Raw genomic sequence first — 114,946 nt, forward strand, 5'->3', positions numbered from 1 at the left:
ATATCGCAGCTACCACGATCCACAGCAAGTACAGCAAGCCGATCAGCGACTCGTTGCGATCCTTGAGTGAAGCGGCGCGGGCGTCGGTCAAGCCGAACTCGGTCTCCTTGAAGCTCTGCAGCTGATCGCGGAGCGCGTCCGTGCGGTCCTTACCCGTCTTTTCGGCGAAGAAGCGGGTCAAGCTGTCGGTATCTCCACTGCGCTTATAGCCGATCGCAAGCTCGCTGGCATTGGTCAGCCAGTCGGACATCCCCTTCTCGATGCTTTCCGCATTCCTCACCTGAGCGGGATTGTCGATGACCAGCGACTTTAGCTTGTTGATATCCGTCTGCCAGCGGGCTTTCCCGCTATTATACGGCTCCAGATAGGTCTCGTCGGCACTGATGATGAAGCCGCGCAAGCCCGTTTCCATATCCAGCAGGTCTTTTTGTATTTGGTTAACCGTCTCATGCACTTGTATGTCATGGGAACTGATGAATTCGATCTCGCTCTGCAACGAAGAGATACGCATGGACAGCGCGCCGATCGCGATGCCTAAGCAGATCATGACGATAATGTTGCCGGATAATATTTTCGTGCGAATCGAGATTTTTTTCCTGCGACTTGCTTGACTAGGCAAGACTTGGCCCTCCTCGTTCCAGTACTGTAATAGTTACTATCATAACTGACTTTAGAGGCCAATGGAACATAAAAACCTGCGAAATTGTGGATTTCGCAGGCTTCAAAACCGAACATTATTTGACCAAAGCGCCGTTCGGCATGTCATCCGGAACCGTAGCGAGCTTCAATTGGCCGCCCTCCGATGCCGCCAAAATCATCCCGTGAGACCACTCGCCGCGCAGCTTGACCGGCTTTAAATTGGCGACGCAGATCACCTTCGCGCCGACGAGTTCGTCCGGTTTGTAATACTGAGCAATGCCCGAAACAACCTGGCGCGATTCGCCGCCAAGATCGAGCTGGAGCTTCAGCAGCTTGTCGGCCTTCGGAATCGGCTCGCAAGCCGTGACTTGCGCAACGCGCAGCTCGATCTTGGCGAAGTCGTCGATGCCGATCTCATCCTTCGCGTCCGCTTTAGCGTTCTGCTGCGCGGCTTCCGTCGCGGCTGGCGTTGATTTCTCCGCCGCGGCTTCCGTCTTGGCTCCGCCTCCCATCATCTCTACGATCCAGGCAACCTCGCTTTCGAGATCGAGCCGCGGGAACAGCGCATCGCCTTTCTCGACCCGGGCACCGGCCGCGTAGCTGCCCCATGCACCGATGCTGTCCCAAGCGGTTGCCGGACCGTCGACGATGCCAAGCTGCGCCCAAATTCGGGTCGGCGCATGCGTCATGAACGGCTGCAGCAAAATCGAGACGATTCTGAGGCTTTCGGCCAAATGCGCCATGACAGACCCCAGCGCGTCGCGATCGGCTTCATCCTTGGCGAGCACCCAAGGCTGCGTCTCGTCGATATACTTGTTCGTCCGGCTGACGAGCGTCCAGATCGCCGTCAGCGCGACGGAAAATTCCATCGCCTCCAACGACTCCTCCGCCTTGCGCACCGCTGCGGCCGCCACCGTCTCCAGATCCGCGTCGAACGGCGTAGCGCCCGCAGCCTCCGGCACGACGCCGTCGAAGTATTTGCCGATCATCGCGACAGTACGGCTCAGCAGATTGCCGAGATCGTTGGCCAGGTCGTAGTTCAGCCGCTCCGCGAAGTTCTCCGGCGTAAACGTGCCGTCCGAACCGAACGGCACTTCACGCAGCAGATAATAACGGACCGGATCGAGCCCGTAACGGTCGATCAGCTTGACGGGATCCACCACGTTGCCTTTGGACTTGGACATTTTGCCGTCCTTCATGAGCAGCCAGCCGTGCGCGAACACTTTTTTGGGAAGCGGCAGGTCAAGCGCCATCAGCATGATCGGCCAGTAAATCGTATGGAAGCGGACGATCTCCTTGCTCATCAGATGGACGTCCGCCGGCCAGAACTTGCGCATGAGCGCATCCTCGGACGTACCATAGCCGAGCGCCGTGATGTAGTTGCAGAGCGCGTCGATCCATACGTAGATAACGTGCTTCGGATCGGAGCGCACCGGTATGCCCCAGTTGTACGTCGTCCGGGAAACCGCGAGATCTTCGAGACCGGGCTTGATGAAGTTGTTGATCATCTCGGTCTTGCGCGACTCGGGCTGGATGAAGTCCGGATGCGTCTCATAATGCGCAAGCAGCCGGTCCACGTAATTGCTCATTTTGAAGAAGTAAGACTCTTCCTTGACCAGCTCGACCGGATGACCGCTATCCGGGCTTTTGCCGCCGACGACCTTGCCCTGCTCGTCCTTGACGACGTCGACTAGCTGCGTCTCGGTATAAAAAGTCTCATCGGGGATGCTGTACCAGCCTTCGTATTCGCCCTTATAGATGTCGCCCTGGGCCAGCAGCTTCTCGAAAATCTCTTCCACGACCCGGGTATGACGGGGTTCCGTCGTGCGGATGAAGTCGTCGTTCGAAATCTCGAGCTTCTTCCACAAATCCTTGATGCCGACGACGATGTCGTCGACGAACTGCTGCGGCGTCTTGCCTGCATCTTGCGCCTTGCGCTCGATTTTTTGCCCATGCTCGTCCGTTCCCGTCAAGTAGCGCACCTCATAGCCGCGAAGGCGCTTGTACCTGGAAATGGCGTCGCCGGCGACGGTCGTGTAAGCATGCCCGATATGCAGCTTGTCGCTCGGGTAGTAGATCGGCGTCGTGATATAAAAGGTTTTGCCCGCTTCGGTCATCTTCTTCAGCTCCTGTTGGACAATATGGCGCAGACATCGGGCCGGAAACGCAAAAAGACTCCCGTCCGTTATGGGACGAGAGTCTGCGCTCACGTGGTACCACCCAAATTCCCTTCGCCGCTCGCGCGCAAAGGCTCATTCGCACCGGTCGCCTTCGACCGGCAGCTCCGTTAACGCCGGAACGCGCGTCGTACTCTCATCGCTGGCCTGCGGCGGCAGCGCTCGAGCACGATTCCTCCAGGACCATCTTCCAAAGTCGATCTATGCCGGCTCGCAGCGCCCCCGGCTCTCTGAGATAGATCGTCGTCTTTGTACTCATCGCTTCATCGGAACGATATACGGTTGTATTGGCCAAAATATAACGCAGCGCGGGGGCCGATGTCAAGCGGACGGACGTCCTTCCTCGCGTTTCCCCTTAGGCGGAGGAACCGGATCGAAGCCGCCGGGGTGAAAAGGATGGCATTTGCAAATTCGCACCGCGGCCAAGCCCGCGCCCTTGAGCGGCCCGTGCACCTCGATTGCCTCGAGCGCGTAGGCCGAGCAAGTCGGAGCGAACCTGCAGGTGGGCGGCTTGAGCGGCGAGATGAAACGACGGTAGAACAGGATCGGTAAACGCAGCAAGGCCGTCATCCCTTTTTCCATCCTTCTCCCCCTCTCACGGCGCCGGAGCCTGCCCGCCTGTCGCAATTAATCGAACCAGGTCGTCACGACCAGAATAAACGCGACGAGCGAAACCGCAGAGCCGATCATGTAACTCCAGCCTTGTCCCTTTTTCAGTTGAAAAAAACGGAGAATGCCCATACTGAGCAGTCCTCCGACCAGCAAAATAAAAATAACGCCTACGATAAACAGACCCGCAGAAACTTCAGATACGTCGACCAGTTCCAACAGCGCTTCCTCCCTGTCCTCTTGACGCACCGGCGCGCTGCCTGCGCGCGAGTGCCGCTGTTTGCATTATAGCGAATTCGTGAGAGATTGAACACGTTTGCCGCGCTTATTCGCCGATAAAAAGCTCGACTTCTCCTTGCCGCGGCCGCTTGCGCCGGAACACGACGATCCATTTTCCGTTTTTCCATACGACTCTTCCCGTCTTCGGCACGACCAGACAAGGCAGCTTCAGCGAAGCGGAGGCATCTCCGGGCAGCCCCGAGACGCGCAGCCGATCGGCCGTCGCATGCAGGCGTACGGCACTTCTGTCCGTGCCCGGCGGCGGCTTGACGGTGGCTACGACGCGTTTCGGCTCTTTTCGCGCTTCCATTTGCGGGGTGGCGGTGACGACCGCTTCGGGCCGCTCAGCCGCGTCAGCCGCCGTCTTCTCCCCGGACTTGCCGAATCCGAGCTTCCGTATATAATCGTCGAGCCACGAATCGTCCTTGTGCTCCCATTGCTTGATCAAATCCCACGGCAGGTCCTTGCCGATCAACCGGCGGATCTCGCTCCAATCGGGCAGCGGCCCTTCGTCGAAAAATGACATCCCTAAGCCCCTTTCCCAGGCAAAAACGGCCGCGCCGTTCTTTTTTCGGCGATGATCACCACAGCTTATGCCGCTATGGGCGACGGAGTGCGCGGAAAGCGGAACCTCTGGGCTCCTGCCTTCATAGGATACGGCATGACAAATCGCTGAAGGAGTCGTTGCGCTATGCCCAGCATCGTAGGCGCCGTCAAAATATTGAGCGTCGGCTCCAGCGGAGTCGTCCAGTTCGGAGACTGTATCCAAATCAAGCCTACCAGTTCGACCAAGACGTTCGCAGGCGCGGGCTCTTTCGTTACCGGCGATCTGCCCCGTACGAATTCGATCAGTTCAACGAATACCAACGATCCCGATCTCATAGATAATGCTGGGGAAACGCAAGTCGGCGGCAACTCGGGGGTCATCTAATGTCCTGGACGATCTATCAGCACATCAATATCGGCCAGCTTCGCGTGGACGCCGTATCCAACTCGTCGGTCCTTCAGATCGGCAGCGCTGGAAGCATCCAATCGCTGTCCCAACTCAACAATACAGGAGGCTTCACCGAGCCTGCCAAAGAGCTTACAGAAAGCGAGGTATCTGAAGCCGTCTCGCCGCTTTCCCTCGTCCCCCTGCCGAATCCCACTTGAAGACGTGTCGACGACGCTGCCGCATCCGCATTTCCGCTCTCCTAAAGGAGGAATGAATCGTGAACTCGGTCTGGTACTATCCCTCTCAAGGACAGGCGTGCGACGAGCTCGCCAAGCGGCTGCAGACGCTCGAGTCTCAGATGCAAACCGCATCCGCGCAAATCGGAAGTTACGAGCAGCAGATCGCGACGCTTACGCAGCAGCAGGCGCGGATGCAGGCACAGATCGCCGAGCTCCAGACACGTGTCGAGGATTTGCAGCGCAAGCCGCCCGTGCATGTCGAGTATCATTTCGACCAACTCAAGGTTAGCCGGCTCGACGGAACCCTCAACATCGGCCTAAGCCCGAACGCCCAATCAGGCGTCGATGCGTTCGACGTGCCGGCGCCCGGGACATGGCAGACGCCTGCAACCGGCCAGTCGGGTCCGGAGCCGCAAATTCCAGGCTTGCTTAACGACGGCGCCGCATTCATGAACGGAGAAGCGCCTGCGAATCTATCCGCACTCGCGGCTCAGAACGGTCTCGATTTTCAGCCTTCTGAGCTTCGTGCGGTAACGGAGGACGTGAAGGCGCAGCTTGGCGCGAGAATCCAATATTATGCGCGCACGATACCGCTGCCCGAGCAAGCCGGCGATCAGGAGCTCGCAGCGTGGCGGCAAGGCGTGATGGATAAAGTGAAGAAGGACATCCGGACCGCTTTTGAAAGTTACGTCCAAAGGCGCGCCGCTGAAGCCGCCGGGCCGAGGAGAAGCTGATATGGCGCTGTTCGATCAAATGAACGTATACAACGAGCCCGTCAGAATCGGATCGATCCGCATTCTCGGCGTGTCGAGCTCGTCGTCGCTGCTGATCGGCGATACGCAAAGCATGACGCTCTACTCTTACTTCGATACGCCTCCGGAGTCCGTTATCGTCGGACCGCTGGCGCCTCTGCCTGCGCTGCCGGAAGAAGGTGAATAGCCGATGCCATGCCGCGTCTCCGCCGTAGGATTTGTTGACGTCAACACCATATCCAATGCCGGGATCCTCGAAATCGGCGACAACCGGGACGGCGCGAAGCTGACTTCCCGCGTGTTGGCGGTTCAACGGTCGCTCGCGACGTTCGGCAGCGACGAATTTCGCTACGAATTTTATTCGCTTTTTACAAGGCCGCTTCCGATCGCGCCGCCATCCCCGGGACCGCCCGCCTTTTGCTTCTCCGCCTCCGCGCCGATCGAGATCGGCTGCCTTGACATTACCGGCATCTCCGCCGCCTCTCACGTCCGTATCGGCTGCGGCGGCCCGGAGACCGCCGTGACGCGGATCGTCAACATCCGCAACCGACTGCCCGGCGTCCAGCCCCGTGTCGAAATCGATTTTAAGTGATCCTGCCGGCATAAACGGGCGAACGCACAAGCCGCAGGCCTTCCTCCGCATATGATGACTGTGTGATCGCTCATCACATAAACCATATCGGGAGGTTGTTACTATGGGATACGGAGTAGCAGGCGCAGGTTGCGGATACGGCGGCGGCGCTATGGCTGGTGCAGCGTTCGCGCTGGTACTGTACGTTTTGCTCGTCATCATCCTCAAAGCAGGCATTTTCTAATCGACTAGCGGCGAAGCCGCGCGCGTTTTCGATAGCGTAAAAAGCCTCCGGTCCGCATCGTTGCGGCCGGAGGCTTTTGAACGTTTGGGGGCGGCCGGCGCGCCGACGCACCGACGGTCAGCAGCTGCCAGGCGACAGCTGCCCGAGCTTCAGAGAGAGCTGCAGCTGGAGCCTGTCTTCGGGATCGTCGAGGGATACGCCTAGAATGTTCTGGATTTTGTCCAGCCGATAAACAATCGTATTGTAATGCGCGTACAGGCGCTCGGAGGTCAGTTTGATGTTGCCGTTGCAACGGAAAAACATTTCGAGCGTCTCCGCGAGCCGTCCGCCGCCCTTGCGGTCCGCCTGCTGCAGCGGGTCCATATAACGCCGCAAAAACTGCTCGCGCTCCTCGCCGCCGGGAATTAAGTAAAGCAGCGCGTATACGCCGAGATTATCGTAGGGCACAACATCTCCCGCAAGTCCGCACACCTCGGCGACCTGCTTCGTCTTTTTTGCTTGCGACAGGCTGGCGGGCAGCAGCTCGGGTCTCGCGACCGGGCGGCCGGCGAACAATCGCATCGCCGGCAAGTCAAGCTCCGCACGGAGCTCGCTGAGCAGCTCCTGCAATTTCGCTTCCGCCGTCGTTCCGACCGTTTCTACCTCATTTTCGGTCGCAATCAGTACAAGTTCGCCGCCGTAGACTGCCGCAAGCAGTTCTCGCCCGGGCAACCGTCTTCTCGTTCTAAGCTGGCGGGCCAGCTCCGCCAGCTTGCCGTCCGCCGCTTCGCAGCCGGGATCGGGGATGCCGACAACGGCGGCGAACAGCTCGCCTTTACCCTTAATGTCGCAGCCGCATACTTCCGCACGCACTGTCCAGTCCCGCTCGGAGACGATCTTGCCGGCTAGCCAGTCCTGGAGGAACAGCTCGAGATATTTCCCTTCGACCTCGCGCACCGCATCGATATTGGATATCTCCAAATCTACGAACGCCGACAAACGCGCGAGCTTCAGCATGTCCAATGCGACGACCGGACGGTTGCACTCAAACAGCGCAACAGCGGACGGATTGTCGCCGCTCTTCGCGATCCAGTGCACGTAAGCTCTTCTGCCGTTCTCGGTGCCGACGAAGCAGGAAACGGCGGCCGCCGCTTCTTCGTGCCTCATGTGCTCGGCAACGACCGCGACTTCCGTTAACGCGGCAGCCGCATCGAATCCGCCCGAACGCCACTCTCCGCCTTTGCTCCTGATCACGGCGACCGGATTGCCGAGCGCCTCCTCCATCGCGTCCAACGCCTGTTCCAAGCTGCCGCCGTTCAGAAGCAAACGAGACACGCTTCCTAGCAGCAAATGCAGCTCGGACAATTGACTGTAATCGTCAGCCGTCAGACGATCCGGCAGTTTACGTTCATCCGCCGCCTTCGCCGAAGACTCATCCTTGCGCTCCATGATCGGAAAGCTGACGCGCTTCGATCTGTTCTCGGGATTGGCGTCATTACGGGACATTGCAGCCACGTTAATCCCCTCCTCATCATTCATGCACATTGGATTGTACTTGAAATGCTCCAACTCTAATATGTTATATTTTATAACACACAATATTAAATGTCTTCCTATTTTAAACTTATATTATTATTATTTTATGAACTACACGGAATCGCGTTATATTTATTTACATAATCCGTGAAAACTTCGTTCAATTCTCAAATAAACAAAACGTTCCGAGCGGTCCGCGAATCGTGTCCGTATTGTCCCATTGTCCCTTCCTTTGACCCAATGCCTGCAAATATACATCTATTTCCGCCGATACCGGCCCTTTTAATCGGGATAGCTGCCAAAGCGCAGTTATTTTAAGCCATAAGCCGGATTGGCGGTTTGCGCTTTGCATTTACCTGCACATTTGCAGGCATTTTATGAGGTGCCGTTGGCTGGCAGAAAATACATGTATAAATATAGGCTTTGAGCCCGCAAACCACCGAAAAGCTGCGACACGCCAATGCTGCGGCCTGCCGTTTTGCCAGTACTCTGTGATGCGCCGCATTGTCATGGGGCATCACAAAAAGCCGTCCCAGCGGCATGGAATACCGCTGAGACAGCTTTGGCCTGGCAAATATAACGAAAGGCCATTACTCAAGTACCCGTTATAGCTCAAGGGTACATCGGATTGCCGCAATCCTGGCAAAATCGCGCTTCCTCCGGCATTTCAGAACCGCAGGCCGTACATATTTGCACGACCGGCTTGGCAGGAGGCGGCGGTTCGTGCACGGCCGGCTCCGACTCCGGAGCGGCATGACCCGCTGCCCACGCTTCGTCCGCGGACTCATCCTCCGGATAAATATCGATGGCCTGCACCGCCCGCTCCGGCGCGGCTTCTTCGGACAATACCGACAGCTCGCCTTCGACAGGCGCCTCGGCAGCCGGCACCGGCTCCGGAAACGGCTTGCCGCAGGCCGGACAGAAACGCGTCTGGAACGGGACGCGCTGTCCGCACTCGCATTCCTTTTCGTTGCGCAGCTCGCGAATGCGATCTTCAAGCGTATCGATATCGCGCTCCTTGTCCGCAATGACCTGGCAAGCCGAGATAACCTCGCTCTCCGCCTTGGACAAGTCGCCGGCAAGGTAAGCCTTGTAGACGGCTTCTCCGATTTCGTTATATTGACGCTCGATCTCCTTGCGCTTGCCCGCGATCTGCGAGTGGAGCTTGGTGATCTCTACGGTCTGTTGGGCCTTCTCCGTGGCGGTGCTGACCCCTTTGCTGACTGTCTCCGTTAACTTTTTGAAGAAACTCATGAATTCCGCCTCCTAGACTCGAGCAACTATAACTATGTACTATGATAACCCGCCGGCCCCGTCCCGGGCAACGCCGCCTTGTCCGGGCCCGCGCTGCATGCCGAGGCCGTAAAGAGACAAATAAACGATCAGGATCATCATGCCGAACAAGATCGTCAAAATGGCGCCATTCGAATTGATACCGCCGATGACGCTGTTCGCCAGCCGGAACGGACTGAAAACGACGTCCCAGCTATTAAGGCGAATGACTCTCCCCAGATAGACGCCAAAGCCGCCCAGAAACGATACGGCCACGATAAACAGCCAGCCCGCCGCAGCGCCGAGATACCGGGAGACGAGACGATGGAATTGACGCATCGACAAGTAACCGAGCAGCAATCCGCACCAGGCGAACAGGAAAAAGACGATTAAATCGTACCACAGGATCAACGATTCGGTGGATTGCCGCCAGCTGTACGTGGGATTCATGATCAGGTGGATCAAGTCGGTCGTCAAGTATGGCGCATTCGGATAGAGCAGCAGCCATCCGACCCCAAGAATCAGCAGGAGCGCGCCGCGAATGGCCGGCATCCCCGTCAGCAGGCGGTCCGCGCCGGCGGCGGCCATCGAGACGAGTAGCGGAAGCCAGGCCAGGAACAGATTCCAGAGAAGAAAACCGTAGCGGCTGTCGCCGACTTGCGCCTCCCTGACGACGAGCATAGACAAACAGAGCAGCGACGTGAAGCAAAGAATCAAAAAAGCCGGCGTGACGAGCGGCTCGGCTGCGGAGCTCGATTGATTTCGGCCCATCGTTGCGGTCCCTCCTTTTTGACGCTTGTTACTGTCCTATTTACACCATTCTGGAGGAAAAAGTTGCGTTTATCCGTAAAAATCGAAATAAGCCATCCCGTCGGCTCTCGTCGAGGGATGGCAACCGGCCTATGCCCAAGAATGGCTAAGGCGTATTATACGGCGTTGTCCTTGCGTGCACCCGCTTCAAGCTCCTCGTGCTTGCGAACGTAGAGACACACGGTTTTGATGTAAGTCGCGTGCGACCAGGTCAGCGGGGCCACCGAGAGCGGCGTGCCCTGCGTCGGGTGAATCTGCTCCGGCATGTTGCCGCCTTCGAGCGTCGAATGAACGATCTTCTCGAGCGTGATGCGCGGCGCTTCGAGATCTGCCAGGCTTGTCGCCGTCTCGATCTGGAAGTATGCGACCCACAGCGTGCAGATGATCCAGGGATTGCCGGGCACGCGCTCCAGATCGTCGGACTGCTGGAAGTAATAGTCGTTCGTATACCGGGCGATGCCGCCGATATCGGTCTTGATCGACAGTCCCTGCTGGATCGCCTGCATCGTGCGGACGACGCGGTCGTCGTTTGCCGGCAGCACGCCGAATTCGAAGAGGCCGAACACGCTGCTCTCGATCGTCATGTCCTTTTCCCACTTGCCATCCCGTAGCGCGAGACCGCGGGCGAACCGTCCGGACGCTTCGTCCCAGAGATGCGTCAGCATGCCGAGCTTGATTCGCTCCGCGACATTGCGGTAACGGTCGCTGCGTTCGTAATCGCCGAACAAGTCAGCGAAGTACGCAGCCCCCATCAGGCCGCCGTATACGGACGCCGAGGTGTACGTCCAGATCCCGTAGCGCTCCTCCCACAGATCGTAGCTCGGGAGCGGCAGACCGAGCGAAGGCTCGATATAGTCGCACAGGAAGGACGCCGCCTTGCGCACGAGACTCGGATACAGCGATTGCGGCAGCTCGATCTCGCCATGACGCTCGTAATCCTTCCAGAGGGCGAAAAGCACGAGCGCCGTCTCGTCCTCCTGGATCGGCAGCCGGGGCAGGCCGTGCACGACGTAAGGATGCCAGCTCGAGCCGACGGTGCCGTCCGGATTGTATTTGTGGTACAGATAGCCTTCAGGCGCCAGCGCATCGTTGCAGAAGTGGAAAAACGGCGCGATGGTGCCGTGATAGCCCGCGAGCGACATGGCGTCCGCGATCAGCGCGCCGTCGCGCGGCCACATATAGCTGTAGTGGTCGCGGTTGTATTGCAATATGTCGGTGTCGTTGGCGGCCAGAATAGCACCGCGTTCGTCGATCTGCGTCCGCACGATGAGCAGGCTGTGCTTGAACAGCCGCACGACCTCCTGCGGCAGATCGCCGAATTGATACTGCGACCCCACCTTCGTCAGCCAGTGGTTCCAGTAGATGACGATACGGCTCAGCAGCTTTTCGGGATGGCTCTCCAGCACATACTGGTCGAGCCGCTTGACCTCCTCGAGGTCGCTGCCGACGGACATCCAGTAATACAGCGAGCTCTCGGCATTCGCCGGCAGCTCCAGCCTGAAGCTGATCGTGCTGTCCACGGAGCCTTGAGCAATGGCGTTGCCCATGAGCTCGCCGTCCTCGGCGTCGCGCCACGTCCCTTCCGCCGAGTGGAACCTTTTGATGCCGGTGGTGAACTGATGGATGCCGCCGGTCTGGGAACGGCCGTTGAACATGAAGTAAGAGGAGCGCTTGTAATGGAAAACGGTACGGTTCATCGGATAATACGCGGCCGTATCGCCGACCTCGTTGCCGTCGATCATCAGGTCCTGGTGGAAGAAAACGCGCACGTCCTTCGGTTCCCCCGTCAGATTGCGAACGACGACCCGCTTCATATAGATGCTCTCCCGTTGATGGATCCCGTCGTTGACGTACAGCTCGATTCCGAGTCCGTCATGTCTGGCAACCACGTTCGTGACGAGCGAATTTTCGATGTAGCCAAGCTCGATCCGCCAGGAAGGATCGTCAAGCCAAACAAAGGAGCCGTTGCACCAGATGCCGAATCGGCACTGCTGGCCGCCGATATGGTTGAGCTGGCCTACGAACGGGAAATAAAGGTCGCGGATGAAGCAATGATCGTCCAGATTCATGAGCATCTTGCCGTTGCCGATCACGAGATGTCGGGCCATGCCAGCATTCCCCTCTCCTATTGGACCGCCTGTGCTGCGGACCGTCCTCTATTTAACGAGCTCTCTATATAGTAGTTCATACTGCTTGGCCGAGCTACCCCAGCCATAGTCCCGCTTTGCGCCGTTGTTCACGATGCGCTTCCAAGCCTCGGGCTCCTCCCGGTAAAAACGAATCGCGCGGCGCACAGTGTAAATCAGATCGTGAGCGCTGGCAGGGCCAAAGGTGAACCCGGTGCCCGTGCCGGCGAACTCGTTGAACGGCTCGACCGTGTCCTTAAGCCCGCCGGTCTCCCGCACGATCGGCACCGTCCGATACCGCAGCGAGATGAGCTGGCTAAGGCCGCAAGGCTCGAAGCGAGAGGGCATGAGGAACATGTCGGACGAAGCGTAGATCCGCCTCGCGAGCCCCTCGTTGAAGCCGAACCAAACCGCGAGCCGTCCCGGATAGCGATGAATCGCTTCGCCGAGCATATGCTCGAAGTGCGGATCGCCCGAGCCGAGCACGACAAGCTGGGCGCCTTCGTCCATCAGGGCGGGGAGACTGTCCAAAATCAAGTCGAAGCCCTTCTGCCCGACCATCCGCGAGACGACGCCGATGAGCGGAACGACCGCGTCTTCGGCAAGCCCGAGCTCCCGCTGCAGCGCCGGCTTGTTCTGCCGCTTTTTTGCTAGCGAATCCCGGTAACGCACTTGAAGCGCCGAATCGCTCATGGAATCGTACGACTGCGTGTCGATGCCGTTCAAAATGCCGACCAGATCGCCAGACCGCTCGCGCAGGACGCCGTCCAGCTTTTCTCCGTATTCTGCCGTCTGAATCTCGAGCGCGTAGGTCGGGCTGACGGTCGTCAGCTTGTCCGAGAAGCGCAAGCCCGCCTTCATGCAGCTGGCAGCACCGTAAAATTCCAGGCTGTCGCCCGTAAAAGCGTCGTCCCCGACGGAAAGCAGGTCCTGCAGCAGCTCGCGCGAGAACACGCCCTGATATTGCAAATTGTGAATCGTAAAGACTGTCCGTACCCGCTGCACGGCCGGCTCGTAGGCATACCTGGTGCGCAGCAGAAACGGCACGAGTCCCGTCTGCCAATCATGACAATGCACGACGTCGGGAAGCGTCTCCTCGCGCAGCATCGCTTCAACGGCGGCGAAGCTGAAAAATACGAAGCGCTCCGCATCGTCCCCGTAGCCGTAGGGCGACTCCCGCCTGAAGTAGAATTCATTGTCGATCAGGAGAAAGCGCACGCCGTCCGCTACAACCTCGTACAGACCGCAATACTCTCTGCGCCATCCCATCGTAATATAGTAATAGCCTTTGAAAACCGCGTTTTCCAGATAAGAGCCGGGTATGCTCCCGTATTTGGGGAGAACGACGGTCACGTCAATGCCGCGCCCGCCGAGCGCCTTGGGGAGAGCGCCGATGACGTCGGCGAGCCCTCCCGTTTTGACGAGAGGGACGCCTTCCGACGCCACAAACCAAACGTTCATGGAACACCTCCGATAATTGGAATGAGCCTTCGGACATTTCGATAGCTCAGATAATTTTGCGCTTCAGCGCGATGTACGGAAGGTCGGAGGCCCCCATCAGCTGCTGATCGCTGCGGATTTCCACTTCCTTGTCGAGAATGCAGTTCGACAGCAGGCCGTGCTCGCCGATGACGCCGTTTTGCATGACGATCGAATTGCGCACGACTGCGTCCTTGTGCACCTTGACGCCGCGGAACAAAATGCTGCCTTCCACGCGGCCTTCGATATCGCAGCCGTTCGCGATAAGCGAGCCTGTCACGGAGGAGCCGGCGCGATAACGCGTAGGCGGTTCGTCCTTTACCTTGGTGAAGATCGGACCGGGCTCGAAGAACAGTTCGCTCCACACTTTGGGATTGAGCAGCTCGAGGCTATGTTTGTAATAGGACGGGATGTTGTTCACGACGCCAAGGAAGCCCTCGTGCATGTACGCGTCGACCTTGAGCTCGCCGAGCCTAGGCATGACGGCGTGCCGGACGAAGTGGTCCTTGCCTTGCGCCAGCGAGGTATCGACCAGATCGAGGAGCAGCTCCTTGCGAAGAACGTACATCTCCATCGATACGACATCGCTTGCGAGCCTGCCGAAGTGATCCTGCATGTCGACGATCCGGCCGTCCGCGTCAAGCTTCGCCTTGCGCGTCAGCCCCGTCACCGCGTCCGGCCAGTCCTTGCACACGACCGTAATGTCGGAACCGCGTTCGCGGTGCTGATCGAGCACCTTGGCGAAGTCGATGTTGCACACCATATGGCTGCGGGCGACGACGACATACTCGACGGGACTGCGCGCGAAGTAATCCCGATGCCGGTAAAACTGGTACAGATCGCCTTTGCCGAAGTCGGACTGGTCCTCCATCGACGGAGGCAGCACGAACAGGCCGCTTTGCTTGCTGTGCAGGTCCCAGTTGCTGCCCGAGCCCAGGTGGTCCATCAGCGAGCGGTACTTGGTATGGGCGAAAACGGCGACCTTATTCATGCCCGAGTTCACCATCGAGGACAAGACGAAGTCGATCAAGCGGTAGCGGGCGCCGAACGGAACCGTAGCGAGACAGCGGGCGCTCGTGAGCGGGCCCATGTCCTCCGTCTCGTGAATCAGGTTGATGACGCCCATCAGCGGCAGTTTCATTAGGACTTCGCCTCCTCGAGTTCAGCTTCGGCTTCGATGCGGTCGCCGCTGCCGACGACGGCAATCTCTGCGGCATCCACGCTGCCGACGACGCAGCCATCCCCGACGACAGCCCCGTCGCCGACGATCGCGCGCACGATCCGCACGTTTTTACCGATCTTCGCGTTCGGCATGATGACGGAATCCTCGATGAAACTCCCTTCGCCGACCGTGACGCATTGGAACAGCACCGAGCGGTTGACGGTCCCCTCGACGACGCAGCCTTCGTTGATCAGCGAGCTCTGAACGCTCGACGACGGAGACAGATAGTGGGCGGGCATGTTCGGATTGACGGAATAAATACGCCAGGAACGGTCGTTGAGGTTGAGCGCCGGTTCGTCCTCCAGCAGGTCCATATTGGCCTCCCAGAGCGAATCGATCGTGCCCACATCTTTCCAGTAGCCGTCGAAACGGTGGGTAAACAAGCGCGCGCCGTCTTTGAGCAGCGTCGGAATGATGTCCTTGCCGAAGTCGTTCGAGGAGCCCTGTGTCGTTTCGTCGCGGATCAGCGCTTCCTTCAGCACCTTCCACGTGAAAATATAGACGCCCATCGACGCCAGGTTGCTATTGGGCTGCTTCGGTTTTTCCGCGAACTCGACGACCCGGTCGTCTTCGTCCACGCTCAGGATGCCGAAGCGGCTTGCTTCCGCCCAAGGCACGGTAATGACCGCGATCGTCGCGTCGGCGCGATTGCGCTTGTGGGACTCGAGCAGCTCGTCATAATCCATTTTGTAAATATGATCGCCGGAAATGATGAGCACGTACTCGGGGTCGTAGCCTTCGATGAAGCCCATGTTCTGGTAAATTGCGTTCGCGGTCCCCTTATACCAGGTGCCGCCTTTGGATCGGACGTAAGGCGGCAGGACGTGCATGCCGCCGCCCCTGCGGTCGAGCCCCCAAGGGCTGCCGATGCCGAGATATTGGTTGAGCACGAGCGGTTGGTATTGGGTCAGGACGCCCACCGTATCGATCCCTGAATTCACGCAGTTACTGAGCGTAAAATCGATGATTCTGTACTTTCCGCCAAAGTGCACGGCGGGCTTCGCTAGGTCCTTGGTCAATACGCCGAGCCGGCGGCCTTCGCCGCCTGCCAACAACATGGCAATGCATTCGCTTTTATGCATCCTGCTCTCCCCGCTCTCCTTGAGAATGTGCTCGCCTTGCTAGTCCTCCGCGGACGCATCCGGCTCGAAGAGCAGGAACGTCAGCGGAGGCAGTACGATCTCCATGCTGAAGGACTGGCCGTGCATCGGAATCCGCTCCGCCTTGAACTTGCGGGGCATGGCCGCGCCGGAACCGCCATAGTCGGCGGCATCGCTGCTCAGTGCCAGACGGTACCAACCGCCCGTCGGCACGCCCAGGCGAAACACCGGGTACGCAGCTGCCGAAAAATTGCAAACGGCAACGAGATGCGATTTTTTCTTCTTGCCGAACCGGATATAGGAAAGCACGCTCTGGGCGGCATTATCCGCATCGATCCATTTAAAACCGTCGGGCGAGTGATCCTGCTCCCACAACGCGCTCTCGCTTCGGTACAACGACCCGAGATCCCGCGTGAACCGCCGCATCGAGTCATGCAGCGGATACTGGAGCACCGGCCAATCCAGCTCGCCCAGGTCCTTCCATTCATCGTACTGCCCGAACTCCCCGCCCATGAAAAGCAGCTTTTTGCCCGGATGGGTCATCCAATAGCCGTAAAAAAGACGCAGATTTGCGAACTTCTGCTCGTAAGCGCCCGGCATCTTGTTCAGGAGCGACCGCTTGCCGTGCACGACCTCGTCGTGGGACAACGGAAGTACGTAGTTCTCGGCATAGGCGTACATCATCGAGAAGGTCGCGAGGTTGTGCAGCCCCGGACGATGCGCCGGATCGGTCTCCATGTACTTCAGCATGTCGTTCATCCAGCCCATGTTCCACTTGTAGTTGAACCCAAGCCCCCCGAGGTATACGGGAGCCGTCACGCCCGGCCAGGCCGAAGAATCCTCGGCGATGACGAGCGCGTCGGGATAATAGCGGAATACGACTTCGTTCAGCTTGCGGATCCAGGAGAGGGCGTCCAGATTCTCAACGCCGCCGCGCTTGTTCCTCGTATGCATCTCGGGCGGTTTGTCGAAGTTCAGGTCGATCATGCTCGCTACGGCGTCGACCCGGATGCCGTCGATATGATACAGGTCCATCCAGAACAGCGCGTTCGAGATGAGGAAGCTCTGAACCTCGGGCCGGCCGAAGTCGAAGGCCAGCGTGCCCCACAGCGGCTTTTCGGCGACGCGCCAATCGCCAGGCTCGTAAAGCGGCTCGCCGTCGAAGCGGCGCAATCCGTGATCGTCCTTGCAGAAATGTCCGGGCACCCAGTCCAGGAGCACGCCGATACCGCGCTGATGGCAGCGGTCCACCAGCTTTTTTAGTCCGTCGGGGTGGCCGTACCTGCTCGTCGCCGAATAATAACCGGTCGTCTGATAGCCCCAGGAGCGGTCAAACGGGTGCTCCGTGATCGGCAATAGCTCTATATGCGTATACCCATTATCCGCGACGTAATCAACTAGCTCGTGCGCCAGCCGCTCGTAGGACCAGAACAGCTCGGGACCGTCGATTCGCCAGGAACCCACATGAACTTCGTAAATGAGCATTGGCCGTTCGTAGGGCTTGCTCCGGCTCCACCTCTCCTGCCACGAATGATCTCCCCAACTATAATTATCCAAATTCGTCACAACGGAAGCGGTTCCCGGGCGAAGTTCCGAGAAGAACGCGAACGGATCGGATTTGAGGAATACGCGGCCGGCGGCGTCAACGATCTCGTACTTGTAAGCCGCGCCCTCGCCGATGCCTGCATAGAACCCCTGCCACACGCCGGTCGTTCCCGAAAGATTAAGGGGATGCGACTCTCCGCGCCAGCCGTTGAAGTCTCCGGCTACCCGAACTTCCCGGGCATGCGGCGCCCATACGGCAAAACGCGTGCCGTGCTCGCCGTCCCGTTCGCAAGGATGCGCGCCAAAAGCGCGGTAAGCGCGAAACAATTCTCCGTTGTTGTACAAATACAGATCATGCTGCGATACCGAAGCCGTACCGGTCGTCATAACGGAACCTCCTTTGCGGACGAAGCGTCGGAATCGCCAATCGCGTCAAATTTTTGTCAATTTTCCTCACATAAAGAAATTGCATTATGTTTATTATAGAGGAATATCCATGCCTTTTCATCCGCCTTTTCCAAAAAAATTTCCGGATAAGCGATAAAAATAACCTTCCGCGTCAGTCCCGTCAAGCAGACTGGCACGGAAGGCTGCCGGAGCGCTTCATGCGTTTATCGGTTAAAATACGAGGCTTGTTCCTTGAGTGTCAGCGACTTGGCCCTAAGCGACTCCGACGAGGCCGCGATCTCCTCCATCACGGCCGTCTGCTCCTGCGATGCGGAGGATACCTGCTCGGCCCCTCCGCGAATCTCGCCGGCTACCTCGGCCACTCTGCGGGCTTCGCCTAACGCCCGGCCGGCCTGCTCGGCCTGCTCGGACATCCGGACCGCGATTCGCTCGACGATCGAGCCGACTTCGGCCGCTTCCTTCGCCACGATGCCGAACGCTTCCGCCGACGCCTTGCCCTGCTCGGACTCGCGCTCCGCCACTTGCGCTTGGCGCTGAATATGCCGGACGCATTCGGCGACTTCGGCCTGAATCTGCGCGATCAGTTGGCGGATATCCTTCACGGCGTTGCCGCTCTGCCCCGCCAGCGTCTTGACGGCCTGCGCGACGACGACGAAGCCTCTGCCTTCCTCTCCGGCCCTTGCGGCCTCGATCGATGCGTTAAGCGCGAGCAGGTTCGTCTGTTCGGCAAAATCGCCCACGACGTTCGAGATGGATCCGATCTTGTCCGCATTGTCGCTCAGACGGTTCACGATCTCGAGCGCGGTGCGGTTTTGCTCGGCCAATTGATCCATCCCCGACACCAGCGAGCTGAATACGGCCTCGCTCCGCATGACCGTACCGTTCATTCGCTCTGTCTTATCCTTCGCTGCCGCGGCGCTCTCGTCGGCAACGCGAGCCGCATCGGCCAGCCGTTCGACCGACGCCTGCATCGCCTCGGCGGACGCGAACTGCCGCTCCGTGCCCCCGGTGATCCGCTCGGCGTGCTGCGACATCTCTTCGATCCGGAGCGCCGCCTGCGAGATCGCGCCCTGGAGCTCGGCGGCATGCTGGTCCGTCTGCGCCGTATTGTGCAGAATGCCGCCCGTGATCGTCTTTAGGCGGTCGAGCATGCCCTGAAACGCCGCCCCGAGCTGCGCCAGCTCGTCTCCCGATCCGCTCGTATGAACGCGCACGCCAAGATTGCCCCTCTCGGCTTCCTGGGCTGCTGCCGTCAGCGAGAGCAGCGGACGAAGCAGCCATTTCGCCGCGAAAAAGCCGAACAGCCCCGTCCAAAAAACGCCGAGCGCCAGCGTCAAAAGAACGAATAACCAAAAAGGTATGAAATCGAACGTACCTTTCATTTCTAGCAGCACGAATGCGCTGGTCGCATAGGTGATGCCCGACACCAGGGTAATGCCGACGACCATTTTCGCGACGATCCCCATCCGTTTGTCCATTGTCGAAGCCTCCGTCCTTTGTCAAAACGACTATAAGACAAAATTCGACTTCGACTTGCCGCATCCTCTTGTCTATCCGGTGACATTCGGCTTTAATTCTGTGTCTGAAAAATGTCCGATAGGTGTCTGAAAGGTGTCTAAAAAGGTGTCTATTCTGTGTATGCAAATAAAGACCGCCAGGCAAATTGCGAGGCTACTAAAAAAGTTCGAATAACTGTGCAGAACAGAATATGAAATGAAAAACGAGCCTCAGAATCGCTTCGAAGGCTCGTTTCTCGTCAGGGAGACATAAATGCCTGCAAATACACATCGGTTTGCGCCTTGCAATTACCTGCACATTTGCAGGCAATTTCATCAAGTGTAATGGATCGGCAAAAAATACATGTACGAATGCAGGTTTTACGCCCCGCCAACCAACCCAAAGCCTCGACGCGCCGATACCGCGCTTGCCTAACCCGCGATTTGCCGCCTTTTGAAGCTTAACGTCCCCAGGCGACTTGGCCGAAGCGCAGCTCGTTTTTAAGCTGCCTTGTATTCGTCGAAGCGTCGATAACGACCGCCTCGATGCCGGCCAGCTCGGCAAAGTCGAGCAGTTGCTCCGTCGTTACGACGAACGAATAGACAGTGTGGTGCGCGCCGCCTGCCAAGATCCAGGCCTCGGCACCCTCCGCGAGCGACGGTTCAGGCTTCCACAATACGCGAGCGACAGGCAGCTTGGGCATCTCGCGCTCCACCGGTACGCCCTTCACTTCGTTCACGATCAGCCGGAAGCGGGTCCCCAGATCGATAATGGATGCGTTCAACGCCTTGCCGCCCTTGCCGTCGAATACGATGCGGGCCGGATCGGCCTTGCCGCCGATCCCGAGCGGATGCACCTCGATCCGGGGCTTCGATGCGGCAAGCGTCGGGCACACCTCCAGCATGTGGGCGCCCAGCACGAGCTCATTGCCAGGCTCGAAGTGGTACGTATAGTCCTCCATAAAGGAGGTGTCCTTGCCGTCCGCGATAATCTTCATCAGACGCGTGAGTGCCGCCGTCTTCCAGTCGCCTTCGCCCGCAAATCCGTAACCCTGCTCCATCAGACGCTGCACGGCAAGGCCCGGCAGTTGCTCAAGACCGTGCAAATCTTCGAACGTCGTCGTGAATGCGGTGAAGCCTCCTTCGTCCAGGAAACGCTTAATCGCGATCTCGAGCCGCGCCTGATAGGCGATCGCGTCGCGCACCGCACCTTGCGTGCGACCCGCCTCGGCAATTTCGTAACGCTCCGCGTATTCGCCTAGAAGCGCTTCGACTTCATCACTCGCTACCGCGTTGACGTATTGCACGAGGTCTCCGACGCCGTGCGTGTTCACCGACCATCCGAACTTGATTTGTGCCTCGACCTTGTCGCCCTCGGTTACCGCAACCTGGCGCATATTGTCGCCAAACCGGACGACCTTAAGCCGCTTGCTTTCGTTCCAGGCGACTGCCGTGCGCTGCCAGGCGCCGATGCGGGCAAGGACGCCTTCGTCACTCCAGTGGCCGACGACAACCTTGCGGGCAATGCCCAGGCGGGCGCCGATGAAGCCGTATTCGCGATCTCCGTGGGCGGCTTGGTTCGTATTCATGAAATCCATGTCGATCGAATCCCAAGGAATGTCGCGATTATACTGCGTATGCAAATGAAGCAAAGGCTTGCGCAGCTCCGTCAGCCCGGCGATCCACATCTTGGCCGGAGAAAACGTATGCATCCAGGTGATGACGCCGGCGCATTCCTCGTCGACATTCGCTTCGTTCAACACGCGGCGGATCTCGTCCGGCGTCGTTACGACAGACTTGAACAGCACCGAATACGAAACGCGCCCGGACACTGCGTCTGCGATCTCCTGCGAATGGGCGGCCACTTCCTCCAGCGTCTCCGGACCGTATAAATGCTGGCTGCCGGTGATGAACCAAAACGTATAAGGCTTCACTTGAAGCATCTCGTTACCTCCCTGGATTAAAAGCAATTGAATGCTTATGATGGATTTCGACTTGTACGTACCTTTACAATATAATAATACCGAAGGTCGCGCATACAAGCAACACTTGTATGTACATGTATTAAAAATTAAACGAAAAAACAAAAGGCCGCCGAAGCCGCTTGTAAGGCAAGCGGTTCAGCGGCGCTTTTGAAGCGCATCTCCCCTTAAAAGCCGGGCAGATTGTCAAGATTGTTGTCTTCCCGGCCGTCCGGGTTCGAGCGCAGATGCTCGTCGCCGTCGCGGCCGCGGAATACGTTGACGTTTTCGATCTGGTCGTTTTTGGCCATCTGCTGCGCTTCTTTGTAGCCTATCACTTGGCCCGAAGACAGCTTCAGTTCCACGATGTCGCCATCCCCGTTTTTGCGAACGGCAACGACTTGTTCACGATCCGCCATGTCTTCCACCTCCTGTCGAGGTTTAGCATGCCGCCGTCTTCAAAACTTTATCCGCCGCTCGCGAATCCGTTCTTCGCTTAGCTTCTTGCGGCAATGATCGCAACGCCACGCGCGGGCACTTCGACACGGCCCGGGGCATCGGTGCCCGTCAGCAGATCGGTGCCGTCCACGTCGAATTTGACGATCGCAGGCTCCGACGCATGATTTAGCAGAAACATGAAGCGCTCCTCGCCCTTCACGCGCAAGGTCGACTCAACGCCGGCAGGCGCGCTTACGAGCGACAGGATTCCCTTGTCCTCGCACAGCTGCCCGAGCAAATCTTCGAGGAAGGAGGCTTCGGGACTCGAAGCGACATACCAGGCTTCCCCTTCGCCGAAGCGGTTCACGGTCACGCATGGCATGTCCGCATAAAAATCGCGGCCGTACTTCGCGACGACTTGCGCGCTCTCCGCGTGAATCAAATCGCACAAAATGCCGCATTCGTAACTGCCCGAAAGACGGCCTTGGCCTTCGTCTTTAACGACGATCGCATTTTTCGCATTCGGAAAGAGCGCATCGATCTCTTCGGCCCATACGCCGAGCAGCTTGCGAAGTTCGCCGGGATAGCCGCCGACCGTGACGATATCCGACTCGTTTACGATGCCGCTGAAAAATGTCGTTACGAACGTACCGCCCGCAGCAGTAAACGCTTCTGCCCGCTTGGCGAAGCCTGGCTTCACCATATAAAGCACCGGCGCAATAACGATGTCGTATGCGGTGAGATCGTCCTCCACGCCGATCATGTCGACGGGGATATGCTGCTTGAACAAGGCATCGTAATACTTGTGCACTTCATCGACGTACTTCAAATGCACGGTCGGACCGCTGGACAGATCGAGCGCCCAGCGATTTTCCCAATCGAACAAAATCGCCACGCGCGCACCGCTTCTGGCGTCAAGCAGCTTGTCTCCAAGCTGCCCAAGCTCCGCGCCGAGCTCCGCGCATTCGCGGAATACGCGGGTGTGCTCATGACCGACGTGCTCGATGACGGCTCCGTGATACTTCTCGCACGCCCCGATCGAACGGCGAAGCTGGAAAAACATGACGGTATCCGCTCCGCGCGCGACCGCCTGGTAGCTCCACAAACGCATCACGCCGGGACGCTTCAGCGAATTGACCGGCTGCCAGTTCTGCTGGCTCGGCGTTTGCTCCATCAGCATGAAGGGCTGGCCTTGCCGCAATCCGCGCATCAGATCGTGCGTCATCGCGGTCAGGCTGACCGGCGTATCGAGCGACGGATAGTTATCCCAGGAGATGACGTCCAGATATGGCGCCCACTTAAAGTAATCCAGTTCCGGATACAGCCCCATCAGGTTCGTCGTAATCGGCAGGTGCGGGGTATGCTTCTTAATCTCGTCGTATTCAATGCGATAACATTCGAGCAGGCTGTCGGACATGAATCGTCGAAAATCGAGCGAAATGCCCTGGAAGTTCGTCCGATTGCCGTCCCACTCCTCGCTCAGCGCATTCGGCAGCACGATTTCTTCCCAGTCGTAAAACGTGTGCCCCCAAAATCGCGTGTTCCAAGCCTTGTTGAGCGCCTCGAGCGTACCGTAGCGCGACTTCAGCCACTCCCGGAATGCCGTTTCGGACTGCTCACTGTAATCGTAGCCGCCGTATTCGTTGGATACGTGCCAGATCAGCACGGCCGGATGGTCCTTGTAACGCTCGGCAAGCTTGCCTGCAAGCTTCCTGGCGAATTGCCGGTACACCTGACTGTTCGGATTGGAATTGTGTCTGCCGCCGAATTTACGCTTGCGCCCCTGGTAGTCGACTCGCGTGACCTCGGGATACTTGCGGGCCATCCATGCCGGATGCGCGCCCGTGCCCGTGGCCAGGCAGACGTAAACGCCGTTTCGGTACAGACGGTCGATCGTTTCGTCGAGCCATGCGAAGTCATAGGTGTCTTCGTCCGGTTGGATTAGCGCCCAGGAAAAGACGTTGACGGTGGCTACGTCGATGCCGGCAAGCTTGAACATACGATCGTCCTCGGCCCAAGTTTCCGCGTCCCATTGCTCCGGATTATAGTCTCCGCCATACCAGATTTTCGGCAGCTTATCGTTGATCATGTGCGCGCACATCCTTTATCATATAATTATATCTTCATATTATCGCAGTCCGAAGTCCTGCTAAATATAATCTTCTCCCGATTCGATATAATAAAACAACAAGGAAGTGTATCCCCATGCGTACGTATAGAAGATTCGCGATCCCCTCCGGGCAGACAGGCCAGCTCCCGCTGTTCGTCGAGACGATCGGAACGGTGCGCGAGGCGGGAAAAATCGCCCGTCCCACCGGTTACCCCTTTTACCACTGGCTGCAAACGCTTGGCGGCGAAGGCGCCTTTTCCGTAGACGGACATAAGTACAGCCTCCCTGCCGGATCGGGCATTTTGGTGCCTCCCGAAGCGCCGCATGTCTACGAGCCCGCCTCGGAGGAATGGGAGACGGCCTACTTGACGTTTGGCGGCAACGCGGCCGCAACGATGTTGATCTCGCTCGGACTCATTGAGCCGCTGCCGATTCGTTGGGAACAAGCTTCTCCGCTGGCCGACTATCTGGAGAAGATGCTCGATCGGATCGAATCCGACGTCGATCCGTTCGGCTTGGAGGCGTCCGCCGACGCTTACCGCTTTCTGCTGACGCTCCGGCGGCACGGCAAGTCGGGCAGACAAGACTCGGTCGACCGTGCATCCGAGCGACTGCGCCCGCTCATCGAATGGATGGAGCGGCATTACGCCGATCCCGACGCCGGGTTGGCCGATATGCGCTCGGTGCTCGGGATGCCGCCCAGCACGATGAACGAGCTGTTCAGACGGGCGTTCGGCCAATCCCCCTACAATTACTTCATCGACCTGCGGATCCGCAAGGCGAAAGAAATGCTGATCGGCCGCCCGCAGGAGACGGTCTCCCGGATCGCAACGCTTGCCGGCTTCCGCGACTCGAGCCACTTCGTCGCCACTTTCAGGCGCAAAACCGGACTGCCGCCGGACAAGTTCAGACAACTTTACGAATAAAAGAACGCGGTGTCCCGTTGGCAAGGCGTTTTGGGTCTGAGATGGCATTTTGGCGCCACCTTCGCAGCAGTGTGAACCCAGAATACGGTATTTCACAGTAAACAGCGTTTTTGTCTAGAAAATGGACTCAGGAGACGTTATGGTCGCTAAAATGATGGATTTAAGGTGTTGAAACGTAAAATAACGAGTTTCCTGTCCGTAACAGGTTGGAGAGGCACAGCATTTTACAAAAAAGGGGAACCATGATCCGCTAGGCTGCCGAGGTGAGATGGGGCAGTTGCCAGTCATGTGTGCAAATTAAATAAATAGCGATGTCGCACATCGTTATTTCGTACCGATTACCGCATTTCGAGAAAATAACGATGTCGTACATCGTTATTCTGATCCGAAGGCGGCATTTCGGAAAGAAATAACGATACCACGCATCGTTATCCCATACCAAAGGCCGCACTTCGGAGAAATAGCGATGCCGCCGCATCGCTATTTCCTCCGCCTTGGCATGCAGCCGACGCGCTAATATTAACGCGTCACTTCGCGGCCGCCGCCGAGCAGACGGAGCATTTCCTCGCGGCGGGGCATGCCTTCCCAGTCGCCTTTGAACTGCGTCGCCAGCGCGCCGAGCAGATTGGCTCTATCGAGCGCGGCCTTGAGATATTCGCTGTCGCTCTGACGCTCGTTCTCCAGCCAGGCGGACAAGAAACCCGCCGCGAAAGCATCGCCTGCTCCGACCGTATCGACGACGCGCTTCACGACATGCGGCTCCGCCATGACGGCGGCTTGCGAGGAAAAGGCGACGGAGCCTTGCTCGCCCAGCTTCAGCACGACGGTCTTCGGCCCCATGCCCATGAAGTCGGCGCCGTATTCGGCCTCGCTTTTCGCCCCGAGCAGAAACTCGGCCTCCTCGAGGCCCGGCATGAACACGTCGCAGAGCGGAATAAGAGACAGCAGCGTCTGGCGCGCTTTTTCCTCGGACCACAGCTTGCGGCGCAGGTTCGGATCAAAGGAAACGGAAAGTCCTGCGTTGCGGGCAGCGATCATAGCGGCCCTGATGGCATTCTCGGCGCCGTGGCTGAGCGCGGGCGTGATGCCCGTCACATGCAAATGGCCGGCATTCGCGAACCATTCGGGACGAATATGCTCCTGCGTCAGCGTGCTGGCAGCCGAGCCTTTACGGTAGTAATAGACGTTGGGATCGCCGTAGCCTTTGAATTCTTTGAAATAAATCGCTGTCGGATGACTGTCGTCACGCTCCGCCAGGCTCGTATCCACGCCCTCGCCCGCCAGCGTCGACAGGATCAGATCGCCGAACGGATCCTTGCCGAGACGGCTGATCCAGCGGACCTTCAGCCCCATACGCGACAGTCCGATCGCAACGTTCGACTCCGCGCCGGCGACGGAACGCGTGAAGAGCGGCGCGTAGGCCAGCGGTCCGTCGTGCATCGGCTGCATCAGCACCATGCTTTCGCCGATCGTGACGACGTCCGCCCAGTTCGCGCTCATGCTCCAGCCCCTTCGCGTACGGCGTCGGCGAACGCGCGAGCGCGAGCCGTCAGCTCTTCAAATCGGCCTTCTGCGATCAATTGCTTGTCGACGAGATTGCCGCCCAAGCCGACCGCCACCGCTCCGGCATCGAATACGGATTGAATATTGCCCAGATTGACGCCGCCCGTCGCGATCATCGGGATATGGTTCAGCGGCGCGCGGATTTCCTTGAGATATCCCGCGCCAAGCGATGCGAACGGGAATACTTTGACGGCAGAAGCGCCCGCTTTGTACGCCTTGACAATCTCGGTCGGCGTCATCGTGCCCGGCCACACCTCGATGCCGTTCTCGGCGCCATAATAGACGATCTCTTCGTCCAGGTTGGGCGAGATGAGATACTCGGCCCCCGCCGCCACCGCTTCCTTGGCCTGCCCGATGTCCAGCACCGTGCCTGCGCCGATCCGAAGTCTGCCGACATATCCTTCGCGGAAGCGCGAGATCATCCCGAGCGCACCGTCCGTATTGAGCGTAACCTCCAGGAACACGATCCCACCGTCCGCCAGCGCCTTCGCCGTCCGATCTCCGTTCGCTTCATCGATGCCGCGGATGATCGCCACGATTTTTTCGCGGGACAGCTCCTCAAGCAGCTTTTTCATCAACAACCACTCTCCCCCATGCGATTCAAAACGCCAATGTTTTCAGTTTATCACCATCATCGAACAAGTTAAAGTTAGGAATGCGACATAAATAAACTTAAATAAACGCAAATAAACCACATCCCTGTCGTTCATACAGGGATGCGGTCTATGATTTGCTGAAATATAGCTTCAGTCAGGCGCCCGTGGCGGCCTGTTGGCCGTCCGATTGCGCTTGACCCTGGCCTTGTCCTTGTCCTTGTCCGCCTCGCATTCCGCCGCCGAAGCCGCCGCCAAATCCGCCAAGACGGATCGATTCGGCCTCCTGCGTACCTTCCTTCAGCGTGACGGTAATGACGTCGTCAGCCTTCAGATCCCCGATCGCGACCTCCGTCTCGGTCCGTTGACCGTCCGCCGTCTCGGTCTTGTAGATCTTGGTCGCGTCCGTAACCGTGACGTCTTCCGTTTCTTCCGTGAACATGTTGGCCATATCGGGACGCTGGCTACCTTGGCCGCCTTGGCCGCCGCCCTGTCTGCTTTGTCCCGCCTGTCCGCCTTGTCCCGTCTGTCCGCCGGCTTGGCCATCCGCGCCCTGCTGCGGCGGATCGCCGCTCGGCGGCTGCGCGTCTCCGCTAGGCGCGGCGCCGTCGCCCGCATTCTGGCCGTTGCCTTGGCGGTTGCCGCCCATCCGGCCGCCGCCTTGTCCGGGCTGGAACGAAGACTTGTAGATCGTAATCGTATTGCCATTCACGCTCTTGATCTTCCCCAGCGTACCCATCGCCTGCATGCCGCCGAAGCCCCCGCCCTGTCCAGCCGCACCCTGATCTCCAGCGGCTCCGCCGGATTGGTCTCCGGCAGCCGCAGCAGCAGTGGCCCCGTTGTTCTCGGCTTTGGAGCCGCACCCCGCCAGCAAAGCAATGGATAACGCCATCCCTGCAAGCATCGTCCATTTTTTGTTCATACCCCAACCATCTCCTCCCATGTCCTAAGAGCAAGGTATCACGGGCAAATGAATGGATCATGAACAAATACTGAAATTTGGATAAAACTTCCGTCAGCTCGCATCCTCCGAAAATTTTCCGCCGGAAAATTGGCTGTTGTACAGGTCCGCGTAAAATCCGCCGCTTGCAAGCAACTCCACGTGCGTCCCCTGCTCGATGACGGTCCCTTTGTTCATCACGAGAATCAGATCGGCCTCCCGGATCGTCGACAAGCGGTGTGCGATGACGAAGCTCGTGCGGCCCTGCATGAGGTGGTTCATCGCCGTTTGAATGTTGGCCTCCGTACGCGTATCCACGCTGCTCGTCGCTTCGTCGAGAATCAAAATCGCAGGATCGGCCAAAATAGCGCGGGCGATCGTGAGCAGCTGCCTTTGTCCCTGCGACAGGTTGGAGGCCTCTTCGTTCAGCACGGTATCGTACCCCTCGGGCAGCGTGCGGATGAAATGATCCGCGAACGCCGCCTTCGCGGCATCCACCACTTCAGCCTCGGTCGCGCCTGCGCGACCGTATGCGATATTGTCGCGGATCGTCCCGCCGAACAGCCACGTGTCCTGCAGTACCATGCCGAACAGGTTGCGAAGGTTGCCGCGTTTCAGCTTGGAGATGTCTGTTCCGTCCACCGTGATCGTTCCGCCGCTCACCTCGTAGAAGCGCATGAGCAGGTTGACGAGCGTCGTCTTGCCCGCACCTGTCGGCCCGACGATGGCCACGGTCTGTCCCGCCTTCACGTCTATGTTCATGTCCGCGATGAGCGGCGCGTCGTCCTTGTAGCTGAAATCCACATGCTTGAAGGCGACGTGTCCGGCCACGCGGGACGGTTCGAGCTCCTTGTTTTCCTCGGGCTGCTCCTCGCTCTCGTCGAGCAGTTCGAACACCCGCTCGGCCGAAGCGATCGTCGACTGAATGATATTGGCGATATTGGCGGTCTGTGTGATCGGCATCGTGAACTGCCGCGCGTATTGAATAAACGCCTGAATGTCCCCGATGTTGATCGCCTGCCGCGTGACGAGCACGCCGCCTACGACGCTGATCGCCACATAACCGATGTTGCCGATAAAGCTCATGAGCGGCATCATGATCCCGGAGACAAACTGCGCGCGCCAGCCGGCGTCGTACAGCCGGTCGTTGATGCCTTCGAACTTCTCCACCGCCTTCCGTTCATGTCCGTATGCCTTCACGACCTGATGGCCGGTGAACATCTCTTCGACATGGCCGTTCAGCTCGCCCAGGTTTTTTTGCTGTCCGATAAAGTAGCCCTGCGACTTGCCGGCGATCGCCTTGATGACCAAGAAGCTCAGCGGCAGCGTCAGCAGCACGATGACCGTCAGCAGCGGACTGATCGTGAGCATCATGACGATAACGCCGACGATCGTGACAATCGAAGTGATTAGCTGCGTCAAGCTTTGCTGCAGCGTATTGCTGATATTGTCCACGTCGTTGACGACGCGGCTCAAGATCTCCCCGTGCGTGCGCGAGTCGAAAAACTTGAGCGGCAGCCGGGCGAGCTTTTCATTGACGTCGTTGCGCAGCTTGTAAACGGTACGCTGAGCGACGCCGGCCATCAAATATTGCTGGATATAGCTGAAGATGGCGCTGAGCACGTACAATCCGATCAGCCATGCGATGATCATCTCGATGCCGTGCCAATCGATCACGGCGTTCGGATCGCCGTTCCTTTTCCCCATAATGCCTGCGAACAGCTTCGTCGTCGCATGTCCGAGAATCTTGGGACTCAAAATGGAAAAAATCGTGCTGACGATCGCTGCGGCGAACACCGTAATCAAGGTAAAACGGAACGGCTTCAGATAAGCCATAAGCCTGCGGAACGTACCCTTGAAGTCTTTGGCTTTTTGAACCGGCATGCCGGGTCTGCCGCCCGGATGTCCGCCGAAAGGCCCCGGTCCGCCCGGTCCGCCGCCCTGCCGCGGAGGACCGCTTCTGCCTGCGCCTTGTTGCTGACTCATGCGATCTCCTCCTCCGTCAGTTGCGATGACACGATCTCTTTATAGATCTCGCTCGTTTGCAGCAGTTCCTTGTGCGTGCCGACGGAGGCAATCTCGCCATCGTCGAGCACGATGATCCGGTCGGCGTCCATAACCGTGCTGACGCGCTGCGCGACGATCAAAACGGTCGCCTCCGTCGTCTCGCTCTTGAGCGCGGCTCTAAGCTTCGCATCCGTCTTGAAGTCGAGCGCCGAGAAGCTGTCGTCAAATATATAAATATCCGGCCGCCTGACGATGGCGCGGGCGATGGAGAGCCGTTGCTTCTGGCCGCCCGACACATTGGTCCCGCCCTGGGCGATATGCGCTTCGAATCCGCCTTCCATCCCTGAAATGAAGTCGGCTGCCTGAGCGACCTCGGCGGCATGGCGAAGCTCCTCGTCGGTCGCGTCTTCCTTGCCGTAGCGGATATTGTCCGCGATCGATCCCGTGAAAAGCACCGCTTTTTGCGGCACGAGGCCGATTTGCGACCGCAAATCCGCTTGCGGACGCTCCCGCACGTCGGTGCCGCCGATCCGGACGCTGCCAGAATCCACGTCGTAAAAGCGGGGGATCAGATTGATGAGCGTCGATTTGCCCGAGCCCGTACCGCCGATGATCGCCGTCACCTCGCCCGGCTCCGCCCGGAAGCTGACGTTTTTCAGCGCCGGCTGCTCCGCGCCCGGATAGCTGAACGTGACATCGTCGAACTCGACGACGCCGCGCTGCTCCGTACGGCCGACGCGCACATGCGGCGCGTCGTTTACGACGGGCGACATGTCCAGCACTTCGTTGATGCGGACGGCCGAAGCCGACGCGCGCGGCACCATGACGAACATCATCGACAGCATCAGCATCGAGAACATGATCTGCATCGCGTACTGGAGGAACGCCATCAGGTCGCCGACCTCCATATGGCCGTGGCTGACCCGTAGGCCGCCGAACCAGATGATTGCGACGCTGGAAAAGTTCATGATCAACATCATGAGCGGCCAGAGAACGGCCATGATCTGGTTGACCTTGACCGATGTCTCGGTTAAATCCCGGTTCGCTTCGACGAAGCGCGCCTGCTCATGTCCGATGCGCCCGAACGAACGGATGACGCGGATGCCTGTCAGCCCCTCGCGAAGCACGAGATTCAGCTTGTCGAGCTTTTTCTGAATGACTCTGAACAAAGGGATGCCTTTGCGAGCCACCAGGACGATCGTCAGGACGAGTACGGGAATCGCCACGACGAGCACAAGCGACAGCTGGGCGTCCTTGGACACGGCCATGATGATGCCCCCGATGCTCATCATCGGCGCCATGACCATCATACGCAGCATCATCATGAGCACCTGCTGCACCTGATTGATGTCGTTGGTCGTGCGCGTGATCAGCGAAGCGGTGCCGATCTTGTCGAATTCCTGCAGCGAATACTGCTCGACGCGCGAAAACACCTTGCCCCGCACGAGCCTGCCAAAGCCCGCCGAAATGCGCGACGAGTAGTAGCTGGCCAGGATCGATACGCCGGTGCCGACCAGCGCGACGGCGAGCATAAAGCCGCCGATCCGCATAATGTAAGCGGTGTCCCCGCCGCGCTTGACGATGCCTTCGTCGACGATGTCCGCCATCAAGGTCGGCAGATACAGCTCGGATAGCGACTGCAGCAGGATCAGCGCCATAACCAGGATAACGAGCGCCCGGTAAGGCGCGAGCAGTCTGAACAGCTTTAACATGGACGTCATCCTCTCCCGATTCCTAGGTTTGCGGCTTTTGAACAAAAGGATACCCATACCCTATCCTTCAATTATGAATTCAATATGAACCAATGCAAGTTTGTCCGCAAGTCTCAAATATCATAAAATAAGAAGGACGCACATTCGACGGGAGGCAGACGGCATTGTTTTTTATCGACAACGGCGGAGGCAACGATCCCGCACTTAATCTGGCTCTCGAAGAGTATACCCTTCGCAAGCTGTCCGGCGACGAGCCGATTCTGCTTTTTTACATCAACAAGCCTTCCATCATCATCGGTAAAAACCAGAACACCGCCGAAGAAGTCAACTCGGCGTACACCGAGGCGCACGGCATCGACGTCGTCCGCAGGCTGTCCGGCGGCGGTGCGGTTTACCACGATCTCGGCAATCTGAATTTTAGCTTTATCACCAAGGACGACGGCAATTCGTTCCACAACTTCCGCAAGTTCACGGAGCCGGTCGTCAAGGCGCTGCGCGACATGGGCGTCCAAGCCGAGCTATCCGGCCGCAACGACATTCAAGTCGGCGATCGCAAAATATCGGGCAACGCAATGTTCGCCACCGGCGGACGGATGTTCTGCCACGGCACGCTGCTGTTCGATTCCCACATGGAGGACGTATCCGCTGCGCTTAAGCCCAATCCGCTCAAGTTCGAATCGAAGGCAACCAAGTCCATCCGCGCGCGCGTCGCCAACATCTCGGAGTTTTTGACCGAACCGATGACGATCGAGCAATTCAGGAGCCGCATTCTCACCTCGATATTCGGCGGCGCCTCCGAGATTCCGCAGCTTCGGCTGACCGAAGCCGATTGGGAAGCGGTGCGCCAGCTTGCCGACCAGCGATACCGGAGCTGGGATTGGAACTACGGCCTGTCGCCGGCATTTAACGTCCAGCAGCGCAAACGCCTGCCCGCCGGCACCTTCGATATTCGCATGAACGTGCAGGAAGGCCTCATCTCGGAAGCTGCCGTGTACGGCGACTTCTTCGGACGAGGCGAGATCGGCGACGTGACCGAGATGCTGCAAGGGCTGCGGTACGACCGTGAGTCGCTCGCGGCCGCGTTCGAAGGCGTGGACTTGACCTTCTACTTTGGAGCTGTCACGATGGACGAATGGCTGGACCTTCTGATCTGAAGCCCATTTAACCACACACTTACTCGACTGGAGGCTCTCGCTATGACTCAATCTCTTCAATCCGGCACCGTTCTTCACAATGGCGTTCGCATGCCTTGGCTGGGGCTTGGCGTCTGGAAAATGGACAACGATGCGCAGGTCGTCTCGGCCGTACGCGCCGCACTCGACACCGGTTATCGCAGCATCGATACGGCCGCGATTTACAAAAACGAAGTCGGCGTCGGTCAGGCGATTCGCGAAGGCGGCGTCCCGCGTTCCGAACTGTTCGTTACGACGAAAATTTGGAACGACGATCAAGGCTACGACAAGACGCTCGCCGCTTATGACGCCTCGCTCGAACGCTTGGGCCTCGATCATGTCGACCTGCTCCTCATTCACTGGCCGGGCACCGACAAGTTCGTCGACACTTGGCGCGCCTTCGAGAAGCTGTATGCGGACGGACGCGTGAAGGCCGTCGGCGTCAGCAACTTCAACATCCGCCATCTGGAGGAGCTTCAGCGGCACAGCGACCTCGTCCCGATGGTCAATCAGGTCGAATACCACCCGCTGCTGTCGCAGCGCGATCTCCGGAGCTATTGCCGGGAAAACCGCATCCAGCTCGAGGCTTGGAGCCCGCTCATGCAGGGCAACCTCGATCACGAGGTGCTGCGCTCGATCGGCGAGAAGCACGGCAAATCGCCCGCCCAGGTCGTTCTGCGCTGGGATATCCAGCACGGCGTCGTCACGATTCCGAAGTCGGTGACGCCGGCGCGGATCGCGGAGAACGCGAACGTGTTCGACTTCGAACTGAGCACTGACGAGATGGCGCTGATCGACGACCTGAACCGGGATCAACGGTTCGGCTCTGATCCCGAGAAGTTTTTGTTTTAATGGAAAGGAAGCCGTCGCCGTCAGTCTTTAGAACTGCGGAGACGGCTTTTTTTCGTTTGGCACGGTCATACCGTTATCTCGCAGAAACGACTTTGATGTCTCTACCGAGTTATCCGATTGTTCCCCATCAGGAACAAACCTTCGTGCTCCAAAGCCAAAAGCGTCCGGTTGATCCCAATCAGGAGCAAGCCTCCCTCTCCGCCGCCAACCTCTTCGAAGACCAGCTATCGAGCAATTACCTCATGTAACTGACGCCAGGCCATATCCGATCCCAGCGCTTGGCGTCGATTCTGCGCTCGAAGATCGCATAAAGCGCAGGATCGATCGCGAATGCCGGCGTCGGCCGGACCTTCATGGCGATGGCATCTTCCAGCCCATAAGGCGCTCCAAGCTTCGGGTGGCCCGCGGCATCCAGCGGCAAAGCCAGCGCCGTGGCGGTTTCCGGGTAGTTCGCGACGGCATCGAGCGACGATCGGTATGGCGCCCGGCCGTTAACGACGTGCATGCGCGCCTGGTTTTTGACCGACCATGGCACGTTCGGCAGACGCCGGAAAAGCTCGGTTTCATAACGCTTTTCAGTTGCTTCGTCCGTATCCTCGGCCTCGAAGTAGATTACGTCGACATCCGGCAGGAGCGTGCGTGCCTTCTTGCCGGACAGGACGTCCCACAGCTTGCTCCGTACGAACCCTGCGGCGATCCACCAATCGGGCAGGTTCAGCGTTCGGGCGGCATGCAGCGCGGACATCATCGTCTCGTCCGCCTGAACAAGCGCAAGCAGCCTGCGTTCGTCCATCGCCTTAGATGCCTTGAAGCCCCAGCTTGTCCGCCGTTCGCTTCAGAATCGGCGGCGCCGGCGCGCGGAACTCGCGTCCGTCCGGCAAAACGATACGCCAAGCATGCAGCAGCTGATGGTTGATGCCCGCGTAAATTTTTCCTCCGTACTTCACGTCTCCAAGCAACGGATGACCGATGCTCTGGAAATGCGTCCGAATCTGGTGCGTCCGCCCGCTCACAAGCTCGATCTCGACAAGACTGTAGCCGTCTCCCTGAGAAAGCGCCTGATAACGCGTCGTTGCCGACAGCCGTTTCTCGTCGCCGCCGCTCCCTGCCGAGACAACCCTAGTGCGGTTGCGCTTCTCATCGCGCACGAGCTCGTCCGTCAGCTCACCCTCGCCCTCTAGCCGGCCTTCGACGATCGTCACGTAATATTTCTGAAGCTCGTGCTTTTGGATCCACTGATTAAGCTGATGGAGCATTCCCGCCGTCTTGCCTACAAGCACAAGCCCGCTCGTATTGCGATCGAGCCGGTTCGCCGTCGCCGGCATGAACATCGGGCTGTCGAGCTCCCCTTTCCGGTACAAGTACGCATGCACGCGGTTGATCAGCGTATCCCGCTGATCCGTCTGGTCCGGATGCGTGAGCATGCCCGCGGGCTTCAGCGCAACGAGCAGCTGATCGTCCTCGAAGACGACGTGGATATCGGCGTTGACGCCAACGTATTTCGTCTTCTGCTGACCGATCGAAGCTTCCTTGTATTGTTCGTCTTCCATATAAATCGCCAGTTCGTCGCCGGCAGCCAGCTCGTAGTCCTGCTTCTTGCGCTTGCCGTTCACCCGGACCTTGCCCGAGTCGATCATCTTGTAGATCTGACCAAGCGGAATGTTCGGGAGCAAATTGCGGAGAAAGCGGTGCAGACGTTTGCCGCTCTCCGAGGGAGTAACCTTGCGATTGATCATGGGGGATACGCTCCTACCTTCGATTCGGTTGATTCGTTATTTCACTTGTTCGTTATTGCCGATTATACCCGATTTAAGAGAGATGCGCAGCGATCGCGCCGCCCGCCTCGCCGTCAACCGCCGGGCAACAGAAAGCGCCGCCCGATCCTTAGCGGATACGAGCGGCGCTGAGTGGCATGCAAGACAGCTAACGCTTCGACGGATCGTAAGCTTCCCCGGCCGCCGCCGGTCCGCGAACCGACTTGCCGATTGCTCCTGCAAGGACGATCAGGGTCAGTACGTAAGGCAGCATGTAGAGGAACTCGGTCGGTATCGATTGGGAAAATTCGAACCGGGTCAGGAAGTTCCTAAGCGCCTGCGCCATGCCGAAGAAAAATGCGGCGCCGAATACGCCGTAAGGGTTCCAGCGGCCGAAGATCAGAGCAGCGATCGCGATGAAGCCCTGGCCCGAGATCGTGCTGTGCGAGAAGTTGCTCGTCGTCGTCAGCGTAATCGTAGCTCCGCCGAGGCCGGCAAGCGCGCCGCTGATCAGCACGCCGATGTAGCGGTACTTGGTGACGTTGATGCCGACCGTGTCGGCCGCGCCCGGATGCTCACCGACGGAGCGCAGGCGAAGGCCGAACGGCGTCTTGAACAGCAGGTACGAGCTGAGCGGCACAAGGATATAAGCGATATATGTCGTCGGGTAGCTGTTGAAAAACGCTCTGCCGATGAACGGAATGTCGGACAGCAGCGGAATCGGCCACTTGGCGAATACGTTTTGCAGCTGCGCCGTATCGCCCGCCCCTTCGAAGATGATCTTGACGAGATACAACGTAACGGCGACCGCCAAAATGTTGATGACCACGCCGACGATCGTCTGATCCGCCTTAAGCGATACGGTGGCATAGGCATGCAGGAGCGCGAATACGAAACCGCAGGCTACGCCGGCGATCAGGCCGACCCACGGCGAGGACGTCGTTGCGCCGCCGTCCGTCTCCATGTAATAGCTGGCGATGGCCGCGCCGAACGCCCCTGCCGTCATCATGCCCTCGAGACCGATGTTGAACACGCCCGAGCGTTCGCTGAACACGCCGCCGAGCGCGGCAAAAATGAGCGCGACGGAAAAGACAAGCGTGGAACTGATCAGATCAGCCAGCGTTCCCATTCATGTCAGCTCCTTTCCGCTCGCGCGATTTGCGCTTTTTGAACAACGGCTGAATCACGGTGCGGATCAGGCCGTGGGAGGCGACGAAAAAGATAATGCTGCCGATGACGATCCGGACGATCTCGGACGGCACGTCGGCTTCGAAGTTCATCCCTGCCGAGCCGTAGGTGAGACCACCGAACAGGATCGCGCCGAGCAGGATGCCGACCGGGTGATTGCCGCCGAGCAGCGCGACGGCGATGCCGTCGAAGCCGTAGCCCGCGGACGCAGCCTGCACGACCTGATAGTGGAAAACGCCGAGCACCGAGAATACGCCACCGAGTCCGGCGAACGCGCCGGAGATCATCATCGTCTTGATGAAGCTGGCCTTGATGTTGATGCCCGCGGCCTTGGCCGCATCGGCGTTGTGCCCGACGGCGCGCAGCTCGTAGCCCTGCTTCGTACGCCACAGCAGCACGTAGAAGATGACGACGCACAGCAGGCCGATCCAGATGCCCCAGTCCATCCGTGCTCCCTCCATGAAGTCCTTGAGCCAACCGATCGAGAGCGATGCAGTCTCGTCGATGTTCGGCGTTTTCTGTTCGCCCTTCTTGACGAGAAAGTCCCGTAGAATGTAGTTGGACAGATACAATGCGATCCAGTTCAGCATGATGGCCGAGATGACCTCGTTCACGCCGCGGTAAGCCTTGAGCCAGCCGACCAGCGCGCCCCAGAGTCCGCCGCACAGCATGCCGACAATCAGCGCCAGCGGCGCGTGAATGAACGCCGGCAAGTGCACCTTGAGGCCGATAAACGTCGCCGCTGTCATGCCGATGATGTATTGGCCGTCCGCACCGATATTAAAAATGCCGGCGCGGAAGGCAAATCCGACGGCAAGGCCCGTGAACAGAATCGGCGTGATTGCGACGATCGTCTCGCCGAAGTCGTACTTGGTGCCGAATACCGTCTTCCAAAGCGCGCCATACGCTTCGAAAGGATTGTAGCCGCCGATCCACATGACGATCCCGCCGCACAACAGACCGAGCACGATCGCTATAAAGGGGATATAAGTGGATGGTTTATTGAAAATTTCCGCCGCTTTGTTCATGCCGACGCTCCTTTGCCAGCCTGCATTTTACCCGCCATCATAAGTCCGATCTCGTCGTCCCCGGCCTTCTCTGGATCGACCTCGCCCATGATGCGACCGTCGAAAATGACCTGGATCCGGTCGGACAACCGGTGAAGCTCGTCCAGCTCATAGGAGATCAACAGCACGGCTTTGCCCTCGGCTCTCGCCTGCAAGAGCCGATCGTGGACGAACGAGATCGCGCCGATGTCGAGCCCTCGCGTCGGCTGGACGGCGATGAGCAGCTGCGGGTCGCGTTCCATCTCGCGCGCGATGATCGCCTTCTGCTGGTTGCCGCCGGAGAGCGAACGGGTTTTGTTATGAATATCCGGCGTCCGCACGTCGTAAGCTTCGATCAGCTTCGTTGCGTGCCGGTCGATTTCGGATTTGTTCAGGAAGCCGCCCTTAAAAAAACGGTCTTGCTCGGGGGATCCCAGGATTAAATTTTCGCTGACGCTAAAATCGAGCACAAGTCCGTGCTTCTGGCGGTCCTCGGGTATGTTCGACATGCCCGCTTTGATGCGGTCCTTGATTGAATCCTGCGTAATGTCTTTACCGTTCAGGCGAATGCTGCCTTCCTGCAACGGCCGCATGCCGGTGAGCGCTTCCACCAGCTCGTGCTGTCCGTTGCCGTCGACGCCGGCAATGCCTACGATCTCGCCTGCACGGATGTTGAAGGAGACGCCATCGACAACCGGCTTCCCTTTATCGGTGCCCGCGACCGTTACCCCGGACAGCTCGATTACGATATCGCCAGGCTTCGCGGCTGCCTTCGGCTTGTCGAGCGACACACGTCTGCCGACCATCTTTTCCGCGAGCTCGCTCTCGCTTGTGTCGGCCGTATTCACGGTACCGACGACCTTGCCTCTGCGGATGATCGTCACGCGATCGGAGACTTCCATGATTTCCTTGAGCTTGTGCGTGATCAAAATGATGGACTTGCCTTCGCCGGCGAGCCGCTTCAATATCTGCATCAGCTCGTGAATCTCCTGAACGGTCAACACCGCCGTCGGCTCGTCGAAGATCAATATTTCGGCGCCGCGATAAAGGGTTTTCAAAATCTCTACGCGCTGCTGCATGCCAACCGTGATGTTCTCGACCTTGACGGTCGGATCGACCATAAGGCCGTACCGCTCTGAAAGTTCCTTGACCCTGGCGTTCGCCTGACGGTAGTTGATGGACAGCCCTTTGGAAGGCTCGATGCCGAGCACGATATTCTCCGCGACCGTAAATGGCTGGACCAGCTTAAAGTGCTGATGAACCATGCCGATTCCGAGCTCGATCGCTTTGCCCGGACCGTCGATCGTCTGCGGCTTGCCGCCTACGCGGATCTCGCCCTCGTCCGGCTGATAAAGACCGAATAGAATGCTCATCAGCGTCGATTTGCCGGCCCCGTTTTCCCCGAGCAATGCATGAATCTCGCCCTTGCGAAGCTCCAGACTGATGGCGTCGTTTGCGACGATGCCGGGAAAACGCTTGGTAATGCCTCTAAGCTCGACCATCGGTACCGCTTGCTCCATCTGTTATCAGCTCCTGTCCCCATATCAAAAGCGTTAAAACGGAAGAAAGGACAAGGCTCGCTGAATGCGGCCTTGCCCTTGCGGAGATTCCGTGCAGCGCGGAATTATTCCGTCGGAACCGTGATCTCTCCGCTGATAATCTTGTTCTTGTATTCTTCGACCTTGGCGAGGATGTCCTGGGACACGTTCGGGTTGTCCGTAGGCAAGCCTACGCCGCCTTCAGCCAAGCCGAGCTCGACCGTTTGGCCGCCCTTGAAGTTGCCTGCGAGCAGCTCGTTGGAGACGCGGTAAACCGCTTCGTCGACCTTCTTGACCATCGAAGTCAGCGTCACGTCGTTGCCGAACTCGATCGATTGATCCTTGTCGACGCCGATAACCCATACTTTTTTGCCGGCCTTAAAACGATCCTTCGCTTCATTGAAGACGCCGTTGCCGGAACCGCCTGCAGCGTGGAAGATGATGTCGGCGCCGCCGTCGTACATCGTAGCGGCAGCCAGCTTGCCTTGGTCCGGCTTGCTGAAGTCGCCGACGTAGTTGACTTCGATCGTCGCTTTCGGATTAACGGTCGCAACGCCGGCCTTGAAGCCCGCTTCGAACTTCTTGATGACCGGCAGCTCCATGCCGCCGACGAAACCGATCTTGTTCGTCTTCGTCGTCAGACCTGCGACGACGCCGACGAGGAACGAGCCTTCGTTTTCCTTGAACAGGACGGACTCGACGTTCGGCAACGCCTCTGTCGGCGTCGTGTCGATCAGGGCGAGCTTGGCTTCAGGGTTGGCTTTGGCTACAGTAGTAGCCGCTTCGGCGAACAGGAAGCCGATGCCCCAAGTCAGATCGTAGCCGTCCTTGACGAACTTCGTCAGGTAAGGAATGTAGTCGCTGTCCTTCTTGGACTCGAGATACTTGGTATCCGCGCCCGTATCCGTCTTGATCTTCTGAAGGGCTTCCCAGGCTTGTTGGTTAAACGACTTGTCGTTTACGCCGCCGAGGTCGGTAACCATACCGACTTTTTTGCCTTTGCCGTCGGCAGGCGCGATGGATTCGCTCGGAGCTGCGGATTCGGAGGCCGAGGCCGACGCGCTTGCGGAAGCGGATGCGGTGGGGCTTGCGGACTCGGAGGCCGGCGCGCTTGCGCTAGGCGACGCTGCGCCTTCGTTGTTGTTGTTCTTGCTTCCGCAGCCGGACAGTACCAGCAGCATCGCCATCATGGCGACCAGCATCAGGCTAAGCGGCTTCATCGTGCTCTTTTTCATGCTTGATTCTCTCCCCGTCTCTCATACTTGTATTTGCATCTACGGCGCGAGGTTCGATCCGGAAGCCGCTGTACGAGCCGGCGGAACGGGTCCGCGAGCCGCGGTAGCCGAAATTAATCTTGCTTGAGCAATTCGGTCATATAAGCGAAAAATCCGTCGCGGTCGACGTCGTAGATCAGGTTGACCGGTCTGCCGCCTTCCGACAGCTCCGTACGTCCCTGCGCCACACCGTCTGTTCTGACGATGCTGTTGACCGTCTTGACCTTGACCAGGTCGGGCTTGCCCACATAAGCGGCGGTGAGCACGTCCCATAAATAATAAGTCGAATTCGTTGCATGGAAAATGAGCGGCGGCACAAGCGCATAGCATTGTCCAACGAAGTCGATCGCCTCGTGCCTCCGGAGCTTGGCCCATGCATCTCTGGCCTCCAGCGTGAGCGGCACCCGGTTCGTGCTCTCCAGCGCGACCATATCGATCCGAAGACCGCTGGCCCATACGCGCGCCGTACCCTCGGGATCCCAGAACGCATTCCACTCGGCCGTGCCGTCATGCTCGGGCTCCTCGACGTTGCCCTTCGGCAAGAAAGTGCCACCCATCCAGACGACGCGTTCGATTCGTTCTTCGATATCCGGCGCGATGTCAAGCGCACGCGCAAGGTCCGTTAACGGACCCGTGAACACGAGCGTTGTCTTGCCTTCGCCTGCACGCACGCTGTCGATCAGATGCAGATGTGCTGGCTTGTCCGAGATCGGCGTCAGGATGGTCTCCGCTTCGTTCAGAATCGGAAACGCGTCCACGTAATACGACATGATACGCCATGCAGCAGGGAACGGATTTTTGCCGCGGGAATCGGAGCGGGACACGTCGAGTCCTTCGCGCGGCCCGCCCCCGAACCGGTCGATAATCTTCCGGCTGGCCTGAACGGAAGGCTCCAGGTACCCGTCGGCACCAATGACCGAGACGCCGGTCAGTTCAACGCTTGCCATTCGGAGCAGCAGGAGCAGCGCGACAAAATCGTCGCCGCCGCCGTCATGATTCATATAAACTCTCAACGTTCGACCATCCTTTTTTGAACCTTTTTGCATTCTGCTTTGAACGAATGTCCCGTTATCTTTTATAACCCATTAATCACACAAACGCCAGACCCAATTGAAAATACCTCTTACCCGCACCAGCGCTTTGTGAAGCAGGCCGCATGGCGTGTCGATTTTTCGTCTAAAATGACAAAACCCATCAAATCCGCTCGGCATTAAAGGTTTAATGAGACGGAAGCGTGTCAGCTAAATTAACAGAATCAATGCCGTTCATCTCGCAAACACTTCAATCAACCGTTTAACCCGTGTTACAATGCTATAATAACATAAGCAAAGGACGGTGAGCGGTTGAATTGGATTGTCTCCATTGCCGAGCAAAAAATACGCGAAGCTGAAAAATCGGGACAGTTCGCGGGGCTGTCCGGACAAGGCAAGCCGCTTCCCGAAGACGATCTGGCGGGCGTGCCGGAAGAGCTTCGGCTTTCCTACAAGCTGCTGAAAAACACGGGCGCCTTGCCGGAAGAGCTGCAGATTCGCAAGGATCTCGTCTCGCTGTCCGACCTGCTCGCAGCTTGCCGGAATCACGAGCAATCGGAGAAGCTGAAGGGCGAACTGTCGGAAAAGCGGCTTCGCTACCGGCTCATGATGAACGAGCGGGGCTGGACGCACCAAGACGCATACGAACAGTACGCGGACGCTGTCTATGCGAAGCTGACGCGCGAAGACGCTTAAACCGCGCCTTGCGAAGGCGCAATCAGAGGATAGACGACAGGAGAGATCGGGATGGACAACTGGCTTGAAGCGCTGCCGAAGGCGGATCTGCACCTGCATCTGGACGGCTGCGTGAAGCCTTCTACGCTGTTCGAGCTTGCTGCGGACCGCGGCTATCCCCTGCCCGCCGGCCGTGCGGAGGATTTGCTGCCCTACATGCAGGTCGAAGAAGACTGCGACAGCCTGAAGACTTATTTGGATAAATTCAGCTTCGTCCTCCCGCTGCTGCAGAATTCCGACGCACTTAGACGCGTCGCCGAGGAGACGGTCGAGCAGTCGGCCGCGAGCAATTGCCTGTATATCGAAGTCCGGTTCGCGCCCGCGCTGCATACGAACGAAGGCTTGACTCCGGAAGACGCGATCGACGCCGTGCTGGACGGTTTGAAACGCGGCGAAACCGCTTATGGCGTCGTTGCCCGTCTTATCGTCATCTGCATGCGTCACCAGGACGACGCGGTCAATCTTCCCGTGATCCGTGCGGCGATTGCCCGCCAAGGCCAGGGCGTCGTGGCGGTCGACCTGGCCGGAGACGAAGCCGCCCACCCGGCGGAGAACTTCCGGGGCACGTTCGCCGCGGCTCGCGAAGCGGGCATCCCGATCACGATTCATGCAGGCGAAGCGGCCGGCGCCTTCAATGTGCGCGAAGCGGTAGAAGGGCTCGGCGCGACGCGTATCGGCCATGGCATTCGGCTGCGGGAGGACCCCGAGCTGCTCGCTTGGATCCGCGAACGGGGCATCCCGCTCGAGCTGTGCCCGACGAGCAACATCCAGACAAAAGCGGTAGCGGATTGGGACAATTACCCGATCCGCAGCTATTACGACGCGGGTCTCTATGTCACCGTTAATACGGACAATCCGACCGTGTCGGGCACCGATATGACACGGGAATGCGAAGCGATCGCGACGCGCTTCGGATTCACGCCGGCCGAGCTGACGGATCTGATGCGCGGCGCGCTGCTGGCGGCGTTCGCCGAACCGCCCGTCAAGGAGCGGCTGCTCGCCCGGTTCGAGGAGCTCGTCGGCCGCTTGAAGATAGACGTCTCCCGCGAAGATTAAACGCTCCCTAACGCCAAAAGTCCGGCCCTTGCAAAGGGACCGGACTTTTTTCACTTCATTATAGTAACGCTTTCAAGCGCTTCATTCCGTCTAATCGTCCGAACGGTATTTTTGCACCTCTTCGTTCAATGCGAACATACGCTTGTCCAGCGAATTAATGAGATCGGCCGTGTCCTTCAGCTGCAGTCCGATCTCATGCGGCACCCGCGCGTTGAATTTGTAATAGATCTTGTGCTCCAGGCTCGCCCAGAAGTCCATAGCGATCGTGCGGATCTGAATCTCGACGGGCACCTGCTCCATCCGGTCGGTCAGGAACACCGGCACCAGAATGATCAGATGCAGGCTCTGATAGCCGTTGGGCTTCGGATTTGCGACATAATCTTTGACTTCGAGCACGGTGACGTCCTGCTGCTTGCTGATCATCTCGTACATTCGATAAATATCGGTGGAAAAAGAACAGATGACCCGAATGCCCGATATATCCCGAATATGGTTCACCGCATTGTCAATCGTTACCGCGAGCCCTTTGCGGATCAGCTTGTCCCGGATGCTCTCGGGGGACTTGATCCGCGTTTTCATATGCTCGATCGGATTGTAATTCTGAATGAAGTGCAATTCCTCGTTCAAAATGTTCAGCTTCGTGCTGACTTCGTCGAGTGCGAACTTGTATGTCAGCAGCATCTTGCCCCATTCCCGCATGCTGCTCTGATCGATTGCCATCTTCGTATGTCTCCCTTAAACGTGTTCGCCGAGCTCAATTAGTGTCTGTGGCGCCAAACCCTGCGCGCCCGCCAAAACGAAAGCGCGCCGTATGCGAGAAACAGTACGCCTAGCAGAATCGGCAGTATCTCCGGCAGCGCCGATGCGGCCTCTTCGATATAATCGCCGATCCACGGATCGCCGGCCAGCATCTCGCCCGCGGAGTAACCAAGCAGCCCGGCGCCGAACCATACGAGCGGCGGGAACCGCGTCATCAGCTTGGTCAGGAATTGACTGCACCAGATAATCAGCGGGACGCTGATCGCAAGGCCGATGACGATAAGCGTGAGATTGCCGTGCGCCGCACCCGCGACGGCTACGACGTTGTCGAGGCTCATGACAAGATCCGCGATGACGATCGTGCGGATCGCGCCACCGAGCGTCGGCTTCGCTTCGATCTGCTCATCGTGCGAATCCTCGTTCAACAGCTTCCAGGCGATGAACAGCAGCAGCAGTCCGCCGCAAGCCTGAACCAGGGGGATCCGCAGCAGCGTAACCGCAGCGAATGTCAGCACGATCCGAAGTGCGACCGCGCCGAACGTCCCCCAAAATATCGCTTTTTTCTGATGCGCCGGATCCAGATTTTTGCTCGCCATCGCAATGACGACCGCATTGTCGCCGCTCAGGACGATGTTGATCAGAATCATATCCAGCAATGCAAACAGCCAATCGCTTCCCATCTTGCGCACTCCTTGTCCGATTCGAGCCTTGCCGCAGCCGCATGGCGGCGCGAAAGGCCAGTCGTATTGCACCTCAAGTTACCATTTTACCCGAATCGGGGGCACGCGAACAAACCCGTCCACATTGAGGGACCGGGTGTTGTCCGCTGTCCTTCGGCCGTTCGTCGAATCGGTACGCTCCGTCAAGCTCACCAGCCCATACGTTCTCTCAGTCGTTCGATATGCGCGGTATGGTGCTTGCCATGCCATACGTACATGCCGAGACAACGATCGAGACGCGTCGTCTCTCCGCTGCCGGGATGGTAGAACTCGCGGGCGAACTGCTCGTCCGTCAGCGAAGCGAGCAACGCCGTCCAGCGCACGTGCACGGCTGCGAGCAGCGCGAGCGAAGGCGCGATCGGCAAGTCGCGCGAGTCGGCCAGCTCCGCCCAGAGGTGCTCTTCGTACGGCTTGATCGTCGGCCGCTCTTCGGTGAGCGCCAGCTTAAAGCGCGTCAGGCTGTTCATATGGCTGTCGCCGACATGATGTACGACCTGCCGGACCTTCCATCCGCCTTCCCGGTAAGACGTATCGAGCTGCGCTTCGCCGAGTCCGCGCACCGCCTCGGACAGCAGGTCCGGCAGCGCAGCAATCTCCTGGATCCACTGCCTGCGCTGGTCGGGGGAGATGTCGCCTTCAAACGTAAACTTGCCGATCGGATAACGCAAATCGTCCATTTCCACTCGCTCCCGTCACGCGCCCGTTTGTAAATTTTTCTTTTTCCAGTATAGCACATTCGACTTGTCGATCCCTCTTCGCGTTGCGTGCCGGAGTGCCTTGCGGCGCAGCGCTGCAGACTTCGTCATAAAGAGTCGGCATTCGACTTTTTTCCCGTCCTGCGATCCTCCCTATTGCCACCTTAGCATGCTCACGTGAAAGTATCCAAAAAATCATGTGCAAATTCACAAAATAATGCTAGCCAAGACAAAGCCCCATACGCTATAATGAAAGCGCTACCACCCAAACTTTCGATGACAGGGGGATACGAAAAGATGGATGCAGCGATGAATTTATACGATCAGTTCGAACCAAGAAACGATTGCTACTTCTTCCGCATCGGCGCCCAAGGGCAAATTTGTTGTCACGGCCGCAACTATACGATAAAGAAGCGAATGACGGCCGAACAGGCGGAAGCCTTGACGAGAGACGCGCTTTTCGTTCGGATCTCCTCGGACTGCTACGTCAACGTAGCCAAGATCACCTATTTGACGGACAATGCCGTATACTTCGGCGACGGTCCTGCATTGAATCATATGCTCCCCGTTCCCAAGCGCAAGCAGCATCTCATTCGCCAGGGCATCTCGCAGCTGCAAGGACTTCGCATCAGCGTCTGAACGGACAAAAGGCCATCCGCAGAGCGGTTCTGCAGCGGAAGGCCTTTTTTGTTATGCCTGCGGTCTTCAGCAACGCAAGCGCGCGTGCGAAAACTTGCTACGCGCCGCGGATAGACTTGCGGTAATCGTGCGGAGACTGGCCGTACACCTTGCGGAACAGACGGGCAAAGTAGGAAAAGTTGCCGTACCCCAGGCTGTCCGCGATCTCGCTGATCGTCCGATCCGTGCCTACGAGCAGGTCCGATGCCCGACGCATTTTTTCCTGCAGCAAGTAATCGGTCAACACCATCCCCGTCTCCTTGCGGAACAGTCTCGATAGATACGCCGGATTCAGATAGACGTGCGAAGCCAATTCCTCCCGCGTCAGGTCGCGATCCAGATGAGCTGCGATGTACGCCTTGACCTGGCGAACGGCCGGACTCTCGCTCTCGCCGCCGGCTAGCAGCGCATAAGCCGCATCCAGCAGCTCGCCGGCCCATTGGCGCAGCCGGGCGACCGAGCGTGAGGCCGTATCGGGAGCGGTAGCTCCTTTGCCGCCATACAGCAGATGTGCGGAGAACCCCTTGCGCTGAAGCGCATAATATACGGCCTGCAGCAGCGCATGATAATAGGCCGCGAGTGCTTCCGGCGTCAGCGCTCTCATGCGCTCTTCCGCAAGCTTCGCGTCCAGCGCGCGCATTACGCTGTCTTTGTCCCGCTGCTCGATCAAATCGGCCGCATCGAGCAGCATGCCCGCCCCCCAACCGTCGGCTCGGTCCGCTTGCTCCTGCCCGCCCGATACGAGGACGGCTTCGCTCGTCCGGCTGACGTTGCGATATTCGGCGCCGAGCAGTTGCAAATACGTTTTGCGCGCGTCTTCGATCGGCACCGTATCGCTCACGTAACAGGACACCTTGCAATAAAAATAAGTACGGCACGCACCTATATAAGTGCGGCAGTCTTCTATCAGGCGCAGGGCGCTGCCGTTCCCGTCCCCGGCGTGTACCGCGACGAACGCGTTGCCTCGGCGGTCCCGAATGACGCTGCCTGCCCGGCCTTCCAGGAGCACCTCCTCCGCGGCTTTGCGCAGGGCGAATTCCATGATTTCCTCTTCCCGCTCGCTGAGCGGCTTCTGCCACTCCTCGACGCTCAATAGAACGAATGCGACCTGTCCGAGCTCTTCCGGGCCGACATCGAAGGTTGCGAGCGCGGCGGACACGGCTTCTCTCGAGGGTCGGATCTCCCGGTCGAACAGGTCCTGCCAGAAGCGCTCGAGCAGGATCGGCTTGCGGCCCTTCCACAGTTCGGCGTATTTGTGGTACAGCTCCCCCGTCTCTTCTTGCTTGCGCCGCTCTTCCACTTTGCGGATCGTCTTGCGGAGCACTTCCTCGAGGTCTTCGTAGATAACCGGTTTCAAGAGATAGTCGCTGCCGCCAAGCTGGAGCGCCTTTTGCGCATAGGCGAATTCGGAATGACAGGTCAGCACGACCGTCTCGATCGCGAGCCCCTGCTCCTGCACCCAAGCCATCAGCTCGAGTCCGCTGCCCTCCGGCATCTCGATGTCGCAGATCATAACGTCGATCTCTTGCCTCGACAGCAGTTCTCTCGCCATCTCGGCATGGAACGCCTCGAATACTTCGTCAACGCCGGCAGCGTCCCAATCCACCCCGGATTGCAGTCCTTTTACCGCGTAATATTCGTCATCGACGATTAGCGCCCGAATCAAGCGCGATCCCCTCCCGGACATTGGATTGGACAGGCAGCGTGAGCCGCGCCACGGCGCCGCGCGCCTGTCCGTCCGCGAACCTCAGCTTCACGTTCGTCTTATAAAACAATCTGCATCTTCGCACGATGTTCCACAGGCCGACATGGCCGTCCGTCGGACCGGGAGCCGCCGCCATCTCCTCCAGCGCCGCCGCCTGTCCCTCTGCCAAGCCCTTGCCGTTGTCCGCGACCTCGATACAGATTGCCTCTTCGGAGCCCTCCCGCACCGTATAAACGCGCACTGCAATCCGATAAGCCTCGCCGCCCTTGAACGAAAACCCGTGGACCATCGCATTTTCGACGAGCGGCTGTACCGTAAGCGGCGGAAGCGCGAAGGACGCCAGCGCAGGATCGACGTCAAATTCAAAGATGAGCGCCTCCGGAAACCTGAATTTTTGAATCGACAAGTAGTCGTTGATATGCGCCATTTCGTCCTCAATCGTGATCGACGGGGTCTGCGTCCGTGTCGCGTAGCGAAAGTAACGCACCAGATGCAGCGACATTCGCTGGATGATGTCGTAGCTGCGCGTCTGCGCGAGATGATAGACGATGTTGAGCGAGTTCATGAAAAAGTGCGGATGAATTTGTGCCTGCAGCGCGCTCAGCTCCGCCTTCTGCGTACGGATCTGCTCCTCGTAAATATCGATTTTCAAATGCTCGATTTGGGTAGCCATGCCGTTAAACGTCTCGTTGATCGCGATGAACTCGACAAGCCGGTTGTCCTCCAGCCTGGCGGACAAGTCTCCGGAACGGATGCGCCGCATCCCCCTGATGAGTCCGACGATCGGCTTGACGATGGCGCGCTGCAAAAAGATCAGGTAGACTGCGAGCAATCCCGCCGCGACAACGGGCACCCAATACGTCAGCACGCGAAAATAGGGCAGTCCCTCCAGCACGCGCCGCTCGGGAAGGAGGAGCGACAGGTGCAGACCCGCGTTTCTCGACGTCTTGCCGATCAGCAAATACCGCTGGTCCAGCTTAACGATATTGTAGACGGCCCGTTCCTGGCCGGAAGCCGCATCCGCTCGAAGCGCCGCCGGCGCCTCTCCTGACAGAGGGCCGTCGCTCTGGGACAGCAGCCTGCCCGCATTGTCGGACAAGATCGCCTGGCCGCCTCCATCCCTGGTAAGACTGTGGAAGGGCTCCATCAGCCGGTTCAGGTCGACCCAGGCGCCGATATAGGATCGGTAGCCCGAATCCACGATGCGGACAAGCGCGTAGGAACGGTCCAGTTCGACGACATTCCAGCCGGAGAAGCTGGGGCGCTTTCCGTCCGCCTGCGCGAACAGCCGTCTCAATGCGTCCTGGACGAGCAGCTTGCGCGCATAGGTGACCGAAGTCTGAGGCGCGAGCAGCAGATTGTCGGACGCTTCGCCGTAGGCGAACAAGACGTCCGCCGCATCATAATAATTGGTGTTGAAAAACAAGTCGTTCATCGTATGCGTCTGCGCGAGATAATACGCCCAGGTGCCCTTCGCGTTTTGCCCGAGCGAGATCAGGCTGTCATCCTGTTCGGCGGTTTTGTACAAGTAGTTCTCGATCTCCTCGAGCGCTTTATCCATGTCGTTGACGTACATCGTCAGCAGGCTCTGATTCGACTGGGCGACCTGCGAGTGCACGACGCGCGTCGCATACAGATTGTTCCAGATTAGCAGCACCACCAGCGGCACTGTGACGAGCGCGAAGCCGAGCACGAGCCTCGAACGAAGCGTGGCGGGTCTCATCGGCCATCCCCCCGGTTCACGAGCCAGGCGTCCAGCTGCCGCTGCTTCTCGGCGATGACGGCGTCCGCGCCGGCCTCCTTGAGCTTCTGCCTGTACATCGGCAGGATCAGTGCAGGATCGAGCGCGCCAGTATTGATAGCGGGCGCGAAGTCCTCATCCACGCCGGCGACGGCGGCGATCTCGTTTTTGACGCGATCGGGATCGAAAACGAAGCCCAGCGCCTTCGATTTGTCGGCTTCCGCATTAAACGAACGATACTGCTCCCACAGGCCCGGATCCTCGTTGCTCCACAAATACGAGCTCAGCTGGTTGCCGAACATCCAAGACTGATTGAGATTGTAACCGACCGTCTTTGCGTCCACGCCCGCCGGATACGCGATCCTTCCGTCCGCCAGCTTGACGTAATGCTTACCCTCGATGCCCCAATCGAGCAGATTCAGCAAATACGGGTCCGTATACAGCAGGTTCAGCAGCATCATCGCCTTTTCCGGATGCCTGGCGTTTTTGGTAATCGCGAACATCGCGCTCGTCGTGTCCGCCGTCGTCGTGTACGGTTTGGTGAGTTCGACCGCCGTCATCGGCATACCTGTATTGCGCGACGCCTGGATCTCGAAGCCCGGCTTGAGCGATTCGGCGAAGGCAAACGCTTTGCCGGCCTTCACGGCTTCGTATTCGCTGTCCTTGGATACCGTCGCGTCGGAATTGAGGTATCCTGCCCGATTCCAGGCGAACATGAGCTTCGCGCTTGCCTCGAATTCGGGCGTGTCGGCCAGATTCACGACCTGAAGCGAACTGTCCGCGCGGGACAGCACGCCCGGACCGTCGCCGAGCATGTCGAACAAGCCGTATTGCAGCACGAACGTAAGCGGGCTGCGATCAGCCCTCGCCTGCAGCGGATAAATGCCGGGCTCGCTCTCCTTGATCTTGGCGAATAACGGCGTCAAATCTGCCAGGGAGCGCACTTTCGTCAAGTCGATGCCGTGCTTGTCGACGAGATCCTTGCGCATGACGAGCCCCTTGCTGGAGGCAAATTCCTTGTTTGCCACGATGCCGTAGACGCTCCCGTTCACCTTGCCCGCCTCGATGATCGCCGGGCTCAGCAAGCTGCGGATGCCGCCGCCGTAGCGCGCAAGCAGATCGTCAAGCGGTATGAACCTTCCCTTGGCCACTTCGTCGCCGAAGCGCATCCATCCCGCCGTGAACATGAGATCGATCTGCTCTCCGGACGCGAACATCAAGCCCGTCTTGTCCCACCAGCTGCCCATGTCGATCGGCTTCAGCTTTACGTTCGCATTCAACTTCTTATTCAGATATCGGCTCATCTCGTCTTGTACGAGCTGAAGATCCCGCGGCGTGCCTGCGGGAAAGGTTATGACGATCGTGTCGGGGGCTTCCCCGCCGCTTGCGGTTGAACGGATTGCGGAAGTCGTGCCCGACGGCGGCGCGCCGGAGGGGTCAGGGACTTCGCCTTTATGCGCCGAACCGGCGGCGAGCCATACGAGCCAGCCCGCCGTGACGCAAACGACGGAAAATGCAATCGCTTTCTTATTTCTCGGTCCCAAAGAGGACGACCACCTTTGACGGAGTTCGGCGCCGGCGGAGGGCCGGCCCGATCGCAGCCGTGGCGGCATACCGCTTCGCGATCGGTCCCGATTATTCATCATACCGCCGGCGGTTGCCCGCAGACAACCACATTTGTGACCGATCCTGTTCAAATGGTGACTTCTTAAAAATGGCCGGGGTTCATGCAAACAAACGGGGAACGCGGCAACGTCAGCCTTTTCGGCCGTAATCCGCTTTGACCTCACCCCATCGCTCCGTCTCCCACTTGAGCACCTTGTTCGGGTACGAATGGACGCGCAGCCAGCTGAGCGCGCGGTCGACGAGCGCCCAGATCTCGAAGGTCGAGTCGTCCCGCGGCAGCGTCGTCACGACTTCTTTTTGCTTCAACCATTTGAGCGCCGTACGCGAATCGCTGTAAATCGTCTTGGCGCTTCCTTTTTGCTTCAGATAGGCGAGCGCGTGGACGATTGCGAGAAATTCGCCCAGGTTGTTCGTCCCCTTTTCGATCGGTCCGACCGAAAACAGCACGTCGCCCGTCCGCGTATCTACGCCTCTGTACTCGACCGGGCCGGGATTGCCGCGCGTACCGACGTCGACCGAGACGCTGTCGAAGTCGATCTCGGCTGCCGCCTGCTCCGGAGACAGCGGCAGCTTCTCTCCCGCTGCGGCGGACTTGGGCGAAGCGCCCGCTGCGCTTTTACCTCCGCCTTGGCCCCAATGCTTTTTCCAGCCTTCGCGATAGGCCCGCTCCGCCTCCGGCTTGCTGCCGTAAGATTTGTACTTGGCGTCCTTGCGTCCGGACACTTGGGCCTGGCATGCCGGCCATGAATCGTAAACACCAGGCGCGCCGCCTTCCCAGACGACGTAATACTTCCCTGCCATATGAATTCCTCCATGCAGCCGTCGCGCCATGCGCGAGGCCCCGCGTTCAAACATTGATTGTAACATATTAGCCGCGCAAAAAAATCCGTGCCTCGCCGACCATTTCTGGACGGAGGCACGGATCGCATACAAGGAAATATCGTCCGTCGGTCAGAGCAGCTTCATGCCGGCCATCAACCGCTTGAGGGCAGCTGCAGCTTCGGCGCGCGTGACCGTCGCTTTCGGCGCGAACGTACCGTCGGGGCGTCCTTGGAGCAGCCCTTGGCGCATCAGCTCCGAGATCGCTTCGCGCGCCCAGGCGCCGATGGCTGACGCGTCGGCGACGTCCGGCTGTGCGTCCGCAGCTCGGTCGGAGGAAGCGGCCGTCGTCGCGCCGGAATCGGTCGATGCGGCGGTTTGCGCCCCAGGCGCCAGCTTCAGCGCCGCTGCCAGCATAACCGCCATCTGCTCCCGCGTCACCGGCGCCTGCGGCTGGAAGCGGCCATCGCCGGTACCCTTGACCAATCCGAAGCGGGAAGCGGCATCCGCGGCATCGGCGAACCAGTCGCCTGCCTGGATATCGTCAAATGCCGCCTTATCCTCGTCGCCCTTCAAGCCGAGCGCCCGCACGAGCATCGCGGCGAATTCCGCACGGCTCACCGCAGCGCCAGGGGAGAATTTGCCGGCGCCCGTCCCGTTCACGATTCGTTTCGCCGCCAGCAGCTCTATGTCCGCCTTCGCCCAGTGCCCTGCCAGATCGCCGAACGACCGCGCCGAGTCGGCCAACACATAAATACTGTTGGTCGTGCTGCGGATCGTGACCGTCGTCTTGCCGCCTGACGAACTGAACAACGCAGGCACCGGCCGGAAGGCGCGGCTCGCGGGGTCGTACACGAGTGCGGCCGTCCTGCCGCCGTCCAGTGTGCCGTTCAGTGTCAAGCTTCTGTCTACGAACAGTCGGTCGAAGCTGTCGATCGTCGACTCTGCGCCGTCCGACGACCAATAGAGCTCGAATTCGTATTGGGCACCTTCGATGAGCGTCAAACCGGCGCCGGAGGCCGCTTGTGTCATTGCCTTTTTGACGTCGGCGGCAGGACGCGCAATCGTCAGCAAAAGCTTGCCCTCCTCTGTCTCGGGCGCCGGCAAGGACAGACCGGCCTTATCATCGAGCCACTGCGCGATGAGCGCGATTGGCAGCATGTAGCTAACGCTGCCGGCCTCGATCGCGATCATGCCTCCCGGCACTGCGGCGACAGCTTCCTTAAGCGCTGCGGCGCCGATCGAGACGGCCGCCGTGCCGTCCGCTGCAGTCTCCGCATGAACGCGAAGGACGGACGGCTTGCCGGCCAGCGCGCCCCGAAGCGCCTCGTCCAGCCGCTGTATGGCCGCATTAGGCGTCGGATTCTCCACGGCGGCATTGCCCGGCGCCTCGGGCACGATGCGCCCATCGTCCGGCACGACTTGCGGATTGTGTCCGGCCGAAGCGTCGCCTCCGGTCGTTTTGCCGGCTTCGAATCTGAATTTCTCCTCGCCCGCGCCATTGAACTGCCTGCCGAGCTTCGTGCCGCGCACGAGGACGTTCGCCAGCGTCACGCTTCCGTTTGCGTCTCCATTAACCTGGAGCCCCCAGGTGCCGGCGCCGTCGATCACGAGATTTTCGACGGTCGCCTTCCGCCCAGGCTCGGCATGTACGCCTTTGTCTCCGTTGGCGTAGAAGCCCTGGTACGTGCTGTCAATCGCTTCGTTGTTGCGGATGACGATGTCCGCATCGATCGGCTTGTCGCCGGCGAACAGCCAGATCGCGCCGAAGTCCTGTCCCCAGTTCGACTCGCGGCCTCCCGTGCGCAGCAGCGTGTTCCGCTCGACGACCGTCGTGCCCGAGAATGGCACGGGATTGAAGCGCGTCGATATCGCGATGCCGGCGCCGAAGCCCATCGTATCCGCTAAGATGTTGTCGCGGATCGCGTTGTCCTTGCCGCCGAATACGGCGACATTGTCCGCCAGCGTCGGCAGCTGAATCGTATTGAAGCGAACGACGTTCCCTTCCGTGCGGGCCAACTCGTCGCTTGCGCCTTCGCGCGGATCGGACCACAGCGCAACGGCGTCGTCGCCCGTATTGCGGATCGAGCTATGCTCGAGCATCGAATGCTTCGTGCCCGTCGAGAAGTGGACGCCGTCCGCGTACGTGTCCCTGACGCGCAAGCCGCCGAGATACAAGCCTTCCGTAGCTATTGATGCATCGTCGCTCAGCGTCGTCCAGATCCCCGCCTTCGCATGGCGGATCCATACGTGCTGGATCGACGAGCCCTTGCCGTACGCGCCGTCGAAGCCCGCCTCCGGCAGCGCGTCGTGTCTGGCGTTTACGCCGACGTCTACGATCAGATCGCGGATGCGGACCCGATCGCCGCGCCCCATGAAGCCGGCGCCCGTCAGCTTGGTGTACCACATGCCGGCGCCGGCGATCTCGACGCCGCTCACCTCAAGTGGCTTGCTAAGCAGGTAAGTGCCCGCCGGCAGCCATAGACCGAAGCCTTCGCGCTGCGCGGCGCCGATCGCCGCATCAAGCGCCTTTGTATCGTCTTCCCCGTCATCCGGGAGAGCGCCGTATTGGACGGCCGATACATAGCCGGATGGCATGGCAAGCAGCCCCGGTGCGAGCTCAAGCTCGGCGAAGTCGATCGCGTAGCTCGCTGCCGTGTCCCCTTCGTCCTTGCGCAGCATCACGGTGGCGCCCGCCTGAATGTCGCCGACGAACTGCTGCGCTTCGTCATAGAAGCGATGCGGATCGCCGTCCGCAGGCTCGTTGGTGTACGGATATTTGCCGTAAACCCAGCTATATCGGGACGTCAGGGAGAGCGAGCCCCGCTTTTGCCCGTTCACGTACACACTCAGCGTAGCGTCCAGTCCCGCGCCGTCCGCGCTATCCGGTATGCTGTACCGGATATTCAGAAAGTTCGCCGCGGCCGACGCCTTGAACGACATGTAGTCGCCTGTCGACGCGAGCTTCACAGCCTGCCTTCCGGAAGACTCGGCGGACAACGTGCCGTAAGCTCTGCTGCCCGATACGAGCTGCCCGTTGGTCTTCATACGCTCGGCTTCGTACGTCGTGTACGGGACGTCCGCCCCGCGCGATGGCGGCGCCACGGCGCCGCGAACGATCAGCGCGTCGATCTCGACGGTGCCGGAGTCTGCGCCCTCGCCCTGCAACTCGACGCTATTGTACCCTTCGCGCAGCGGAAGCGCGATCGCGGCTTCATGCCAGCTTAAATCGCCGGCAAGCGACAGCGTTTGGGTCCTGATGCCGTTCACGGCTAACGCAAGCTTGCCGGCTCCGCGATAGCGCACGGAAGCGGCATAGCTGCCCGCCGCCGGCGCGTCGGCCGCGAAGATGAGCGCGGCATCTGCGCCTTCGAAGCGTTCCACATACGAGACGCCCGCCGCCGTCCCGGTCGATACGCCTCCCCGCGCAAACGCATTTTCCGCTTCATAGATCGCCATGCCCTTAAGCGGACGAAGCTGCCAGCGGGCTGCTGCCGCATCCGCGGATGCAAGCCCCGGCGCGCCGCTGCCGACGACGACCGCAAGCGCCTGCCCCGGCAAAAGCGCGCTGGACAACGTCGACAGCCCCGCATCCGCGGACAATCGCCATTGCGCGCCTAGCGCCGAACCGTCGGACGACAGAGCGACCTTGCCGGTCGAATCGGCCGTCAGATAGCGTCCCGATTCCAACTGCTTGACGCGCGTATATCCGTTGTAAGCCTCAAAGAGCCATCGCGCGCTATTGTCCGGGGCAGAAACAATCGACTTCACTCCGCTGCCCGCTCCGGTCAGCAGCCCGCCGTTTGCGTCGCTCGCCAGCGCATATACGTTGGCATCCGCGATCGCCGGCGTGACGCCGTTCAAATCCTCGGCTTCCGGCACCGGGGGGCGCGCCTCCGAGGGTGCGGTCTCCAGCGACCAACGGACCCCATCGCTCTCGATCGACCGCAGATCGTATTGGGCATAGCCCGTAAGGTCCTCGGTGTGCAAATATTCGTCGAGGTGTCCGGCCGCCCCGCTTCGAATCAAGAAACGTCCCGCTACAGGCGCATCCTCGACATGCCACTGGGAAGCATCGGAACCCGAGGATGCGTCCTCCGTCTCGAGGTAGGCCTGCACGCCGGCGATGGACATGACGTTGCCTGTCGCCCGGTTCGCGAGTCGTTCACCGTCAGGACCGCTTTCGATACGCCAGTGACTAGACGCGTCGTCCGCCGCCGCATTGCCGTAAAGAACGACGTTACGCGCGTTTTCGTACAAAAACTGGCCCGTCGCGTCATTTTTTATGCGGACATACCCCTCAGGCAGTACGGACGGCACAGCCGGCGCGCCTTCGACGAGCCACTGCGCGCTGCCCCAATCGGCAGGCACGCCGCTGGACTGGGCGAAGCCCTTATTGTCCTCGTCATGGATGCGCTGGTCGTTTTTCCATATGTTCGTGAACACCTTGCGGCCTTCGGAACCGTCCGTCATCGTCCACTGCGCGCTGCCCCAGGTCGGATCGATGTCGAGTGCCTCAAGCGCGCTCTCATAACTTGTCACGTGCTCGTTGGAGACAAGATGGCCCGTCGCGCGGTTCACGATCAGCACGCCCTGCTCGCCCTGGCGCAGCGACCATTGGGCGGCCAGGTCCTCCGGATTCGGCGTGCCGTCTTTGACGACGCCGTTCTCCTCGTACAGATACGTCCCTCTGTAGCCGTTTTTGAGCGTCACGTAGCCTTGCGCAACGCCTGTGTCGGCGGCCGGCACGAAAATCCACTTGGGGCTGCTCCAATCCCGATTGATGACGCCGTACTGCGCGAACTTAAGCTTGTTTTCTACATGAATGTAGAATTGGTTATCCGCCGCCTGGTTCGAATCGCGAACGCTGTGAATCTCCTTGGCGCCCTGATAGTCCTCGATGACCCAATCCCCCGCCGTCGAGCCTTCACGAAGATCCGTAGCACGGAGCGACTGGCGCGCGTCCGTCGCCCCGTCGAGTGTCACGAAATGACCCGTCGCGCGGTTTTGAATCCGCTTGTAGCCTTCTCCGGATACGACCAGCCACTCCGCCTTCGGATCTCCGGCGGCGGCGTTGCCGTATTTAACGATGCCGTCCTCCTCGTACATGTACAGCTGCAGCCAGCTGCTCTTGATTCGGATATAGCTAGGCACCTGCGGCTCGCCCGGACCGCCGGGCGTCAGCGCCGGGTCCTCCAGCAGCCACTGCGCGCTCCCCCAGCTCGGCTGCGCCCAGTCGTTGACGTGTCCGGCCCCGTCCTGGGCCTGCACGTTCAAGAGGGCGGAAGGATCGGAAGGCTTCGTGAACGTATAATGGCCGTCCACCGAACTGCCGCCGGAATCCTTCGCCGGCGCCATCGCCCAGGCGAAAGGCTCGGACGCCGAGGCTGCCGGCTCCCTCGCGGTCAAGTAGTTGCCGCTTTGCGCGCTGCGAATCAACGTTCCGCCAGCCGTGTCGTAGACGAGCCATAACGCGCCCTTATCTTCTGCCGCCGGCATGCCGTATTTCACGTCGCCCGCTGCGTCCTCGAACAGATAACCGCCCTTCCAGCCGTCTTTGAGCCGAACCGGCTCGACCTCGGCCGCCGGCTGCAGCACCCACAGCGCGCTGCCCCAGCCTGGCTGCGCCCAATCGTTCGCATGCGCGTAGCCATCCAGCGTCTGCACGTTCAGGAGCCGGTTCGCGTATACCGCGCTCGACACGCCGACCCGGCCCGATGCGTCAGGCGGGGAGAGCAGCCATTGCGCGGTCTTCCCGCCCTCCCCTTCCTCCGGGGGCAGCGACTCCAGCGGCTGTGCAACGGTATCCGCTCCGGCGACGTTTTTCATATTCAGCACATGACCGGTCGCACGGTTGCGGAACGTCGTCTTCCCGTCCGTCGTCTCCGCGAACCATTGCGAAGCAGGGTCCGTGATCGCAGGAGCGCCGTATTTGACCTTGCCTGCATCCTCGAACAGGAAGGTTCCCTGCCACGGATTCAAAATGCGCACGGGCTCGCTGGATTCAGCCGACTCGACATGCCAGGTCGCGCTGCCCCAGCCCGCCTGGGCCCAGTTGTTCGCATGCGCGAAGCCGTCCTGTGTCTGAACGTTGAGCAGCCGGCTCGCATAGCCCGCGCTGACGACATTGACCGCGCCGGGTTTGCCGGGAACGTCGTTCACGAGCCACTGCGCGCCCGGCGTCAACGCGTCTGCGGCCGTCGTCTCGAGCGGATCCGTGATCCGGGCGTCCGGCGTCACCGACGTCATATCCAGCACACGGCCGCTGAGCCGGTTGCGGATGAGCTTCTTGCCCGCGCCGATATCCTCGAACAACCATTGCCCGGCGGGATCGGTTAGCGCCGTTGTGCCGTAACGCACCTTGCCTGCGTTGTCCTCGTACAAATATTTGCCCTTCCAGTCGTCCTTGAACCTGACGTAAGATCCCCCGCCTTGCGCAGCAGGATCTCCCGTGCCGGACAAGGCCGAGACGGCCTGCAGCGGCGCAAGCAGCAGCGCCGCGATCAGACTGAAAACCAGCCATTTTCGCCAACGTATCATAGGTCGGATACTCTCCCTTTTCGGATGGTTGCTTGCTCATGCCGTCGCCCGGCACGTCCTTGCCATGCGGACCCGACTGCTAGCCCTTCGTCGCGCCTTCCGCGAGTCCCGCGATCAGGTAGCGCTGCAGGATGAGAAACACGACCGCGATCGGCAGCGCGACGAGAATCGTGCCGGCCGCGAACATCGTGAAGTTGTTGCCGACCTTGTCGTTGATGAAGCTGAACAGACCGAGCGCGATCGTGAACTTTTCCGGCGAACGCAGGATAATGCGCGGCGTCAGAAAATCCATGAACGGCGCCATAAACGTAAACAGCGCCACGACGGCCAGAATCGGCCGCACGAGCGGGAACAGGATGCGGATGTACGTCGTCAGATGCCCCGCGCCGTCCATTTTCGCCGACTCGTCCAGATCCCGCGGAATCGTGTCCATGTATCCTTTGACGAGGAATACGTTCATCGGCAGACCGCCGATCACGTAGAAGATGATGAGCCCGGCGAACGTATCGAGCAGGCCGACGAGGTTGAGCAGCAAATAAATCGCCACCATGCCCATCAGCACGGGGAACATCTGCATGAGCAGCACTGCATAAATGCTGTTTTTGCGGCCCGCGAAGTGGTAGCGGGAGAAGACGAACGCGACGAGTCCGACCATGATGACGGAAAACAGCGCGTTCAGCACGGCGACGTAAATCGTGTTTTTGTACCAGAGCACGTAATCGCTGCGCGGATCGTAGAACAGCCACTTGTAGTGCTCGAGCGACAGCGAGTCGGGAATCAGCTTGGAGCTGAACATGCTCGTCCCCGGATTGAGCGAGATGCTGACCGCCCACAGCAGCGGGTACAGGATGACGGCGAACATGATCAGGACGACGAGGTAAATGCCGGCCACTTCGAGCCTGGACTTGAGCTTGCGACCCATCAATACATGCCCTCCTCGCGGAACGAGCGCGTCCGGCGGAATTGAAAAAAGGCGAAAAGCGCGACGACGAGCCCCATGATGATCGAGATCGCGGCGGCCATCTTGTAGTTGTTCTGGTCGAACGTGAGCGTGTACACCCAGGAGATCAGAATGTCGGTCGCGCCCGAGCTCTGCCCCGGGACAGGCGGGCCGCCTTTATTGAACAGGTAGATAATGTTGAAGTTGTTGAAATTGTACGAAAACTGCATGATGAGCAGCGGCGCGGTCGCGTACAGGACGTGGGGCAGCGTGATGAAGCGCATCTTGTCCCAGCGGGAGCCGCCGTCGACGTCGGCCGCCTCGTACCAGTCCTTGGAAATGCTCTGAAGCACGCCTGTCACGAGCGTGAACACATAGGGGAAGCCGAGCCAGATTTGCACGAAAATGATTGCGAGCCGCGCCCAGGTCGGGTCGGTCAGCCACGGAATCGAAGTGCCCAGCAGCGACATGACGTCGCGGTTGACGGAGCCGAACGTATCGTTGAACATCGCGGCGAACACGAGCACCGTCATGAACGACGGCACGGCCCAGGGCAGAATGAACACGGTGCGGATCAGCTTTTTGAAACGGACGCGCGCGTCGTTCACCAGGAGCGCGAGGAAAAAAGCGAGCGCGATCTGCAGACTCGTCGCGACCAGCGTCCACACGACCGTCCAGGTGAGCACCGCGAGCAGGCTCTTCGTCCATACGGCTTCGGTGAACAGCGCGGCGAAGTTGTCGAACGCGACCCAATCGAGCAGATGCGCGGGCGGCGAGTTGTACAGATTGTAGTTGGTGAACGCGAGACAAATCATGAACAACAGCGGGAAAATGACGATCATCGTCAGCAGCATGAACGTCGGCACGATGACAAAGTAAGGAAAGCCATGCTCCCAGCTGTCGTGAAAAGCCTGGCGGACGGACGGGATGCGCAGTCCTTCCTGCTTTTTGGCCGCGTCCCGGTAGGCGTCCCGCATGTTGAGCGCGTACGCCGACGCGAACAGGATCAGCAGGAGCGCCGCGATGATGCCCTCGACGAGCAGCGTCCTGGAGTCGTCGATCTCGGGATTGCTGCCGAGCGTGACCAAGCCATTAATGCCGTTTACGATCGGCGCTGACAAGGCAATGCCGACGGCTGCGGCAAGGAGCAGAAAGATCGTGCCCTTGATATAACGGCGGTTGGCATATTGTCCGATGCCGGGAATGACGGACAGCAGCGCCGCTGTTCGCGGCCGGAGTCCTTCGATCCTGCGAGGCCCGCCTGTTGCGGCTTGTTGAATTTGCATGAGGTGACACCTTCCTTAAAAAGAAGAGGGGCTTCTATGTAAGCCCCTCCTCCCGATTCTATGTCGAGCCGCGCTTGCGATCAGGCGCCCGTCATCTTGATCTTGTCCTCGATCTGCTTCACGGCGTCGTCCATCGAGCTTTGCACGTCCTTGCCGCTGGCGATGAACTTGAGCGCATTGGCCATCGGGTCCCATACCGTATCGAGCTCCGGCACGGTCGGGAACGGCATGCCGTACGTGTTTTGCTGGGAGAAGCCGAACACCAGCGGATCGCCCGTCAGGTCCGAGCTCGTGAGCACGCTTTTCACCGGCGGCACTTCGCCCGTCTGCTTGAAGTAATAGAGCGAATTTTCTTCGTTCGTCATGAAGGCGGCCAGATCGGACGCCCACTCCGGCGACTTGGAGAACTTCGAGAGCATCCAGCCCTTGACGCCGATGAAGGAGGTCGGGTGCTTGCCGTTTTCAAGCGTCGGCAGCGGCGCCACGCCGAGGTTGTCGCCAAGCTGCTTTTTCAAATCCTGAATCGCCCACGGACCATTGATGATCGCGCCGACTTTGCCCTGTCCGAACAGACCGCCCACGATGTCGCCGTTGACGTCCTTCGGAATGTAGCCCTTCTGGAACCAGCTTTGAATCAGCTGGCCGCCCTTGACCGCGCCTTCCTTGTTGAAGCCGATGTCCTTCGTGTCGAAACCGCCGCTGCCGTCCGGCTTGAAAATATAGCCGTCGTTGCCGCCCATGAACGCCCAGGCGTAATAAAAGTTGGTCGCTTCGAAAAGGAAGCCGTACTGCTGTTTTTTGGCGTCGGTCTGCTCCGCCATGATCTTCTCGAGATCCGCGATCGTTTTTGGCGCTTCGGGCACGAGCTTTTTGTTGTAGAAGAGCGCGTACGTCTCTGTGACGGCGGGCAGTCCGTACAGCTTGCCGTCCTGGCTGAGCGCGGCCAGCGATTCCGGCGTATAGGCGGACAGCGTCTCTTGCGGAGCTTTGATCTCCTGCACGAGTCCTTTGATGACAAGCGCGCCGATGCCGGGCTGGTAGAACAGGTCGGGGCCTTTGCCCGCCGGGCCGTCAAGCGCCAGCACGTCCGGCTGGTCGTTCATCGCGACCGGCTTGATGTTGACCTTGATGCCCGTCTGCTCGGTATATTTCTTGGCGATCTCCGTGGAGACGGCGATCTTGTCCGCGTTGTCGTCCTGCCAGATCGTGAGCTCTGCCGGCTTGGCGGGCATGTCGGACGAGGCCGACGCGGACGCCGAAGGCGATGCGTTCCCGGCGGCGGATGCCGATGCGCTCGGCGAGGCGGACTGACTGGCGGACGGCGAAGCGGCGTTAGTGTCGTTGTTGCCGTTGCCGCCGCAGGCGGACAGCGCGCCGGCGACGAGCAGCGTGCCGAGCGGAATGGCGATTACCTTTTTGTTTAGCATTTGATCGGACTCCCTTTCCCTGAGGACCCTAGGATGGTTGGATGGTTGCGGCGCTTGGCTGCCGCATGGATCTTGCTTGCCTTCATGTTACGGCAGAGCGGGAGGGGCCAACTACCAACCTGGTGACCGGTAATCGCAAGATTGTGACCAGGGAGAGAAAAGGCCGGATTGACCGGCGGAAACAAAAAAAGCGCAGCTGCAGCGGCTGCGGGCAATGAAGCTCGGGCTTTAAGCGAGGTTTTACGCATTTAGCGCAGCGCTTGGCTTATGCGGTTGATCATCTTATATGGGCATGAGACAATCAGGAAATGCGGAATTGAATTGAAAACGAGGAGGTTGTTGCTATGCAGTACCGTTCATTGGGTCAAAGCGGGCTTCAGGTATCGGCGATCGGACTCGGCACGAACGCGTTCGGCAAGCGATCGGACCGGGAAACGTCGATCCGGATCATTCATGAGGCGCTGGACGGCGGCATCAATATGCTGGACACGGCCAACATCTACGCGGGCACGCAGTCGGAGTCTATCATCGGAGAGGCGCTGGCGGGGAGACGGCATGAAGCGGTGCTGGCGACCAAGGCCGGACTGCCGATGGGACAAGGCCCGAACGACAGAGGTTCGTCCCGTTTCCACCTTCGGCGGGAGCTGGAGAGCAGCCTGAAAAGGCTGAAAACGGACTATGTAGATCTGTACCAGATTCATACGTTCGATCCGGGAACGCCGCTCGAGGAAACGCTGCGCACGCTGGACGACCTGGTCGCTTCGGGCAAAGTTCGCTATATCGGCGCCTCCAATTATGCGGCTTGGGAGCTCATGAAGGCGCTCGGCATCAGTGAGCGTCGCGGGCTCGAGCGCTTCGTCTGTACGCAGGCCAGCTATTCGCTCGCCGACCGCACGCCGGAGACCGAGCTCATTCCGCTGTGCCTAGACCAGGGGGTCGGGCTCATTCCGTACTTCCCGCTTGCAGGCGGCATTTTAACCGGCAAGTACGGCGTATCCGGCGACACGGCGCCGGAAGGCTCGCGTGCGGACACCGATCCGTCGTTCCGCCGGTTTCTCGGCGGCCGGGCGGACGAGCTTGGGCGCCAGGTCGCCGCGCTGGCGGAGGAGCTTGGCGTCCAGCCGGCGGTGCTCGCGATCGCCTGGCTGCTCGCCCGTCCCGCCGTCGCCACGGTTATCGCCGGCGCGACCCGGCCCGAGCAGCTTCGCGCCAATCTGGAGGCGAATGCCCTTCATTTGTCCGAAGACACGCTGAGCCGGCTGGACCGGATCAGCGAGGACTTCCGGCAGGGCAATCCGTTCGCCGTCTATCGGTTGTCTTAATCATGCGTTTGCGGCTGAGCGTGATGCCCCTCGCCCTTCCCCGGCATATCCTGCGCCGGGTCGGGCGAGATTTTGTGCGGAATCTCGCCCTGTGGCAGCGGACCGTCTTCGCCCAGGTAGTAGTGCTTCACAGGCTTCATATCGTCGCCGAATTCGTAGACAAGCGGTATTGCCGTCGGAATGTTGAGGTTGACGACGCCGTCCTCTGGCAAGTCGTCCAAATACCGGATCAACGCCCGAAGCGTGTTGCCGTGCGCACACAGCAGCAGCTTGCGGCCCGCCGCCAGCTCGGGCAAAATGTTTTTCTCCCAATAGACAAGCACGCGCTCTGCCGTGTCGTCCAGGTTTTCCGTCAGCGGAACTTCGCCGTCTATATTTTTGTAACGGGGATCGTCGCCTGCATACCGCTCGTCATCGCGCGCAAGCGCCGGCGGCCGCTCGCTCACGGACCTGCGCCAGAGCAGTACCTGATCGGCGCCGTAGCGATCCGCCGTCTCCGCTTTGTTAAGGCCCTGCAGCGCGCCGTAATGGCGTTCGTTGAGCCGCCAGCTCTTCGAGACCGGAATCCAGAGCTGATCAAGCTCGTCCAGAATAATGCCCATCGTACGAATCGCCCGCGTCAGCACCGACGAAAAGGCGGCATCGAAGGCGAATCCGTTCGTGCGCAGCACCTTTCCCGCCTGCCGCGCTTCCTTCAGCCCCTGCTCGGACAGATCCGAGTCGGTCCACCCTGTGAAACGGTTTTCCAGGTTATATTCGCTCTGACCATGCCTCACGAATACGATCTTCATGCCGCTCCCTCCATTTCCTTTCGCTTCTCGTATTATAACCGCAATCCCGCTCCGCGACATTCGCCCAGGGTGTTCAAATCGGCCGCCAGCATGTATAATGGACCGGACGATAATCGGCCCCGGCTTTTCTGAGAGTGGAAAGTCCTACTATCAACGGACCATTCGGAGCGAACCGCGATCGGTACGACGGCGCATCAACGATCCCGGCAACTCCGTTCATACGCGAGAGGAGTTTTTTTTGTTGTTGCAAAAATTGAAAAGCAACTGGTTCTTCAACACGCGCAGAGACATTCTGTCCGGGTTGACGGTCGCTTTTGCGTTAATTCCGGAAGCGATCGCTTTTTCGATCCTGGCCGGCGTCGACCCGATGGTCGGCTTGTACGCGTCTTTCTGCATCGCCGTGACGATCTCGATCGTCGGCGGCCGTCCCGGCATGATCTCCGCCGCGACCGGCGCGATGGCCTCACTCATGGGGCCGATCGTCGCCAAATACGGCATCGAATATATATATGCCGCCGCGCTGTTGACCGGCATCATTCAGTTCATCATGGGATTGTTGCGGTTCGGACGATTCATTACGTTTATCCCGCATTCCGTCGTAACCGGCTTCGTTAATGCGCTCGCGATTATCATTTTTATGGCGCAGCTGCCGAACTTCGAGGGCGCGAACTGGCAAATGTATGCGATGGTGGCAGTTACGCTGGCCATTATTTATTTGTTCCCGCTGCTGACCAGAGCCGTCCCCTCCGCGCTTGTCGCGATTATCGCGATGACGATCGTCTCGGTCAGCCTGGGGCTCGACCTGCGGACGGTCGGCGACATGGGACCGATCACGCAGAAGCTGCCGCTTTTCCATTTTCCGGACATCGACCTCACCTTCGATGCCATCTGGCGCATCGTGCCGATCTCGCTCGCGCTTGCGGTCGTCGGCTTGACCGAGTCGCTCATGACCGCGACGATCGTCGACGAGATGACCGAGACCAAGAGCGACAAAAACCGCGAGGTGCGCGGGCAAGGCATCGCCAATGTCGTCTCCGGCCTGTTCGGCGGCATGGCCGGCTGCGCCATGATCGGCCAGACGGTCATCAACGTCAAATCCGGCGGTCGTTCGCGACTCTCGACGTTCGTGGCGGGCGTCTTCCTGCTGTTCCTGATCCTCGTGCTGGGCGATGTCGTCCGCGTGATCCCGATGGCCGCGCTCGTCGGCGTCATGATCATGGTGTCGATCGGCACATTCGACTGGCGTTCGCTTACTACGCTTGCGAAGATTCCGCGCAGCGACGCGCTCATTATGATCGTCACCGTCGGCATCGTCGTCGCTACGTCCAACCTCGCGCTTGGCGTGCTCGCGGGCGTCGTGCTCAGCGCCGTCAATTTCGGCTGGCGCTCCGCCCGGATCAAGGCGCATGCGGATCTGGCCAAGGACGGCCGCAAAGTATATCGTATCACCGGCCAGCTCTTTTTCGGTACGATGAATCACTTCGTGAACTTGTTCGACTACAAGGAAGATCCTTTGGACGTGACGATCGATTTCTCCGCTTCCCACGTATGGGACCACTCGGCCGTGACCGCGATTGCAAAAGCCATCGAGAAGTACACGCAGTACGGCAAGACGGTTCGGATCGTCGGCCTCAACGAAGACAGCCGCCGTCTCCTCGAGCGCGCCGGTCTTCCGATCGCCGCATCACGTTAACGCACGGCCCCGATCGGAGCGTTAAAACGCAAACGGTACGAAGCATGATTCGCGCTTCGTACCGTTTGCGTTTTAGATCCTTCCCCGGTTACCGTCGCCGAATGGCGCACCTTGCCCAATCGACTGCCCATTCAATAATCGTCTATATAGGTTGCCCTGTCACTGACCTGTCACTGACCTGTCACTGCCTGTCGCTCGCCCGCCATCTCCCGCACCGTTTCGCCGCAATGCCTGCAAATATACATCAATTCCCTCCCACGACGACCCTTTGGAGAAAAAAAGATGCAAATATGCATGCATTTTCCTCCATAGACCTCATTTCCGGCTTGAGCTTCAAAATTGCCTGCACATTTGCAGGTATTTCTTCAAGCGTCGCTGGTCGGCAGAAAATACATGTACAAATGCAGGCTTTATGCCCGCCAAACATCCGTAAAGCGCCGGCATGCAGAAAAAGCGCCTCCTGTCCGCGAATCCCCGCCATTCAAGCGTCGTTCAAGCTTGCGAATCCGCCGGATAGATGATGCCGATCTGCCGTCTGGCTTCGTCCATGACGTCGAGAACCGCGATCATCCGCTCATGCGTATTGATCTCCGATTCCGGCTTGCCTTCCCGAACGAGGTTCACGAACGCCTGCAGCTCGTAAACCATCGAATGCTCGGATTGCGGCGCGGACAATTCCTCTTCCCTGCCGTCCCGGTATCGGACGCGCACGCGCTCCGGCTGGCTGATCTGATCGATCAGAATGCTTCCCTCTTCCCCCTGAATCTCGCTCGGCGCATACGAATTGGTAATCTTGGAGTACATGACGACCGCCTCCATGTCCGCGTACCGCAGCAGCAGGCTGCCCTCGCCGTCGGCGCCGGATTCGAGCATAACGCCGCTCGCCTTGACTTCCAGCGGTCGGCCGAACCAGCAGATCGCCGGATACAGGCAGTAGATGCCCAGATCCATCAACGCCCCGTTCGAGAGCGCCGGATTAAAGGCGTTCAGCACCGTTCCCGCACGGTAGGCGTCGTAGCGCGAAGAATACTGACCGTAGTTTCCGACATAGCGACGCACCTTGCCGATCGAAGGCAAAGCGCGCTCGATGGCCCGGAAGCTGGGCATGAACGTCGGCTTCATTGCCTCCATGAGCAGCACGCCGTGCTTGCGCGCTTCCTCGATCATGCGCCGCGCCTCGGCGCCGTTCGATGCGACCGGCTTTTCGCAGAGTACGTGGATGCCGCGCCGCATGAACAGCATCGCTTGCTCCGCATGGTACACGTTTGGCGTCGCGATGTAGACGGCATCGATCCGGCCGCCCGCCGCCATCGCCTCCATATCGTCATAGGCATGCGGAATGCCGTACTGCGCGGCATACGCCTCCGCCCGCTCCAGCGAGCGCGAGCATACCGCCGCCGCCTCGAAGCCTTCCGCTTCCTTGGCTGCCGCGAGCAGCCTGTCCGTGATCCAATTGGTACCGACAAGTCCGAATCTTACCGTCATGAGTGTATGGCTCCTTGCGCATTTGGTATTGGATAGCGGATTACCTTACAGTCCTAATTAGATCACAAGCCTTCGCGGAAAAACAAGTTTCGGTAGATGTACTTCGAGCCGGGCGGTTTGAAATCAAGGGCGAGATAACCCGGCGCGCCGTCCACGGCGCGCAAATCGCCGGCGATCACGCAGCTTCGGACTAGCCGGTTTACCGCGCTTCGTTCGCTGCGCGCCATCGCCGACGCCAATGCGAGCGCATATCTGCGGTCCGTCGCCAGCGCGCGGCAAAACGGAAGCAGCGCGGCAGCGACAGCCCGATGCGCGCCGGGCGCGAAGTAAAATTGGACGCTGCCCGGCGGTATCGTAATGCCCGTGGCATAGGCATCCTGCGTTCCCGGCGAGGGGTAGTCGATAAAGTATCCGATGCCGTTGGTCCCGAGGCCTTGTTCCAGCCGGCCTGCGAGCGGCGAGGCTGCCCGCAGCTGCCGCTTCATGTCGTCCAGCCGGAGCTCGACGACGCTGCGCGACCAGCGATTCGCGAACCGGCCGTCGGAGGCGACTTTCCGATAGAAGGGCAGCATGGCGCGCGCCGACAGCCGCAGCGCGCTTGCTACGCTTCGAATATCCGGCGTATCGCCGCCGCATCGGCAGGCTGCCTTCTTGTCCGCGGCGCAAATATCCCCTCGCAATAATAGGGGGCGGCTCCGTTTATGCCCGATCGGTCCAAAACCCGACGCAAGCCGGCAAGCCTTTTTCCCAACATTCCTCGCAACCGTCATCGCGAAGCCCCTCTCTTCATCCTTGCGTATCGTCGCTCTCCCGATAGGATATGAGGGACACCGCTTGCGCGGAAGCAAAACGTTCGACAAGAAATCTGGAAAAACAAATCTTCGCTTGTCAAATCGGAATGAACTGTATAGAATCGACAAAGGATTTATACATATTCGTAGAATAATGGAGGTTAACATCAAGTGACGAGGCAAGAAATCGGCATTCACGAACGGCCTCCGCTGGGCCAGAGCCTCATGCTCAGCCTGCAGCATCTGTTCGCCATGTTCGGCTCCACGGTGCTCGTGCCCAACCTGCTTGGCGTCGATCCCGCCATCTGCTTGTTGATGAACGGCATCGGCACGCTGCTTTACATTTTTATATGCCAAGGCAAGATTCCCGCTTACCTCGGCTCCAGCTTCGCGTTTATCGCGCCGGCCGGCGCGGTCATCGGGAATTACGCCGATCCCGGCGACGGATATGCTGCGGCGCTCGGCGGATTTTTAGCGGCAGGCGTCGTCTTCGTCCTCGTTGCCCTGATCGTGCAGTTCGCGGGCACGCGCTGGATCGATGTCGTCTTCCCGCCGGCCGCCATGGGCGCGATCGTCGCGGTCATCGGTCTCGAGCTGATCCCCGTCGCGGCCGGCATGGCCGGCTGGATACCGAGTTCGGGCAGCGCGGACTGGTCGCCGGACGGCACCGTCATTATCGTGAGCGTGTTCACGCTGCTCGTCACCGTTCTCGGCTCGGTGCTGTTCCGCGGATTCATGAAGATCATTCCCATTTTGTTCGGCATCGTGGCGGGCTACTTCCTTGCCTGGACGCTCGGGCTGACCGACTTTACTCACGTGAAGAGCGCAGACTGGCTGGCGTCGCCGACGTTTACCGCGCCTTCGTTCGAATGGTCGGCCATGCTCACGATCCTGCCGGCTGCGCTCGTCGTCGTCGTCGAGCATATCGGCCACTTGATCGTCACCGGCAATATCGTCGGCAAGGATCTGTCCAAGGACCCGGGCCTGCACCGCTCGATGCTGAGCAACGGCATCTCGACGATCCTGTCCGCTTTTACCGGCTCGACGCCCAACACGACCTACGGGGAAAATATCGGCGTGCTTGCGATTACGCGGGTCTATTCCACCTTTGTCATCGGCGGCGCCGCCGTAATCGCGATCGTGCTCTCCTTTTTCGGCAAGCTGTCCGCGCTCATCGCAGCGATCCCCACGGCGGTCATGGGCGGCGTGTCGCTCCTCCTGTTCGGCGTCATCGCGGCTTCGGGCCTGCGGATGCTCGTCGAATCGAAGATCGATTACAGCAAGCCGGTCAATCTGTTCCTGACGACGATCGTGCTCGTCACCGGGCTGTCCGGCGTCAAAATTACGGCCGGCGACTTCTCGCTCTCCGGCATGGCGCTCGCCACTGTCGTCGCGATCGTCATGAGCCTCTTGTTCAAGCTGTTCGAGATGCTTGGTTGGTCGAACGAGAAGGAATCCTCGCATTAAAGCGATACGAGAAAAACCGTCGCCGGCACGATGCCTGCGACGGTTTTTACGTTATGAAGTTCATTCAAGCCATCCCGAACCGTTCCAGCTGCTCCCATTGCCCTTCGACCCGCAGGATCTCGGACTGCTTGTCGCCGATCAGGTCGAAGTGCGGAAAAGGTCTCCGCGCATGAATGTACGCCGGGTTCAGTCCGTGCAGCGAGCACCAGTCGGAGAGCTTGTCCAGGTCCGCACAGCCAACCTTGGTGATCGTCTTGACGCCGGGAAATCGGGGCTCGAACCAATAATGCGTTAAAAAAGCGATCTCGCCCGCGGCCACCTTTCGCTTCCAGGCCTCCAGCTCTTCGCGTTTCACCCCGAACGCCATGCGTCTTGCCTCCTTGTTTTATCCGCGGATCGAGCGCTTCGCCCGGATATCCTCCGCCCACTTGGACAGCATCTCCTGAATTTCCGCCGGACGGGTCGGCTTGCTCAAGAAGTCGTTCATGCCCGCGGCCAGGCAAGCTGCCCGGTCCTCCTGACGGGCAAATGCGGTCAGCGCTACGATAATCGGACGCCGCTGCTCGGGCAGCAGCTCCCTGATCTTAGCGGCCGCCTGCAAGCCGTCCATCGCCGGCATCTGCACGTCCATCAGCACGAGGTCGAACGGTTGCGCGATTGCCGCATTCACCGCGGCTTGTCCGTCCGATGCGATGACCGGCTCATAACCAAGCTTGTTCAGCATGGCACGGATAATTTGCTGGTTCACCGCGTGATCCTCGGCAACCAGAATCCGCATCGGTCCGAAACGCGTCGCGTCTTCCGTCCCTGCAGAAGCGTCCCCCGCCGATTCGGCGACTGCATCCGTCGCAGCCGCTTGCTCGGGCTGCGCATGCGAGGACATCGTGAACCGGAATGTCGATCCCTGACCCTCGATCGTATCGAAACCGATCGTGCCACCCATGAGCTCGACCAGCTTTTTGCAAATGGACAGCCCGAGCCCTGTGCCTCCGTATTTGCGATTCGTGCCCGAGTGCAGCTGGGAGAACGCTTGAAACAGCTGGCCCTGCTTATCCTTCGGAATACCGATGCCCGTATCCTGCACGGCAAATTCGACCAGCATCGCTTCCTTGTTCCTGGTCGGCATTGCCCTGACGAACAGGAATACCGACCCCGTATCCGTAAATTTAATGGCGTTGCTTAACAGGTTGACGAGCACTTGACGCAGACGCATTGGATCGCCGAACATAAGATCCGGCACGCCGCCCTCGAACTGGAGCTTCAGTTCGATTTGTTTGTCCGCGGCCTGAACCTTGAACAGCTCGAGCGCTTCTTCTACCGTGCTGCGCACCGCGATCGGCTCATAGTGAAGCACGAGCTTGCCCGCTTCGATCTTGCTGAAGTCCAGAATCTCGTTCAGGATGTGCATTAGCGACTCGCCGCTTCGACCGATGACCTCCGCATAGCTCCGCTGCTCTTCGGTCAGCTCGGTGTCGAGCAGCAGCCCCGTCATTCCGATGACGCCGTTCATCGGCGTTCGCAGCTCGTGGCTCATCACCGACAAAAACTCGGATTTGGCCCGGTCCGCGCGTTCGGCGCTTTCCTTTGCCTGGATAATTTCCTTTTCGCCGGTGACGTCGCGGAACACGACGACGGCGCCCTTGGGCACGCCGTCCTCGTAGGTCGGCGAGATCTGATAGTCCGCAAGAAAGCTCGTGCCGTTGCTTTTCCAGAAAATCGCGTCCTTGTCCTGATAAGCCCTGCCCTCTCGCAGCGCCCGAAGCAGCGGAGATTCGTCGTCCCAGTAGCTCGCGCCGTCCGTACCGGTCTGCAGCAGGTCGCGCAGGGCGGATACGTCCGGCAAGCTGTCCTCGCGCAGGCCAAGCATCAAGGCGCCCGACTGATTGATAAACGTAAAATTCCCTTCCTCGTCCAAGCCGAAGATGCCCTCGGAAGCCGAGTTCAGGATGCGCGCGTGCTCTTCGTTTAATTTGTGAATGCGCTCTGTATGCTGCTTGGCCGCCGTTATGTCCGTCGCGATGCCGTAAAATCCGACCGTCTCTCCGTTCACGACGATGGGGACATTCGTGATGCTGAGCGTGAGGATGTCGCCGCCTTTGCGGATCAGCCGCGCTTCGTACGTCTGCGGCGTGCCTTGAATCGCAAGATTAACGTGGTGCGTTAGCTTCGACAGATCTTCCGGATAGGTAAGCGGCGCAAACGTCAGCTCTCGGAGCTCCTCCTGGTCATACCCGGTCAACTGCTCCATCGCCGGATTAATCTTCGTAAAGTTGCCCGCCAGGTCAAAAGAACAAATCGGCGTATCGTTCAGGTCGAACAGGCACCGGTACCGGCTCTCGCTTTCCATTAATTTCTCTTCAGCGCGCTTGCGGGCGGTAATATCGATGGAAATGCCGTAAACGCCGACGACCTCGCCGTCCACGACGATTGGGATGTTGGACACGTTGGTCTCTATTTCGCTCCCGTTCTTGTGGATGATCGTCACTTCGTAATTCTGCGCTTCGCCGCGTGCCGCAAGCGCGAAATGCTGCGCCGTCTTCGCCGCGTATTTAGGCGGCACGAGCGGACCGTAATGCATTCCGATCAACTCTTCGAGCGTATACCCGGTCAGCTTTTCCAGATTCGGATTGGCCGTTAAATACTCTCCCTTCAGATTCATCGAGTACACGGCGGACTGGTTGTATTCGAAAAGCGACTTGTAGCGCTGTTCGCTCTCCTGCAGCCGCTGCTCGAACTGCCTCTGTTCGGTAATGTCCTGGACAGAGCCGAGCAAGCGCGACGGCCGGCTGGAATCGGTGTCGAGCACCTCCCAGGCTCCCTCGAGGATGCGGATCGATCCGTCAGGATGGATAAGCCGGTAAATGACCGAATCCTTGAGCGTATCGGCGGACACTTGGTCCAAATGGCGGTGGATTGTCAGACGGTCTTCCTCCGGAATGTTCGCCATGGCGGAGTCGATGCTGCCCTGCTCGTAGCTCTCCGGCAGGGCGAGCACGCGTTTCGCGCCCTTGGACAACGTAATAAGGTCCCTCTCCAGATCGATCTCGTAGGTGCCCATCCTGGCGATCCGCTGCGCCTCGTCGAGCTTGTCCTCGTATTGCTTGCGGTCGCTTACGTCCCGAGCGACGGACAATACGCGGTCCGCTTGTTCCGAGTCGTCCCAGATCACCTGGGACCACACCTCGAACCAGAGGTACCGGCCATCCTTGCGGCGGACGCGGCGGAGAAAAAATTGATCGTTCGAGTAAAGCTTGCCCGGACGGCTCATCTCGCTCGCATCTTCGGGATGGTAATAGCTCTGGCGCATGTTACGGGTCATTTCCTCCGGCGTGTATCCAAGCACTTCCTTGCAGGAAGGAGAAATATAGAGCAGCTCTCCGTCAAGCGAGCTCACCGATACGAGATCGTGAGAATTGCGGGTGAGGAGCATATAAAGATGACGGTTATTCAGCACGGGAATCCGTTCCGTCTTTTGGCTTGTGATGTCCAGCATCTCCGCGCACAAGTAAAGCGCTTCGTCCGTCCGGGGATCTCTCACCGACGACAAGCGTATGCGCACCCAAATGAAGCGTCCGTCTTTGTGCAGCAGACGCTTCTCGATCTCCCCCATATAACCGCTCTGCGCTTTGCACCTGTCCGCTGCAGCGCGATAGAAAGACGGGCGGTTCGGATCGCGGTCTGTAATATCGGGAAAAGGCACCCCGAGCAGCTCTTCTTCCCGGTAACCCAGCATATCGCACAAGGCGGGATTAAGCTTGAGCAGCGTATCGTCCGATGCGGAGATAACAGCAAAACCGTTCAATGAAAAATTGGTGGCTTGCTGGAAGATAATGCCGTAGTCCAAGGAAGAAGTCATCCGCGAGCCTCCAGGTTATCAGGTAAATCGCCTGTCTGTTTGAGCCGAATGGCGAAATTTTTCGTACTGATTATACCATGCGCTCCTTGCGAAAAAATACCAGTCATACGCGCAGGCTACTTGCCTTCTCCAATAATAAACCGTTCCGACCTTCGCGAATCATCTTCGGGCACCTTCGAACTGCTCGCGCGCAAGCTCGATCCAGGCCTTCGCGGCAAGCGGGAGGTACCCTTCCCGCCTCCATGCCATCACCAGCTGCCAAGGCAGCCCTGTTGGGGCCAGCTCCACGGTTCGCACGCGCTCGGGATGAAGCTGCGCGCAGATCGTCGCGGGCAGCAAGGCAATGCCCAGCCCTTCGCCCACCATCTGGACGATGAAGTCCCATTGAGAGCTCTCGGCGACGATATTCGGACTGAAGCCCGCGGCTTCGCAAGCGGCCGTGATCCTTCCGCGAAGCGTGAACTCCGCGCGGAACAGCACGAACGGCTCGGCCGCCAACGCCTCCAGCGCAAGCGTCGTCTCGCTTGCAAATCGGTGGCCGGCCGGGAGCACGACCATCATGCGATCGTCGATGACGATATACGAGTCGTAGAACGATTCGTCGATCGGCGTCTGCAGAACGCCGGCATCCAGCGATCCCGCCCGCAGATCCTCGTCCAGCCGAATGGCGCCCGCTTCGGACAGACGGATGGCGACGCCGGGATACAGCCTGCGATATTCGCCGATGAGGCCAGGGAAAAAGTTGGAGCCCGCCATCGGCGGCAGGCCCAGCCGGAGGGTTCCCTGGCGCAGCTCGGCCAGGTCGGCCAGCTCCCGGTGCAGCGCATCCATCTGCGCCCGGATCGGTGCGCCGTAACGAAGCACCGCCTCTCCCGCTTCCGTCAGCCGCGGACGCTTGCCTTCCCGGCTAAAAAGGCGGACGCCGAGCTCCTCCTCCAGCTGAATAATCGTCTTGCTGAGCGTCGGCTGCGCGATATGCAGGGCGTCCGCCGCCAGCGTGAAGCTGCCCCGTCTCGCGATCTCCGCTACGGCTTCCAAATGTCGAATATCCATTTCGCTTCCTCTTTCATAGCCATATGGAATGATATCCATTCTATATATTCATTTTACCTATGATCGGGGGATTCGTATACTATTTTTACGGTCAACAAAAGGAGCATGGAAAAATGAAAGCAGAAACGATTGTCAAAACCGCACTGCAAATCGGCTTTTATATCGTCTTGTCCCGCTTGTCCGATCTAGCGGCCGAAGCGCTCCATCTTCCGATCCCCGGCAGTATACTCGGCTTGCTCCTGTTGTTTGTGCTGCTCGAGCTAAAAATCGTCAAACTCGCCTGGATCGCACTCGGCGCAGAATGGCTCGTCGCGCAAATGCTGCTGTTTTTCGTTCCCGCCACGGTCGGCATCGTACGCTACAAGCCGATCCTCTTGCACAGCGGCGCCGCGATCCTCGCCACGATTTTTCTGAGCACGGCCATCGTGATGGCGATCGCAGGGTATGCCGGCGAGCGATCGGGCAGGGCGCGCCGCGAGGAGGCTGCATCATGATACCGTTCGCCTGGTTCGCGCTGACCGTCCTCGTCTACGTTTGCGCCAAACGGCTGTACGCGCGGACACGCAAGCTGTATCTGACCCCGCTCGTCGCCACGCCCGCCGTCGTCATCGCCGCGCTGGCGCTTAGCGGCTCTTCTTATGAAACGTTCGACCAGGGCACGCATTGGATCGGCGAGATGATCGGGCCGGCGACGATCGCGCTCGCCGTTACGCTGCACAAGCATATGAACGTGCTGAAAAAGCACGCGCGTGCCATCGCCGCCGGCGTAATTGCAGGCGGTCTCGCGGCCGTAGCCGTCTCCGCCGGGCTTGCCCGTCTGTTCGGACTGGCGGCGCCGATCATGGACAGTCTGGCGCCCAAATCGGCAACGACCCCGGTCGCCTTGTCGGTCTCCAGCGCGATCGGCGGCGTGCCGACGATCACGGCGGTCGCTACGCTCGCGACGGGACTGACGGGCATGCTCGTCGGCCCCTTGCTCGTGCGCTGGCTGCGCATCCGCAGCTCCGTCGGGCGCGGCGTCCTGCTGGGAACGGCTGCGCATGCCGCGGGCATCGCGAAGGCGTTCGAATACGACGCCGACGCCGGCGCTTGTGCGGGCATCGCCATGGTATGCACGGCATTCGTGACGCTGTGCACCACGGCGCCGATCATGTCCTTATTTCAATAATAGCCGGCTTTAAACGGATGCCTGCGTGCCGGACTTAGACGTCCTGGCCCCGATGACGAACCGCATGACGACATACAGCGCGAGAAAACCAGCCATGATCAGTGCGGAATACCCGTACATCCGGGAATAACCGGTCTGGGCGGCGATCGTCCCGAGCAGCACGGCGCCAAGCGCAACGCCGAGATCCGTAGAGTTGTAGTACATGCTGTTGGCAAAGCCGTGGCGTTCCCTTGGCGTGCTGCGCAGCATCCAGGCTTGCAGCGTCGGCTGGATCGCGCCGAAGCCAAGTCCGTACAGCAGCGCCGAGACGATGAGCTGGGGCATGCCCGTCGTGCCCGAGAGCACGAGCATGCTGGCCAAAACGCAGGCGGCTGCCGGGATAAGGACGGCGGCATGTCCCCTGCGGTCGAAGATCCGTCCGGCGATCGGCCGAACGAGGATGACGGTAATGGCATTAAAAAGAAAAAACATTCCGACTTGCGCGATATGCACGCTTTCGCCGAACAAGGCGATGAAGCTGAGCAGGCCGCTATACGTGATGGACAGCAGCATATTTAATACCGCGGGAAGAACAAGCGGCTTGACTGTATTTGCAGGAATGCTTGCAGTCGGGGATAATGCTGTCGATTTCGTCTCGATCGCTGATTTAGTTTCCTTCGCAGCGCCGGATGCCGCCTCTCGCTTTTCCCTTTTTCCGCCGCGCGCGGATCCGGACATGAGCAGTACGCCCGCCGACAACGCCGCCGCTGCGGCGCTCGATAACGTCAGTGCGGGGAATCCGAGCCCGTTCATCAGATTCATGCCGATCACCGGGCCAAGCGACATCGCAAGACTCGTGGACAGTCCGAAATAGCCGATGCCCTCGCCGATGCGATCCTGCGGAATGATCCGCGCCACGAGCGTCGGGATGATCGTGCTCGCCGTTCCGAAGCCGACGCCGTACAGTACGCGAATGACGATCAACGATCCTATCTCGTTCGCGTAGGCGCACAGAAATGTCGTCAGCACGGCTGCCGCCAAGCCCGTATACAGCAGCGCCGTACGACCGAGCTTAGGCATCAGCGACGCCGTCGCGAAGCGGCTGGCGATCGCGGCTAAAGCAAATGTCGCGGTCACGAGGCTGACGGTCAAATCCTCGCCGCCCAATTCCCCTTTTACGTATATTGGAAGGGAAGACAATAGCATTTGCAAATTCAAAAACAATAAAAAGAAGCCTACCGTCAGGCCGATAAAAGCCTTCGTCCAAAGCGGGGCGGTTCGCTTGCTCTCGTTCATGCTGCATAAACTCCTCGTATGTTTGACCTGGATGAATTGGATGACTTGAATGAAAAACAGGGCGCCGGCTTCGCGATCGCGAGCGTTCGCTAACCCTTTAGCTGGTCCACATGCTTGCCCACGCGGTGCAGCAGGTTAAGCAACGTCTCATGCTCGTCCGCCGTCAGGCAAGAAGTCGCTTCGGCCAGCACGGCCGCCTCGATCGGCGCCGTCTCCCCGATCAGCCTGCGCCCCTCCGCTGTCGCCTCGATGAAGATCGCCCGCCTATCCGCATGGTCCGGTCGCCTCAAAATCCAGCCTTTGCGGACGAGATGGTCCACGATTCGCGTCGTCGTCGGCTTGTCCTTGCCCGCCCGCTCGCCGAGCTCGCGTTGGATTAATCCGTCGGACCGCGTGGCGTAATATAGCACCGACCATTGCTCGGGCGTAATATCGTAAGGTCTTAGCCGCTGCATCAGGCGATTGGACATCCGACGATAGACAAGCCCCGTCGTGAAGCCGAGCGAGCCTTCCAATCCTTCTCTTGTCATAACAGGATCACCTCATTTAGTTGTCACGACAACTATATAACTTTATTGCAGCCTCGTCAACAGGATCATCTGCACTTCTGCTTAAAAATAAGCCGTCCTCCGCACAATGAAGGAGAGGACGGCTCGTCGTTTAACCCGCGATAATATGGAAGCCTGCATCCACGTGTAGCACTTCGCCGGTGATGCCCCGTGACAGTCCGCTGATCAGAAACATCGTGGCGTCCCCCACTTCGGATTGATCGACGTTGCGGCGCAGCGGCGCCTTTTCCTCGACCGTGTTCAAAATGTCGTTGAAGCCCGAGACGCCCTTGGCCGCGAGCGTGCGGATCGGACCGGCGGACACCGCGTTGACGCGAATGCCGTATTTGCCGAGATCCTCGGCCAAATAACGGACGCTCGCCTCGAGCGCGGCCTTGGCGACGCCCATCACGTTGTAATTGCGCATGACGCGCTCGGCTCCCAAATAAGTCTGCGTTACGATGCTGCCGCCTTCCTTCAACAAGGGCTTGGCGGCTTTGGCGACGGCGACGAGGGAAAATGCGCTCGATTCCTGCGCAAGCAGATAACCTTCGCGCGACGTGTCGACGTACTCGCCGCCCAGCTCGTCCTTGTCCGCAAAAGCAAGCGAGTGCACGACGCCATGGATGGCGCCCGCTTCAGCGCCGATTCTGGCGAATGCCGATTCGATCGACGCGTCGTCGGATACGTCGCACTGCACCGTCAACAGGGGCTCGATGCCGCTCTCCGCGAGCAGCTTGGCAAGCTTTTCGTACGATCTTTCTTTGCGATAAGTAAAAATCAGGCGGGCGCCCTGCGCGTGCAGCGACTTGGCGATCCCCCAGCCGATGCTTCGTTCGTTGGCGATTCCCATCACGATGACATTTTGACCGTTAAGCAATCCAGACACTTTCATCTACCTCCGCTTGCGCTATTCATTCAAGATGATTCATTATAGCCCAATGCGACGGCGAAGGACAGGCTGGCAGCGCCTGAGCGGCTTGGCGTCGCCCGCGTTAGCCTGCGTTTTAGGCCCGTTCGGCTGCTGCGTCGGGATCCAAGCCCCGGGTTTCCTTACCCCACGCCAGCAGTACGATGACCCCGACGACGATCGCGGCGCAGAAAATCAAGAAGACGCCGGTGATCCCCGTCCCGCGTTCCAGCAAATAACCGACCAGATAAGGCCCGATCACGCCGCCTATGCGGCCGAACGAAGCGGCCATGCCGGCGCCGGTCGAACGGATGCGCGTCGGATACAGCTCCGGCGTATAGGCATACATCGCGCCCCACGCGCCTAAATTAAAGAAAGAGAGACAAGCGCCGGCCGTCATGAGCATCGCATCGCTCGTCGCCCAGCCGAACCACCACGCGCAAATCGCCGTTCCGATCAAGTAGATCGTCAGCACGAGCTTGCGCCCCAATTTCTCGATGAGCCATGCCGCGCTGAAGTAGCCGGGAAGCTGGGCGAGCGTCATAAATAGGACGTATTCAAAGCTTTTGACCAGACTGAAGCCCTTGAGCACCATCACCTGCGGCAGCCACAGGAACATACCGTAGTAGGAAAAGACGACCGTGAACCACAGCACCCAGAGTGCGAAGGTCGATGCCCGATATTGCGGCGCCCATAGTTTAGCGAACCGCTCCCGAAGCTTGATCCGCTCGCGGGTCAGCTGCTGCTCTCTGAACCTCGGCGCATCCTGTACCGCGCGGCGCAAATATATCGCGTACAGGCAGGGCAACGCGCCGATGACGAAGGCGGCGCGCCAGCCGTGGTCCGGGATGACGAAGTAACCGATAAGTGCCGCGGCGATCCAGCCGACGGCCCAGAAGCTCTCGAGCAGCACGACGGCTCTTCCCCGGTCCTCCGGCCGCACCGACTCGGACACGAGGGTCGAAGCCACGGGCAGCTCGCCGCCAAGACCGAAACCGGCTACGAACCGGAACAGGCACAGGACGGCAAAGCTCGCGGCCAGCGCCGATAAGCCGCTCGCGACGCTGAATACCAGCAGTGTGGCGAGCAGGACGACGCGCCTGCCATAGCGGTCCGCCATCGACCCTGCCACGGCGGCGCCGAACACCATCCCGACCGATCCGATCGCGGCCAGAAAGCCGAGCTGCTGCTTGCCTAGATCCCAGTCGGCCGCCAGCGCAGCCGCGACAAACGAGATCAGTCCGACGTCCATCGCGTCGAACAGCCAGCTGAGTCCCGCGCTGATCATGAGCTTGCGATGTCCTGTCCGCCCTGTCGGTCCCTTGGATCCGGCCGATCCGGTTTGTCCGAACGCTTGGGAACGTCGCGCCGTCCTCCCATTCGCTATCGTTTTGTCCATGCGACGCCGCCTCCTTTTACTCGTCGAATCGCGCTTTCCCTAGTCTTACCCGATTTAGGCCGTTTTTTTGTTTGCCGGTCCTTTTTTTGATACATTTAGAAAATGGGAGAAGGAGGAAGCGTCTCATGTCGAACACGGAATGGTTATGGTTAATCGGCGCAGCGGCTGCGTTAATTGCCTTCTTCTTGGCATGCGGCATCTACGTTTTTTTCGTCGAGCCATTCAGGCTCGCCGTGACCCGTCGCGAGATCGAATCCCCTTGGCTGCCTGCGGGCTTCGACGGCATCAAGATCGTACAATTCAGCGACACGCATATTGGACCCAACTATTCAGTCAAGAGACTCGAAGGCCTCATCGCGACCATCGCCGCAGAAAAGCCCGATATCGTCGCGTTCACGGGCGACCTGTTCGATGCCAGAAGGAACAATCCCGACCGGGCAAAAGACCTCTCGCCTTTGCTGTCGCGCATCGAGGCTCCCCTGGGCAAGTTCGCCGTCTACGGCAATCACGACTTCGGCTACGAGCGGACCAGACGAAGCACCAATCCGACGCTGGCGAGGGCGGGCTTCGAGCTGCTGCTGAATGAGAGTAAAAAAATTCGGCTGGACAACGGCGAGCATCTGTCGGTATCCGGACTGGACGACTATGTACTCGGCAGGCCCGATCCGACGCGCGCGCTCGCGAAGCTTCGTCCGGACGGCTTCAATCTGCTGCTCGTTCACGAGCCCGATGTCGCGGCGTCTCTCGTCCGCTATCCGATCGACCTGCAGCTGTCCGGCCACAGCCACGGCGGACAAGTCAAGCTGCCGATCGTCGGCGCGCTCGTCCGCACGCAGCTCGGCAGACGATTTCTGTCCGGTCTGCATGTCGTCTCCGACAGGCGCCGGCCGCGCAGGCCCTACCTGTTGTACGTCAACCGCGGCATCGGCACGACGCGCCTGCGCGTCAGATTCGGCAGCGTGCCGGAGCTGTGCGTATTTACGCTGCGGCGCAAGGTGCAGGCTGACGGCTGAGCGTGTCGATTGGCTGCAGGTGCCTCGTTTGTTTGATGCTTTTTAGCAGGTACATAGAGTGTGCTTGTCCAGCGGCGAGGCGAAAGTGGCGAAGCGAGGAGAGCCGGGATCGGGCATCGCGGGATCGTGGGGCATTCGAAGCAAAGAGGCGTTCTTATAGAGGCACCTTGCCATGCAGCGGCGCCCTCTGAGGCCAAGTAACGATGTACAGTGCCACATCTTATTATGTTCGCGCCACTCTCCAAGGAAAAATAACGCTGTTCAATGCCGCAGCGCCAGACTCCCACGGCAAAGCCCTCCCCGAGCTGCTCGGAAAGGGCTTTGCCGTGCCTTTATGCATCACGCGAGACGAGGCTTGAGCAGCGAAGCGAACGCGGGCAGCAGGCAATCGCGCATCCGCGCGTAGCCAAGGTCCGACGGATGCACGCTGTCCGCGGAGCATTCGCCGTATTCCTCGCCGAGCATGTCCTCGCCGCTCAGGAAAAAGACCTGCGTATCGCCTGCGTCGCGCAGCCGCTGTACGATGTCCCGCTGCAGCGTCAGCCGCCGGCGCCGCTCGATGTCGAACAGCGGGACGAACGCCTCGCGTCCCATCCTGATCTGGGATACGACCAGGATTGGCGTCAACGGGTGGGATTCTCGATAAATCTCGATAAACGCAGGCAGCGTCTCTCCGAGCCGCGCGGTGCTCGGCGTATTGCCCTCGTAATCGAGCACAAGCAGCGCCGGGTCGCCGATCTCCGCAGCCAGACGGGCCAGCTCCGGCTCGCCCTGCGCGTTGCCCGAGAAGGCCAGGCTGACGAATTCGATCGGCAGCCCGCGGCTGAGCTGATTCGGATAAGCCATTCCCGGACGCGAGGCGCCCGCCCCGTGCACAATGGACGTGCCGTAGATGACGACCTTTTTATCGCTGGCGAAGCCCGTAAAGGGCATTACCGCCGCATCCGGCGCAAGGCCGATCTCGAGACTGTCGATACCCTGATAGAGCGGCAAATAAAGCGTGACTTCCTTTTCGGACTCGTCCTGGTTCTCGAAAAGCAGCGATTCATACGCCTCGTCTTCGTAATGGAACTTCGTGGAGCAGACATAGCGCTGGCGGCCCTGCGGACCCAGATAGCAGTCGATTCCGCACTGCGCGATCGGCGACAGCTGGGCATACTCGGCCCGTCCGAACAACCGGACGCGAACAGCCAGCTTCGCCGAATTCGTACGAAAACGGATCTGCGCACCCGTCGGAAAGTTGGCCAGCCGGTCGATCTCAGGCCTGATCGGCCACGCCGGCGCGAGCGGGAGGCGGCGGAAACGCTTTTCGCTGTCGAACCAAGGCAGCCCGCATTTGCGAAAAGACTTATCGGCGGCATCGAGCCAGCGCCACGGCCCTCCGGCGAGCGAATCGACGGCGAACGCGCTGTCGACCGGTTTGCGCGATTGTTGCGCGTTTTGCATGCTGCTTCCTCCTTGATCGGGTCGGCCCGCGCGTACGCGGGCTTTTCCTATTAGCGTAGCGGCTCGGGCTTCGCTTGGATAGGAGGAGGACCACGATTATTGGAGCGTTTCTACGATTCCTAGCCCAGCTCCGTCTTGTTGGCCTAAGCGTCTCCCTTATTGCCCCGCATTGCGCCGAAATCGCAAAAAAATGAAATCATACATCTTTTTCCGCTAGGATCAGCTACTTCTGAGCGAATAAATGTTAAAGCGCTTCTCATTTTTTAAAAACGCTAGTTTTCCGGCGCGTCCTTCGAATTTTCATGCACGTTCGCATGTATTTTATCCATCGCCGCCATTCGCTAGAAAATACATGTACAAATGCAGGCTTTTCGACCCGCATCGCATGAGGGGGCTAGGGGTAGTGCGACGGAGCGGCATGGGCGTTTGACGCATCAAAAATGCCGGCACGAATGCCGGCATGCGCGATTCCTATTTTATTCGGCGGCAGGCGGCGTGAAGGTACGCTTGGCGAACTCGGCGTCCATCATGAAAAACGCGTTGCTGTCGTCGGCGATGCGCTTCAGCTTGGAGATGATGCTGTCGAACAGCGCCTCCTCTTCCACCTGCTCATCGATGAACCACTTCAGGAACTGAATGGTTGCGTGCTCGCGATCGTTCAGCGCAAGGTCGGACAGATGGTAGATGCGGCGGGTGACTTCCTGCTCGTGCTCGTAGGCATGCTCGAATACTTCGAGAATGGAGCCGTAGTCGTTTTGAGGATCGGGAATGCCCTTCAGCTTGACCTTCTTGCCGCGGTCGTTCAGATACTTATAGATCTTGGACGCGTGGAAGCGTTCCTCTTCGGCTTGGATTACGAAAAAGTTCGCGAAGCCGTCCAGGCTCTCTGCGGAGCAGTAACCGGCCATCGCAAGGTAGACGTGCGCGGAATGCAGTTCAAAGTTAAGCTGCTCGTTCAGCGCGTCGTGCAGCGTGTCGTTCATCATGTGAAGCGCACCCCCAGTAAAAGTTGTTCGGACGCTAATCAGTTTACCACAATCTGTCTCGCTCGCCCATGGCGGCGATCTACATTTTGCGAGTCCGCTCCGCGTTGTTCGAGACACTATGTTTCCTGGCGTTTGCCGGCGGGACGGGCGAACCGGGGTAAGAAATCATGGACCCGAAGCCCGGGTCATGGCATAATCGAAGCAGGCTTGGGTATCTTTGGAAGCAGCAAAGCGAGGTGAATCGATGGAAACGGAATCCCTGCGAATGGTCGAAAAGCTGGCCGAGAAAAAAATGAAGATCTTCAAGCAAAGCAAGCTCCGCTATCTCGCCCGATCGGCGCTGGCCAGCATGTTCATCGGCTTCGGCGTCATCGTCGCCTTCAAGACGGGCAACTATTTTTACCTCGAGCACTCCCCGCTGACGTACCCGATGGCGGCGATTACGTTCGGCGCGGCGATCATTCTGATCGTGTACGGAGGCGGCGACCTGTTCACCGGCAACACGTTTTATTACTCCTACACCGCTCTCCGCAAAAAAATCCGTTGGTCCGACACGATCAAGCTGTGGTGCTGGAGCTACGTCGGCAACATCATCGGCGCCTGCCTGTTCGCGTTCATGATCTTCGCCACCGCCCTGTTCAAGGACGCCAGCGTCAATGCCTTCCTCCTGAGCGTCGTGGACAAGAAGATGAACACGCCCGTCGTCGAGCTGTTTTTCCGGGGCATCCTGTGCAATTGGCTCGTCTGTCTCGCCTTTTTCATCCCGATGTCCATGAAGGAAAACGGCGCCAAAATGTTCGCCATGATGCTGTTCGTTTTCTGCTTCTTCATATCGGGCTACGAGCACAGCATCGCCAACATGTGCACGTTCGCCATTGCGCTCGTCCTGCACCATCCGGGCACGATCTCGCTCGGCGGCGTACTGCACAACCTCATTCCGGTCACGCTGGGCAACCTGATCGGGGGCGGCGTACTCATGGCTTACATGTATTATTATGTCAATAAGCCGTTCATCGACGATATTCCGCAAGAAGAACATTAAACGCGATACAAGGAGAGGATTCGGATGAAAAAAACGAGAATCGTGGTCGTCGGCGCGGGAGCCGTCGGCTCGACGACCGCCTATACGCTAATGCTTCGCAACCGCGTTGACGAGCTGGTGCTCATCGACGCCAATCACAAGAAGGCCGTCGGCGACGCGCTCGATATGAACCACGGGATGCCTTTCCTCGGCGGCGGCGATCTGTGGGCGGGCAGCTACGAAGACTGCAAGGATGCGGATATCATCGTCATCACGGCTGGCGCCGCCCAGCGGGAAGGCGAGTCGCGGGTCGACCTGTTAAAGCGCAATGCCGTCATTATCGACAGCATCGTAGAAGAGGTGCTCAAGTACAACAAGACGGGCATCCTGCTCATCGCCTCGAATCCGGTCGACATCATGAGTTATATCACGTGGAAAAAATCGGGCTGGCCGGTCGAGCGGATCATCGGCTCGGGGACGCTGCTCGACAGCGCGCGCTTCCGCTATCTGATCGGCGAGAAGCTTAAGATCGATCCGCGCAGCGTGCACGGCCACATCGTCGGCGAGCACGGCGACTCCGAGCTGCCGCTCTGGAGCCTCGCCAACATTGCCGGCGCCGAGCTGTCCTTAAGCGACGCCGACAAGAACGAGATCTTCACGAACACGCGGGACGCCGCCTATCAGATTATTAGCGCCAAGGGCGCGACCTACTACGCCATCGCGCTCGCGCTCGACCGGATCTGCACGGCGATCCTGCGCGACGAAGGCGCTGTGCTCAATGTCTCCACCCTTCTGCACGATTACCACGGCGTTTCGGATGTGTTCCTCGGCGTACCGTGCGTCGTCGACCGACAGGGCGTGCGCGAGATCATCGATATCAAGATCTCGGACTTCGAGCGCGAGCTGCTGCACCGTTCGGCAGACAAGCTGCGCAATCTGATCGCGAGCATCGGCGTTTAATCGCGGCGATCCCAAGGCGACAAACAAACAGACCCCCTGCCGTCCTGCTGGACGGTCAGGGGGTCTGCCGCTTTAACGCGCGCACGGCGCGCTTACTCTTGCGCGATCAGACCCAGCCGGTTGCGCCATACGACCGGCACGTCCGTCGCCGTGGCACTGCGCTCCCCGGCCGCGGACTGCAGACTCGCGAGCTCGCTCGTCAGCTCGCCGAACCACGCCGTATCGCGGATCGCGAGCGATACATCGATCAGGTTGCGGAGCTGCTCCTCATTGTACTTGGTCGTCTGCGGCAGCGGCCGCAGCATGCCGACAGGCACCGCGATCTCCGTGCCGATCGCTTCGACGCGATCCGAAGCGGTGACGTATATGCCTGCGGCGCCTTGCACCGACAGAATCGAATTGACGAAGCCCTGTATCAGTTCACCTTGACCCGTTCTGCCGGCCACCCATTCTCCCATTTCAAATCGCATGCAAATCACCGCCTGTTCTTAAGTATCAGCCTAAGAGCACTTAACGGCTCCGGCCATACTGTTATTATAATAGTTACAGTTAATTTCGTCAAGCGTTCCCACTTTTCTCCGCCCTGACGACTTCGGTCAGCATGCGGCCGAGATCCGCATATACGCTGCCGAGCAGCTTGATCCGCTCCAGATCCGCGCCGGCCATGCTTTGCCCCAAGCTCTCGAACTGCACTTGACGCGCGCGCTCCGTAGCCTCGCGCAGTTTGGCTAGCGCTTCCGGCGATGGATCGGTCACCGTATCCGCGAAGCGGTCCACGCAATCTGCGGCCGCCGCCAGCGCCGGAACGAGCTCCTGGAACTGCAGTCCGGCTTCATCCAGCTCGATCAGGCTGCGCGCAATGCCACGCGCTTGCACGGACAGATGCTCCAGCCGCACCATCGCGGCCGAGACGCGCTCCACGCGCTCGCGGCGCATGCGTCCGAGCGGCACGAACTTCAGGCTCTGCCGGGCGAGCGCTGTCGCTTCATTGCCTCGCTGAATAAGCTGCAGCAGTCCGCGCGCTTCCTCGAGCACCTGCGCCGGGCGGCGATTCCCGCGCACCGCATCGTCATAATGCCGCAACACGGAGGCGATTCTTTTGCCGAGGCCCGATGCCTCATACAGCGCTTCGTGCGTCGTGTCGCGCGGCACGAGCGCGAGATTGACGGCGACCGCTACGCCCGAGCCAAGCAGCGTCTCAAGTATTCGGTAGGCCGCATAACCGTTCGTATTGCCGAAAGCGAGCACAAGCAGCGCCGATACGCCGATCTGCGCGCCAATCTGCGTGTTCAGTCGCATCGCGTTCGACACCGCCAGCCCTGCCAGGATGACCAAGGCGATCGTCCATGCGTTCACGCTCAGCCATTGACCGGCCAGTAGGCTGATCCCGATGCCGACGACGATCCCTACGATGCGGTACATGCCCTTCTGGATCGAATCGGCAACCGTCACCTGAAGCGTAAGAATGGCTGCGATCGGCGCGAAGTACGGATAAGAATGCGGCGTGACCGCTTCCGCCAGCAACCATGACAGCCCGCATGCCAACGCCGTTTTGACCGATTGCAGATCAATGCCGAGCTTGCGCAAAAGCAGGAGCGCGTCCCGTACCATTCCGTCACTTCCCTTATCCTCGTTAATCTTATTATAGCAATCGAGCGGCATCGATCGGAAATATCTATGAGCTGCGCGGTTGACACTGCCGTAAGTTCCACCTATACTCGAAACATAACCAATTATTCCAACATATTTACTATGATATATGCCGTCTACCGGATCGCCGGGGATCGGACGTATTTGCGATGTGCTTGGCTCGCAGATACGCCGATCCCTTTTTAATAGGAGAAGGAGGAATGTCGGATGATTCAGATCAAGACGCCCGCTCAATATTGGAATCGGCCCGGCGCGTTGGGAGAAGCGGCACCCTGGGCGCCTTATTCCGGTAAAAAGGCGGTCGTGATCGCCGGACATAAGGCATGGCGCAGCATATCGGAGAAGCTGCTCGGACGACTTTACGACGATGGCATCGCATCCGCCTATTATCCGTTTGACGGCTATTGCACCGCGCACAAAATCGACGTCTATGCGGAAAAAGCCGCCGCCTTCGGTGCCGAGCTCGTCGTCGGCGCAGGCGGCGGCAGCGCGTTGGACTTAAGCAAATCCGTCGCACAACGGCTTGGCCTGCCGGTCGTGACGATACCGACCGTCCCCGCCACTTGTGCGGCATGGTCGGCGCTAACCGTACTATATGACGATGCGGGCGGCGTCGTCGGCCACCGGCCGCTGACCGGCTCTCCCGCGCTCGTGCTGGCCGATGCCGACCTGCTCGCCGCAGCACCTCTCCGATATTTATCGGCCGGCATTGCCGATAGCGTGGTGTTATGGTACGAGACGCGCATCAACGTCTCCTACGGGAAGTACGGCCGCCTGGACGGCCGGATCGGCTGGCATACGTCGCTGCTTGCGCTTGAGATTTTGAAGCGCGAGGCGGTCGCCGTCTACCGGGAGGCCGAGAAAGATAAGACGCATCCGGCGTTTCCCGACGTCATCGACGCGATTTTTTTGCTGGCGGGTCTCGTCGGCAGCATCGACGGCGACGGCAAGCGCACGGCATTCGCCCATGCGATCCACGACGCGCTTACCTGGTTTCCCGAGACGAAGGGCACGCTGCACGGTGAAAAGGTCGCATTCGGCCTGCTCGCCCAGCTCGCGCTGGAAGGACAATTCGAGGAAGCCGCCTACTGGGCGGGATTTTATCTGCAGCTAGGGCTGCCGGTCACACTCGCGGAGCTCGGCTTCGCCGGCGCCCCCTCCCTTATCGCCGCGCGAATCGCCGCTTACGTCCCGTTCGATGCCGATACCGCCGAAGGATTGGCGTTCCCGGTCAGCGAGCGCCTGCTGGCGGAAGCGATCGTCCAGGCCGACATCGTCGGCCGTCGGGCTGCACGGCTCGCTTCATCGGTGCCGCCGGCGATTTGACGGATGATGTAGTCTTCGTCAGAGCTTCTTTCTGCTATTAGGCGGTTAAGGTACCCAATGCAGTCTCCGTGGAAGCTCCTTTCCCCTCACAGTCGACCGTGACTCCCGGTGTAGTCTCCGTCAGAGACTCTTTTCGCTCATAGCCCGCCAAAGCTCAGAATGTAGCCTCAATCGGAACTAATTTGCGCCGCCGCGCCTCCAGTCGGCGGTTTTGTCGGGTTTAACCCGGCGCTTATTCGCTCCTCAGTCCCATCCTGTAACCGCGCTCTCTTACATTATGCTCCGGCGCCGTCAGCACACCGACACACCTTATCCCGAAAGAGTCCTTCTTCAAGGATTTAATCAAATCTGCGGATATCCGGCATTTGATCATCGCATAGTCGTTGTCCCAGCCGACAGCCATTCCGATTGGCTGACCGATCATCGCCCGCGTCGTTCCTCCGCTTTAAAGCCTGCGAATATACAGCTTTTTTTGCCGGTATCATCCCTTTTGTACAAAAAAGATACAAAAATGCAGGTTTTTTCTTCCATCATCCCGATTTCCGGCATGCGCTTTGAATTTACCTGCAGTATTTGCATGTATTTCATCAAGCGTCGCGAGTCTGCAGAAAATACCTGTACAAATGCAGGTTTTACGATCGGTCAAACATCCGAGAAGCGCCTTCACGCCGATAGCAAGCCGACCCTGTCCACGAATCGCCGCCATTGCTTTGATATTCAAAAAAGGGATAAACCAGCGCAATCCTTCGCGCCGCTTCATCCCTTTTTATTCCTTAAAACAAACCTTATACCTCTACCGAAGCCTTCGCCAGCGTATGCCGATTGGCCGGAATCGGCACGCCGAGATTGCCGCGGAGCGTGTCGGCTTCGTATTCCGTGCGGTAGATGCCGCGTTCTTGCAGCAGCGGTACGACAAGCTCGACGAAGTCGTTCAGGCCGCTCGGCAGCGTCGAGTGAATGATGAAGCCATCGGCCGCCTCTTCCCTATGCCACTGCTCGAGCTGATCCGCGATCTGCTCCGGCGTCCCGATGAACTGGCCGCGAGGCGTCGCCGCGCGGAGCGCCACTTGGCGAAGCGTGAGCCCTTGCTCGCGCGCGTCCTTCTTGATTTTGTCCGTGCCGCTTCGGAAGCTGTTGCTGCCGAGGTCCCCGATGTCCGGAAACGGCTCGTCGAGCGGATATTGCGAAAAGTCGTGATGCTCGAAAAACCGGCCGAGGTAATCCAGCGCTTTTTCGATCGATACGAGACTCGCAATCTCCTCGTACTTGCGCTCCGCGTCCTCCCGCGTGCGGCCGATGATCGGCCCGATGCCAGGCAGAATGGCGATGTCGTCGCGCGAACGGCCGTAAGCTACTGCGCGGTCCTTGACATCCTTGTAGAACGCCTTCGCCTCCTGCAGATTTTCCTGGCCGGTGAAGACGGCGTCGGCTTCCTTGGCTGCCAGGTTTTTGCCGCTCTCCGAGGAACCTGCCTGAAAGATGACCGGCTGACCCTGCTTGGAACGGGCGACGTTAAGCGGACCTTCGACGGAGAAATGCTTGCCCTTATGATTCAGCTTGTGCAATTTGGAAGGGTCGAAGAACACGCCGGACGCTTTGTCGCGCACGAACGCGTCGTCTTCCCACGAATCCCAGAGGCCCTTCGTTACTGCCAGGTACTCCTCCGCGATCTCGTAGCGCTCGTCATGGGTCGGATGCTCCGTCTTCCCATAGTTGCGCGCGGAGCCTTCGAGCGGCGAGGTCACGACGTTCCAGCCGGCGCGGCCGCCGCTGATCTGGTCGAGCGAGCCGAACTGGCGCGCCACCGTAAAGGGCTCGCTATAAGAGGAGGACAGCGTTCCGACGAGCCCGATGTTCTTGGTGACGGCCGCGAGCGCAGACAGGATGGTGATCGGCTCGAAGCGGTTGAGGAAGTGCGGGATGGACTTTTCGTTAATATAAAGACCGTCCGCGATAAAGACGAGGTCGAACAGGCCTTCTTCCGCCTTTTGGGCTGCCTGCACGTAGAATGGAAGGCTGACGCTCGCGTCGGACGGAATCTCCGGATGTCTCCATGCCGAGATGTTGCCGCCTACGCCGTGGATAAGTGCGCCGAACTTCAGCTTTTTGCGTGCGCTCATCGTATTGCCTCCTTTAATATGGGGAAATGAAATCAGATCTTCAGCAGGGCGGCGTCGTTCAGTTGAAGACGATAACTCTTGACGAGAATGTCGCCGTTATAGAGGTCTTTGTCGTAGGCGCGCTCAAAGCCGAGGCGTTCGTACAGGCGAACGGCGGAAGCCATGAGATCGGAGGTGTGGAGGTGGAGCGTCTCGCCGCCATGCGCCTTCGCGCGAAGCGCGGACTCGCGCAGCAGCGCAGTGGCGACGCCTTGGCCGCGGGCTTCGGGGCTAACGGCAATCAGGCGGATAATCGGGGACTCGATGCCGATATCGCGGCCGTAAGCGACGATCGAGGAGTCGAACAGCACCGCGCTGCCGACAAGCCTGCCCTCCCGCTCGGCTACCAGGCGGGCGAACGGTCCGGGCGCGTCGACCGATGCGGCGATATTGTTTTTGTATTCAATCCAACGTTCCTCCGGCATGGTTGCTTCGTATTGGCCGTAAGCCGCGAGCAGTACCTCCCGGATCGCTTCGCGGTCGCCGTCTTCGGCGTCGCGGACTTGAATGTTCGCCTGCGCCATGGTTAAGCCCCCTCTCGTGCGGAAGCCGACGGCTCGCGGCCAAGCGCCGCGGCCTCTGCCGCCTTGATTCTGTCAAGCTGTCCGAGATGATGCTTTGCATGCGCCGCGAAACCGCGCACGACATCGGCAAGCGTCACCCTGTCGCCCTTGGCGTTGATCGCTTCTTTCTCCCAATCCGCCGGGGACAGCCGATGCAGCAGGCGCGCGTTGTAAGCGACGAGAGAACGGAAGCCCTCGAGCACGTCGGACGCCTCCGCTTCGTTGCCGTATTGGCCTTCGACCCAGGGGTCCTGGTTGAAGGCGGGCAGACGAACTTGCGAGCCGGACAAGATCTCCCGAATGCGGAAGGAAACGACGATCAGATGATCGGCCAGATGGACGAGCACCTCGGTGGCGCTCCATTTGCCCGGACCCGGCTTCCAGGTCAGCGCGGCTACGTCCAATCCGCGGACGGCGTCCGTCAGCCAATCGTAAGTTTTAGAAAACGCGTCGATATCGGCGTTATGATTGCTCATGCGTAAACGACCTCCTTATGGGGTTGAAGCTGCGGTTGCCGACGGGAAACGGGAGAGCGAGAACGGCAGAAGGTCTTGCGGGGGAATGTCCGATTGCGTCCATTCGGCCAGCGCCTCTCCGATCGCGCTGGCGAACTTGAAGCCGTGACCGGAGAAACCGCCGGCGAGCAGCACGCCCGGAAGCGCCGGATGCGCGTCGATGATGAACTGGTCGTCCGGGGACAGCTCGTATTTGCATGCCGCGCCGTGCAGCAGGCGGCCCTCGGCGCCGGGGAGAAATTCGCGGAGCGCCGCCCGCAGATCGGCTTCGTCCTCCGGATAAGCGCCAAAAGGCTCAAAGCGTTCGCCCGGCTGCCAGGGTCGGCCGCCGTCGTGCCGGCCGATCTTGACGCCGGCGCCGCCGATGCTCGGGAACCCGTAGTAGCCGCCCTCCGGTCCGCCGAACGTGAAGCCCGGCAGATGGCCCGCGCGGTAGAGACGCTCGTCGGCCTCGAACCAGCCGACGACCTTGCGGACCGCCCGGATTGGCAGCTTTACGCTCGGTTCCAGCGATTTGAACCAGGCGCCGGCGCTAACGACGACCTTGCCGGCCGCGAATTCGCCGCGGCTCGTTTTTACCGCAAGACCGCCGCCGCGCCTTGCCTCAATGCCATGGACGGCCGTATCCGTCAGCAGCTCCGCGCCGGCCGCCAGCGCTTCGCGCCGATACGCGGCAACGCAGCGCTCGCTGTACAAATATCCCGCGTCCGGCTCATACAGCCCGCGGTAGTGCGCGGGCACGGTCCATCCCGGCCACCGCCGCTCGATCTCGGCAGCGTCCAGCGATTCGTAACGAACGCCCTCGCGATCGGCATCGGCGAACCGGCCATCGTACGCGTAGGCGCCCGGGTCGCTCACGTTTAGCACGCCGGACCGTTCGAGCAGCCGTTCGCCCGTCCGCTCCTCCAGCTCGCGCCACAGCGCGTCGGACCGAAGCGCGAGTCTGACATAGTGCGCGCCTCCGTGGTAGACGTGACGAATCAGTCTGGGCTCTCCATGATGGCTTCCGCCCGTGTGAGGCGGGTCGAACGCGTCGATCAGGAGCGTCTTCAGCCCGCGGGCGGCCAAATGATAGCCTGCGCTCATCCCCATCGATCCGGCGCCGACGACAATGACGTCATACACGCCCGCGCCGCTCATGCTTGCGCTCCGGCTTCGGCGCGCGCCGCAATGGGCTCGGAGCCGGCCGTCTCGTCGGCCGACAATTCCGCCAGCGCGCGGGTCGCCACGGCCGCGAGATAGTTAGCGGCATGCGGGAGCGCAGCTTCGTCGACGTCGAAGGCGGGATGATGCCACTCGCGCGGACCGTTCGTGCCCAGAAAGACGAAGGCGCCCGGCGCTTCCTTCAGATATAGGGCGAAGTCCTCGCCCGCCGGCGAAGGCTTCGGCTCCAAGACCGTAAGTCCTGCCCGCTCGGCGGCCTTCGCTGCCGAACGCGCCCAGCGCGCGTCGTTGACGACCGGCGGCGGCCCGCCGGTCCAGCGCGTGCGCGCCGTCGTGCCGAACGCGGCCGCCACGCCGTCAACCACTTGTTCGAAGCGCCTGCGCACCTCGGCGCGGACGCTTTCGTCGAACGTGCGGATCGTCCCGTCGAAGATCGCCTTTTCCGGAATGACGTTCCAGGATGTGCCCGCGCTGAGCCGGGTGACGCTGACGACCGCGCTGTCGAGCGAGCTGACGTTGCGGCTGACGATGCTCTGCAGCGCCGTCAGCATGTGCGCGGCCGTGACGAGCGGATCAAGCCCCGCCTCCGGCACCGCTGCGTGCGTTCCTTTCCCGTCGACTTCGACCGCGAAGCCGTCCGCGGCCGCCATGATCGGACCGGAACGGATGCCGATCGTGCCGACCGGCAGATCCGGCTTGTTGTGCAGGCCGAATACCGCGGCGACGTTCGCCAGCGCGCCGCTTGCGATCACCTGGGCCGCGCCCTTCGCCTTTTCCTCCGCCGGCTGGAACAGCAGTCGCACCGTGCCCGGCAGCTCGGCTTCCCGGCGCTTTAGCAGCACCGCGGCGCCGATCAGCGCCGCCGTGTGAAAATCGTGACCGCATGCATGCATGACGCCAGGCCGCTGCGAGGCGAACGGCAGTCCCGTCTCCTCCTGGATCGGCAGGGCGTCGATGTCCGCGCGCAGCGCGACGATCGGGCCTCCAAGCAGACCGCCGATCTCGGCGACGAGACCGGTCTTGAGCGGATAATCCGCGATCCGGACGCCTTCCTGCCCGAGCCATTCGCGGATCGCTGCGGTCGTCTCGTATTCTTCGCCGGACAGCTCCGGATTGGCGTGCAGCCGGCGCCGAATTTCGATTAATTGCCGTTCTAGCGGCTCATCTGCTCTCAGACTCATCTCATGTCCCTCCTTCGGTCGGGCGGTCATTCGATAACCGGCAACCGCCTTTCGCTACCTCTTCTATTAATCGGCCATTCAATCAATCGGCCATTCAGTCGACGCCGACCGGCAGCTCCTCGAACGCTTCCTTGATCAAACGGATCGAACGCTCGCGCTTCTCGAAATCCGCCAAAATCGTCGTAAACAGCAGCTCGTTGACGCCATAAGTTTTTGCCAGCTCCAGCAGACGCTCGCGCACCTGCTCCTTGGTGCCGCGGGTAATGTCCGCGTCGCGCACCTCCGCAGTAAACGTCTCGCCGGCCTGGCGCGCGAACTCCTCGGCCTGCTCGAGCGTGCCGACGTTGACGGTCTTACCGCTTGCCAGCGTGACGCGCACGTTCTTGAATTCGCCGGCCAGCTCGGCGGCTTCGGCTTCCGTGTCGGAAGCGATGACCGACAAGGCAAGGATCGCCCTTGGCTGACGGCCCGTGCTATAGTCGAAGCTCGCGCGGTAGGTCTCGAAGGCGCGTGCGGCCGTATCCGGGTCGTTGTTGATGAATAGCGCGAACGCGTACGGATATCCGCGCTTCGCTGCCAGCTCGGCGCTCGATACGCTCGTGCCGAGCAGATGAATCGCCGCAGGTGCAGCGGGCAGCGGATTCGCCTGGACGCCGGCGAGCGGATGGGCTTCGCCCGCAGGACCGCTTAAGTACTGCTCCAGTTCGCCGAGCTTACTCGCCAGATCCGCCGCTTGGCCTGTTTCGCCTTGCAGCGCGCGGGTCGATCGCGGGAGACCGCCCGGCGCGCGGCCGATGCCCAGCTCTACCCGGCCCGGAGCCAGCGTCGCGAGCACATTGAAGTTCTCGGCGACCTTGTACGGGCTGTAATGCTGCAGCATGACGCCGCCGGAGCCGACGCGGATGTTCGAGGTCCGGGCGAGCAAATGGGAGATCAGCACTTCCGGCGAGGAGCCAGCCACCGTGGGCGAATCGTGATGCTCGGCGACCCAGAACCGGTCGTAGCCAAGCGATTCGGCGAGCTGCGCCAGCCGGATCGTACCCTGCAGCGCCTCGGCGGGCGTGCGTCCGGGGAAAACAATGCTTTGGTCCAAAATGCCAAGGGATAAGGCCATAGGTCCCAGCTCCGTTCGAATTAGATATTATAAACGGCCTCGGGGGTCATGCGGCGCAGAAATTGCTTCGTACGCTCCTCCCGCGGCGATCTGAAAAATTCGGAAGCCGCGCCCTCCTCGATAACGACGCCTTCGTCCATGAACACGATGCGGCTCGCCACCTCCTGCGCGAACGCCATCTCGTGCGTGACGATGATCATCGTGATGCCTTCCCGGGCGATCTTGCGGATGACGGCAAGCACCTCGCCGACCAGCTCCGGATCGAGCGCGGACGTCGGCTCGTCAAACAGAATGACGTCAGGATTGAGCGCGAGCGCCCTGGCGATGCCGACACGCTGCTGCTGGCCGCCGGACAGCTGGCTCGGATAGGCGTCGAGCTTGGCGCCGAGTCCGACCTTCTCGAGCAGCTCGACGCTCCGCTTCCTAGCCTCCTCCTTCTGTACGTTTTGCACGACGACGAGTCCTTCCATGACATTCTGCAGCGCTGTCTTGTGGCGGAACAGATGGTATTGCTGAAACACCATGGCAGAGCGGCCCCGCAGGCGGTGAATGTCTTTTTTGGACGGATGGCCGCAATCGACCGCGACTTCGCCGATCTGAATGCGACCGCTGCCCGGACGCTCCAGGTAGTTCATGCAGCGCAGCAGCGTCGTCTTGCCGGAGCCGCTCGGACCCAGGATGGCGACAACCTCGCCTTTTTCGACCTCGAGATCGATGCCCTTAAGCACCTCTTGACGGCCGAACGACTTGCGAATTTGCTTCAAGGCGATCATGCGACCCCTCCTCTGTCATAGCGGGCGACCCGTTTTTCCAGCAGTGCCGTCAGTCGTTCGATAACGATGGTGAGCCCCCAGAAGATCAACGCAGCCGCGATATACGATTCGAAAAACTTCCAGTTGGTCGACGCGACGATCTGCGCCTTGGCGTTGATCTCGACGACCGACGCGGTAAAAGCGAGCGTCGATCCGTGCAGCATTCCGATCACCGAGCTCGACAGATTGGGCAGCGCGGCCGCGAATGCCTGCGGGAATACGATTCGGCGAAGCGCCTGCCAGGTCGTCATGCCGACCGCATAGGCAGCCTCGATCTGTCCGCGGTTTACGGCGAGCAGGCCCGAACGTACGACCTCCGACATATAAGCGCCGGCCGTGATCGAGAATGCGACGTACGCAAAGCCGATCATCGGGATTTGAACGGAACTGAAGGAAAGGCCGAGCGCGCCTGACAGGGCGTCGATCGCAATGGGGAGGCCGAACATGACCATGAGCAGGTGGGTCAGCATCGGCGTGCCGCGGACGAAGGTCACGTAAGCCGACGAGATCTCGCGAAGAACGGGAATCCGGTAAATGCGGGACAGCGCGGTGACGATGCCGATGATAAAGCCGAATCCGACCGATACGGCAGTAATCTCGAGCGTCGTCGGGATCGCGGCCAGCAGCTTGATAAAGGCTTCCCAGATGAATGCCGGATCGAGCTTCATCGCAGCGCCCCCTCTTCGGTCAGATTCAGCCTGCCGTTCGCATCGTTACCTTTCACGCGTCGCCGGTCCCGCGCCCTGGACTTGGACGCGCCGTCCGTCGCCTCATGGCGGAGCAGCCGCCGTTCCAGCCGGTAGAGCAGCTTCTCAAGGACGAAGCTCAGAATAAAGTACAGGAGCGCAAGCGCCAGATACGATTCGAAAAAACGCTGGGTCATCGTCGGCAGCGTCTGCGCCTTGCCCGTCAGCTCCATGATGCCGAGGGAAAACGCAAGCGACGTGTCCTTCAGGTTGGCGATGGCCAGATTGCCGAGCACGGGCATCGCCACGGCGATCGCTTGCGGCAGCACGACGCGACGGAATGCCTGAAATCCGGTCATCCCGATCGCGTAACCGGCTTCGACTTGACCTCGATCCACGGCGCCTACGGACGCCCGGATCGCCTCCGAGATGAAGGCGCCGCTATGCAGGGCGTAGGCGGTGATGACGAATACGAGCACCGGGGTGCGGGAGACGTCGACATGGACCAGCTTTAATAGCTCGGGCAGGCCGTAATAGATCAGAAACAGCTGGATGAGCAGCGGCGTGCCCCTGAAAAAAGATACGTACACCTGGGACAGCCGCTGCAGCACGGGGATCCGGTATAGACGGGGAAGGGCGACGAGCATGCCGACCGCCGAACCGATCAAAAACGAGAAAACCACGATCTTCAGCGTGATCCCCACGGAAGGCAGCAGCCGGACAAAATACTCGAATACGTAGGAGACATCGACAGATGCACCCATCGGCTCTCACCCTTTCCGACGCTATTTGGAGATGTTGGCCGTGAAGTCCTGACCGAGCCATTCTTTGCTGAGACTGCCGAGCGTGCCGTCCGCCTTGAGTTCCTTGATTGCCGTATCGACATCGTCGGCGAGCTGCTGCGATTCGGGATCGTCCTTGCGGAAGACGAACAGGATGTCGGCTTCGCTCAGATCGTCGCCGACCGTCTTCAGCTTGCTCTCGGGGTCGATGAGGGAGAGCGTGAAGTCCGCGCCGATGGTCGCGTCCACGCGGCCGGTCGCGACTTGGCTGACCGTATCGTTTGCCGCGCCGCTCTGATAGACGATATTGATTTTCTTGTCGTGGTCTCTGTTATAATTTTCGAGTATCTGCGCCTCGGCGCTCGTCGCGCCCGTGAGTACCTTCTTGCCTGCGAGATCGTCGAGCGATTTGATCGAATCATTGTCCTTGGCCACGATGATTTTGTTGCGCCAATGCGCATACGCCTCTTTGTTGAACAGGTATTTTTGTTCGCGCTCCGGATTTTTTTCCATTTCGTGAGCCACGAAGTCGATTTTTTTCGTTTCCAGGCTCAGCAGCAGGTTGCTGAATTCCATCGTCTGAAGATCGAACTCATACCCCGGCAGACGCTCGTCGATCTTCTTCACGAGCTCGACGTCAAATCCTGTGAGCTTCCCTTTGTCGTCCAGAAACGCCACCTTCGGGAACTGCGTGCCTGTGCCGACGACGATTTTTTTGACCTTGCCGTCCGGCGCCGTGCTCGCCGACGACGATGCGGAGGCCGGTGCCGACGCGGAGGCCGACGCTTTTGTCGTTTCCGATGCGCTGCTTGTCGCGGCTGCTGCGCCATTGTCGTTTTTGTTGCCGCAGCCCGCCGTCACCGCTACCGTTGCCGTCAATACCAAACTTGCCGCGCTCGTCCATAATCTGTTTTTTCTCATATTAAAATCCTCCACCCTTTTCTCGTGTTATACGGCTGGCCGCGACGATCTCCGGATGTCAGGTCGATTCGTCCGTTTCTTAATAGTTAATAATTCTTACCCGTTTAGTAAGGATTATATGTTCAATAATCTACACGCTTGCCGAAAGCGCGTCAATACGATTTCTAATAGATAAGTTCTATAAGTGAATCACACTATCCGATAAGCCGAGTCCGCGCCCGACAAGACCTGACCCGCGATCTCTTTTAAGGAGCGCGCAAACGCTTCGTTTTCCCCTTGCCCGTTAATAAGACTGGTCATCAGACCGATGCCGGCAGTTTCTTGAAAACCGATCGGAACGAGCGTGCCTTCGCGCTCTTCGCGGCGGACGCTCATACCCGGCAGGAAGCAGATGCCTTCCTGCTGAAGCAGCAGACGCTTGGCCGTCTCGGCGTTGTCCGTCTGCAAGATGAGATTGGGAAGCAATCCCTGGCTCTCGAAGACGCGGTGAATGCGGAGCCAATCCAGCGCGCCGCACTCGAAAAAGAGGAGCGGCTCCCGCGACAGGTCCTCGATGCGAGGCTGCGGGTTGGCCGCCAGTGCGTGCTCGCGATGAACGTACAGTCGAATCGGATCCTCATAAAGGACGGCGGAATTCAGGCCGGGATGATTGAATTTGCGGACGAAGCCGATGTCGAGCTCTTTGGAGAGGACGCGCGCGCCGATCTCTTCGGAAGTCGCCGTCGTCAGCTTAAGCCGCAGCGCGGGGTGCTTTCTTCTGAACGCCGGGAGAATGAGCGGCAGCAGATATTGGGCGGCGGAAACGGTACAGCCGATCCGCACCTCTTCCTTGGCGGCTTGCGTCTGCCGCACCTGCTGCTTGCCCTTGCGGTACGTATCGAGCAGCTGCTCGGCATAAGGCCTGAACAGCTTGCCTTTGTTCGTGAGCAGCACCTGCTTGCCGACGCGGTCGAACAGTTGGCAGTCCAGCTCGCGCTCGAGCGATTGAATCCGTGCAGTAACGGAAGGCTGCGACAGAAAAAGTGCGTCCGCAGCTTTGTTGAAGCTGCCGTAATGGAGAACGTGCACGAAGGCTTCGATATTTTCGATATTCAATTCATTTCCCTCCTTATTATTCCGTGTTTGGAGGTAATATTAGTTTGATTTAGTGTCCGCTGTCAAGCTTAATTCGGCGAAATCAGGCGTTTAACACGCGCCTCTCCCCCAGTCAGCCTGTCCGCTCGCGCCATATACTATGGGGAGGGAAGGAGGTGGATACGCCAATGCGCGCTACGATATCGCAGGTCTACCCGAGGCTTTCCTTATTCAGCCAGAAGAACTACAAGGGCTGCCGTTACGTATGGCGGGGCAACCGGGCACTTCGCGATTTGAGACGTCTTTACAGCCACCTCGGTAGCCTTCGCTTCTTCTCGCCGAGCAGGGAAGCAACGCTCGTGCTCTTCAGCCGGTCCAACTTCCAGGGGAAATTCCGTATCTATCGCGGCACGACAAATATCCCGGATCTGAAGTGCTTGTTCGGCGGACGCGGACCCGGTTCTCTCATCATCTCGCGCTCTTGTTTGAAGCCCGAGCACATAAGAATGATTCGTCGGACCGACTGTTTGCCACCTGGATTTCTGGTCATTTGACAAGGTTTCAACGCATAAAGAACCGTCAGGGGCGGACCGCACTGACGGTCCTTTTAGGTTTGGCGGATATCCGAAACTTGCGTCGCGCTGCACGCGCCGATCGCACGCTTTACCTGTCCACGAATCGCCGCCTGAATCAGGAAAAAAGCGGTCCGTATCCCGGCGACGGGGCGGACCGCTTCGCGCCGCCGCTCGGGCGCAAGTAGTCTCACCTAACACTTCTCAACGCAAAAACGCTCGTTCCGGGAATCCCATCCACGGAACGAGCGTTTTTCGTCTTTCGCCGGCTACAGGGGCCGATGAGCGCGGTCTCGCCCGTGCGCATCGACAGCGCGAGCAAGTCGTCGGCGTGCTGCGCCGCCGGCGGACGTCACTCGTGCTTCCGTCAGGCGGCCGACACACCAGGCCATGTCGAGCTCGCTTCTTTTTGAAAAGCGCGATTAGACGCGAATGGCTTGATCCTGCGCGATCAGGCAGAGCTCTGCTGCCTTGAAGGCATGCGCCTGCGTCATCGCCCGTTCGGTGCGATGGATGCAATCCAGGATCAGCTCTCCGAAAAACGGAAAGCCGACCTTGCCGCCCACCGCTTCATGGAATTCCCCGTCCCGGTTGACCAGATACACGTGGTCGCCTGACGGATCGTGCGCGATATCGACGTACTTGCGCAGCTCGATGTAGCCTTCGGTACCGAGAATCGTCGTGCGGCCGTCCCCCCATGTTCCTAGACCTTCCGGCGTCAACCAGTCGACGCGGAAATACTGCGTTGCCCCGTTATCACCGACGAGCGTCGCGTCCCCGAAATCCTCCAGCTCGGGATAATCCGGATTTGCGTAATTCGACACCTTGCTTTGCAGCACCTTCGCATCGGTACAGCCGGCGTAATATAGAAACTGCTCGATCTGATGGCTGCCGATGTCGCACAGAATGCCGCCGTATCTTTCCTTCTGAAAAAACCATTCCGGTCGGGATGGCGCATTCAGCCGGTGCGGTCCGAGCCCGATGACCTGAAGCACGCGCCCGATCGTGCCGTCCCGCACGAGCTGCCCTGCGTAAACGCCCGCTTCCGAGTGGATTCGTTCGCTGTAATAAACCATGTACTTACGTCCGGTCTCCGCCGCCTTTTGCCGCGCGGACGCAAGCTGCGCGAGCGTCGTAAACGGTGTCTTGTCCGTGAAATAGTCTTTGCCGGCATCCATGACGCGAAGGCCGAGCGCGCAACGCTCGGAAGGCACCGCCGCCGCGGCAACGAGCCGAATCTCCGGATCGACCAAAATCTCGGATTCGCTCTGCGCGATCCTGACGCCCGGGAACGCCTTCGCAAAGCGTTCGGCCTTCTCCAGGTCGCGGTCGTATACCCACTTGAGCGTTGCGCCGGCTTCCGTCAAGCCGTTCGCCATTCCGTATATATGGCCGTGGTCGAGCGCGATCGCCGCGAACGCGAACTCGCCCTGAGAAACGACGGAACTCGGCTTGCCCTTCGGTGCATAGTTCATGCCGTCTTTTTTTTGCATGTCACTCATGATCCGTAGCTCCCTTCCGTACTAAAGACCGCTCCGGTTCCCGTCTTATGCCGCGACGCGGCCGCGCGCTTGTTGAGCTCCGCGAGGAACAGGTCCTCGTCCGGCGGCATGTCGACCGTACGCTCAAGCCAACTGGACAGATGCATCGCGTTGGACAGCTCGAGGCTGCGAATGCCCTCCGCGCCATCCGCGGTCAGCGGCGTCCCGTTCAGGATGCGTCCCGCAAAAGCGGCGATGACGCCGAGATGCTGCGGATTTTCGCCTTCGGCGGCAATCTCAAGCATCGTCGACGAGGGGCGCTCGAAGCCGCCGACGGTCTTGTCGCAGCAAAATTCGCGCTCGTTGCGGTCGAGCTTGTAGAGCGTGAGCTTGTCATTTTCGCAGACAAGCTTGCCCCACTCGAGCGTGATCTCGAGCCGGTTCGTCCCCGGACAGTCCGCCGTGCTCGTCACGAATACGCCGGTGGCGCCGTTGTCGAATTCGAGATATGCGGTGACGTCATCCTCAACCTCGATGTCGTGCCATTTCCCGTTGTGGCAAAAGGCGCGCACGCGGCTCGGCATGCCGCAGATCCATTGGAGCAGGTCCAGGTTGTGCGGACACTGGTTAAGAAGCACGCCGCCGCCCTCGCCGGCCCAGGTCGCCCGCCAGCTGCCCGAATCGTAGTAAGATTGCGTCCTGTACCAGTCCGTGATGATCCAGTTGACGCGCTTGATCGCGCCAAGCTCGCCGCCGTTCACCAGCTCGTGCATTTTCCGGTAAACGGGGTTGGTCCGCTGGTTGAACATCATGGCGAACACGACGCCGCTCGACGCGGCCCGCTCGTTCATCTCCCGCACCTGCTTGGCGTATACGCCCGCCGGCTTCTCGCACAGCACGTGCAGGCCGCGCTCGAACGCTTTGATCGCCAGCGCCGGATGCTCGTAATGCGGCGTTGCGATCAACACGGCTTCGCACAGCCCGCTGTCCATAAGCGCCTCCGGAGAATCGAACAGCGCGGTCTGCGCAGGCAAATACGCCCGAGCTTGCGCGAGACGCTCCGGCTCGCGCTCGGCCACTGCGGCCACCAGCACGTCTGGCACGGCGCCTTCCGCTATTTTTTTCGCATGCGAGGACCCCATGTTCCCCATGCCGATGATTCCAAGCTTCAGCTGCTTCATCTTGAACGCTCCCCTGTTCGGTATTCAATGCTAGCGATAACCGAGTCCTGCGAGATTGAGGTAGCTCGTCTCCAGGCAATCGAACGGACTGCCCTCGCACGTATCCTGCTCGACCAGCAAGTACTCGGTCGTTCCCGCCCGCTTGATCGCATCCAAAATGGCAGGGAAGTTCATGTTGCCCGCCATCACCGGCGCCATGACCTGCTCCATGCCCCGAACGTCCATGTCCTTAAGATGAACGCAGCGGATGCGGTCGGCAAGCTTCGCGATCCATTCGCATACGTCCGCGCCGGCCGCCTGTACCCAGTACGTATCAAGCGTGATCCCCATCTCCTGCGGCGAGAAGTCCTCGATCAGCCGTTCGATCAGCCGCTTGCCGCCGATTTTTTGCCATTCGAAGTTGTGGTTGTGATACATGAACAACTTGCCGGCGTCTGCGATCGCGGCTGCGGCCTTGCGGAAGTCGCTTGCGAAATATTCGTACCATTCCGTCGTGCGGTATTTTTCCGCGAGCGCGCCGAGACCGATATATTTGCAACCTAGAATATCGTGCTCCCGAATGAGGGCCTCGGTATCGTTCAGCAGACGGTCAGCGCTTACATGCGTCAGCGCGATCGTTAGGCCAAGTTCGTCGCAAATGCCTCGGAGCACCTCCGGCGCGATGGTGCCCATCGCCGATACCTGGATCGACGTATAGCCGATTTTCGCAATCCGCTCAAGCGATCTGCGAATGTCCGCCTCTGTCTGAAGATACGATCTAACGGTATACAACTGCGCACCCAACTTCATCGTTTACGACTTCCTCCTCGTCATCCATACGGGATTTGTGTTACTTTTAAGTATAGTGATTCGAGGATCGGCAACCATTGTGAAAAGCACGACTGAGATTGCGAATCTAGCGGTATTGAAGTCACGTTCAGGATGACGGAGTGAGACGAATGGGAAATATCGCGCAGTTATTTACCGATTCCGTGTACTTCCACCATGGCCTGGACCGCCGCAGGACGGAAGCGTACGCGCTGCATTGCCACCACTTTTACGAGCTGTTTTATTTTATCGAAGGCGAGGCAAGCTACCTTGTCGAAGGGGTCGAATACGTGCCCGCCCCGCACAGTTTGCTGTTGATCTCGTCCAATGTGTTCCATGGGGTCAGGGTGGAGAGCGATCGTCCTTACGAGCGCTATGCGGTTCACTTCGATCCGGCCTTCCTGCCTGCCGAGGAGCGGCCGCTGCTGCTGTCTACGTTCCATGAGGCGTCCGCGCCGGAAGACATCTATTTTACCGATGCCGACCGGTTCGGCATGCGGGATTTTTTCGAGCAGCTCATGTCGTGCGCCGGGATGAGCGACGATATCCGGGACTTGTCGCTGCGGATTCGGCTCGGCGCGCTGCTGACGCAGCTGCTTCATATGAGCCGGACGATTCATCGCAGCGAAGGAGAGGCGCGGCCGAGGCAGACCGTCGAGCGGATTATCGGCTACCTGAACGCCCATATTGCCGAAGACATCTCGCTGGACGAGCTCTCCGCCCTCTTCTTCGTCAGCAAGCATCATTTGAACAAAATATTCCGCAAGGCGACCGGAACGACCGTCGGCAACTACGTCATCCATAAACGCGTCGCGCTTGCCAGGCAGCTCATGATGCAGGGCGAGACCGCGAACGCCGCTTCCTTAAGCGCGGGCTTCGGCCATTATTCCTCCTTTTTCAGAGCCTACCGCAATATATACGGGCACGCGCCCACAGAACGCGGCACGATCCCCCCGGGAGGGGACGAATCGGGCGGCGGGGCGGACTCTGGCGATGGAACGATTATTCGCGTTTGAACGATATCCCCTTGGAACAGGTACGGCTGCTGGGCAACCGCGATGTAGCTACTTCCTGCGCGATTGTCCAACAGCCGTTCCGATTGGCTCCGGCGTATCGCCACCGATGTCTTTTCGCCGCAACGCCTGCAAATATACATCTTTTTTTCTGTTTTCGACCTTATTGTACAAAATAGATGCAAATGCGCAGGCATTTCTCTTCATCAACCGAATTTTCGACTTGCGCTTTTTATTTACCTGCGCATTTGCAGGTATTTCATCAGGTGGCTCGCGTCAGTAGAAAATAGATGCACAAATGCAGTTTTTTGATCCAGCCAAACATCCGAAAAGCACCGGAACGTTATAACCGCGTTGACCTTTCCGCGCATTGCCGCCCAAATTTATACTTACTAAAATTGCAAAAAAAGCGGACTCGCGTTTCCTGCGAGTCCGCTTTTCATTTTTTTGACAGGCTTCAAGCTCGGATCGCTTCGACGAATCGCCTCGCAATCTCCATCGGTCGGGTGATGGCTCCTCCGACGACGACCGAAAAAGCGCCCAGTTCCAGGCAGCGCCGCAGCATCTCGGGCGTCAGAACATTGCCTTCTGCAATCACGGGAATCGACACAGTCTGCAGGACCTCCCGTAAAAAATGGAAGTCGTCCGCATACAGCTTGGATGCCGAAGTATAGGGCGTATAGCCGTGAAGCGTCGTACCCGCGCAATCAAAGCCGAGCGCCTGCGCGGTCAGCGCCTCCGCCGCCGTCGAGATATCCGCCATGAGCCGAACGGCAGGGGCGCGCTGTCTGCAGTAAGCGACAAGCGCATCGAGCGTTTCCCCGTTTGGGCGGGCGCGTGCCGTGGCATCCATCGCGATCATTTCGCAGCCGCTGTCCAGCAGCTCGTCAATCTCCCGCCTCGTCGTGGTGATGAACACTTCGCTGTCCGGATAATCCCGCTTGACGATGCCGATCACCGGCAGCGCAACCGCCTTCTTGATCGCAACGATGTCCGCATTCGAGTTGGCCCGGATGCCGACCGCCCCGCCGTCCGCCGCTGCGGCGGCCATCCGCGCCATAATGTCGGCGCCATGAAGCCGCTCATGGGGAAGCGCCTGGCAGGATACCACCAATCCGCCTTTCATCTGTTCGAGCAAAGCTACTCCACCTCCAAATGGGCTTACTTGCTTGATGCGACCAGGTCGAGGATGTCCCGGTTCAAAGCCGCGAGAGCTTCGCGTTGCTCGGGATCGATCGGCAGAAGCGGCAGGCGGGGCGCCCCCGTCTCTACGCCGCGCAGTCCGAGCAGATGCTTGCAGGCGCCGTAGAGCGACGGATAACCCAGGAGTCGCTTGATGATGCCGTTGATCTCGAACTGAAGCGCCTGCGCCTCCGCCAGCTCGCCATGCCGATACAGCCGGTCGAGCTCGACGAACAGCTCGGGCATGACGCCGTAGGTTCCGCCGATGCCGCCGTCCGCGCCCATGATGCGCCCCGCCAGATATTGCTCGTCAGGTCCATTGAACACTAGAAAATTGTCGCCGCCGGTCGCTTTGAACTGCTGCAGCTCGAACGCGCTCTCGCCGGACATCTTGACACCGATGACCCGCTCCTGCTCCGCCATGCGGCCGAGCAGGAGCGGCGTCAGACTAAAGCCGGTCGTCTGCGGAATATTGTAAATGATGAACGGCAGGCTCGTGCTGTCGATCATACGCTGCCAATGCGTCTCGACAGCCTTCTCGGACAATCGATAATAGATCGAAGGCACAGCCGATACCGCGTCGGCGCCGACTTCCTCTGCGTGCCGGCACAGCGCCTCGCTCTCGCGCGTCGCATTGGCCCCGACATGAACGATGACCGTCAGTTCCCCTTTTACCTCCTCTATGACCGCCTCGAGCACCTGCTTGCGTTCCGCTTCGGTCTGCAGCATGCCTTCGCCGGAGCTGCCGCCGACGTACAGACCCTTGACGCCGGTGCCGACATAATGCCGGGCAAGGCGGCGGACGCGGTCCGAATTGACGTTTCCTTGTCCGTCGTATGCCGAATACATCGCGACATAGACGCCTGCAAAGGCGTTAATCCAATTTTTACTCATCCTGAAGCTCACCTTCGCTTTTCATAAAATAGGGATATATGGCGCCGTACAAGGCGGCCCGGTTGCCGAGCGCCGCCGCCTTCAAGCACGTCCTTGCGAATCCTGCCGGCAGATAAGCCGGCATCTGATCGCTAAGCTTGTCAATCAAGTAATCGCCCTGCTCGGACACGGCGCCGCCGATGACGATCATCGCCGGATCGGCGAGCAGCACGATCTCGGCCAAGCCTCTGGCGACCTCCTCGCTCCACGCGTCGATGAGCCGTTCGCAAGCCGCATCGCCGTGCCGAGCCCGATCGAACAGCGCCCGGCCGCCGCCGGCAAATCCAGGCAATTCGGCCGCAGCACGCTTCAGTAGTGCGGACATGGAAGCCCGCTGCTCGTAGGTCGTGCAAGTCGCCTTGTCGAAAAGGCTATGACCGATCTCCCCGGCACGGAACGAACTTCCCGTTATGAGTCGACCTCCGCAGAACAGCGCACCGCCGATGCCAGTCCCGAGCGTCACGCAGAAGAAGTCGCCATAGCCTCTCGCGGCGCCTCGCCAATGCTCTCCTGTCGCCGCGGCGCTCACGTCGTTGGCGACGCATGCCGGCAAGCCGAAGCGCGATTCGATCTCCCGCATCCACTGTACGCCCCGATAAGCCGGAATCGTCAGTCCCGCATAAACGATCTCGCCGCATTCCGGGTTAACGACGCCCGCGGTGCTGATTCCGACACCCTGGACGCCGGGAAATCGAGCCAGTAGGCCAGCCAGGATCCCGCAGACCGTGCCCGGGATGCGCCGACCGGCGTCCGCGCCCTGAGGCGTCGCTTCTGAGCGGGTGAAAACCATATTTGCCCCTGCGTCGAATACGGCAAACTTGATGTCCGTCCCGCCGACATCGAAGGCGACCCAGTGCGCACCGGAAGCGCCGATCCGATCCCCATCGAATTCCGTATGTGGCATGCGCGCTTACTCCTTTACGGCGCCGGCCGCAAGACCTCGCGTGAAGTATTGCTGGAACAGCAGGAAGATGAGCAGCATCGGAATCGCGGCGACGGTAGCGCCGGCCATTTTATAAGCGAAGTTGGGGTTGAGATCCTGCATCAAGGTCGAGATTCCGACCATGAGCGTCTTCATCTCCTTGTCTTGCCCGATGACGAGCTGCCAGAGATAGTCGTTCCATACCTGAACGAAGTTCAGGATAAACAGTGCGCCGATTCCTGGCTTGACGATCGGGATCATAATCTTGAGAAAAGTGCGTACCTCTCCTGCGCCGTCGATCCGGGCGGCTTCGCGCAGCGCGTCGGGCGCAGCGTCGAAGAAGCTCTTAAGCAGGAACACGCCGAACGCCGTCGCGACATTGGGCCAGATCATGCCGTAAAGGTTGTTGACGAGGCCGAGCTCCTGGGCGATCCGAAACAAAGGTACGATCATAACTTCCTTGGGCACCATCAGACTGGAGACGAAAAGAATGAAAATGACGTTTTTGCCTTTAAAGTTCAGCTTGGAGAACGCATATGCCGCCATCGAGCTGAATACGATCAGCAGCACGGTCGTGAATCCCGCGACGAATAGGCTGTTAAAAGTCCAACGCAACGCTGGCTGGCTCTCGAATACGTCCGCGTAATTGCCGAAGGTGAATGTCCTGGGCCACCAGTCCGGCGGCATCTTGATGACGTCCGAACTGTTCTTGAGCGAGCTGGTGAACAGCCAATAGAGCGGAAACAGATTCAGGGCCGCAAAAAAGACGATGATGCCGTTGGCGACGAGATCGTAAGCTTCGCGCCTCTTTTTGCCATAAGTTTTCGCCATGATGCATCCCTCACTTATCCTTGAACAGCGATCGCAGCTGAGGTACGGACAGCAGCAGCGTTATGAAGAACATGATGACCCCGACGGCGGACGCAATGCCGAGCTGATTGTACTTGAAGGCATTGTTGTACAAGTAATACATCATCGTGACGGACGCATTGTTCGGTCCGCCGCCGGTCAGCAGCTGGATGACGACGAAAATTTTGAGCACGGCGATAATGTTGATGATCGTGATGTAAACCGTGGTCGGCCTGACGAGCGGAATGAGAATCTGGAAGATTACCCTCACGCGGCTCGCGCCGTCGACTTCGGCCGCCTCGAACAGGTCCTTCGGCACGCCGATCATGGAAGCGATGTACAGAATGATCGCCTGTCCGACATTGGTCGCGAACGTCACGAAAATGATGACCGGCAACACCGTAGTCTTGTTGCCAAGCAGATTGACGATGCCGAAGTCCAGCTCCCGCGCCGTATGGGAGATGAGCCCGTTGGCCGGATTAAGCAGGAAACTCCAGACCATGCTCATGACGACCATCGATACCATGACCGGAATGTAGTAGCTCCCGCGAATGAACGAAACGTACTTTGCGTTTTTATCGAATACCGAGGACGATACAAATAGCGCAAAAAACACCGTAAGCAGGACAATAAAGACGACGAAGACGACAGTATTGACGACGGATTTAAAGAAAACGGGATCGGCGAACAGATCCGCATAATTGTCGAATCCGACGAAGGTCTCTTTCTGGAATTGAATCTTGTAGAAGCTGAGGCGAATGCCCTCGACGATCGGATAAACGATAAATATCAAAAAGAGCAGAAATTGCGGTAAAATGAACAGATAACCGGTGATGTTTTCTTTCAGGTAGGGGTTTCGCAGTCTCATGGTTGCCGTTCCCTTTCTCGAAAGGCGCCGGCCGCCGCTCGGACCGCGGGGCCGGGCATCGAAAATGTGTTAGACGGGACGCCGACATACTGACATTACTTGCTCAGTACGGAATTGGCCTTCGCCTTCTGTATGACTTCGTTCCCCTTCGTCTGATAATCCTTAACGGCCTCCTCGGGGGTTTTCTCGCCGATGTACATCGCTTGCAGCTCCGGATAGAGCACCTGCCTCAGTTCGCTATAGCCCGGCACGTTGCCGGTGAAGGAAAACATATGGGCGGCGTTTTTGGCATAGGCCTCGAACAGCGGGAATTGCGACTTGAACTCCGAGACGACGGAGCTGCGGACCGGAATACTGTTTTTCGACGCTTTGACGAGCTCGGGATCGGTGGAGAAAAATTTGACGAAGTCTTTTGCGACCTCGGTACGCTTGGCGTCGTCCGTTTTGAACACGCTGGCGCCGACGACGTAGGTGAAGGTCAATGGCGTCCCGCTCTCGGACGGAATGTTGGCGAGGCGGACGTCGAACTTCGGCATCTTGCCCGCGGCCATGTCGGCCTTCATGTTGTTGTAAAGGACCGGGTTGGTGAAGCTGATGCCGAGCTGTTGGTTCTGGAACATAGCGTTGGCGTCGTTGGACGAAACCGACTCGGCGCCGGGATTCGTGTGGCCGGACTTGTAGGTATCGTACAGCCACCGGGCCGCCTTTACGCCGTTCGCATCGTCCAAGACGATATTCCCCTGGTCGTCGAAAAACTTGTTGCCGAACATGCGCAGGTAAGCGAGGGTCCAGGTATCGCCCTGGCTGTTGAGCGCGTAGAGCGCCATCGGATACGCATTCGGATACTTGTCCTTCGGCAGCTTTGTCTTCAGCGCCTCAAGGATTTGGTTATATTCGTCCAGCGTCCACGTCTTGACTTCGTTCTCTCCGCCGACCAGACCTTCAAGTCCCGCCGCTTTGAGCATGTCTGCGTTGTAGACGAGCGTCCCCGGATTGTTCGAGAACGGATAGAAATAGATCTCGTCGCCGAACGTAACGTTGTCCCAATAGCCTTGCGCGATGTCGCTTTTCGCGGCATCGTCCACGATGTCGTTCAAAGGTACGAGCGCGCCGCGGTGCGCGTAATCGCCCATCGCGAAAACGCTCTCGAAAAATACGTCGGGCGGCGTACCTCCGTTCAGATTGACGTTGAGCAGTTCGTCCCGCTGATCGCCAGCGATTACTTGTACGTTGATCTTGGCGTCGTACTTGTCGTATTGCTTGACGAACTTGTCGGCAGCGGCTTTGAAAAAGCTGTCGTAATCGGCATCGCTCTCAGTCGCGTCGTACACGCCCTTCCACTGCGGCGTCAGCCAGACCGAGATCTCGACCTTGTCTTTGCCCGCTCCCGCGCCGCCGGATGCGCCGGACGACGCTTCTCCGGACTTGACATCGTTGCCGCAGCCGGCGAGCATTGCCATGGACAGCGCCACGGCCGGTACGACGGCAAGCATTCTTTTTTTTAACATGGATAAGGACCCCCTTATGCTTGTCTCGATCTTAAAACGTGGAGACGCTTACAATAACGACATGTCGATCTTGATGACGATCTTGCGGATTGCGTCGCCCGGCCGATCGCCGATCCCGGGCCGGTGAATGTCGCCTGGCAGGAACACGGCGTACGTCCCGGGCCGCAGCCGGACACGCGACTCCTGTGGCAGCGACTCGTACAAAGCGAAGTCCTGCTCCGCGTCGTACGCCTGAGACGGCGTCAGAGATTCGGTGTTCGGCTGCCAGCCGATCGTCTCTTCGCCTTCCAGCAGGAAATGAACGTCTGCATAGCGTTCATGCTTTTCCGCCGGCTGCGTATCGGCCGTCTTGGACGACAGCGTCATGATGCGCCCGTACATCTCGTCTCCCCAGATGGGGCAAACCCCGTCTTCGCGTCCCGAAAAGTCGGTTCCCTTCAAAAAATCAACAGCTTTGCGGATAATGGGATGCGCGTGATTCCGCTCGCGAGGCCAATTTTCGATTGTGCTTGCAAGCATGCCGCCGCCCCTCCTTCCCTTTGGTTTGACAGGCCGCCGGCATCGGCCGATCGACTTGTTGAGGCAAGTATATCGCTGTGGCAAATGAGCCAACAGGAACGGATTTTAACGAAATGTTCACGATTTTTCGATTCGGGCCATTTTTCGTGAAAACCTTTTCATTTTCCGTCTTTTTGCCGTTGCGCCCGAAACTGTTGGGGACTGACGCCCTTTATTTTTTTGAAAAGACGTCCGAAATAGTTGACGTTCTCGTAGCCGACCCGCTCCGCGATTAAATAACCGGGCAGGTCGGTCTCCGCCAGCTCGGCGGCGGCTCGCTCGATACGGAGCATATTGATCCAGTCCGTAAAGCCTTTGCCGGTCTCCCGCTTGAATACCGTACTTAAATAGCTCTCGCTCATATTGACCATGGCCGCCGCGGCTTTTAACGACAGCGTGTCCGCATAATTTGCAGACATATAGTCCAGCAGCCTTTTAATGTCGCTGCGCGGCGTGTCCTGCGCCTCCGCGACGCTGAGACGGTGGCGGATGCGACCGTACAGCTCCGGCAGCTGCCGCCAGTCGTCGAACGGCCCCTGCACGCCGCCGGCCAGCGAGATTCCAAGAAGTTGCCGGGAGGCGGCGGCCAGCTCGGCGACGAGCCGATCCGCATCGCAGCGGTCCGCCGGCGGATGCAGCAGCGCAGCGACCTCGCGGCCGCCGCAAGCGGCGGGATCGCTCGCGAGACGGCCGGCCAGCTCCGAACGGACGAGGTGCGCGAGCAGCCCTGAGGCGGACTGCTCCTGCACGCCCTCCCGCATGCGAAGCATGCCGAGCACCAACAGGCTATAGTTCGGGCGCGGCTCCTCGGCTTCCGCCAGCGCGCGAAAGGCTTTATCGTCCGGCTCCGCCGCCAGCGCCGACAGCAGCAGCTTGGATAGTCGTTCTCTGCGGCCGGCAGCTTCGTCCTTGCGTACTGTCTCTGCAGCCCGGACAGCTTGGGCGGCCTGAACTGCCTGCATCGACTCCCGCTCGCGCTCCCGCGCAATCTTCTCCGCCGCTTCGGAGAGCAGCGCCAGCAGCTCTGCCGGCTTCAGCGACGTTTTTAACAGGTAATCCTCGATGCCCATTTTCATCGCGCGGCGTACATAATCGTACTCATTGTGGCTGCTGAGCACGATGATGAGCGTTTTCGGATACGCTCGCTTCACATGCTCGATCAGCGCGAGCCCATCCATGCGGGGCATGACGATATCGGTAAGCAGGATATCCGGTGCGCCCTGTGCCATCAAAGCCAGCGCTTCCTCCCCGTCCGCCGCGTCGCCCATGAATTCGAAGCCGTGCTTTTCCCAATCGATCAGCGACCTAATTCCAAGCCGCACCAGCAGTTCATCGTCGACGAGCATCACGCCCGGCTGTCTCATCGTCCATTCCTCCCGTCGCTTTTTTGAACGGCAAGCAAAAGACGACGGTCGTCCCTTGCCCGATCTCGCTGAAAATATCAATGCCGAAAGGCGCTCCGTATTGAAGCCGAATCCGGTCGTGCACGTTTTTAATGCCGATCCGCTCCGGCGGCTTTTCTTCGGATCCCTCGGACAGGCTTCTCCGGAGCTCCGCGAGCTTATCCGCCCCGATGCCGGCTCCGTCGTCGGTCAGCTCGAGCAGAAAGCGGTCCCCCTCGGCTCTCGCCCGTACGACGATTTTCCCGGCGCCTTCAGCCGGCTCGATCCCGTGCAGCAGGCTGTTCTCAACGAACGGCTGGAGCATGATCTTGATGACCTCCTGACCCATCAGCTTCTCCGGCACATCAGTCTCGAACGTCAGCCGCTCCGGAAATTTGATTTTCATCAATCCGATATAATTGTGGACATAATCGAGCTCCTGTCGCAGCGGGATGAGGCTGCCGCCTCGTCCGATGCTTCCCTCAAGCATGCCCCCGAGGTTGGACAGCATGTCGCCCACGTCGTTGTCGCTGCGAATATAGGCCATCCATTTGATATTATTGAGCGTGTTCAGGATAAAATGGGGGTTGATCTGCGCCTGGAGCGCCTTGAACCGCATATCTTCTTTTTGCTCGTATTCGTCCTTCAGCCTGGACAGGAGCGTACGGATTTCCCTGACCATTTTGTTATAAGTCGCGATCAGCGCGGCGACTTCGCCGGGACCCTTGACCGGGATAGACGAATGGAAGCCCTTATCCTCCAGTTCCTCCATCCGGCGCTTAAGCAGGTTGAGCGGCTTGGATATGCCGTAGGAAATCGTAATGGTAATCATGGCGAACACAACAAATATGAGCAGGAAAATAAGCACGTTGGTCTTGCGAATCGCGAATATTTCCTTAAACACCGTGTCGTAGGAAACGAACTGCACGACCCGCCAACCGTTAACCGGGACCGTATTGTAATTGACGATCCACTTTTGCTTGCCCTTACGGACAATCTCTTGCCCCTTGGTCTGCCCGCGCATCGAAGCCGTATCCATCTCCTCGGACAACAGCCTGCCCACCGTCCCCTTCGACGAGCCGGATACGATGACGCCGGATTTGTCGACCAAGTACACCTGACCTTCGAGTCCCTCGAGATACTTGCGTACGTCCTCCTCTGCAACGCTGAACAGCACCATGCCGATGTTGCGTCCGGTTTGAATTTCCGTGACCGTCTTTTTTAAGGTGACCAGCGGTCGATTGACCGAATACCATTCGCCGCTATCGGCGGACGTCCATTCAAGCTGAAAAGATTTGGACATCATTCTGGCATACCACTCCGATTGGAGGAGCCGGGCCAGCGAAGCGTCCGATACGTAGCTCGTGCTCAGCCGTCCGCCCTTCGCATCGATGAGCGTGACGTATGTATTTGAAAAATAAGAGCTCGTCCGTCTGTTCATGATTGTATCGTTCAAGCGCAGTTTGTCGTACCCGCTGATGGCGTCCGGATCTTTAAGCATGGTCACGATGCCAGGGTTCGTCGTGATCTCGACTGCGGACTGCAGCATGTCCTCCAGCAGCAGATTGACATTGATGTCGACGAGATTAAGGGCGCTCTGCGCCGAGCTGCCCAGGTTGCGCTCGATGACGCGCTCCAGCGGCTTGTCCATCAGATAGAAGGTCAGCAGGACCGGAATCACGAGGAAAAACAAGATTGAGAAAAACAGCTTGTAGCGGATGGAGTTGGCGCGGAGCAGCGCGCGGCGGATGTTCAGAATGAGCTTCAAGTTTTCCACTGCCTTTGCATTAACGTTCTTGGTTGCACGACTCTAAGTCTACTCGACAGCAATACCGTCCAACAAATTTCGCCTCATGGAGCTCATTTTTGACGAGTTGCTACGGTTTGATTCGGCCTTTGATGCGGTTACGGCGCATCGAACGACAAAAAAACCGCAGGGAGACGACATCTCCAAGCGGCGGCCGTGCATTCGGAACGGGCGAGGCGGCGGGTAACGCCTAATCGTGTACGGATCGGCGCGGCCACTCGCCTACGAACTCCTGAACATCGTAGCCGTAATAGCGGCCGAGCGTCTCTTCCCGGTCGTCGAGAAACAGCTGGTCGGCCAGCGCGGCGACGAGCCGCGGAATGCCGAACTTCATGCCGGACAGCGCCGATGCGGAAATGCCGCAGCTGATGAGAGCGGCGTAATTGAAGGTGAAAATTCCGCGCAGCTGCGCCGCCCCCGCTTCGTCGCGGCTCGTGAAGGCGAAGCCGGGCGTGAGGTACGGATGCGCATCGAGCATCGGGCTTGCTAAATCGGGGGGCGCCT

Annotated in this window: 103 protein-coding genes (2 of these 103 cut by a window edge); 24 read left to right on the forward strand and 79 right to left on the reverse strand. The window is 59.5% G+C overall.

Annotated features, from left to right (window positions below; translation table 11 throughout):
• The 5 genes from ACFSR7_RS23890 to ACFSR7_RS23910 all read right to left on the reverse strand — a co-directional run.
• Positions 1–619, reverse strand: partial view of a CHASE3 domain-containing protein gene (locus ACFSR7_RS23890; RefSeq protein ID WP_378165901.1) — the 5' end (the start) only. Its footprint begins 1,985 nt before the window's first position; the window shows 619 of its 2,604 coding nt (coding positions 1–619); it begins with the start codon at positions 617–619; its stop codon lies beyond the left edge, outside the window.
• Between the two features lie 115 nt (positions 620–734).
• Complete coding sequence (gene metG, locus ACFSR7_RS23895; protein WP_378165903.1) at positions 735–2,756, reverse strand: methionine--tRNA ligase; 2,022 nt, start codon at positions 2,754–2,756, stop codon at positions 735–737.
• 381 nt (positions 2,757–3,137) lie between these two features.
• Positions 3,138–3,386 carry a membrane protein insertion efficiency factor YidD gene (yidD, locus tag ACFSR7_RS23900; protein WP_378166106.1) on the reverse strand — a complete coding sequence of 83 codons (249 nt, stop codon included), beginning with the start codon at positions 3,384–3,386 and terminating at the stop codon, positions 3,138–3,140.
• A gap of 57 nt (positions 3,387–3,443) precedes the next feature.
• Positions 3,444–3,644, reverse strand: coding sequence for a hypothetical protein (locus ACFSR7_RS23905; RefSeq protein ID WP_378119245.1), 201 nt, complete (start codon positions 3,642–3,644; stop codon positions 3,444–3,446).
• A 106-nt stretch (positions 3,645–3,750) separates the two neighbouring features.
• A complete protein-coding gene (locus ACFSR7_RS23910) occupies positions 3,751–4,230 on the reverse strand; it encodes a hypothetical protein (protein WP_378165905.1) in 480 nt (159 codons plus the stop codon).
• Positions 4,231–4,395: 165 nt separating this feature from the next.
• On the opposite strand from ACFSR7_RS23910, the gene ACFSR7_RS23915 reads away from it, so the two are divergent.
• The 6 genes from ACFSR7_RS23915 to ACFSR7_RS23940 all read left to right on the forward strand — a co-directional run bounded on the left by ACFSR7_RS23915 (position 4,396) and on the right by ACFSR7_RS23940 (position 6,444).
• Positions 4,396–4,635, forward strand: a complete 240-nt coding sequence (locus ACFSR7_RS23915; RefSeq protein WP_378165907.1) for a spore germination protein — start codon at positions 4,396–4,398, stop codon at positions 4,633–4,635.
• Complete coding sequence (locus ACFSR7_RS23920) at positions 4,635–4,856, forward strand: spore germination protein GerPB (protein WP_378165909.1); 222 nt, start codon at positions 4,635–4,637, stop codon at positions 4,854–4,856. The genes ACFSR7_RS23915 and ACFSR7_RS23920 overlap by 1 nt, the downstream gene beginning before the upstream one ends.
• Positions 4,857–4,915: 59 nt before the next feature.
• Complete coding sequence (gene gerPC, locus ACFSR7_RS23925; protein ID WP_378165911.1) at positions 4,916–5,611, forward strand: spore germination protein GerPC; 696 nt, start codon at positions 4,916–4,918, stop codon at positions 5,609–5,611.
• Between the two features lies 1 nt (position 5,612).
• The gene (locus ACFSR7_RS23930) at positions 5,613–5,816 is read left to right on the forward strand and encodes a spore gernimation protein GerPD (RefSeq protein ID WP_306795289.1); all 204 of its coding nucleotides are present in this window, start codon (positions 5,613–5,615) and stop codon (positions 5,814–5,816) included.
• 3 nt (positions 5,817–5,819) lie between these two features.
• Positions 5,820–6,221: a spore germination protein GerPE gene (locus ACFSR7_RS23935; protein WP_378165913.1), complete on the forward strand. Its 402-nt coding sequence runs from the start codon at positions 5,820–5,822 to the stop codon at positions 6,219–6,221.
• Positions 6,222–6,324: 103 nt separating this feature from the next.
• The gene (locus ACFSR7_RS23940; RefSeq protein ID WP_090113152.1) at positions 6,325–6,444 is read left to right on the forward strand and encodes a sporulation protein YjcZ; all 120 of its coding nucleotides are present in this window, start codon (positions 6,325–6,327) and stop codon (positions 6,442–6,444) included.
• A gap of 117 nt (positions 6,445–6,561) precedes the next feature.
• Here ACFSR7_RS23940 and ACFSR7_RS23945 read toward each other — a convergent pair whose 3' ends face one another.
• The 12 genes from ACFSR7_RS23945 to ACFSR7_RS24000 all read right to left on the reverse strand — a co-directional run bounded on the left by ACFSR7_RS23945 (position 6,562) and on the right by ACFSR7_RS24000 (position 23,905).
• The gene (locus tag ACFSR7_RS23945) at positions 6,562–7,929 is read right to left on the reverse strand and encodes a PucR family transcriptional regulator (RefSeq protein ID WP_378166107.1); all 1,368 of its coding nucleotides are present in this window, start codon (positions 7,927–7,929) and stop codon (positions 6,562–6,564) included.
• Positions 7,930–8,571: 642 nt separating this feature from the next.
• On the reverse strand, positions 8,572–9,213 hold the full coding sequence (locus tag ACFSR7_RS23950; RefSeq protein WP_378165915.1) for a zinc-ribbon domain-containing protein: 642 nt from the start codon (positions 9,211–9,213) through the stop codon (positions 8,572–8,574).
• 39 nt (positions 9,214–9,252) lie between these two features.
• Positions 9,253–10,002, reverse strand: a complete 750-nt coding sequence (locus ACFSR7_RS23955; protein ID WP_378165917.1) for a DUF1361 domain-containing protein — start codon at positions 10,000–10,002, stop codon at positions 9,253–9,255.
• Positions 10,003–10,157: 155 nt separating this feature from the next.
• Entirely contained in the window at positions 10,158–12,149 is a 1,992-nt protein-coding gene (locus ACFSR7_RS23960; RefSeq protein WP_378165919.1) for a glycoside hydrolase family 15 protein, read from the reverse strand.
• Positions 12,150–12,197: 48 nt separating this feature from the next.
• A complete protein-coding gene (glgA, locus tag ACFSR7_RS23965; protein WP_378165921.1) occupies positions 12,198–13,628 on the reverse strand; it encodes a glycogen synthase GlgA in 1,431 nt (476 codons plus the stop codon).
• A gap of 46 nt (positions 13,629–13,674) precedes the next feature.
• Complete coding sequence (gene glgD / locus ACFSR7_RS23970) at positions 13,675–14,787, reverse strand: glucose-1-phosphate adenylyltransferase subunit GlgD (protein WP_378165923.1); 1,113 nt, start codon at positions 14,785–14,787, stop codon at positions 13,675–13,677.
• Entirely contained in the window at positions 14,787–15,950 is a 1,164-nt protein-coding gene (locus ACFSR7_RS23975; protein WP_378165924.1) for a glucose-1-phosphate adenylyltransferase, read from the reverse strand. Before ACFSR7_RS23975 ends, glgD begins: the two co-directional genes overlap by 1 nt.
• Before the next feature lie 39 nt (positions 15,951–15,989).
• Positions 15,990–17,900 carry a 1,4-alpha-glucan branching protein GlgB gene (gene glgB, locus ACFSR7_RS23980; protein ID WP_378165926.1) on the reverse strand — a complete coding sequence of 637 codons (1,911 nt, stop codon included), beginning with the start codon at positions 17,898–17,900 and terminating at the stop codon, positions 15,990–15,992.
• Positions 17,901–18,124: 224 nt separating this feature from the next.
• Complete coding sequence (locus ACFSR7_RS23985) at positions 18,125–19,399, reverse strand: methyl-accepting chemotaxis protein (protein WP_378165928.1); 1,275 nt, start codon at positions 19,397–19,399, stop codon at positions 18,125–18,127.
• A 479-nt stretch (positions 19,400–19,878) separates the two neighbouring features.
• On the reverse strand, positions 19,879–21,360 hold the full coding sequence (araA, locus tag ACFSR7_RS23990) for an L-arabinose isomerase (RefSeq protein ID WP_378165930.1): 1,482 nt from the start codon (positions 21,358–21,360) through the stop codon (positions 19,879–19,881).
• A 206-nt stretch (positions 21,361–21,566) separates the two neighbouring features.
• Positions 21,567–21,797, reverse strand: a complete 231-nt coding sequence (locus ACFSR7_RS23995) for a DUF3892 domain-containing protein (protein WP_378165932.1) — start codon at positions 21,795–21,797, stop codon at positions 21,567–21,569.
• 77 nt (positions 21,798–21,874) lie between these two features.
• Positions 21,875–23,905: a beta-galactosidase gene (locus ACFSR7_RS24000; RefSeq protein WP_378165933.1), complete on the reverse strand. Its 2,031-nt coding sequence runs from the start codon at positions 23,903–23,905 to the stop codon at positions 21,875–21,877.
• A 116-nt stretch (positions 23,906–24,021) separates the two neighbouring features.
• Between ACFSR7_RS24000 and ACFSR7_RS24005 the strand changes: the two genes are divergently transcribed.
• On the forward strand, positions 24,022–24,852 hold the full coding sequence (locus ACFSR7_RS24005; RefSeq protein WP_378165935.1) for an AraC family transcriptional regulator: 831 nt from the start codon (positions 24,022–24,024) through the stop codon (positions 24,850–24,852).
• Positions 24,853–25,371: 519 nt separating this feature from the next.
• Here ACFSR7_RS24005 and ACFSR7_RS24010 read toward each other — a convergent pair.
• From ACFSR7_RS24010 to ACFSR7_RS24030, 5 genes are all read right to left on the reverse strand, one after another.
• Positions 25,372–26,352, reverse strand: coding sequence for a sugar kinase (locus ACFSR7_RS24010; protein ID WP_378165937.1), 981 nt, complete (start codon positions 26,350–26,352; stop codon positions 25,372–25,374).
• Positions 26,349–26,990: a bifunctional 4-hydroxy-2-oxoglutarate aldolase/2-dehydro-3-deoxy-phosphogluconate aldolase gene (locus ACFSR7_RS24015; RefSeq protein ID WP_378165939.1), complete on the reverse strand. Its 642-nt coding sequence runs from the start codon at positions 26,988–26,990 to the stop codon at positions 26,349–26,351. Before ACFSR7_RS24015 ends, ACFSR7_RS24010 begins: the two co-directional genes overlap by 4 nt.
• A 175-nt stretch (positions 26,991–27,165) precedes the next feature.
• Positions 27,166–27,930 (reverse strand): hypothetical protein, encoded by a 765-nt coding sequence (locus ACFSR7_RS24020; RefSeq protein ID WP_378165941.1) that lies wholly within the window; start codon positions 27,928–27,930, stop codon positions 27,166–27,168.
• A gap of 93 nt (positions 27,931–28,023) precedes the next feature.
• Positions 28,024–29,934 carry an ABC transporter ATP-binding protein gene (locus tag ACFSR7_RS24025; protein ID WP_378165943.1) on the reverse strand — a complete coding sequence of 637 codons (1,911 nt, stop codon included), beginning with the start codon at positions 29,932–29,934 and terminating at the stop codon, positions 28,024–28,026.
• Entirely contained in the window at positions 29,931–31,667 is a 1,737-nt protein-coding gene (locus ACFSR7_RS24030) for an ABC transporter ATP-binding protein (protein ID WP_378166109.1), read from the reverse strand. The genes ACFSR7_RS24025 and ACFSR7_RS24030 overlap by 4 nt, the downstream gene beginning before the upstream one ends.
• Positions 31,668–31,831: 164 nt before the next feature.
• Here ACFSR7_RS24030 and lplA point away from each other — a divergent pair, with 164 nt between their 5' ends.
• Complete coding sequence (gene lplA / locus ACFSR7_RS24035; protein ID WP_378165945.1) at positions 31,832–32,821, forward strand: lipoate--protein ligase; 990 nt, start codon at positions 31,832–31,834, stop codon at positions 32,819–32,821.
• Positions 32,822–32,863: 42 nt separating this feature from the next.
• Positions 32,864–33,691 (forward strand): aldo/keto reductase, encoded by an 828-nt coding sequence (locus tag ACFSR7_RS24040; protein ID WP_378165947.1) that lies wholly within the window; start codon positions 32,864–32,866, stop codon positions 33,689–33,691.
• A 235-nt stretch (positions 33,692–33,926) separates the two neighbouring features.
• Here the strand turns inward: ACFSR7_RS24040 and ACFSR7_RS24045 are convergent, their stop codons facing one another.
• The 7 genes from ACFSR7_RS24045 to ACFSR7_RS24075 form a co-directional block, all read right to left on the reverse strand.
• Positions 33,927–34,484, reverse strand: coding sequence for a nucleotidyltransferase family protein (locus ACFSR7_RS24045; RefSeq protein WP_378165949.1), 558 nt, complete (start codon positions 34,482–34,484; stop codon positions 33,927–33,929).
• 4 nt (positions 34,485–34,488) lie between these two features.
• Entirely contained in the window at positions 34,489–35,427 is a 939-nt protein-coding gene (locus tag ACFSR7_RS24050) for an RluA family pseudouridine synthase (RefSeq protein ID WP_378165951.1), read from the reverse strand.
• 187 nt (positions 35,428–35,614) lie between these two features.
• Positions 35,615–36,574, reverse strand: coding sequence for an ABC transporter permease (locus ACFSR7_RS24055; protein WP_378165952.1), 960 nt, complete (start codon positions 36,572–36,574; stop codon positions 35,615–35,617).
• The gene (locus ACFSR7_RS24060) at positions 36,558–37,661 is read right to left on the reverse strand and encodes an ABC transporter permease (RefSeq protein ID WP_378165954.1); all 1,104 of its coding nucleotides are present in this window, start codon (positions 37,659–37,661) and stop codon (positions 36,558–36,560) included. The genes ACFSR7_RS24055 and ACFSR7_RS24060 overlap by 17 nt, the downstream gene beginning before the upstream one ends.
• Positions 37,658–39,199, reverse strand: a complete 1,542-nt coding sequence (locus tag ACFSR7_RS24065) for an ABC transporter ATP-binding protein (protein WP_378165955.1) — start codon at positions 39,197–39,199, stop codon at positions 37,658–37,660. The genes ACFSR7_RS24060 and ACFSR7_RS24065 overlap by 4 nt, the downstream gene beginning before the upstream one ends.
• A 104-nt stretch (positions 39,200–39,303) precedes the next feature.
• Positions 39,304–40,452, reverse strand: coding sequence for a BMP family lipoprotein (locus ACFSR7_RS24070; RefSeq protein WP_378165957.1), 1,149 nt, complete (start codon positions 40,450–40,452; stop codon positions 39,304–39,306).
• A 113-nt stretch (positions 40,453–40,565) separates the two neighbouring features.
• On the reverse strand, positions 40,566–41,492 hold the full coding sequence (locus ACFSR7_RS24075; protein ID WP_378166111.1) for a nucleoside hydrolase: 927 nt from the start codon (positions 41,490–41,492) through the stop codon (positions 40,566–40,568).
• A 342-nt stretch (positions 41,493–41,834) separates the two neighbouring features.
• Here ACFSR7_RS24075 and ACFSR7_RS24080 point away from each other — a divergent pair, with 342 nt between their 5' ends.
• A complete protein-coding gene (locus ACFSR7_RS24080; protein WP_378165959.1) occupies positions 41,835–42,218 on the forward strand; it encodes a DnaJ family domain-containing protein in 384 nt (127 codons plus the stop codon).
• Between the two features lie 51 nt (positions 42,219–42,269).
• Positions 42,270–43,313 (forward strand): adenosine deaminase, encoded by a 1,044-nt coding sequence (add, locus tag ACFSR7_RS24085; protein WP_378165960.1) that lies wholly within the window; start codon positions 42,270–42,272, stop codon positions 43,311–43,313.
• 90 nt (positions 43,314–43,403) lie between these two features.
• Here add and ACFSR7_RS24090 read toward each other — a convergent pair whose 3' ends face one another.
• The 3 genes from ACFSR7_RS24090 to ACFSR7_RS24100 all read right to left on the reverse strand — a co-directional run bounded on the left by ACFSR7_RS24090 (position 43,404) and on the right by ACFSR7_RS24100 (position 45,468).
• Positions 43,404–44,027 (reverse strand): GTP pyrophosphokinase, encoded by a 624-nt coding sequence (locus tag ACFSR7_RS24090; RefSeq protein ID WP_378166113.1) that lies wholly within the window; start codon positions 44,025–44,027, stop codon positions 43,404–43,406.
• Between the two features lie 44 nt (positions 44,028–44,071).
• Positions 44,072–44,752, reverse strand: a complete 681-nt coding sequence (locus tag ACFSR7_RS24095; RefSeq protein WP_378165962.1) for a TerC family protein — start codon at positions 44,750–44,752, stop codon at positions 44,072–44,074.
• A gap of 188 nt (positions 44,753–44,940) precedes the next feature.
• Positions 44,941–45,468, reverse strand: a complete 528-nt coding sequence (locus ACFSR7_RS24100; RefSeq protein WP_378165964.1) for a YfiT family bacillithiol transferase — start codon at positions 45,466–45,468, stop codon at positions 44,941–44,943.
• 315 nt (positions 45,469–45,783) lie between these two features.
• On the opposite strand from ACFSR7_RS24100, the gene ACFSR7_RS24105 reads away from it, so the two are divergent.
• Positions 45,784–46,125, forward strand: coding sequence for a hypothetical protein (locus tag ACFSR7_RS24105; protein WP_378165966.1), 342 nt, complete (start codon positions 45,784–45,786; stop codon positions 46,123–46,125).
• A gap of 97 nt (positions 46,126–46,222) precedes the next feature.
• Here the strand turns inward: ACFSR7_RS24105 and ACFSR7_RS24110 are convergent, their stop codons facing one another.
• From ACFSR7_RS24110 to ACFSR7_RS24145, 8 genes are all read right to left on the reverse strand, one after another.
• Entirely contained in the window at positions 46,223–47,830 is a 1,608-nt protein-coding gene (locus ACFSR7_RS24110) for a response regulator transcription factor (RefSeq protein ID WP_378165968.1), read from the reverse strand.
• Positions 47,805–49,592 carry a cache domain-containing sensor histidine kinase gene (locus tag ACFSR7_RS24115; RefSeq protein ID WP_378165970.1) on the reverse strand — a complete coding sequence of 596 codons (1,788 nt, stop codon included), beginning with the start codon at positions 49,590–49,592 and terminating at the stop codon, positions 47,805–47,807. Before ACFSR7_RS24115 ends, ACFSR7_RS24110 begins: the two co-directional genes overlap by 26 nt.
• A complete protein-coding gene (locus ACFSR7_RS24120) occupies positions 49,589–51,154 on the reverse strand; it encodes an ABC transporter substrate-binding protein (protein ID WP_378165972.1) in 1,566 nt (521 codons plus the stop codon). Before ACFSR7_RS24120 ends, ACFSR7_RS24115 begins: the two co-directional genes overlap by 4 nt.
• Positions 51,155–51,365: 211 nt before the next feature.
• Entirely contained in the window at positions 51,366–52,037 is a 672-nt protein-coding gene (rnhA, locus tag ACFSR7_RS24125) for a ribonuclease H (protein WP_378165973.1), read from the reverse strand.
• Between the two features lie 150 nt (positions 52,038–52,187).
• Positions 52,188–58,595, reverse strand: a complete 6,408-nt coding sequence (locus ACFSR7_RS24130) for an S-layer homology domain-containing protein (RefSeq protein ID WP_378165975.1) — start codon at positions 58,593–58,595, stop codon at positions 52,188–52,190.
• 79 nt (positions 58,596–58,674) lie between these two features.
• Positions 58,675–59,517 carry a sugar ABC transporter permease gene (locus tag ACFSR7_RS24135; protein ID WP_378165977.1) on the reverse strand — a complete coding sequence of 281 codons (843 nt, stop codon included), beginning with the start codon at positions 59,515–59,517 and terminating at the stop codon, positions 58,675–58,677.
• Positions 59,517–60,821 (reverse strand): sugar ABC transporter permease, encoded by a 1,305-nt coding sequence (locus ACFSR7_RS24140; protein WP_378165979.1) that lies wholly within the window; start codon positions 60,819–60,821, stop codon positions 59,517–59,519. Before ACFSR7_RS24140 ends, ACFSR7_RS24135 begins: the two co-directional genes overlap by 1 nt.
• Before the next feature lie 80 nt (positions 60,822–60,901).
• The gene (locus ACFSR7_RS24145) at positions 60,902–62,248 is read right to left on the reverse strand and encodes an extracellular solute-binding protein (RefSeq protein WP_378165981.1); all 1,347 of its coding nucleotides are present in this window, start codon (positions 62,246–62,248) and stop codon (positions 60,902–60,904) included.
• A gap of 344 nt (positions 62,249–62,592) precedes the next feature.
• Here ACFSR7_RS24145 and ACFSR7_RS24150 point away from each other — a divergent pair, with 344 nt between their 5' ends.
• Positions 62,593–63,570 carry an aldo/keto reductase gene (locus ACFSR7_RS24150; protein WP_378165982.1) on the forward strand — a complete coding sequence of 326 codons (978 nt, stop codon included), beginning with the start codon at positions 62,593–62,595 and terminating at the stop codon, positions 63,568–63,570.
• Here the strand turns inward: ACFSR7_RS24150 and gpmA are convergent.
• Positions 63,567–64,361: a 2,3-diphosphoglycerate-dependent phosphoglycerate mutase gene (gene gpmA, locus ACFSR7_RS24155; RefSeq protein ID WP_378165984.1), complete on the reverse strand. Its 795-nt coding sequence runs from the start codon at positions 64,359–64,361 to the stop codon at positions 63,567–63,569. The two genes, ACFSR7_RS24150 and gpmA, sit on opposite strands and share 4 nt — an antisense overlap.
• Before the next feature lie 241 nt (positions 64,362–64,602).
• Between gpmA and ACFSR7_RS24160 the strand changes: the two genes are divergently transcribed.
• Positions 64,603–66,054: a SulP family inorganic anion transporter gene (locus tag ACFSR7_RS24160; RefSeq protein ID WP_378165986.1), complete on the forward strand. Its 1,452-nt coding sequence runs from the start codon at positions 64,603–64,605 to the stop codon at positions 66,052–66,054.
• A gap of 492 nt (positions 66,055–66,546) precedes the next feature.
• Here the strand turns inward: ACFSR7_RS24160 and ACFSR7_RS24165 are convergent, their stop codons facing one another.
• A complete protein-coding gene (locus tag ACFSR7_RS24165; RefSeq protein WP_378165988.1) occupies positions 66,547–67,539 on the reverse strand; it encodes a Gfo/Idh/MocA family protein in 993 nt (330 codons plus the stop codon).
• A gap of 62 nt (positions 67,540–67,601) precedes the next feature.
• Entirely contained in the window at positions 67,602–68,219 is a 618-nt protein-coding gene (locus ACFSR7_RS24170) for a hypothetical protein (RefSeq protein ID WP_378165989.1), read from the reverse strand.
• A 282-nt stretch (positions 68,220–68,501) separates the two neighbouring features.
• Here ACFSR7_RS24170 and uraA point away from each other — a divergent pair, with 282 nt between their 5' ends.
• Positions 68,502–69,797, forward strand: coding sequence for a uracil permease (uraA, locus tag ACFSR7_RS24175; RefSeq protein WP_378165991.1), 1,296 nt, complete (start codon positions 68,502–68,504; stop codon positions 69,795–69,797).
• Positions 69,798–69,861: 64 nt separating this feature from the next.
• Here uraA and ACFSR7_RS24180 read toward each other — a convergent pair whose 3' ends face one another.
• The 3 genes from ACFSR7_RS24180 to ACFSR7_RS24190 all read right to left on the reverse strand — a co-directional run bounded on the left by ACFSR7_RS24180 (position 69,862) and on the right by ACFSR7_RS24190 (position 74,706).
• The gene (locus ACFSR7_RS24180; RefSeq protein WP_378165993.1) at positions 69,862–70,164 is read right to left on the reverse strand and encodes a hypothetical protein; all 303 of its coding nucleotides are present in this window, start codon (positions 70,162–70,164) and stop codon (positions 69,862–69,864) included.
• 18 nt (positions 70,165–70,182) lie between these two features.
• A complete protein-coding gene (locus tag ACFSR7_RS24185) occupies positions 70,183–73,653 on the reverse strand; it encodes a PAS domain-containing hybrid sensor histidine kinase/response regulator (protein WP_378165995.1) in 3,471 nt (1,156 codons plus the stop codon).
• A gap of 159 nt (positions 73,654–73,812) precedes the next feature.
• Positions 73,813–74,706: a LysR family transcriptional regulator gene (locus ACFSR7_RS24190; RefSeq protein ID WP_378165997.1), complete on the reverse strand. Its 894-nt coding sequence runs from the start codon at positions 74,704–74,706 to the stop codon at positions 73,813–73,815.
• Between the two features lie 113 nt (positions 74,707–74,819).
• On the opposite strand from ACFSR7_RS24190, the gene ACFSR7_RS24195 reads away from it, so the two are divergent.
• Together ACFSR7_RS24195 and ACFSR7_RS24200 are read left to right on the forward strand one after the other, a co-directional pair.
• Complete coding sequence (locus tag ACFSR7_RS24195) at positions 74,820–75,200, forward strand: CidA/LrgA family holin-like protein (RefSeq protein WP_378165998.1); 381 nt, start codon at positions 74,820–74,822, stop codon at positions 75,198–75,200.
• Positions 75,197–75,874, forward strand: coding sequence for an LrgB family protein (locus ACFSR7_RS24200; protein WP_378166000.1), 678 nt, complete (start codon positions 75,197–75,199; stop codon positions 75,872–75,874). The genes ACFSR7_RS24195 and ACFSR7_RS24200 overlap by 4 nt, the downstream gene beginning before the upstream one ends.
• A gap of 9 nt (positions 75,875–75,883) precedes the next feature.
• Here the strand turns inward: ACFSR7_RS24200 and ACFSR7_RS24205 are convergent, their stop codons facing one another.
• The 4 genes from ACFSR7_RS24205 to ACFSR7_RS24220 all read right to left on the reverse strand — a co-directional run bounded on the left by ACFSR7_RS24205 (position 75,884) and on the right by ACFSR7_RS24220 (position 79,895).
• Positions 75,884–77,149 (reverse strand): MFS transporter, encoded by a 1,266-nt coding sequence (locus ACFSR7_RS24205; protein ID WP_378166002.1) that lies wholly within the window; start codon positions 77,147–77,149, stop codon positions 75,884–75,886.
• Between the two features lie 89 nt (positions 77,150–77,238).
• Complete coding sequence (locus tag ACFSR7_RS24210) at positions 77,239–77,679, reverse strand: MarR family winged helix-turn-helix transcriptional regulator (protein WP_378166004.1); 441 nt, start codon at positions 77,677–77,679, stop codon at positions 77,239–77,241.
• Between the two features lie 130 nt (positions 77,680–77,809).
• A complete protein-coding gene (gene fabI / locus ACFSR7_RS24215) occupies positions 77,810–78,586 on the reverse strand; it encodes an enoyl-ACP reductase FabI (RefSeq protein WP_378166006.1) in 777 nt (258 codons plus the stop codon).
• Positions 78,587–78,704: 118 nt separating this feature from the next.
• A complete protein-coding gene (locus ACFSR7_RS24220) occupies positions 78,705–79,895 on the reverse strand; it encodes an MFS transporter (protein WP_378166115.1) in 1,191 nt (396 codons plus the stop codon).
• Positions 79,896–80,131: 236 nt separating this feature from the next.
• Between ACFSR7_RS24220 and ACFSR7_RS24225 the strand changes: the two genes are divergently transcribed.
• Entirely contained in the window at positions 80,132–81,019 is an 888-nt protein-coding gene (locus ACFSR7_RS24225; protein WP_378166008.1) for a metallophosphoesterase, read from the forward strand.
• 339 nt (positions 81,020–81,358) lie between these two features.
• Here ACFSR7_RS24225 and ACFSR7_RS24230 read toward each other — a convergent pair whose 3' ends face one another.
• Entirely contained in the window at positions 81,359–82,465 is a 1,107-nt protein-coding gene (locus tag ACFSR7_RS24230; RefSeq protein WP_378166010.1) for an SGNH/GDSL hydrolase family protein, read from the reverse strand.
• A 476-nt stretch (positions 82,466–82,941) separates the two neighbouring features.
• Positions 82,942–83,448: a ferritin gene (locus tag ACFSR7_RS24235; protein WP_378119519.1), complete on the reverse strand. Its 507-nt coding sequence runs from the start codon at positions 83,446–83,448 to the stop codon at positions 82,942–82,944.
• A 247-nt stretch (positions 83,449–83,695) separates the two neighbouring features.
• Here ACFSR7_RS24235 and ACFSR7_RS24240 point away from each other — a divergent pair, with 247 nt between their 5' ends.
• Both ACFSR7_RS24240 and ACFSR7_RS24245 read left to right on the forward strand, forming a co-directional pair.
• Positions 83,696–84,493, forward strand: coding sequence for a formate/nitrite transporter family protein (locus tag ACFSR7_RS24240; protein ID WP_378166012.1), 798 nt, complete (start codon positions 83,696–83,698; stop codon positions 84,491–84,493).
• Between the two features lie 24 nt (positions 84,494–84,517).
• Positions 84,518–85,432: an L-lactate dehydrogenase gene (locus tag ACFSR7_RS24245; RefSeq protein WP_378166014.1), complete on the forward strand. Its 915-nt coding sequence runs from the start codon at positions 84,518–84,520 to the stop codon at positions 85,430–85,432.
• Between the two features lie 92 nt (positions 85,433–85,524).
• Here the strand turns inward: ACFSR7_RS24245 and ACFSR7_RS24250 are convergent, their stop codons facing one another.
• Both ACFSR7_RS24250 and ACFSR7_RS24255 read right to left on the reverse strand, forming a co-directional pair.
• Positions 85,525–85,902 carry an IDEAL domain-containing protein gene (locus tag ACFSR7_RS24250; RefSeq protein ID WP_378166016.1) on the reverse strand — a complete coding sequence of 126 codons (378 nt, stop codon included), beginning with the start codon at positions 85,900–85,902 and terminating at the stop codon, positions 85,525–85,527.
• Positions 85,903–85,990: 88 nt separating this feature from the next.
• Complete coding sequence (locus ACFSR7_RS24255) at positions 85,991–87,043, reverse strand: FUSC family protein (protein WP_378166017.1); 1,053 nt, start codon at positions 87,041–87,043, stop codon at positions 85,991–85,993.
• 246 nt (positions 87,044–87,289) lie between these two features.
• Here ACFSR7_RS24255 and ACFSR7_RS24260 point away from each other — a divergent pair, with 246 nt between their 5' ends.
• Entirely contained in the window at positions 87,290–88,408 is a 1,119-nt protein-coding gene (locus tag ACFSR7_RS24260) for an iron-containing alcohol dehydrogenase family protein (RefSeq protein WP_378166019.1), read from the forward strand.
• Between the two features lie 481 nt (positions 88,409–88,889).
• On the opposite strand, the gene ACFSR7_RS24265 is transcribed toward ACFSR7_RS24260, so the two are convergent.
• The 12 genes from ACFSR7_RS24265 to ACFSR7_RS24320 form a co-directional block, all read right to left on the reverse strand.
• Entirely contained in the window at positions 88,890–89,168 is a 279-nt protein-coding gene (locus ACFSR7_RS24265) for a hypothetical protein (RefSeq protein WP_378166021.1), read from the reverse strand.
• Positions 89,169–89,193: 25 nt separating this feature from the next.
• Entirely contained in the window at positions 89,194–90,528 is a 1,335-nt protein-coding gene (locus ACFSR7_RS24270) for an LLM class flavin-dependent oxidoreductase (protein WP_378166023.1), read from the reverse strand.
• A gap of 32 nt (positions 90,529–90,560) precedes the next feature.
• A complete protein-coding gene (locus ACFSR7_RS24275; protein WP_378166025.1) occupies positions 90,561–91,091 on the reverse strand; it encodes a GNAT family N-acetyltransferase in 531 nt (176 codons plus the stop codon).
• Positions 91,092–91,093: 2 nt separating this feature from the next.
• Entirely contained in the window at positions 91,094–91,606 is a 513-nt protein-coding gene (locus ACFSR7_RS24280; protein ID WP_378166027.1) for a DinB family protein, read from the reverse strand.
• Positions 91,607–91,621: 15 nt separating this feature from the next.
• Positions 91,622–92,785 carry an N-methyl-L-tryptophan oxidase gene (gene solA / locus ACFSR7_RS24285; RefSeq protein WP_378166029.1) on the reverse strand — a complete coding sequence of 388 codons (1,164 nt, stop codon included), beginning with the start codon at positions 92,783–92,785 and terminating at the stop codon, positions 91,622–91,624.
• Entirely contained in the window at positions 92,782–93,990 is a 1,209-nt protein-coding gene (locus ACFSR7_RS24290) for an amidohydrolase (protein ID WP_378166031.1), read from the reverse strand. The genes solA and ACFSR7_RS24290 overlap by 4 nt, the downstream gene beginning before the upstream one ends.
• Before the next feature lie 94 nt (positions 93,991–94,084).
• On the reverse strand, positions 94,085–95,104 hold the full coding sequence (locus tag ACFSR7_RS24295) for an LLM class flavin-dependent oxidoreductase (protein WP_378166033.1): 1,020 nt from the start codon (positions 95,102–95,104) through the stop codon (positions 94,085–94,087).
• A 20-nt stretch (positions 95,105–95,124) separates the two neighbouring features.
• Entirely contained in the window at positions 95,125–95,877 is a 753-nt protein-coding gene (locus tag ACFSR7_RS24300) for an amino acid ABC transporter ATP-binding protein (protein ID WP_378166035.1), read from the reverse strand.
• Positions 95,874–96,584, reverse strand: a complete 711-nt coding sequence (locus ACFSR7_RS24305; protein ID WP_378166037.1) for an amino acid ABC transporter permease — start codon at positions 96,582–96,584, stop codon at positions 95,874–95,876. The genes ACFSR7_RS24300 and ACFSR7_RS24305 overlap by 4 nt, the downstream gene beginning before the upstream one ends.
• Positions 96,581–97,366 carry an amino acid ABC transporter permease gene (locus ACFSR7_RS24310; protein WP_378166039.1) on the reverse strand — a complete coding sequence of 262 codons (786 nt, stop codon included), beginning with the start codon at positions 97,364–97,366 and terminating at the stop codon, positions 96,581–96,583. The genes ACFSR7_RS24305 and ACFSR7_RS24310 overlap by 4 nt, the downstream gene beginning before the upstream one ends.
• Before the next feature lie 21 nt (positions 97,367–97,387).
• Positions 97,388–98,305: a transporter substrate-binding domain-containing protein gene (locus ACFSR7_RS24315; RefSeq protein WP_378166041.1), complete on the reverse strand. Its 918-nt coding sequence runs from the start codon at positions 98,303–98,305 to the stop codon at positions 97,388–97,390.
• Between the two features lie 189 nt (positions 98,306–98,494).
• Entirely contained in the window at positions 98,495–99,400 is a 906-nt protein-coding gene (locus ACFSR7_RS24320) for a LysR substrate-binding domain-containing protein (RefSeq protein WP_378166043.1), read from the reverse strand.
• A 610-nt stretch (positions 99,401–100,010) separates the two neighbouring features.
• Here ACFSR7_RS24320 and ACFSR7_RS24325 point away from each other — a divergent pair.
• A complete protein-coding gene (locus ACFSR7_RS24325; RefSeq protein WP_378166045.1) occupies positions 100,011–100,139 on the forward strand; it encodes a hypothetical protein in 129 nt (42 codons plus the stop codon).
• Between the two features lie 234 nt (positions 100,140–100,373).
• Here the strand turns inward: ACFSR7_RS24325 and ACFSR7_RS24330 are convergent, their stop codons facing one another.
• From ACFSR7_RS24330 to ACFSR7_RS24340, 3 genes are read right to left on the reverse strand one after another with little or no spacing between them, the layout of a single operon-like run.
• Positions 100,374–101,444 carry a Gfo/Idh/MocA family protein gene (locus tag ACFSR7_RS24330; RefSeq protein ID WP_378166117.1) on the reverse strand — a complete coding sequence of 357 codons (1,071 nt, stop codon included), beginning with the start codon at positions 101,442–101,444 and terminating at the stop codon, positions 100,374–100,376.
• Between the two features lie 5 nt (positions 101,445–101,449).
• Positions 101,450–102,613 (reverse strand): Gfo/Idh/MocA family protein, encoded by a 1,164-nt coding sequence (locus tag ACFSR7_RS24335; RefSeq protein ID WP_378166047.1) that lies wholly within the window; start codon positions 102,611–102,613, stop codon positions 101,450–101,452.
• 30 nt (positions 102,614–102,643) lie between these two features.
• Positions 102,644–103,402: a sugar phosphate isomerase/epimerase family protein gene (locus ACFSR7_RS24340; RefSeq protein WP_378166049.1), complete on the reverse strand. Its 759-nt coding sequence runs from the start codon at positions 103,400–103,402 to the stop codon at positions 102,644–102,646.
• A gap of 149 nt (positions 103,403–103,551) precedes the next feature.
• On the opposite strand from ACFSR7_RS24340, the gene ACFSR7_RS24345 reads away from it, so the two are divergent.
• Both ACFSR7_RS24345 and ACFSR7_RS24350 read left to right on the forward strand, forming a co-directional pair.
• Complete coding sequence (locus tag ACFSR7_RS24345) at positions 103,552–104,436, forward strand: helix-turn-helix domain-containing protein (RefSeq protein ID WP_378166051.1); 885 nt, start codon at positions 103,552–103,554, stop codon at positions 104,434–104,436.
• Complete coding sequence (locus ACFSR7_RS24350) at positions 104,414–104,716, forward strand: hypothetical protein (RefSeq protein ID WP_378166052.1); 303 nt, start codon at positions 104,414–104,416, stop codon at positions 104,714–104,716. Before ACFSR7_RS24345 ends, ACFSR7_RS24350 begins: the two co-directional genes overlap by 23 nt.
• Before the next feature lie 174 nt (positions 104,717–104,890).
• Here the strand turns inward: ACFSR7_RS24350 and ACFSR7_RS24355 are convergent, their stop codons facing one another.
• The 10 genes from ACFSR7_RS24355 to ACFSR7_RS24400 form a co-directional block, all read right to left on the reverse strand.
• A complete protein-coding gene (locus ACFSR7_RS24355) occupies positions 104,891–105,571 on the reverse strand; it encodes an N-acetylmannosamine-6-phosphate 2-epimerase (protein ID WP_378166054.1) in 681 nt (226 codons plus the stop codon).
• A 23-nt stretch (positions 105,572–105,594) separates the two neighbouring features.
• A complete protein-coding gene (locus ACFSR7_RS24360; protein ID WP_378166055.1) occupies positions 105,595–106,509 on the reverse strand; it encodes a dihydrodipicolinate synthase family protein in 915 nt (304 codons plus the stop codon).
• Positions 106,502–107,452, reverse strand: a complete 951-nt coding sequence (locus tag ACFSR7_RS24365; protein ID WP_378166057.1) for an ROK family protein — start codon at positions 107,450–107,452, stop codon at positions 106,502–106,504. Before ACFSR7_RS24365 ends, ACFSR7_RS24360 begins: the two co-directional genes overlap by 8 nt.
• 6 nt (positions 107,453–107,458) lie before the next feature.
• Positions 107,459–108,301 carry a carbohydrate ABC transporter permease gene (locus ACFSR7_RS24370; RefSeq protein ID WP_378166058.1) on the reverse strand — a complete coding sequence of 281 codons (843 nt, stop codon included), beginning with the start codon at positions 108,299–108,301 and terminating at the stop codon, positions 107,459–107,461.
• 10 nt (positions 108,302–108,311) lie between these two features.
• Positions 108,312–109,187 (reverse strand): carbohydrate ABC transporter permease, encoded by an 876-nt coding sequence (locus ACFSR7_RS24375; RefSeq protein WP_378166060.1) that lies wholly within the window; start codon positions 109,185–109,187, stop codon positions 108,312–108,314.
• 95 nt (positions 109,188–109,282) lie between these two features.
• Positions 109,283–110,695 (reverse strand): ABC transporter substrate-binding protein, encoded by a 1,413-nt coding sequence (locus ACFSR7_RS24380; protein ID WP_378166061.1) that lies wholly within the window; start codon positions 110,693–110,695, stop codon positions 109,283–109,285.
• Positions 110,696–110,743: 48 nt separating this feature from the next.
• Positions 110,744–111,214 (reverse strand): NanQ anomerase/TabA/YiaL family protein, encoded by a 471-nt coding sequence (locus ACFSR7_RS24385; RefSeq protein ID WP_378166063.1) that lies wholly within the window; start codon positions 111,212–111,214, stop codon positions 110,744–110,746.
• A 158-nt stretch (positions 111,215–111,372) separates the two neighbouring features.
• On the reverse strand, positions 111,373–112,617 hold the full coding sequence (locus ACFSR7_RS24390; RefSeq protein WP_378166065.1) for a response regulator transcription factor: 1,245 nt from the start codon (positions 112,615–112,617) through the stop codon (positions 111,373–111,375).
• Positions 112,583–114,403, reverse strand: a complete 1,821-nt coding sequence (locus tag ACFSR7_RS24395) for a sensor histidine kinase (RefSeq protein ID WP_378166067.1) — start codon at positions 114,401–114,403, stop codon at positions 112,583–112,585. Before ACFSR7_RS24395 ends, ACFSR7_RS24390 begins: the two co-directional genes overlap by 35 nt.
• A gap of 229 nt (positions 114,404–114,632) precedes the next feature.
• Positions 114,633–114,946, reverse strand: partial view of an FAD/NAD(P)-binding protein gene (locus ACFSR7_RS24400; RefSeq protein ID WP_378166069.1) — the 3' portion only. 1,114 nt of this gene lie beyond the right edge of the window; the window shows 314 of its 1,428 coding nt (coding positions 1,115–1,428); its start codon lies beyond the right edge, outside the window — the gene reads right to left on this strand; the stop codon is at positions 114,633–114,635.

The sequence above is a fragment of the Cohnella sp. GCM10020058 genome (assembly GCF_042683485.1).
Lineage (GTDB): Bacteria > Bacillota > Bacilli > Paenibacillales > Paenibacillaceae > Cohnella.

What these genes read in the sequence shown, in the direction of transcription:
- ACFSR7_RS24115 (WP_378165970.1), bottom strand. Translation starts at nt 49,592, where the DNA reads ATGAGACCCGCCACGCTTCGTTCGAGGCTCGTGCTCGGCTTCGCGCTC.
- ACFSR7_RS24310 (WP_378166039.1), bottom strand. Translation starts at nt 97,366, where the DNA reads ATGGGTGCATCTGTCGATGTCTCCTACGTATTCGAGTATTTTGTCCGG.
- ACFSR7_RS24280 (WP_378166027.1), bottom strand. Translation starts at nt 91,606, where the DNA reads ATGAGCAATCATAACGCCGATATCGACGCGTTTTCTAAAACTTACGAT.
- ACFSR7_RS24375 (WP_378166060.1), bottom strand. Translation starts at nt 109,187, where the DNA reads ATGAGACTGCGAAACCCCTACCTGAAAGAAAACATCACCGGTTATCTG.
- yidD (WP_378166106.1), bottom strand. Translation starts at nt 3,386, where the DNA reads ATGACGGCCTTGCTGCGTTTACCGATCCTGTTCTACCGTCGTTTCATC.
- ACFSR7_RS24360 (WP_378166055.1), bottom strand. Translation starts at nt 106,509, where the DNA reads ATGAGTAAAAATTGGATTAACGCCTTTGCAGGCGTCTATGTCGCGATG.
- ACFSR7_RS24240 (WP_378166012.1), top strand. Translation starts at nt 83,696, where the DNA reads ATGGAAACGGAATCCCTGCGAATGGTCGAAAAGCTGGCCGAGAAAAAA.
- ACFSR7_RS23945 (WP_378166107.1), bottom strand. Translation starts at nt 7,929, where the DNA reads ATGTCCCGTAATGACGCCAATCCCGAGAACAGATCGAAGCGCGTCAGC.
- araA (WP_378165930.1), bottom strand. Translation starts at nt 21,360, where the DNA reads ATGCTTCAAGTGAAGCCTTATACGTTTTGGTTCATCACCGGCAGCCAG.
- ACFSR7_RS23950 (WP_378165915.1), bottom strand. Translation starts at nt 9,213, where the DNA reads ATGAGTTTCTTCAAAAAGTTAACGGAGACAGTCAGCAAAGGGGTCAGC.
- ACFSR7_RS24020 (WP_378165941.1), bottom strand. Translation starts at nt 27,930, where the DNA reads ATGAACAAAAAATGGACGATGCTTGCAGGGATGGCGTTATCCATTGCT.
- ACFSR7_RS24290 (WP_378166031.1), bottom strand. Translation starts at nt 93,990, where the DNA reads ATGAGTCTGAGAGCAGATGAGCCGCTAGAACGGCAATTAATCGAAATT.
- ACFSR7_RS24265 (WP_378166021.1), bottom strand. Translation starts at nt 89,168, where the DNA reads ATGAAGCGGCGCGAAGGATTGCGCTGGTTTATCCCTTTTTTGAATATC.
- ACFSR7_RS24380 (WP_378166061.1), bottom strand. Translation starts at nt 110,695, where the DNA reads ATGTTAAAAAAAAGAATGCTTGCCGTCGTACCGGCCGTGGCGCTGTCC.
- ACFSR7_RS24060 (WP_378165954.1), bottom strand. Translation starts at nt 37,661, where the DNA reads ATGAACAAAGCGGCGGAAATTTTCAATAAACCATCCACTTATATCCCC.
- metG (WP_378165903.1), bottom strand. Translation starts at nt 2,756, where the DNA reads ATGACCGAAGCGGGCAAAACCTTTTATATCACGACGCCGATCTACTAC.
- ACFSR7_RS24195 (WP_378165998.1), top strand. Translation starts at nt 74,820, where the DNA reads ATGAAAGCAGAAACGATTGTCAAAACCGCACTGCAAATCGGCTTTTAT.
- ACFSR7_RS24295 (WP_378166033.1), bottom strand. Translation starts at nt 95,104, where the DNA reads ATGGCCTTATCCCTTGGCATTTTGGACCAAAGCATTGTTTTCCCCGGA.
- ACFSR7_RS24350 (WP_378166052.1), top strand. Translation starts at nt 104,414, where the DNA reads ATGGAACGATTATTCGCGTTTGAACGATATCCCCTTGGAACAGGTACG.
- ACFSR7_RS24025 (WP_378165943.1), bottom strand. Translation starts at nt 29,934, where the DNA reads ATGAGTCAGCAACAAGGCGCAGGCAGAAGCGGTCCTCCGCGGCAGGGC.
- ACFSR7_RS23985 (WP_378165928.1), bottom strand. Translation starts at nt 19,399, where the DNA reads ATGGACAAACGGATGGGGATCGTCGCGAAAATGGTCGTCGGCATTACC.
- ACFSR7_RS24345 (WP_378166051.1), top strand. Translation starts at nt 103,552, where the DNA reads ATGGGAAATATCGCGCAGTTATTTACCGATTCCGTGTACTTCCACCAT.
- ACFSR7_RS24070 (WP_378165957.1), bottom strand. Translation starts at nt 40,452, where the DNA reads ATGAAAAAGAGCACGATGAAGCCGCTTAGCCTGATGCTGGTCGCCATG.
- ACFSR7_RS24220 (WP_378166115.1), bottom strand. Translation starts at nt 79,895, where the DNA reads ATGATCAGCGCGGGACTCAGCTGGCTGTTCGACGCGATGGACGTCGGA.
- ACFSR7_RS24150 (WP_378165982.1), top strand. Translation starts at nt 62,593, where the DNA reads ATGCAGTACCGTTCATTGGGTCAAAGCGGGCTTCAGGTATCGGCGATC.
- ACFSR7_RS24200 (WP_378166000.1), top strand. Translation starts at nt 75,197, where the DNA reads ATGATACCGTTCGCCTGGTTCGCGCTGACCGTCCTCGTCTACGTTTGC.
- ACFSR7_RS23910 (WP_378165905.1), bottom strand. Translation starts at nt 4,230, where the DNA reads ATGTCATTTTTCGACGAAGGGCCGCTGCCCGATTGGAGCGAGATCCGC.
- ACFSR7_RS23995 (WP_378165932.1), bottom strand. Translation starts at nt 21,797, where the DNA reads ATGGCGGATCGTGAACAAGTCGTTGCCGTTCGCAAAAACGGGGATGGC.
- ACFSR7_RS24250 (WP_378166016.1), bottom strand. Translation starts at nt 85,902, where the DNA reads ATGCGATTTGAAATGGGAGAATGGGTGGCCGGCAGAACGGGTCAAGGT.
- ACFSR7_RS23975 (WP_378165924.1), bottom strand. Translation starts at nt 15,950, where the DNA reads ATGCATAAAAGCGAATGCATTGCCATGTTGTTGGCAGGCGGCGAAGGC.
- ACFSR7_RS23935 (WP_378165913.1), top strand. Translation starts at nt 5,820, where the DNA reads ATGCCATGCCGCGTCTCCGCCGTAGGATTTGTTGACGTCAACACCATA.
- ACFSR7_RS24365 (WP_378166057.1), bottom strand. Translation starts at nt 107,452, where the DNA reads ATGCCACATACGGAATTCGATGGGGATCGGATCGGCGCTTCCGGTGCG.
- ACFSR7_RS24055 (WP_378165952.1), bottom strand. Translation starts at nt 36,574, where the DNA reads ATGGGAACGCTGGCTGATCTGATCAGTTCCACGCTTGTCTTTTCCGTC.
- ACFSR7_RS24180 (WP_378165993.1), bottom strand. Translation starts at nt 70,164, where the DNA reads ATGGCGTTCGGGGTGAAACGCGAAGAGCTGGAGGCCTGGAAGCGAAAG.
- solA (WP_378166029.1), bottom strand. Translation starts at nt 92,785, where the DNA reads ATGAGCGGCGCGGGCGTGTATGACGTCATTGTCGTCGGCGCCGGATCG.
- ACFSR7_RS24065 (WP_378165955.1), bottom strand. Translation starts at nt 39,199, where the DNA reads ATGGAGCAAGCGGTACCGATGGTCGAGCTTAGAGGCATTACCAAGCGT.
- ACFSR7_RS24315 (WP_378166041.1), bottom strand. Translation starts at nt 98,305, where the DNA reads ATGAGAAAAAACAGATTATGGACGAGCGCGGCAAGTTTGGTATTGACG.
- gpmA (WP_378165984.1), bottom strand. Translation starts at nt 64,361, where the DNA reads ATGAAGATCGTATTCGTGAGGCATGGTCAGAGCGAATATAACCTGGAA.
- ACFSR7_RS24050 (WP_378165951.1), bottom strand. Translation starts at nt 35,427, where the DNA reads ATGATCAATCGCAAGGTTACTCCCTCGGAGAGCGGCAAACGTCTGCAC.
- ACFSR7_RS24370 (WP_378166058.1), bottom strand. Translation starts at nt 108,301, where the DNA reads ATGGCGAAAACTTATGGCAAAAAGAGGCGCGAAGCTTACGATCTCGTC.
- ACFSR7_RS24015 (WP_378165939.1), bottom strand. Translation starts at nt 26,990, where the DNA reads ATGAAAAAGCTGCTTGAGGAGCTGTCCCGCGAAAAAATCGTGGCGATC.
- ACFSR7_RS24330 (WP_378166117.1), bottom strand. Translation starts at nt 101,444, where the DNA reads ATGCAAAAAAAAGACGGCATGAACTATGCACCGAAGGGCAAGCCGAGT.
- ACFSR7_RS24385 (WP_378166063.1), bottom strand. Translation starts at nt 111,214, where the DNA reads ATGCTTGCAAGCACAATCGAAAATTGGCCTCGCGAGCGGAATCACGCG.
- ACFSR7_RS24130 (WP_378165975.1), bottom strand. Translation starts at nt 58,595, where the DNA reads ATGATACGTTGGCGAAAATGGCTGGTTTTCAGTCTGATCGCGGCGCTG.
- rnhA (WP_378165973.1), bottom strand. Translation starts at nt 52,037, where the DNA reads ATGGCAGGGAAGTATTACGTCGTCTGGGAAGGCGGCGCGCCTGGTGTT.
- ACFSR7_RS24105 (WP_378165966.1), top strand. Translation starts at nt 45,784, where the DNA reads ATGGATGCAGCGATGAATTTATACGATCAGTTCGAACCAAGAAACGAT.
- ACFSR7_RS24300 (WP_378166035.1), bottom strand. Translation starts at nt 95,877, where the DNA reads ATGATCGCCTTGAAGCAAATTCGCAAGTCGTTCGGCCGTCAAGAGGTG.
- ACFSR7_RS24185 (WP_378165995.1), bottom strand. Translation starts at nt 73,653, where the DNA reads ATGACTTCTTCCTTGGACTACGGCATTATCTTCCAGCAAGCCACCAAT.
- ACFSR7_RS24230 (WP_378166010.1), bottom strand. Translation starts at nt 82,465, where the DNA reads ATGCAAAACGCGCAACAATCGCGCAAACCGGTCGACAGCGCGTTCGCC.
- ACFSR7_RS23920 (WP_378165909.1), top strand. Translation starts at nt 4,635, where the DNA reads ATGTCCTGGACGATCTATCAGCACATCAATATCGGCCAGCTTCGCGTG.
- ACFSR7_RS24335 (WP_378166047.1), bottom strand. Translation starts at nt 102,613, where the DNA reads ATGAAGCAGCTGAAGCTTGGAATCATCGGCATGGGGAACATGGGGTCC.
- ACFSR7_RS24005 (WP_378165935.1), top strand. Translation starts at nt 24,022, where the DNA reads ATGCGTACGTATAGAAGATTCGCGATCCCCTCCGGGCAGACAGGCCAG.
- ACFSR7_RS24075 (WP_378166111.1), bottom strand. Translation starts at nt 41,492, where the DNA reads ATGAATCATGACGGCGGCGGCGACGATTTTGTCGCGCTGCTCCTGCTG.
- ACFSR7_RS24205 (WP_378166002.1), bottom strand. Translation starts at nt 77,149, where the DNA reads ATGAACGAGAGCAAGCGAACCGCCCCGCTTTGGACGAAGGCTTTTATC.
- glgD (WP_378165923.1), bottom strand. Translation starts at nt 14,787, where the DNA reads ATGAAACTGCCGCTGATGGGCGTCATCAACCTGATTCACGAGACGGAG.
- ACFSR7_RS23955 (WP_378165917.1), bottom strand. Translation starts at nt 10,002, where the DNA reads ATGGGCCGAAATCAATCGAGCTCCGCAGCCGAGCCGCTCGTCACGCCG.
- ACFSR7_RS24255 (WP_378166017.1), bottom strand. Translation starts at nt 87,043, where the DNA reads ATGGTACGGGACGCGCTCCTGCTTTTGCGCAAGCTCGGCATTGATCTG.
- ACFSR7_RS23930 (WP_306795289.1), top strand. Translation starts at nt 5,613, where the DNA reads ATGGCGCTGTTCGATCAAATGAACGTATACAACGAGCCCGTCAGAATC.
- ACFSR7_RS24030 (WP_378166109.1), bottom strand. Translation starts at nt 31,667, where the DNA reads ATGTTAAAGCTGTTCAGACTGCTCGCGCCTTACCGGGCGCTCGTTATC.
- ACFSR7_RS23915 (WP_378165907.1), top strand. Translation starts at nt 4,396, where the DNA reads ATGCCCAGCATCGTAGGCGCCGTCAAAATATTGAGCGTCGGCTCCAGC.
- ACFSR7_RS23940 (WP_090113152.1), top strand. Translation starts at nt 6,325, where the DNA reads ATGGGATACGGAGTAGCAGGCGCAGGTTGCGGATACGGCGGCGGCGCT.
- ACFSR7_RS24270 (WP_378166023.1), bottom strand. Translation starts at nt 90,528, where the DNA reads ATGAGCGCACGCAAAAAGCTGAAGTTCGGCGCACTTATCCACGGCGTA.
- ACFSR7_RS24140 (WP_378165979.1), bottom strand. Translation starts at nt 60,821, where the DNA reads ATGCAAATTCAACAAGCCGCAACAGGCGGGCCTCGCAGGATCGAAGGA.
- ACFSR7_RS24095 (WP_378165962.1), bottom strand. Translation starts at nt 44,752, where the DNA reads ATGGGAAGCGATTGGCTGTTTGCATTGCTGGATATGATTCTGATCAAC.
- add (WP_378165960.1), top strand. Translation starts at nt 42,270, where the DNA reads ATGGACAACTGGCTTGAAGCGCTGCCGAAGGCGGATCTGCACCTGCAT.
- ACFSR7_RS23960 (WP_378165919.1), bottom strand. Translation starts at nt 12,149, where the DNA reads ATGGCCCGACATCTCGTGATCGGCAACGGCAAGATGCTCATGAATCTG.
- ACFSR7_RS24260 (WP_378166019.1), top strand. Translation starts at nt 87,290, where the DNA reads ATGATTCAGATCAAGACGCCCGCTCAATATTGGAATCGGCCCGGCGCG.
- ACFSR7_RS24040 (WP_378165947.1), top strand. Translation starts at nt 32,864, where the DNA reads ATGACTCAATCTCTTCAATCCGGCACCGTTCTTCACAATGGCGTTCGC.
- ACFSR7_RS24045 (WP_378165949.1), bottom strand. Translation starts at nt 34,484, where the DNA reads ATGGACGAACGCAGGCTGCTTGCGCTTGTTCAGGCGGACGAGACGATG.
- ACFSR7_RS24245 (WP_378166014.1), top strand. Translation starts at nt 84,518, where the DNA reads ATGAAAAAAACGAGAATCGTGGTCGTCGGCGCGGGAGCCGTCGGCTCG.
- ACFSR7_RS24275 (WP_378166025.1), bottom strand. Translation starts at nt 91,091, where the DNA reads ATGGCGCAGGCGAACATTCAAGTCCGCGACGCCGAAGACGGCGACCGC.
- ACFSR7_RS24390 (WP_378166065.1), bottom strand. Translation starts at nt 112,617, where the DNA reads ATGAGACAGCCGGGCGTGATGCTCGTCGACGATGAACTGCTGGTGCGG.
- ACFSR7_RS24000 (WP_378165933.1), bottom strand. Translation starts at nt 23,905, where the DNA reads ATGATCAACGATAAGCTGCCGAAAATCTGGTATGGCGGAGACTATAAT.
- glgA (WP_378165921.1), bottom strand. Translation starts at nt 13,628, where the DNA reads ATGAACGTTTGGTTTGTGGCGTCGGAAGGCGTCCCTCTCGTCAAAACG.
- ACFSR7_RS24190 (WP_378165997.1), bottom strand. Translation starts at nt 74,706, where the DNA reads ATGGATATTCGACATTTGGAAGCCGTAGCGGAGATCGCGAGACGGGGC.
- ACFSR7_RS24225 (WP_378166008.1), top strand. Translation starts at nt 80,132, where the DNA reads ATGTCGAACACGGAATGGTTATGGTTAATCGGCGCAGCGGCTGCGTTA.
- ACFSR7_RS24100 (WP_378165964.1), bottom strand. Translation starts at nt 45,468, where the DNA reads ATGGACGATTTGCGTTATCCGATCGGCAAGTTTACGTTTGAAGGCGAC.
- ACFSR7_RS24145 (WP_378165981.1), bottom strand. Translation starts at nt 62,248, where the DNA reads ATGCTAAACAAAAAGGTAATCGCCATTCCGCTCGGCACGCTGCTCGTC.
- ACFSR7_RS24010 (WP_378165937.1), bottom strand. Translation starts at nt 26,352, where the DNA reads ATGAGCGCGAACTGGGCGGACGTCGTCACGATCGGCGAAAGCATGGTG.
- ACFSR7_RS24305 (WP_378166037.1), bottom strand. Translation starts at nt 96,584, where the DNA reads ATGAAGCTCGATCCGGCATTCATCTGGGAAGCCTTTATCAAGCTGCTG.
- ACFSR7_RS24135 (WP_378165977.1), bottom strand. Translation starts at nt 59,517, where the DNA reads ATGGGTCGCAAGCTCAAGTCCAGGCTCGAAGTGGCCGGCATTTACCTC.
- glgB (WP_378165926.1), bottom strand. Translation starts at nt 17,900, where the DNA reads ATGACGACCGGTACGGCTTCGGTATCGCAGCATGATCTGTATTTGTAC.
- ACFSR7_RS24210 (WP_378166004.1), bottom strand. Translation starts at nt 77,679, where the DNA reads ATGACAAGAGAAGGATTGGAAGGCTCGCTCGGCTTCACGACGGGGCTT.
- ACFSR7_RS24165 (WP_378165988.1), bottom strand. Translation starts at nt 67,539, where the DNA reads ATGACGGTAAGATTCGGACTTGTCGGTACCAATTGGATCACGGACAGG.
- ACFSR7_RS24340 (WP_378166049.1), bottom strand. Translation starts at nt 103,402, where the DNA reads ATGAAGTTGGGTGCGCAGTTGTATACCGTTAGATCGTATCTTCAGACA.
- ACFSR7_RS24235 (WP_378119519.1), bottom strand. Translation starts at nt 83,448, where the DNA reads ATGAACGACACGCTGCACGACGCGCTGAACGAGCAGCTTAACTTTGAA.